This is a genomic window from Hymenobacter arcticus, assembly GCF_054779975.1.
The window spans coordinates 171,401-283,498 of record NZ_BAAGXF010000004.1; the positions used below are offsets into that span (position 1 = coordinate 171,401).

General features: G+C 61.0%; 108 protein-coding genes (2 of these 108 only partly in view). 49 read left to right on the top strand and 59 right to left on the bottom strand.

Annotation, left to right across the window (positions count from 1 at the left end):
- Positions 1-349: the 5' portion of a protoporphyrinogen/coproporphyrinogen oxidase gene (hemG, locus tag ACYVGC_RS09405; protein ID WP_460583563.1), read on the bottom strand. 983 nt of this gene lie to the left of the window's left edge; the window shows 349 of its 1,332 coding nt (coding positions 1-349); the start codon lies at positions 347-349; its stop codon lies beyond the left edge, outside the window.
- A 101-nt stretch (positions 350-450) separates the two neighbouring features.
- Between hemG and ACYVGC_RS09410 the strand changes: the two genes are divergently transcribed.
- Positions 451-954, top strand: a complete 504-nt coding sequence (locus ACYVGC_RS09410; RefSeq protein WP_460583564.1) for a D-glycero-alpha-D-manno-heptose-1,7-bisphosphate 7-phosphatase — start codon at positions 451-453, stop codon at positions 952-954.
- A 78-nt stretch (positions 955-1,032) separates the two neighbouring features.
- Here ACYVGC_RS09410 and ACYVGC_RS09415 read toward each other — a convergent pair whose 3' ends face one another.
- From ACYVGC_RS09415 to ACYVGC_RS09425, 3 genes are all read right to left on the bottom strand, one after another.
- Complete coding sequence (locus tag ACYVGC_RS09415) at positions 1,033-1,941, bottom strand: epimerase (RefSeq protein WP_460583565.1); 909 nt, start codon at positions 1,939-1,941, stop codon at positions 1,033-1,035.
- Between the two features lie 103 nt (positions 1,942-2,044).
- The gene (gene folE / locus ACYVGC_RS09420) at positions 2,045-2,749 is read right to left on the bottom strand and encodes a GTP cyclohydrolase I (protein WP_460583566.1); all 705 of its coding nucleotides are present in this window, start codon (positions 2,747-2,749) and stop codon (positions 2,045-2,047) included.
- Positions 2,739-3,152, bottom strand: coding sequence for a 6-pyruvoyl trahydropterin synthase family protein (locus tag ACYVGC_RS09425; protein WP_460583567.1), 414 nt, complete (start codon positions 3,150-3,152; stop codon positions 2,739-2,741). Before ACYVGC_RS09425 ends, folE begins: the two co-directional genes overlap by 11 nt.
- 210 nt (positions 3,153-3,362) lie before the next feature.
- On the opposite strand from ACYVGC_RS09425, the gene ACYVGC_RS09430 reads away from it, so the two are divergent.
- From ACYVGC_RS09430 to ACYVGC_RS09440, 3 genes are all read left to right on the top strand, one after another.
- Entirely contained in the window at positions 3,363-4,070 is a 708-nt protein-coding gene (locus tag ACYVGC_RS09430) for a hypothetical protein (protein WP_460583568.1), read from the top strand.
- A gap of 143 nt (positions 4,071-4,213) precedes the next feature.
- Positions 4,214-4,615 carry a hypothetical protein gene (locus ACYVGC_RS09435; protein WP_460583569.1) on the top strand — a complete coding sequence of 134 codons (402 nt, stop codon included), beginning with the start codon at positions 4,214-4,216 and terminating at the stop codon, positions 4,613-4,615.
- A 122-nt stretch (positions 4,616-4,737) separates the two neighbouring features.
- Entirely contained in the window at positions 4,738-5,670 is a 933-nt protein-coding gene (locus ACYVGC_RS09440; RefSeq protein WP_460583570.1) for a D-2-hydroxyacid dehydrogenase, read from the top strand.
- Between the two features lie 174 nt (positions 5,671-5,844).
- Here the strand turns inward: ACYVGC_RS09440 and ACYVGC_RS09445 are convergent, their stop codons facing one another.
- Entirely contained in the window at positions 5,845-6,384 is a 540-nt protein-coding gene (locus tag ACYVGC_RS09445; RefSeq protein ID WP_460583571.1) for a hypothetical protein, read from the bottom strand.
- Positions 6,385-6,670: 286 nt separating this feature from the next.
- Here ACYVGC_RS09445 and ACYVGC_RS09450 point away from each other — a divergent pair, with 286 nt between their 5' ends.
- The 5 genes from ACYVGC_RS09450 (at position 6,671) to ACYVGC_RS09470 (ending at position 11,162) form a co-directional block, all read left to right on the top strand.
- On the top strand, positions 6,671-7,030 hold the full coding sequence (locus ACYVGC_RS09450) for a hypothetical protein (RefSeq protein WP_460583572.1): 360 nt from the start codon (positions 6,671-6,673) through the stop codon (positions 7,028-7,030).
- Positions 7,031-7,077: 47 nt separating this feature from the next.
- The gene (locus ACYVGC_RS09455; protein ID WP_460583573.1) at positions 7,078-7,971 is read left to right on the top strand and encodes a PAS domain-containing protein; all 894 of its coding nucleotides are present in this window, start codon (positions 7,078-7,080) and stop codon (positions 7,969-7,971) included.
- 181 nt (positions 7,972-8,152) lie between these two features.
- On the top strand, positions 8,153-10,141 hold the full coding sequence (ispG, locus tag ACYVGC_RS09460; RefSeq protein ID WP_460583574.1) for a (E)-4-hydroxy-3-methylbut-2-enyl-diphosphate synthase: 1,989 nt from the start codon (positions 8,153-8,155) through the stop codon (positions 10,139-10,141).
- A 15-nt stretch (positions 10,142-10,156) separates the two neighbouring features.
- On the top strand, positions 10,157-10,441 hold the full coding sequence (locus tag ACYVGC_RS09465) for a hypothetical protein (RefSeq protein ID WP_460583575.1): 285 nt from the start codon (positions 10,157-10,159) through the stop codon (positions 10,439-10,441).
- A 1-nt stretch (position 10,442) separates the two neighbouring features.
- Positions 10,443-11,162, top strand: coding sequence for a phytanoyl-CoA dioxygenase family protein (locus ACYVGC_RS09470; protein ID WP_460583576.1), 720 nt, complete (start codon positions 10,443-10,445; stop codon positions 11,160-11,162).
- Between the two features lie 14 nt (positions 11,163-11,176).
- On the opposite strand, the gene ACYVGC_RS09475 is transcribed toward ACYVGC_RS09470, so the two are convergent.
- The 6 genes from ACYVGC_RS09475 to ACYVGC_RS09500 all read right to left on the bottom strand — a co-directional run bounded on the left by ACYVGC_RS09475 (position 11,177) and on the right by ACYVGC_RS09500 (position 18,374).
- Positions 11,177-11,704, bottom strand: coding sequence for a hypothetical protein (locus ACYVGC_RS09475; protein WP_460583577.1), 528 nt, complete (start codon positions 11,702-11,704; stop codon positions 11,177-11,179).
- An 87-nt stretch (positions 11,705-11,791) separates the two neighbouring features.
- The gene (locus ACYVGC_RS09480; protein ID WP_460583578.1) at positions 11,792-13,249 is read right to left on the bottom strand and encodes a hypothetical protein; all 1,458 of its coding nucleotides are present in this window, start codon (positions 13,247-13,249) and stop codon (positions 11,792-11,794) included.
- 159 nt (positions 13,250-13,408) lie between these two features.
- A complete protein-coding gene (locus ACYVGC_RS09485; protein ID WP_460583579.1) occupies positions 13,409-14,758 on the bottom strand; it encodes a dicarboxylate/amino acid:cation symporter in 1,350 nt (449 codons plus the stop codon).
- A 94-nt stretch (positions 14,759-14,852) separates the two neighbouring features.
- Positions 14,853-16,205 carry an MFS transporter gene (locus ACYVGC_RS09490; RefSeq protein ID WP_460583580.1) on the bottom strand — a complete coding sequence of 451 codons (1,353 nt, stop codon included), beginning with the start codon at positions 16,203-16,205 and terminating at the stop codon, positions 14,853-14,855.
- A gap of 217 nt (positions 16,206-16,422) precedes the next feature.
- Positions 16,423-17,694 carry a sensor histidine kinase gene (locus ACYVGC_RS09495; protein ID WP_460583581.1) on the bottom strand — a complete coding sequence of 424 codons (1,272 nt, stop codon included), beginning with the start codon at positions 17,692-17,694 and terminating at the stop codon, positions 16,423-16,425.
- Entirely contained in the window at positions 17,691-18,374 is a 684-nt protein-coding gene (locus ACYVGC_RS09500; protein ID WP_460583582.1) for a response regulator transcription factor, read from the bottom strand. Before ACYVGC_RS09500 ends, ACYVGC_RS09495 begins: the two co-directional genes overlap by 4 nt.
- A gap of 164 nt (positions 18,375-18,538) precedes the next feature.
- On the opposite strand from ACYVGC_RS09500, the gene ACYVGC_RS09505 reads away from it, so the two are divergent.
- The 3 genes from ACYVGC_RS09505 (at position 18,539) to ACYVGC_RS09515 (ending at position 21,135) form a co-directional block, all read left to right on the top strand.
- Positions 18,539-18,715, top strand: a complete 177-nt coding sequence (locus ACYVGC_RS09505; protein WP_460583583.1) for a DUF6728 family protein — start codon at positions 18,539-18,541, stop codon at positions 18,713-18,715.
- A 15-nt stretch (positions 18,716-18,730) separates the two neighbouring features.
- Positions 18,731-19,090: an MmcQ/YjbR family DNA-binding protein gene (locus tag ACYVGC_RS09510; protein ID WP_460583584.1), complete on the top strand. Its 360-nt coding sequence runs from the start codon at positions 18,731-18,733 to the stop codon at positions 19,088-19,090.
- Between the two features lie 518 nt (positions 19,091-19,608).
- On the top strand, positions 19,609-21,135 hold the full coding sequence (locus ACYVGC_RS09515) for a discoidin domain-containing protein (RefSeq protein WP_460583585.1): 1,527 nt from the start codon (positions 19,609-19,611) through the stop codon (positions 21,133-21,135).
- Positions 21,136-21,233: 98 nt separating this feature from the next.
- Here the strand turns inward: ACYVGC_RS09515 and ACYVGC_RS09520 are convergent, their stop codons facing one another.
- Positions 21,234-23,876 carry a M14 family metallopeptidase gene (locus ACYVGC_RS09520; RefSeq protein ID WP_460583586.1) on the bottom strand — a complete coding sequence of 881 codons (2,643 nt, stop codon included), beginning with the start codon at positions 23,874-23,876 and terminating at the stop codon, positions 21,234-21,236.
- A 125-nt stretch (positions 23,877-24,001) separates the two neighbouring features.
- On the opposite strand from ACYVGC_RS09520, the gene rlmF reads away from it, so the two are divergent.
- From rlmF to ACYVGC_RS09540, 4 genes are all read left to right on the top strand, one after another.
- Positions 24,002-24,976: a 23S rRNA (adenine(1618)-N(6))-methyltransferase gene (gene rlmF / locus ACYVGC_RS09525; protein WP_460583587.1), complete on the top strand. Its 975-nt coding sequence runs from the start codon at positions 24,002-24,004 to the stop codon at positions 24,974-24,976.
- Between the two features lie 185 nt (positions 24,977-25,161).
- Positions 25,162-27,213 carry a S9 family peptidase gene (locus ACYVGC_RS09530; protein ID WP_460583588.1) on the top strand — a complete coding sequence of 684 codons (2,052 nt, stop codon included), beginning with the start codon at positions 25,162-25,164 and terminating at the stop codon, positions 27,211-27,213.
- 92 nt (positions 27,214-27,305) lie between these two features.
- Entirely contained in the window at positions 27,306-27,560 is a 255-nt protein-coding gene (locus ACYVGC_RS09535; RefSeq protein WP_460583589.1) for a hypothetical protein, read from the top strand.
- Between the two features lie 44 nt (positions 27,561-27,604).
- Positions 27,605-27,865, top strand: a complete 261-nt coding sequence (locus ACYVGC_RS09540) for a type II toxin-antitoxin system RelE/ParE family toxin (protein WP_460583590.1) — start codon at positions 27,605-27,607, stop codon at positions 27,863-27,865.
- Positions 27,866-28,039: 174 nt separating this feature from the next.
- Here the strand turns inward: ACYVGC_RS09540 and ACYVGC_RS09545 are convergent, their stop codons facing one another.
- Complete coding sequence (locus ACYVGC_RS09545; protein ID WP_460583591.1) at positions 28,040-31,009, bottom strand: leucine--tRNA ligase; 2,970 nt, start codon at positions 31,007-31,009, stop codon at positions 28,040-28,042.
- Positions 31,010-31,540: 531 nt separating this feature from the next.
- On the bottom strand, positions 31,541-32,581 hold the full coding sequence (locus ACYVGC_RS09550; protein WP_460583592.1) for an LLM class flavin-dependent oxidoreductase: 1,041 nt from the start codon (positions 32,579-32,581) through the stop codon (positions 31,541-31,543).
- 235 nt (positions 32,582-32,816) lie between these two features.
- Between ACYVGC_RS09550 and ACYVGC_RS09555 the strand changes: the two genes are divergently transcribed.
- From ACYVGC_RS09555 to ACYVGC_RS09590, 8 genes are all read left to right on the top strand, one after another.
- Positions 32,817-33,470, top strand: coding sequence for a hypothetical protein (locus ACYVGC_RS09555; protein WP_460583593.1), 654 nt, complete (start codon positions 32,817-32,819; stop codon positions 33,468-33,470).
- 329 nt (positions 33,471-33,799) lie between these two features.
- Complete coding sequence (dnaG, locus tag ACYVGC_RS09560; RefSeq protein ID WP_460583594.1) at positions 33,800-35,860, top strand: DNA primase; 2,061 nt, start codon at positions 33,800-33,802, stop codon at positions 35,858-35,860.
- Positions 35,861-35,880: 20 nt separating this feature from the next.
- A complete protein-coding gene (locus ACYVGC_RS09565; protein WP_460583595.1) occupies positions 35,881-39,162 on the top strand; it encodes a hypothetical protein in 3,282 nt (1,093 codons plus the stop codon).
- Positions 39,163-39,264: 102 nt separating this feature from the next.
- Positions 39,265-40,293, top strand: coding sequence for a potassium channel family protein (locus ACYVGC_RS09570; protein ID WP_460583596.1), 1,029 nt, complete (start codon positions 39,265-39,267; stop codon positions 40,291-40,293).
- Positions 40,294-40,433: 140 nt separating this feature from the next.
- The gene (locus ACYVGC_RS09575; protein WP_460583597.1) at positions 40,434-41,672 is read left to right on the top strand and encodes a glycosyltransferase; all 1,239 of its coding nucleotides are present in this window, start codon (positions 40,434-40,436) and stop codon (positions 41,670-41,672) included.
- Complete coding sequence (locus ACYVGC_RS09580) at positions 41,672-42,871, top strand: glycosyltransferase family protein (RefSeq protein WP_460583598.1); 1,200 nt, start codon at positions 41,672-41,674, stop codon at positions 42,869-42,871. Before ACYVGC_RS09575 ends, ACYVGC_RS09580 begins: the two co-directional genes overlap by 1 nt.
- A 160-nt stretch (positions 42,872-43,031) precedes the next feature.
- Positions 43,032-44,261, top strand: a complete 1,230-nt coding sequence (locus ACYVGC_RS09585; protein WP_460583599.1) for a bifunctional 3,4-dihydroxy-2-butanone-4-phosphate synthase/GTP cyclohydrolase II — start codon at positions 43,032-43,034, stop codon at positions 44,259-44,261.
- Positions 44,262-44,392: 131 nt separating this feature from the next.
- Complete coding sequence (locus ACYVGC_RS09590; RefSeq protein WP_460583600.1) at positions 44,393-44,857, top strand: BLUF domain-containing protein; 465 nt, start codon at positions 44,393-44,395, stop codon at positions 44,855-44,857.
- Positions 44,858-44,884: 27 nt separating this feature from the next.
- Here ACYVGC_RS09590 and ACYVGC_RS09595 read toward each other — a convergent pair whose 3' ends face one another.
- The 6 genes from ACYVGC_RS09595 to ACYVGC_RS09620 all read right to left on the bottom strand — a co-directional run bounded on the left by ACYVGC_RS09595 (position 44,885) and on the right by ACYVGC_RS09620 (position 50,891).
- Positions 44,885-45,625: a LytR/AlgR family response regulator transcription factor gene (locus ACYVGC_RS09595; protein WP_460583601.1), complete on the bottom strand. Its 741-nt coding sequence runs from the start codon at positions 45,623-45,625 to the stop codon at positions 44,885-44,887.
- A gap of 6 nt (positions 45,626-45,631) precedes the next feature.
- Positions 45,632-46,756, bottom strand: a complete 1,125-nt coding sequence (locus ACYVGC_RS09600; protein WP_460583602.1) for a sensor histidine kinase — start codon at positions 46,754-46,756, stop codon at positions 45,632-45,634.
- 80 nt (positions 46,757-46,836) lie between these two features.
- Positions 46,837-47,535: a pirin family protein gene (locus ACYVGC_RS09605; RefSeq protein ID WP_460583603.1), complete on the bottom strand. Its 699-nt coding sequence runs from the start codon at positions 47,533-47,535 to the stop codon at positions 46,837-46,839.
- Positions 47,536-47,612: 77 nt separating this feature from the next.
- Positions 47,613-48,128: a hypothetical protein gene (locus ACYVGC_RS09610; protein ID WP_460583604.1), complete on the bottom strand. Its 516-nt coding sequence runs from the start codon at positions 48,126-48,128 to the stop codon at positions 47,613-47,615.
- A gap of 122 nt (positions 48,129-48,250) precedes the next feature.
- Positions 48,251-48,976 (bottom strand): peptidase associated/transthyretin-like domain-containing protein, encoded by a 726-nt coding sequence (locus tag ACYVGC_RS09615; RefSeq protein ID WP_460583605.1) that lies wholly within the window; start codon positions 48,974-48,976, stop codon positions 48,251-48,253.
- Between the two features lie 151 nt (positions 48,977-49,127).
- On the bottom strand, positions 49,128-50,891 hold the full coding sequence (locus ACYVGC_RS09620; protein WP_460583606.1) for a M14 family metallopeptidase: 1,764 nt from the start codon (positions 50,889-50,891) through the stop codon (positions 49,128-49,130).
- A 143-nt stretch (positions 50,892-51,034) separates the two neighbouring features.
- On the opposite strand from ACYVGC_RS09620, the gene surE reads away from it, so the two are divergent.
- Positions 51,035-51,889 carry a 5'/3'-nucleotidase SurE gene (surE, locus tag ACYVGC_RS09625; protein ID WP_460583607.1) on the top strand — a complete coding sequence of 285 codons (855 nt, stop codon included), beginning with the start codon at positions 51,035-51,037 and terminating at the stop codon, positions 51,887-51,889.
- Positions 51,890-52,062: 173 nt separating this feature from the next.
- On the opposite strand, the gene ACYVGC_RS09630 is transcribed toward surE, so the two are convergent.
- Together ACYVGC_RS09630 and corA are read right to left on the bottom strand one after the other, a co-directional pair.
- Entirely contained in the window at positions 52,063-52,251 is a 189-nt protein-coding gene (locus ACYVGC_RS09630) for a hypothetical protein (protein ID WP_460583608.1), read from the bottom strand.
- A gap of 84 nt (positions 52,252-52,335) precedes the next feature.
- Positions 52,336-53,544: a magnesium and cobalt transport protein CorA gene (corA, locus tag ACYVGC_RS09635; RefSeq protein WP_460583609.1), complete on the bottom strand. Its 1,209-nt coding sequence runs from the start codon at positions 53,542-53,544 to the stop codon at positions 52,336-52,338.
- A 116-nt stretch (positions 53,545-53,660) separates the two neighbouring features.
- On the opposite strand from corA, the gene ACYVGC_RS09640 reads away from it, so the two are divergent.
- From ACYVGC_RS09640 to ACYVGC_RS09650, 3 genes are all read left to right on the top strand, one after another.
- Positions 53,661-54,665, top strand: a complete 1,005-nt coding sequence (locus tag ACYVGC_RS09640; protein WP_460583610.1) for a hypothetical protein — start codon at positions 53,661-53,663, stop codon at positions 54,663-54,665.
- Between the two features lie 95 nt (positions 54,666-54,760).
- Complete coding sequence (locus ACYVGC_RS09645) at positions 54,761-55,987, top strand: MATE family efflux transporter (RefSeq protein ID WP_460583611.1); 1,227 nt, start codon at positions 54,761-54,763, stop codon at positions 55,985-55,987.
- A 13-nt stretch (positions 55,988-56,000) separates the two neighbouring features.
- A complete protein-coding gene (locus tag ACYVGC_RS09650; RefSeq protein ID WP_460583612.1) occupies positions 56,001-56,945 on the top strand; it encodes a glycosyltransferase family 2 protein in 945 nt (314 codons plus the stop codon).
- 11 nt (positions 56,946-56,956) lie between these two features.
- On the opposite strand, the gene ACYVGC_RS09655 is transcribed toward ACYVGC_RS09650, so the two are convergent.
- The 5 genes from ACYVGC_RS09655 to ACYVGC_RS09675 form a co-directional block, all read right to left on the bottom strand.
- On the bottom strand, positions 56,957-57,334 hold the full coding sequence (locus ACYVGC_RS09655) for a sugar 3,4-ketoisomerase (protein WP_460583613.1): 378 nt from the start codon (positions 57,332-57,334) through the stop codon (positions 56,957-56,959).
- A 97-nt stretch (positions 57,335-57,431) separates the two neighbouring features.
- Positions 57,432-57,851 (bottom strand): thiol-disulfide oxidoreductase DCC family protein, encoded by a 420-nt coding sequence (locus ACYVGC_RS09660; protein ID WP_460583614.1) that lies wholly within the window; start codon positions 57,849-57,851, stop codon positions 57,432-57,434.
- Positions 57,852-57,999: 148 nt separating this feature from the next.
- Entirely contained in the window at positions 58,000-59,073 is a 1,074-nt protein-coding gene (locus ACYVGC_RS09665) for an OmpA family protein (RefSeq protein WP_460583615.1), read from the bottom strand.
- A 45-nt stretch (positions 59,074-59,118) separates the two neighbouring features.
- Entirely contained in the window at positions 59,119-59,991 is an 873-nt protein-coding gene (locus ACYVGC_RS09670) for an aldo/keto reductase (RefSeq protein ID WP_460583616.1), read from the bottom strand.
- 290 nt (positions 59,992-60,281) lie between these two features.
- Positions 60,282-60,701 (bottom strand): pyridoxamine 5'-phosphate oxidase family protein, encoded by a 420-nt coding sequence (locus ACYVGC_RS09675; RefSeq protein WP_460583617.1) that lies wholly within the window; start codon positions 60,699-60,701, stop codon positions 60,282-60,284.
- 164 nt (positions 60,702-60,865) lie between these two features.
- On the opposite strand from ACYVGC_RS09675, the gene ACYVGC_RS09680 reads away from it, so the two are divergent.
- On the top strand, positions 60,866-61,393 hold the full coding sequence (locus ACYVGC_RS09680; protein ID WP_460583618.1) for a hypothetical protein: 528 nt from the start codon (positions 60,866-60,868) through the stop codon (positions 61,391-61,393).
- Positions 61,394-61,631: 238 nt separating this feature from the next.
- Here ACYVGC_RS09680 and ACYVGC_RS09685 read toward each other — a convergent pair whose 3' ends face one another.
- The 14 genes from ACYVGC_RS09685 to hxlB form a co-directional block, all read right to left on the bottom strand.
- Positions 61,632-62,912: a DUF6602 domain-containing protein gene (locus ACYVGC_RS09685; RefSeq protein WP_460583619.1), complete on the bottom strand. Its 1,281-nt coding sequence runs from the start codon at positions 62,910-62,912 to the stop codon at positions 61,632-61,634.
- 70 nt (positions 62,913-62,982) lie between these two features.
- The gene (locus ACYVGC_RS09690) at positions 62,983-63,273 is read right to left on the bottom strand and encodes a hypothetical protein (RefSeq protein ID WP_460583620.1); all 291 of its coding nucleotides are present in this window, start codon (positions 63,271-63,273) and stop codon (positions 62,983-62,985) included.
- Positions 63,239-63,874 (bottom strand): hypothetical protein, encoded by a 636-nt coding sequence (locus ACYVGC_RS09695; RefSeq protein WP_460583621.1) that lies wholly within the window; start codon positions 63,872-63,874, stop codon positions 63,239-63,241. Before ACYVGC_RS09695 ends, ACYVGC_RS09690 begins: the two co-directional genes overlap by 35 nt.
- A 16-nt stretch (positions 63,875-63,890) precedes the next feature.
- Positions 63,891-64,067: a hypothetical protein gene (locus tag ACYVGC_RS09700; protein WP_460583622.1), complete on the bottom strand. Its 177-nt coding sequence runs from the start codon at positions 64,065-64,067 to the stop codon at positions 63,891-63,893.
- Between the two features lie 2 nt (positions 64,068-64,069).
- Positions 64,070-65,110, bottom strand: coding sequence for a Fic family protein (locus tag ACYVGC_RS09705; protein ID WP_460583623.1), 1,041 nt, complete (start codon positions 65,108-65,110; stop codon positions 64,070-64,072).
- A 277-nt stretch (positions 65,111-65,387) separates the two neighbouring features.
- On the bottom strand, positions 65,388-66,137 hold the full coding sequence (locus ACYVGC_RS09710; RefSeq protein WP_460583624.1) for a hypothetical protein: 750 nt from the start codon (positions 66,135-66,137) through the stop codon (positions 65,388-65,390).
- Between the two features lie 195 nt (positions 66,138-66,332).
- Positions 66,333-67,265, bottom strand: coding sequence for a hypothetical protein (locus tag ACYVGC_RS09715; protein ID WP_460583625.1), 933 nt, complete (start codon positions 67,263-67,265; stop codon positions 66,333-66,335).
- A gap of 80 nt (positions 67,266-67,345) precedes the next feature.
- Positions 67,346-70,834 (bottom strand): methylmalonyl-CoA mutase family protein, encoded by a 3,489-nt coding sequence (locus tag ACYVGC_RS09720; protein WP_460583626.1) that lies wholly within the window; start codon positions 70,832-70,834, stop codon positions 67,346-67,348.
- A gap of 129 nt (positions 70,835-70,963) precedes the next feature.
- Positions 70,964-71,308, bottom strand: coding sequence for an SMI1/KNR4 family protein (locus ACYVGC_RS09725; RefSeq protein ID WP_460583627.1), 345 nt, complete (start codon positions 71,306-71,308; stop codon positions 70,964-70,966).
- Between the two features lie 20 nt (positions 71,309-71,328).
- Entirely contained in the window at positions 71,329-71,931 is a 603-nt protein-coding gene (locus tag ACYVGC_RS09730; RefSeq protein WP_460583628.1) for a Uma2 family endonuclease, read from the bottom strand.
- Between the two features lie 130 nt (positions 71,932-72,061).
- Complete coding sequence (gene fdhA / locus ACYVGC_RS09735) at positions 72,062-73,255, bottom strand: formaldehyde dehydrogenase, glutathione-independent (RefSeq protein ID WP_460583629.1); 1,194 nt, start codon at positions 73,253-73,255, stop codon at positions 72,062-72,064.
- A 55-nt stretch (positions 73,256-73,310) separates the two neighbouring features.
- On the bottom strand, positions 73,311-73,718 hold the full coding sequence (locus ACYVGC_RS09740) for a GlcG/HbpS family heme-binding protein (protein WP_460583630.1): 408 nt from the start codon (positions 73,716-73,718) through the stop codon (positions 73,311-73,313).
- A 235-nt stretch (positions 73,719-73,953) separates the two neighbouring features.
- Positions 73,954-74,586 (bottom strand): 3-hexulose-6-phosphate synthase, encoded by a 633-nt coding sequence (hxlA, locus tag ACYVGC_RS09745; RefSeq protein WP_460583631.1) that lies wholly within the window; start codon positions 74,584-74,586, stop codon positions 73,954-73,956.
- A 92-nt stretch (positions 74,587-74,678) separates the two neighbouring features.
- On the bottom strand, positions 74,679-75,263 hold the full coding sequence (gene hxlB, locus ACYVGC_RS09750; RefSeq protein ID WP_460583632.1) for an SIS domain-containing protein: 585 nt from the start codon (positions 75,261-75,263) through the stop codon (positions 74,679-74,681).
- Positions 75,264-75,575: 312 nt separating this feature from the next.
- Between hxlB and ACYVGC_RS09755 the strand changes: the two genes are divergently transcribed.
- Positions 75,576-76,493, top strand: coding sequence for an AraC family transcriptional regulator (locus ACYVGC_RS09755; protein ID WP_460583633.1), 918 nt, complete (start codon positions 75,576-75,578; stop codon positions 76,491-76,493).
- 10 nt (positions 76,494-76,503) lie between these two features.
- Here the strand turns inward: ACYVGC_RS09755 and ACYVGC_RS09760 are convergent, their stop codons facing one another.
- Entirely contained in the window at positions 76,504-77,361 is an 858-nt protein-coding gene (locus tag ACYVGC_RS09760) for a hypothetical protein (protein WP_460583634.1), read from the bottom strand.
- An 87-nt stretch (positions 77,362-77,448) separates the two neighbouring features.
- Between ACYVGC_RS09760 and lepA the strand changes: the two genes are divergently transcribed.
- Positions 77,449-79,236 carry an elongation factor 4 gene (gene lepA, locus ACYVGC_RS09765; protein WP_460583635.1) on the top strand — a complete coding sequence of 596 codons (1,788 nt, stop codon included), beginning with the start codon at positions 77,449-77,451 and terminating at the stop codon, positions 79,234-79,236.
- Positions 79,237-79,300: 64 nt separating this feature from the next.
- Here lepA and ACYVGC_RS09770 read toward each other — a convergent pair whose 3' ends face one another.
- A complete protein-coding gene (locus ACYVGC_RS09770) occupies positions 79,301-79,723 on the bottom strand; it encodes a DUF5684 domain-containing protein (RefSeq protein WP_460583636.1) in 423 nt (140 codons plus the stop codon).
- Positions 79,724-79,919: 196 nt separating this feature from the next.
- Between ACYVGC_RS09770 and ACYVGC_RS09775 the strand changes: the two genes are divergently transcribed.
- The 7 genes from ACYVGC_RS09775 (at position 79,920) to ACYVGC_RS09805 (ending at position 87,660) form a co-directional block, all read left to right on the top strand.
- Positions 79,920-82,274 (top strand): mechanosensitive ion channel family protein, encoded by a 2,355-nt coding sequence (locus tag ACYVGC_RS09775; RefSeq protein WP_460583637.1) that lies wholly within the window; start codon positions 79,920-79,922, stop codon positions 82,272-82,274.
- A 12-nt stretch (positions 82,275-82,286) separates the two neighbouring features.
- The gene (locus ACYVGC_RS09780; RefSeq protein ID WP_460583638.1) at positions 82,287-82,751 is read left to right on the top strand and encodes a hypothetical protein; all 465 of its coding nucleotides are present in this window, start codon (positions 82,287-82,289) and stop codon (positions 82,749-82,751) included.
- A 41-nt stretch (positions 82,752-82,792) separates the two neighbouring features.
- Positions 82,793-83,698 (top strand): bifunctional 5,10-methylenetetrahydrofolate dehydrogenase/5,10-methenyltetrahydrofolate cyclohydrolase, encoded by a 906-nt coding sequence (folD, locus tag ACYVGC_RS09785; RefSeq protein ID WP_460583639.1) that lies wholly within the window; start codon positions 82,793-82,795, stop codon positions 83,696-83,698.
- Between the two features lie 160 nt (positions 83,699-83,858).
- Positions 83,859-84,515, top strand: a complete 657-nt coding sequence (locus tag ACYVGC_RS09790; protein ID WP_460583640.1) for a 7-carboxy-7-deazaguanine synthase QueE — start codon at positions 83,859-83,861, stop codon at positions 84,513-84,515.
- Between the two features lie 172 nt (positions 84,516-84,687).
- A complete protein-coding gene (locus ACYVGC_RS09795; RefSeq protein ID WP_460583641.1) occupies positions 84,688-86,646 on the top strand; it encodes an OmpA family protein in 1,959 nt (652 codons plus the stop codon).
- 366 nt (positions 86,647-87,012) lie between these two features.
- Positions 87,013-87,393 carry a hypothetical protein gene (locus ACYVGC_RS09800; protein WP_460583642.1) on the top strand — a complete coding sequence of 127 codons (381 nt, stop codon included), beginning with the start codon at positions 87,013-87,015 and terminating at the stop codon, positions 87,391-87,393.
- Between the two features lie 75 nt (positions 87,394-87,468).
- Complete coding sequence (locus tag ACYVGC_RS09805; protein WP_460583643.1) at positions 87,469-87,660, top strand: DUF4177 domain-containing protein; 192 nt, start codon at positions 87,469-87,471, stop codon at positions 87,658-87,660.
- Positions 87,661-87,728: 68 nt separating this feature from the next.
- Here the strand turns inward: ACYVGC_RS09805 and ACYVGC_RS09810 are convergent, their stop codons facing one another.
- The 5 genes from ACYVGC_RS09810 to ACYVGC_RS09830 form a co-directional block, all read right to left on the bottom strand.
- Entirely contained in the window at positions 87,729-89,021 is a 1,293-nt protein-coding gene (locus tag ACYVGC_RS09810; RefSeq protein ID WP_460583644.1) for a type II citrate synthase, read from the bottom strand.
- Between the two features lie 207 nt (positions 89,022-89,228).
- Positions 89,229-90,635 (bottom strand): tRNA modification GTPase, encoded by a 1,407-nt coding sequence (gene mnmE / locus ACYVGC_RS09815; RefSeq protein WP_460583645.1) that lies wholly within the window; start codon positions 90,633-90,635, stop codon positions 89,229-89,231.
- Positions 90,635-91,291 carry a metal-dependent transcriptional regulator gene (locus tag ACYVGC_RS09820; protein ID WP_460583646.1) on the bottom strand — a complete coding sequence of 219 codons (657 nt, stop codon included), beginning with the start codon at positions 91,289-91,291 and terminating at the stop codon, positions 90,635-90,637. Before ACYVGC_RS09820 ends, mnmE begins: the two co-directional genes overlap by 1 nt.
- Positions 91,292-91,384: 93 nt before the next feature.
- Entirely contained in the window at positions 91,385-92,404 is a 1,020-nt protein-coding gene (locus ACYVGC_RS09825) for a 3-oxoacyl-ACP synthase III family protein (RefSeq protein ID WP_460583647.1), read from the bottom strand.
- 126 nt (positions 92,405-92,530) lie between these two features.
- On the bottom strand, positions 92,531-93,718 hold the full coding sequence (locus ACYVGC_RS09830) for a glycosyltransferase family protein (RefSeq protein ID WP_460583648.1): 1,188 nt from the start codon (positions 93,716-93,718) through the stop codon (positions 92,531-92,533).
- 130 nt (positions 93,719-93,848) lie between these two features.
- Between ACYVGC_RS09830 and ACYVGC_RS09835 the strand changes: the two genes are divergently transcribed.
- Together ACYVGC_RS09835 and ACYVGC_RS09840 are read left to right on the top strand one after the other, a co-directional pair.
- Positions 93,849-94,712: a 2,3,4,5-tetrahydropyridine-2,6-dicarboxylate N-succinyltransferase gene (locus ACYVGC_RS09835; protein WP_460583649.1), complete on the top strand. Its 864-nt coding sequence runs from the start codon at positions 93,849-93,851 to the stop codon at positions 94,710-94,712.
- 65 nt (positions 94,713-94,777) lie between these two features.
- Complete coding sequence (locus tag ACYVGC_RS09840; RefSeq protein ID WP_460583650.1) at positions 94,778-95,260, top strand: hypothetical protein; 483 nt, start codon at positions 94,778-94,780, stop codon at positions 95,258-95,260.
- A gap of 32 nt (positions 95,261-95,292) precedes the next feature.
- On the opposite strand, the gene msrA is transcribed toward ACYVGC_RS09840, so the two are convergent.
- Together msrA and ACYVGC_RS09850 are read right to left on the bottom strand one after the other, a co-directional pair.
- On the bottom strand, positions 95,293-95,832 hold the full coding sequence (gene msrA / locus ACYVGC_RS09845; RefSeq protein WP_460583651.1) for a peptide-methionine (S)-S-oxide reductase: 540 nt from the start codon (positions 95,830-95,832) through the stop codon (positions 95,293-95,295).
- Positions 95,833-95,920: 88 nt separating this feature from the next.
- Entirely contained in the window at positions 95,921-96,808 is an 888-nt protein-coding gene (locus ACYVGC_RS09850; RefSeq protein WP_460583652.1) for a 3-hydroxybutyryl-CoA dehydrogenase, read from the bottom strand.
- Positions 96,809-97,009: 201 nt separating this feature from the next.
- Between ACYVGC_RS09850 and ACYVGC_RS09855 the strand changes: the two genes are divergently transcribed.
- Positions 97,010-97,180, top strand: a complete 171-nt coding sequence (locus tag ACYVGC_RS09855) for a lmo0937 family membrane protein (RefSeq protein WP_460583653.1) — start codon at positions 97,010-97,012, stop codon at positions 97,178-97,180.
- An 84-nt stretch (positions 97,181-97,264) separates the two neighbouring features.
- Here ACYVGC_RS09855 and ACYVGC_RS09860 read toward each other — a convergent pair whose 3' ends face one another.
- A complete protein-coding gene (locus ACYVGC_RS09860; RefSeq protein ID WP_460583654.1) occupies positions 97,265-98,077 on the bottom strand; it encodes an outer membrane protein in 813 nt (270 codons plus the stop codon).
- 91 nt (positions 98,078-98,168) lie between these two features.
- Positions 98,169-99,791 carry an ABC-F family ATP-binding cassette domain-containing protein gene (locus tag ACYVGC_RS09865; RefSeq protein WP_460583655.1) on the bottom strand — a complete coding sequence of 541 codons (1,623 nt, stop codon included), beginning with the start codon at positions 99,789-99,791 and terminating at the stop codon, positions 98,169-98,171.
- Between the two features lie 191 nt (positions 99,792-99,982).
- Here ACYVGC_RS09865 and ACYVGC_RS09870 point away from each other — a divergent pair, with 191 nt between their 5' ends.
- Complete coding sequence (locus ACYVGC_RS09870) at positions 99,983-100,477, top strand: hypothetical protein (RefSeq protein WP_460583656.1); 495 nt, start codon at positions 99,983-99,985, stop codon at positions 100,475-100,477.
- Between the two features lie 82 nt (positions 100,478-100,559).
- On the opposite strand, the gene coaD is transcribed toward ACYVGC_RS09870, so the two are convergent.
- The 4 genes from coaD to ACYVGC_RS09890 form a co-directional block, all read right to left on the bottom strand.
- Positions 100,560-101,027: a pantetheine-phosphate adenylyltransferase gene (coaD, locus tag ACYVGC_RS09875; RefSeq protein WP_460583657.1), complete on the bottom strand. Its 468-nt coding sequence runs from the start codon at positions 101,025-101,027 to the stop codon at positions 100,560-100,562.
- A gap of 40 nt (positions 101,028-101,067) precedes the next feature.
- Positions 101,068-101,937 (bottom strand): DUF3822 family protein, encoded by an 870-nt coding sequence (locus ACYVGC_RS09880; protein ID WP_460583658.1) that lies wholly within the window; start codon positions 101,935-101,937, stop codon positions 101,068-101,070.
- A gap of 74 nt (positions 101,938-102,011) precedes the next feature.
- Entirely contained in the window at positions 102,012-102,521 is a 510-nt protein-coding gene (locus ACYVGC_RS09885; protein WP_460583659.1) for an NUDIX hydrolase, read from the bottom strand.
- A 30-nt stretch (positions 102,522-102,551) separates the two neighbouring features.
- Entirely contained in the window at positions 102,552-103,199 is a 648-nt protein-coding gene (locus tag ACYVGC_RS09890; RefSeq protein ID WP_460583660.1) for a DUF4126 domain-containing protein, read from the bottom strand.
- Positions 103,200-103,263: 64 nt separating this feature from the next.
- On the opposite strand from ACYVGC_RS09890, the gene ACYVGC_RS09895 reads away from it, so the two are divergent.
- The 3 genes from ACYVGC_RS09895 (at position 103,264) to ACYVGC_RS09905 (ending at position 105,817) form a co-directional block, all read left to right on the top strand.
- Positions 103,264-103,698, top strand: a complete 435-nt coding sequence (locus tag ACYVGC_RS09895; protein ID WP_460583661.1) for a PaaI family thioesterase — start codon at positions 103,264-103,266, stop codon at positions 103,696-103,698.
- 71 nt (positions 103,699-103,769) lie between these two features.
- Positions 103,770-105,212: an ATP-dependent DNA helicase gene (locus tag ACYVGC_RS09900; RefSeq protein ID WP_460583662.1), complete on the top strand. Its 1,443-nt coding sequence runs from the start codon at positions 103,770-103,772 to the stop codon at positions 105,210-105,212.
- 176 nt (positions 105,213-105,388) lie between these two features.
- Positions 105,389-105,817: a DUF1573 domain-containing protein gene (locus tag ACYVGC_RS09905; RefSeq protein WP_460583663.1), complete on the top strand. Its 429-nt coding sequence runs from the start codon at positions 105,389-105,391 to the stop codon at positions 105,815-105,817.
- A gap of 95 nt (positions 105,818-105,912) precedes the next feature.
- Here ACYVGC_RS09905 and ACYVGC_RS09910 read toward each other — a convergent pair whose 3' ends face one another.
- On the bottom strand, positions 105,913-106,299 hold the full coding sequence (locus tag ACYVGC_RS09910) for a DUF423 domain-containing protein (protein ID WP_460583664.1): 387 nt from the start codon (positions 106,297-106,299) through the stop codon (positions 105,913-105,915).
- 113 nt (positions 106,300-106,412) lie between these two features.
- A complete protein-coding gene (locus ACYVGC_RS09915) occupies positions 106,413-106,934 on the bottom strand; it encodes a cytidine deaminase family protein (protein WP_460583665.1) in 522 nt (173 codons plus the stop codon).
- Positions 106,935-107,042: 108 nt separating this feature from the next.
- On the opposite strand from ACYVGC_RS09915, the gene ACYVGC_RS09920 reads away from it, so the two are divergent.
- The 4 genes from ACYVGC_RS09920 to ACYVGC_RS09935 are packed head-to-tail and all read left to right on the top strand — an operon-like array spanning position 107,043 to position 111,818.
- Positions 107,043-108,434, top strand: coding sequence for a saccharopine dehydrogenase family protein (locus ACYVGC_RS09920; RefSeq protein WP_460583666.1), 1,392 nt, complete (start codon positions 107,043-107,045; stop codon positions 108,432-108,434).
- Between the two features lie 47 nt (positions 108,435-108,481).
- Positions 108,482-109,420, top strand: coding sequence for a hypothetical protein (locus ACYVGC_RS09925; RefSeq protein WP_460583667.1), 939 nt, complete (start codon positions 108,482-108,484; stop codon positions 109,418-109,420).
- 1 nt (position 109,421) lies between these two features.
- Complete coding sequence (locus tag ACYVGC_RS09930) at positions 109,422-110,117, top strand: ATP-binding cassette domain-containing protein (RefSeq protein WP_460583668.1); 696 nt, start codon at positions 109,422-109,424, stop codon at positions 110,115-110,117.
- Between the two features lie 54 nt (positions 110,118-110,171).
- Positions 110,172-111,818: an AMP-binding protein gene (locus tag ACYVGC_RS09935; protein WP_460583669.1), complete on the top strand. Its 1,647-nt coding sequence runs from the start codon at positions 110,172-110,174 to the stop codon at positions 111,816-111,818.
- Between the two features lie 97 nt (positions 111,819-111,915).
- On the opposite strand, the gene ACYVGC_RS09940 is transcribed toward ACYVGC_RS09935, so the two are convergent.
- Positions 111,916-112,098, bottom strand: the final stretch of a protein-coding gene (locus ACYVGC_RS09940; protein ID WP_460583670.1) for a tRNA1(Val) (adenine(37)-N6)-methyltransferase. The gene runs 540 nt beyond the window's last position; the window shows 183 of its 723 coding nt (coding positions 541-723); its start codon lies beyond the right edge, outside the window; its stop codon occupies positions 111,916-111,918.

Here is a 112,098-nt window from a genome sequence, read left to right on the forward strand (position 1 = left end):
GCAGCTTGGTGCGCAAGCTAAAAAACCCGCTGGCCAGCAGTGCGGGCGGCGAGGCCGGCAGCGCCCGGTACTGGCCCCCGCGCAGCACAAAGCGGTGCTGGCTCACCGGGGCCGCCTCCTGAATATGGTCTTGCAAGCCCAGCTCCAGCAGCAATTCTTCCAGCTCGGTACTCAGCAGCAGCGAGTTGGGGCCGGCCTCAAGCTGGTAGCCCTCGGGCGCTAGGGGCGAGAGCAGGTTGCCGCCCGGCCGGGCGCTAGCTTCAAACAGGTCGTAGGCAACGCCCGCTTTTTGGAGGTAGTAGGCGAGCGTAAGGCCCGTGAGGCCGCCGCCGATGATGGCAATGCGCATAGTTGTTTAGCTGTTAGCCCTTAGCTGCTAGCCGATAGCTTTGTTCAACCATTGAGTCGGCAAGCTATTAGCTAGCAGCTAATGGCTAACAGCTAAGTATAATGAATAAAGCAGTTTTTTTGGACCGCGATGGCGTGCTCAACGAGGAAATGGGGGACTATGTCTGGACGCCCGAGCGCTTCCGCATCTGCCCTGGCGTGCCCGAGAGCCTGGCACGCCTCAAGGCTGCCGGCTACTACCTGGTAGTAGTAACCAACCAGGCCGGTATTGCCAAAGGCCTCTACACTCGCGCCGACGTGCTGGCTTGTCACGATATCTTGCAGCAAGCCTGTGACTATCAGCTCGATGCAATTTACATGTCCGAAAGCCACCCGTCAACGAGTGAGTCCATCTTTCGCAAGCCCGACTCGGGAATGCTTGAAAAAGCGGTGGCGCGCTACCACCTCGACCCGGCTAGCTGCTGGCTGGTGGGTGACCGCGCCCGCGACATGGAAGCCGGGGCTAGGCTGGGCGTGCGCGGCATATTGGTGGGTCACTCCGAGCCAGTGAGCTACTCGCCCCGAGTGGCTGATTTACAAGCTGCTACGGAGCTGATTTTGCGGTAGCGTGGACTCTGTGAGTCCGCACGTGGTAGCATTGAACAACGTTGACCACGCGCGGACTCACAGAGTCCACGCTACTGCTCATTCGTAAAAAGAGGCCAGTGCCGCCAGCAGCTGCGGATACTCGTAGGTAAAGCCTTGGCTGATAACCTTATCGGCGCTTACGCGCTGCGAGCCGAGTACAATTTCGCTCATCTCGCCCATGGCCAGCTTCAGGCCGAACGCCGGGACTTTGGGTAGCAGCAGCGGGCGGTGCATTACCTGGGCCAGCGTTTCGGTAAACTCCTTGTTGGTGACGGGGTTAGGAGCCACGGCGTTGTATTCGCCCCGCCAGTTTTCGCCTTCTACCATCTGCACCAGCAGGCGGCACAGGTCGTCGAGGTGCACCCAACTCATGTACTGCCGGCCCGAGCCGAGCGGCGCGCCCGCGCCGTAGCGCACGGTTTTGGCCATGGGCACCAGCGCCCCGCCCTCGGGGCTGAGCACGATGCCAATGCGCGGCAACACCACGCGCGGCCCCAACTCGCCCACGCGCCGGGCGGCGGCTTCCCACTGAATAACTACGTCGGCCAAAAAGTCGTCGGCCGGGGCAGCGGTGGGGGAGTCCTCGTGCAACAACTCATCGCCCCGGTCGCCATAAATGCCAATGGCTGAGGCTGATAGCAACGTGCGCACGTGGTGGCCCGGCTTGCTGAGCTCGCGGTGCAGCAGCTCCAGGCCATCGAGGCGCGAGCGCAGAATCTCGTGCTTGCGCTCAGGCGTCCACTTGCCCTCGGCCACGCTGCTACCAGCCAGGTTCACGATGCAGTCGGCGTAGGGCACGGCGGCGGGGTCGATAGTGCCCGCCTGCAAGTCCCAGCCAAACAGCCGGAAGTGGCTGGCCTTCTGGGGCTCCCGCGTGAGCAGGGCCACTTCGTGGCCGCCATCAAGAAGCAGCTCGGCGAGCCGCTGCCCAATCATGCCCGTCCCGCCGGTGATGAGAATCTTCATATAATAAAGCTGTCAGCTGTTAGCCTTTAGCTAATAGCTTTTGAATGAATGGAAACCAGAACAGCGCCATCGGCCAGCAGCCAATAGCTACCAGCCAGAGCGGTTACTTGCCAATCTGACGCAAAAACTCACTACGTAAATTACTGTCTTCCAAAAACTTGCCACCGTACTCGCTGGTGATGGTCGAGCTGCTGGTGTCATTCACGCCGCGGCTCATCACGCAGAGGTGGTCGGCCTCGATGAGCACGGCCACGTCGTCGGTGCCCAGGCTTTGGCGCAGGTGCTCGGCCACTTGGCGCGTGAGGCGCTCCTGCACCTGGGGCCGGCGGGCGTAGTACTGCACCACGCGGTTGAGCTTGCTGAGCCCAACTACGTGCTTGCCAGGTAGATAGGCGACATGCGCCTTGCCAATGATGGGTACAAAGTGGTGCTCGCAGCACGAAAACAGCGTAATGTCGCGCTCCACTAGCAGTTGCTGGTACTCGTAGCGGTTCTCAAACAGCCGCACCTCGGGCCGGTGCGCTGGGTTGAGGCCCTTAAACCACTCTTGCACATACATTTTGGCTACCCGCTGCGGGGTGCCGGCCAGGCTGTCGTCCGTTAGGTCGAGGCCCAGCTCCTGCATAATGGCGCGGAAGTGGCCGCTGATGGCGGTAATTTTTTCGTCGTCGCCCCGGGCAAAGGCATCGGCGCGCAGCGGGGTGCGCAGGCCGGCGGGCAGGTGCTGGTCGGGGCCGTGGTCGAGGGGGCCGTCGGCGGCCGGCGTGCCTGGTAGGGGCAACACCAGCGCGGCAGAATTATTCTCCATAGTATTCCACAAAATTACGGTCCGTTTCGTGCAGGGTCACGGCCAGCGTGAGCGGGGCCGGCAACGCGGCCCGCAGCCGCCGCCAAATGACCATGGCAATATTTTCGGCCGTCGGATTCAGCTCCCTAAACTCCTCCGTATCCAGGTTTAGATTGCGGTGGTCGAAGGGCTGCAAAACTTGTACTTTGATTAGCTCGCTAAGCTCCTTCAAATCAAAAACATACCCCGTATCGGGGTCCACTTCGCCGGTGAGGCGCACGGTGAGGTTGTAGTTGTGGCCGTGGTAGTTGGGGTTGTTGCACTTGCCAAAAACCTGCTGATTGCGGGCCGTATCCCAGGCAGGATTGTGGAGCCGGTGGGCGGCGTTGAAGTGTTCGGAGCGGCAAATAGTGAGCTGGGGCATGGGCGTTGAAACCGGTGGTGCGGGCATTTGTTGAGCCCGCTGACCCGTGGCACGGGATAGGACTTAACAAATAAAAAATTAACTCAACAAAAAAAACGACTGGATAGCTGATACAGTTGCCGCAAACTGCTTAAATTTGGGCTGTCGGAGGGCTAAAGCAACTCCATTTCTTTGTTTTTAACATCCTTTTACTTCTCTTTTATCCTACCAATGAAACGAAATGTACTCTTCTTTTTGCTGCTGTTATTAGGTACGCTGCAGGTTTCGGCCCAGCGGTCGCCCGTTGACGAGTCGGACCAAAACATCAACAACATTCCGCGTAAAGGTCAGCGCGTGAGCTTGCAGCTCGACAACAAGCGGGTGGAGACGTCCTGGATAAAGCAGCTGAACGACCAGTTTCCGGGCAAGGTGAAGAACAACAAAGGCATCATTACGATGGACCAGGTTACTATTCCGGACATCTCGCCCACACCCGTGCGCGTCATCAGCCGCGTGGATGCCCTGCCCACCGGCACCGGCGTATGGTGGAGCATCGACCTGGGTAACGCTTACCTGGGCCAGGCCTCGACCCCGAGCCAGTGGAAAGCCGGCGAGAAATACCTGAAGGATTTTGCCCGCTCGATGTACCGTGAAGACTTGGTGGCCCAGATTACCGATGCCGAAAAGTCGCTGGTGACCTCGCAAAACGGCCACATGGCAGTTATCAGCAAGTCGGACGCCATCAAGAAGGAAATTGAGAAAAACAAGGCCCGCAAGCTGGAAATTCAGCAGCAGCTGGCGGCCAACGCGGCCGAGCTGCAGCAGCTTAACAACCAGATTGATACCAACCTGAAAGAGCAGGAAGCCGCCCGCGCCGACATTGTGAACATGCGCGTGGCCCTGGAGGCCGTGAAGGAGCGCATGAGCAAGATTGAGTAGCCCGCCGCACCCTATTTGAAGAAACCCCACCGGCTCCCGGTGGGGTTTTTTATTGGCCCAAGGCTAACCCCGACGTGCTGCCTTGCGTTGAGGACCCGGACAGGCCCCTTGGCCTGCCCATTCAAATTCCCCTAAGCTGCATCATGGAAAAGACCGAAGTTCAACACCAAGTACACCTCGAAGGTGCTATCAAACTCCTCACCGGCGACCTCAGCGAGGAAGCAAGCCGCGCTGGTACCGACAACCACTTCCAGCGCTGGATTGAGGACCTGAAAGCCGCCAGCAACCCCGAGTTTCACAAGCTGGTAGTGGACCTGCAAGAGCTGAAAGCGCTGATGAACAGCGGCACCTACGACGGCAAGCAAGTGGGTAGCCTGCTGCACCGCCTGGGCAACGAAACCGCCCGCACTGCCAGTCTTGCCGAAGGCAACACCCGCACGCACGTAGAGAAGCTGGCCGCTGCCCTGCTGGCCGCCGCCGGCCAGCTGCAAGGCTCGGCCTCGACGCCTGCCGACGACCTCAAAAACGACAGCAAGAACGCCTAGTTGTTGCTAGTTAGCTGAAATAAAAGAGCAGCTTTTCCGGGCCACCAGGCCAGGAGAAGCTGCTCTTTCGCTTGATATTATTTTTAGTGAATCTATTGTAAATAATTGTCCATCAAATAATTATGAAAATAATTGCTTTTTCTCCACTGCTGCCAACGGCCCACGACCAGCTGCTAGCCCAGCTGCCAGCCGGTAGCCAGGTAGTGCTGGCGGCCGAGCTGCCCGCGGCGGCGCAAGCTGACGCCGTGCGCGAGGCCGCAGTCATTTTCGGCAACCCCGCGCCTGAGCTGCTAACCCAGGAACTACCCAACCTGCGCCTGTGGCAGCTCGACTCGGCTGGTTTCGATAAGTACCAGGGGCTGGCGGTGACCGCGCCGGTGTGTAACATGGGCGATTATTTTGCCTGGCCCTGCGCCGAAACCATGGTAGCGGGCCTGCTGGCGCTGTACCGGGCCGTGCCCGAGCTGGCCCGCCTGCAAGCTGCGCAGCAGTGGGTGGGCGCGCCCATCAGGGGGCGCATGGGGCTGCTGCGCGGCAAGCGGGTGATTATTCTGGGGGCAGGTACCATTGGGCAAGCGGTGTGGCAGCAGCTGAGTGGCTTTGGCTGCGTAGTGCAGCTGCTGGCCCGCACCGACCCGCAAGCCCAGCTGCACTCGCGCCAGGAGCTGGCCGCCGCTTTGCCCCATACCGATATTGTAGTTAACTGCCTGCCCGGCAGCGCCGAAGGCTTTTTCGCAGCCGACCTTATCGCGGTAATGGCCCCCGGTAGCTTCTACGCCAGCGTGGGCCGCGGCAACACCACTGACGAGCCAGCGCTCATTGCGGCGCTGCAAGCCGGCCACCTCGGCGGGGCCGTGCTTGACGTAACGGCTACCGAGCCGCTGCCGGCCGGCCATCCGCTTTGGGCGCTGCCCAACGTGCTGCTCACCCAGCACACCGGCGGCGGCCAACCCGCCGAAGCCGAAGGCAAAGTAGCGCAGCTACTCCGCAACCTGGGCCACCTGCAAGCCGGCGAGCCCCTGGAAAACGTGGTGCAGCTGGCGCAGGGCTATTGAGTTACAAGGAACCGAAAGAACGTCCTGCTGACGAAGGAAGCAGCTCGCGTGGGGTGGTAAAATCAACCGTTAAATGGTTGGAATTACCGCCCCACGCGAGCTGCTTCCTTCGTCAGCAGGACGTTCTTTTGCTCACTGCTCACTGCTCACTGCTCACTGCTCACTGCTCACTGCTCACTGCTCACTGCTCACTGCCAGTTGCTTAGCAGGCTTTTGAAGTAGCTCGGCGGCTTCGGCGTCGGTGAGGACGCGGGCCTCGGTTTCGCCATCGGGGAAGAGGAGGCGGGCGGCAGCTTGGCGCAGGTCGTCGAGACGGGCCAGGGCGTCGGCCACGGTGGGGTTGGCTTCGAGGCGAGCGAGCAAGCCGCTGGCGCGGGCTGCCTGAAACAGCTTTTCGAGCACAAATGGCAATACCCAACCGGCAATATTGGTCATAAAAGCCCCGCGCAGGCCAATGCGCAGCAGCAGCCGGGCCGCCATGCGCTCCAGCAAAATGGCGCGGGCGGCGGGCAGGGCTTTGTCGGCCAGAAAATCGGCTACCAGCCGGGCGTGGCCGCTCTGAATTTCGGCCCGCAGCACGTCCTGCACCGAATCTAGGGTGCGCTGGGCCAGCTGCCGAAACAAGCGGCCGGTTTGCCAGGCGCGCAGGCCGGTTTGGCGGGCGGCGGCCAGTACCTGACCGGACAGGTTGTCGGGAAGCGAAAAATATTTCATGGGGCGAAGTAAAACAAGCCGTGAGGCCGGGCTTACGTACGGCTGGCGGGCGTTTTAGATGGCCGGCCCCGGCAGCCGGCTCGGAGCGGATGGTACCACGGTGGCGGTATAAAAATCAAAATTCTCACATTCAGCACATTACAGAAGGGGAGCGCGGCGGCTTGAAAAGGCCAGAAACCTAGTTGCCGGCCGTTGTGTTACCGGGGCGCTTCGTTTTTAAACCGGGCAGTTAAATTATCTTTGTACTGCGTTTTACTACAGCGCCTCCGTCTGATTTTCTACCCCAATGTCTGATTTGTTACTCGACATCAACCTTCAACAAGTGCCCGACGACTACCTGGCTGGGGCCTGGCGGGTGGCGCACCGGGTAATAAACCGGGCCGACCCGGCCAGCCTGTTGGCGCAAGCTACCAGCCTGTGGCTCAATGACAAAGAGTTGGAATTGCAGGCCCCCCTGGCCAGCGAAACCGGTAGCTGGGACGTGCAGCGCGATGAGCTGCTCAACCGCCCCTACCTGCGGCTAAGTTTTCCGGCCGAGGAAATCCGGGCCTTGGTAACGCGCCTGCGCCGCACCACCGACGGGGCCCGCAGCCAGCTCAACCTGTACTTCAGCTCGGGGCTCGAAATGCAGCTCGACCGCCCGTAGTGGCCTTGTTTTTAGTGTATTTGATTCAGCATTAGCCGTTTTTTGTTGTGCTCCATTCCGACGCCGCTTCCACTTCGCTTCCCCAAAACGAGAACGAGTTTCAGTTCTTGGCCGATTTTATTCCGCAGCTGGTTTGGATAACCGACGCCACCGGCTTCCACACGTATTTCAATCAGCGCTGGATTGACTTCACGGGTTACACGCTGGCCGACAGCGTGGGCCCCGATATGTGGAACAACCTGCTGCACCCCGACGACCGCGCCCGGGCCCGCCAGGTGTGGGGCCACTCGCTGGCCACCGGGGCCGATTACGAAATCGAGTACCGCTTTAAAGCTAAAAACGGGGAGTATCGCTGGTTTTTGGGCCAGGCTCTGCCCCGGCGCGACGCGGCCGGCAACATCGTGACGTGGTTTGGCACTTGTACCGATATTCACGACCAAAAGGTGGCCGGGGAGCTGCTGCAAGAGCGCGAATCGGAGTTTACGACCCTGGCCGACAACGTGGCCCAGCTCTCGTGGATGGCCCGGCCCGACGGCCATATCTACTGGTACAACAAGCGCTGGTACGATTACACGGGCACCGACCTGGCCGCTATGGAGGGCTGGGGCTGGGACAAAGTGCATCACCCCGACCATATAAAGCCAGTAGTTGAGTTTGTGCAAAAAGCCTGGGCGGCTGGCAAGCCCTGGGAACTAACGTTTCCATTGCGAGGCCAAGATGGTGAGTACCAATGGTTTCTGACCCGCGTCGTGCCCGTGCGCGATGAGCAGGGCCAGCTGTTGCGCTGGCTGGGCACCAACACCGACGTAACCGAGATGCGCCAGCTGCAAGAGCAGCTGCAAAATGCCTACGACGACCTGGAGGCCAAGGTAACCTTCCGCAACCTGGAGCTGGAGCACGAAGTGCAGCGCCTGCGGAAGGAATTGCTGAGTAGCAAGTAAGAAGAACGTCATACTGACGTGAGGAAGCATCTCTACCGCGTGAGTAATCTCAGTATGCTGGGGTTAGTAGCGTGGTAGAGATGCTTCCTCACGTCAGTATGACGTCCTTCTTACTCATTGCCCCTGACCGTACCTTTGCGCTGAGCGCAACTTTCGCTCGCCGGCCCTAGTTTTTAGCGCAATGAACAAGACCTATTGCCCCAGCCTGACCGAGTACAAGCGCCGCGTGGCGCGGGTGGTAAACATCGGCGGCGTGCCCATGGGCGGCGACTACCCCATTCGGGTGCAGAGCATGACTACCGTGGACACGATGGACACGCTGGGCTCGGTGGAGCAGACGCTGCGCATGGTGGCGGCCGGCTGTGAGTACGTGCGCATTACGGCGCCCAGCGTGAAGGAGGCCCAGAACCTGCTGGAAATCAAGAGGGAGCTGCGGGCGCGGGGCTGCAACGTGCCGCTCATTGCCGACATTCACTTCACGCCCAACGCGGCCGAGCTAGCCGCCCGCATTGTGGAAAAAGTGCGCGTGAACCCCGGTAACTACGCCGACAAAAAGAAGTTCGATACCATCGAGTACACCGACGCCAGCTACGCGGCTGAGGTTGACCGCATTCGGGAGCGGTTTCGGCCGCTGGTCAAGATTTGCAAGCAGTATGGCACGGCCATGCGCATTGGCACCAATCACGGCTCGCTATCTGACCGCATACTAAGCCGTTATGGCGATACGCCGCTCGGCATGGTGGAGTCGGCGCTGGAGTTTTTGCGCCTCTGCGAGGAGGAAAACTACTACGATGTGGTGCTGAGCATGAAGGCTAGCAACACCCAGGTGATGGTGCAGGCCTACCGCCTGCTGGTGCAAAAGCTCGACGTAGAAGGCCTGCAGCCCTACCCCCTGCACCTGGGCGTAACCGAAGCCGGCGAAGCCGAGGACGGCCGCATCAAGAGCGCCGTGGGCATTGGCACGCTGCTCGAAGACGGCCTGGGCGACACCGTGCGCGTGAGCCTCACTGAAGCCCCCGAGGCGGAAGCGCCGGTAGCTAAAATGCTCATCGACCGCTACATAGGCCGGGCGGCGCTGGCTAAGCCCATTGCGCCCGTGGTGGGCGAGGAGCCGATTAATCCCTTTCAGTACCAGCGCCGCGTCACGCACGAGGTGGCCAACTTCGGGGGCCTCAACGTGCCCCGCGTTGTTGTGAGCCTCACGCAATTGCCCCAGCTGGAATACGCCGACCTGCGCGCCGCCGGTCACCTGTATTCGCCGTTTCTGGACAAGTTTCAGATGTCGGACCAGGGGGCTGACTACATCTACACCGGGGAGCGGCCGGTGCCCTTTATGCTGCCCAACGGCCTGAAGGAGATTGTAAATTATGACGCCTGGGTCGCTGCCGGCCACCGCCCGCACCACTACCCCGTGATGACGGCCGATGTGTACATGGAAGGACTGATGCGGCACCCGCAGCTCAATTTCCTGCTAGTGGCCCTCGATGTGCTGGATGCGGCGCTGCTGCTGCACCTGCGCCACGACCCCACCGTGGTGCTCGTGCTGACCACCACCAATGCCCACGCCCTACCCGAAATGCGCCGGGCCTTCTTCGAGCTGCTCAACCACCAGGTAACCTGCCCGGTCATTATTGCCCGTTCCTATCCCGACCAGCCGCTGGAGCAAACCCAGCTCGATGCGGCCACCGAGCTGGGCGGATTGCTCATCGACGGCCTGGGCGATGGCATCGTGATTGGCCCCGAGCTGCTGGCACCCCGCTCGCAAGCCGAGTGGCTCGATACCATCGGTAACCTCAATCAGCTGAGCTTCGGTATCTTACAAGCGGCCCGCACCCGCATGAGCAAAACCGAGTACATCAGCTGCCCCAGCTGCGGCCGCACCCTGTTTGACTTGCAGGAAACCACGGCCATGATTCGCAAGCGCACCGACCACCTCAAGGGCATCAAAATCGGCATTATGGGCTGCATCGTGAACGGCCCCGGCGAAATGGCCGACGCCGACTACGGCTACGTGGGCGTGGGTAAGGGTAAAATCGCCCTCTACCGCGGCCAGGACGTCATCAAGAAAGCCGTGCCCGAGGAGCGCGCCGTGGATGAGCTGATTGGGTTAATGAAGGAAGACGGCAAGTGGATTGAAAAGGAGTTGGTGGACGAGCCGGTGGGCATATAGGTAACATTAGGCAGCATGCTTGACTTCTATTTTATTCACGACGCGCAGCCCAATTGTAGCTCTCCTAGGCAATTAGCTTACGCAGGCGGTATAAGAGAGGAAGAGTTTGAATTGGCGCAACAACTGGGGCTAATAGAAAGCTATGCCGATTATTATGGCAAGTTCCGGTGGTCTAGTAAGCAAGTGCAGCAGAAACGGGCGATGATAACGCTCGCGGTCGAAAGTACCATTTCTAACCTGGCCCCTATTCTCAAGCAAGCATTTGCAGCTGAACAGGGCGTAGTAGCTTTTGGCGATTAAGATGAGCAACTTATTTGTAGCCCCGCAGCTTGAGCAAAGTGGTTTCGCCATTATTCCGCAACTCTACACACCACCCGAAGTAAATGAGCTGCTAGCTTGCATTGAGGGCGCGCCCGCTGCCAGCGCCAATTTTCGGCGGAGCCAAGACATATTTGCCATCCGTAATCTAGTGGGCGAAATACCGGCTTTGATGCCACTGCTAAACACCACAGCGCTACACGAATTACTGGCCGAATTATTCCCCGCGGGTTGCCACCTCACTAAGGCTATTTATTTTGATAAGCCGACCGGCTCCAATTGGCTGGTAGCCTGGCACCAAGATTTGATGATAAACGTAGCGCAGCGCGCCGACCTGCTCGGCTTCGGTCCTTGGACTGCCAAAGCGGGCTGGGTAGCTGTGCAGCCACCAGTGGCCGTGCTCGAAAACACCGTTACTATCCGCGTGCACCTTGATGACTGCGATGCTACCAATGGTGCGCTCAAAGTGGTGCCAGGCTCGCACCAGCGTGGGGTAGTGCCGCCCGAAACCATCACCGATTTCACACTGGCCGCTACGGTATGCCCCGTGCCGGCCGGTGGCGCTATGCTCATGAAGCCGTTATTGCTGCACGCTTCCAACCGCAGCACCAGCGCCCGGCCGCGCCGCGTTATTCACCTAGAGTTTTCGGTCGAAGAATTACCTGCTGGGTTGGCGTGGCGTGAGCGGTTAGCAATAGCATAGTAATATGCTAATTACTAGCGTGTTAATAAGAATTTCCCAAATACATCCAGCTCTTCCAGCTCGCGCTGCACGTAGGCCGCAAAGAACGAGTCGCCCACCTGCCGCTGAAGCACGGAAATGCCTACGTCAATCAAGCGTAATCCCTTGGGAGTGAGTAAGATATTGTCGTAGCGGTCGCCGGTGATGTTGGAGGGGCGCAGCAAGTCGCGGTGCACAAAGCCCGCCGCGTGCAAGGCGCGTAGCTCATCGGTAAAAACATCCAGCCACAATTCCCGCATTTCGACCTCGTAGGCTCGGAAGTCAAGGGGGTAAAGCCGCTCCATTACCAGCATGTCGGCGGCCAGGGCTTCGTTGTATTCCAGACGGATAAACCGGGCAACCAGCTCATTAATGCCGTTGGCGTAGCGCATTTTCTCCGCTTCCGAGCCGATATCCGAGCGCGTATCGTTGCTGAACAGCTTGCCCACTTCGGTTTCCGACAGCACGATAACGGCGTTGTTGGCCCCGCGCGAAAGCTGCCGGGGATAGCGTTTGGGTTCCATACGGCGCGAGGCGTTAAGCGAAACCAAAAATACGGCGCAGGGGCTGCGGTGCTCCGCAACCCCTGCGCCGTATTTCAGAAGGACTAGCTACAAAATAGCCTGGAACTGCATCGTCACTTCCGGGCGGTAATTGACGTCGTTCACGTTGGTGAAGTCGGGGCGGGCGCGGTAGTTGAGCGTGATTTTGGCGTTGTGATTATCGAGCAGCACGTTTACGCCGCCGTCGAACAGGTGCACGTCCTGGATGGTGCCGTCTTCGCGGCGCAGGCCCTCGTAGCGGCCGTGGGTGTAGTCGAGGTAGGGCTGGAGGCGCACCTTGGGGCCGAGCAGGCGCTGGGGCAGCACGTAGCCGGTCTGCAGGGTTTGGGCGGTGCCGGTGCCCACTACGGGCACGGCATTGCCGCGCAAGGCGGCCGCGCCGTAGCCAGGGTTCAGGTTGCCAGCGTAGCGTACCAGGTTATTGCCCATATTGTACTTATAGAAGGCACCGTAGAGGGTGAACGACGTTTTTTGGGTGGTGTCGATGGGCGTATCGAAGAACACGTCGGCCGCGAGCACGCTCAAATCCTGGGTGCGGTACGGGATGCTCCAGGCGTTGGTGGGCACCGGCGTGGAGATAACCGCATCGCGCACGTACATGCCTTTGCCGTAGTAGAGGAAGCCCGTGCCGATGTTGAGTACACGCTTGGAGCCCAGGTAAGTACCCACCGGGAAGGGCACCAGGTTGGCTTCTTTTTCCAGAAATTCCCAGTCGAAATACCCCTGGTATACCTTGCCCCGGGCGCGGGGGTTGAACTGGGCCACGCCGGTGGCAAGCGTAGCCGGCGTGCTGGTAACGTTGTTTTTGTCGGCATCATTCACCGAGAGGCGGTAGTCGAACTTACCGAAGCGGCCGTGGGCAAACAGGCCCAGGCCGCGCCCGGTCTGGTCGATGGCATCGAGCACCGGCCACTGCGTGCCGGGCACGTCGAGCGTGAGCAGCGAAAAGGCGGCGAAGCTGGTTTGGCGCGAAATGCCGTTGTAGGCGTGCAGGCCCCCGCCGAAGCTCAGGTGCTTGTTGACCTTGTAATCCACCATCGCGTCGTGCAGGTAGAACAGTGACTTCTTGCCCGGCCCGGTGGCTTCGCCGGGGGCCCCGCCCGAAATAGTACTTTGCGAATTAATGCCCAGCTGCGTGATGATGACGAAGCGCGAGTTGAGCTGCGACACGATGAGCAGCCGGGCGCGCCGGATACCAAAATCGACCTGGCTGCTGGCTGGTTCTTCCGAGCCGTTTACCGTGCCGGTATTATTCTCACTGTAGCGGCTCCAGAACTGCACGGCCGTCATCAGGCGCACGTATTTCGAGCCGTCGGGCGAGATATTAATCTTCATACCCGCGGCGTAGGGGGCCGATTTGGCCGGCTGGGTCATAGGCTTCGGCAGTTCGTTGGAAGCAGGGTTGGGGGCTTTGCCGGGGGTAGGTGGCACTACCACCTGGGCCTGCGCCACCGCGCTTACGAATAAGAAGCCAGCCGCCAGCCAGCGGCCAAAAAAGGTAGTCATACTGAATAAACCAAAGGGTGGGAATTGGTGAGAAGGGGCATAGCGCGGCCGGGCAGCCCGCTAGAGCTGTGAAAAAACCGTCGTGGGAAAGGGGATTGTAGCGCGAGCTTTCAGTCCGCGAGTAGAATAACCCGTTCACTCGCGGACTAAAAGTCCGCGCTACTGATGCGCTACTTCAGCCTCTTGCGCTACCTCGATGCGGGGCAGCATCGATATTGGCTCGGGGCGGCGCTCCTCGGGTACTGAGCGGCCTTGCAGGGCCAGCTGGTGGCGGGCCTCGTCAAACTCGCCCTCGCTCTTGGCCACTACCAGCGTGGCAATGCCGTTGCCGATGACGTTGGTGATGGCCCGCGCCTCGCTCATAAAGCGGTCCACGCCCAGCAGCAGCGCCACGCTCTCCACCGGAATAACCTTGGTGGCCGCCAGCGTAGACGCTAGCACAATGAAGCCCGAGCCCGTAACGCCCGCCGCGCCCTTGCTCGTAACCACCAGAATGGCAATGAGGGAGAGCTGCTGCGTGAGCGACAGCGGAATGTTAAAGGCCTGAGCCAGAAAGATAACCGCGATGGAAAGGTAGATGGACGTGCCATCGAGGTTGAAGGAGTAACCCGTAGGAATGACCAGGCCGGCTACCGAGCGCGAGCAGCCGTAGCGCTCCATCTTGTCAATCATGCGCGGCAGGGCCGACTCGGACGACGAGGTGCCCAGCACCAGCAAAATCTCTTCCTTGATAAAGCTTAGGTACGGCCCCAGGCGCAGCTTATAGTAGCGTAGAATGAGGTTGAGCACCCCAAAAATGAACAGGAACATGGTGGCATACACCACCAGCATGAGCTTACCCAGCGGCAGCAGCGTGGCAATGCCGTACTTGCCAATGGTGAAGGCCATGCCCCCAAATGCCCCGATGGGCGCCAGCTTCATCACCATGGCCAGCACCGCAAACATGGCATGCGACAAGCGGTCGAAGGTTTTGACCAGCGGCTGGGCGTAATCGCCCAACTTATTGAGGGCCAGTCCAAAAAGCACCGAGAAAAGCAGTACTTGCAGGATGTCGCCCTTGGCGAAGGCGCCCACCACGTTGTCGGGCACGATGTGGGTGAAGAACTCGACCCAGTTCATTTCGCCGGCCTGAGAAGTGAACTTGGCCGCCTCGGCCGTCTTCTTGCTATCTAGTAACACAGCCTGCGCCGTTTGCTGCACGCCTGCGCCAGGCTGGGTGAGGTTGGCCACCAAAATACCGATGCCCAGCGCCAGCGTGGTTACTATCTCAAAGTATAACAGCGCTTTACCGCCCACGCGGCCTACTTTCTTCATACTGCCCATGCCCGCAATCCCGAGCACTACCGTGAGGAAAATGATGGGTGTAATCAGCATTTTGATGAGGCTGATAAACGTGTCGGCCACCGGCTTGAGGGCCGCGCCAAACTTGGGAAACAGCCCGCCCACGAGCACGCCCAGGGCAATGGCAGTGAGCACCTGCACGGTGAGATTGGAAAAAGCGCGTTTCATGGGTGGGAGAGCTAAGAGTTAACTAATTGATTGTCAAATACTTACTAAAAGTAAGAGCCATCGAAGGGCCGTAGGCTAGCCAGGTGGCTGCTTATCAAGCCAATAGGTCTTCGTTGAGGCGGGAGGTTTTGCGGGTGTCCTGCATGGTGAGGAATACCAGCAGCGAAATGCCGACGCACACCGCGATGTACCAGTAGAAGTAGGTTTCGTGGCCGATGCCCTTGCACCAGAGCGCGATGTACTCGGCGGTGCCGCCAAACACGGCCACCGTGAGCGCGTGCGGCAGCCCAATGCCCAGCGCCCGGATTTCAACCGGAAACAGCTCGGCCTTCACCACGGCGTTGATGCCACTGTAGCCGCTCACGATGGTGAGCGCCACCACCAGTAGCCCAAAAGCCGCCCACACGTTGGTGGTGTGGCTGAGCGCCGTGAGTAGCGGCACGGTGCCCAGCGCCCCAAACACGCCGAAAAAAATGAGCAGCGGCCGCCGCCCAATGCGGTCCGACAGCCCCCCAAATACCGGCTGCAAGCCCGCAAACACCAGCAGCGACAGGAAGCTGGCATTGGCCGCCGCCGCCTTGGTCATGTGCGCGGTGTTCACCAAAAACTTGAGCATGTAGGTGGTGAACGTGTAAAACGCCAGCGTGCCGCCCATAGTGAGGCCCACCACCGTGCCCACCGCCCGCGGGTAGTGGCGCAGCAGCGCGAGGCTGCCGCGCTGCTCTTCGGGCCGGTGGCGTTGAGCCATGAAGGCGTCGGTTTCGGTGAGGTTGCTGCGTAGGTACAGCGCCACCACCGACAGCAGCGCGCCAATGGCAAACGGGATGCGCCAGCCCCAGGCCAGCAGCTGCTCCTCGGTGAGAAATACTTTTTGGAGCAGTAGCTGAATGCCCAGCGCCAGCAATTGCGCCGCTATCAGCGTGAAATACAGGAAGCTGGAGTAAAAGCCGCGGCGGGTGTTGGTGGCCATTTCGGCCAGGTAAGTGGCCGACACGCCGTACTCGCCGCCCACGCTCAGGCCTTGCAGCAGGCGGGCGGTGAGCAGCATAACAGGGGCCACTAGGCCCACCGTTTGGTAAGTAGGCGTGAGCGCGATGAGCAGCGAGCCCAGCGACATGAGTAGCACCGAAAGCGTCATGGACTGCTTGCGGCCCACCTTGTCGGCGATGCGGCCAAACATCCAGCCGCCGAACGGGCGCATCAAAAAGCCCAGCGCGAAGATGCCCGCCGTTTGCAGCAGCTGCGCCGTGGCATCGCCGGAGGGGAAAAACGAAGCCGAGAAATAGAGCGAAAACGACGAGAACACGTACCAGTCGTACCACTCCACCAGGTTGCCCACCGAGCCGCTGAGAATGGCCCGCAGCCGGCGCCGCGAAATCTGCTCGGGCCGCGCCTGCCCGGCCACGAAGGGCGCATCAAGCAAAGCAGTGGCGGGAGTGGAGGTCATGGGGCGGGAGTTCAAGAGTAGCAGTGGCTAAAAGTGAGTGTTTACTTACTCTTTAGCCTATTGCAAAGGAGAAAACCAATTTTGAGGAAATTTCAAATTAATGTTATGATTTCTCTGAAATTTTGGATGTAGCGTAAGCTTTAGCTTGCGGGGCGGCCGCGCAAAGAGGGCGTCAGTAATCCAACTTAAATGGCGCGGCCACCCCGCAAGCTAAAGCTTATGCTACATTGAAAACCACGCGTATCGTGTGCCAGCCATCGGCATACGTATACAGTACCTGGTGCCCATACAGCTCGCCAATGCGCTTCACAATGGCCAGCCCAATGCCAATGGAATCGAGCGCGGCGTTGCCTTTTTTGAAGCGCCCAAACAACTCGCTCACCGGCACCGTGGGGGCATGGCCGGTATTGGCAATGCACAACTCGCTGGCTGATAAGTGAATACGCAGCTCGCCGCCGGGCCGGTTGTGCCGGATGGCGTTGCTGAGCAGGTTGTTGAGCAGCAGTTGGGCTAATGATTCATCGAGGGGCACGCGCACGCCGGGCGCGAGGTGCTGGGCAGTGGTGAGGCCCTTCATCTCGGCCAGGTCGGCGAAGGTGGCTTCGGTGGCGGCCACCAGCTGGCTGAGGTCGGTGTAGGCGGTGGGCTGGCGCTCGTAGTGCTCCAGCTTGGCCAGCAGCGTGAGCGAGTGGTTGATTTTGGCCAGGCGCTCCAGCTCGTCGTGCATGGTGGTGAGCATCAGCAGCTGCGGCTCGGTCAGCTCCGAGTCCATGAGCAGCTCAATCTTGGCCTTGATGCTGGCAATGGGCGTTTGCAGCTCGTGCGAGGCGTTTTCGGAAAACTCCTGCAAGCCCTGGTAGTCGCGCTGGGCGCGGGCCGTCATGCGCACCAAAAATTCGTTTAGCTCCTGAAACTCGGCTGTGCGGCTGGGCTCCAGGGCAATGGGCGTGGGCTGGCTCAGCTCAAACTGCTGCATGCCGCGCAGCGTGGCATTGAACGGCCGCAGAATGCGCCACGAAATCAACTCACTGAGAATGACCACTAACGCGAGCAGGAAAACGAACGTCCAGGCGAAAACCAGCACCAAGCCGGTGAGGTAACTATCGCGCGGCTCTATCACCGTGGCGTGGCTGCTGAGGCGGTAGGCGCGGCCCCGCACCACGGGGTAGGTGGTGAGCCGCACGGCCGCCACTTCGGCCTGCAAGGTGGCATCCCACTCGTTGCGGATTTGCACGGCGGGCGTGTGGCGGATGGTGTCGGCAGTGGGGGGCAGCGGCACTACCTGCACGTGGGTGCGGGCGGGATGGCCGGCGTAGTCGCGCCCACTCCGCAGCTGGGCCGTCACTACCTCGTGCAGGTGCTCCAGCTTGCCAATGGTGGCTTGCGTGACGCTCCGCGACAGGGCCGCGTACACGATGGCAAAGCCCAGGCTCAGCACGAAAAATGTGATAACCGCGTAGGCGAGCGTGTAGCGGTAGTTTAGTTTCACTGGTCGGGCACGTTGAGCTTGTAGCCAAAGCCATACACGGTGCTGATGTAGTCTTTGCCGCCGGCATCGGTTATCTTCTTGCGCAGGTTCTTAACGTGCTGGTACACAAAGTCTACGCTGTCGAGGTTGTCGGTGTAGTCGCCCCAGAGGTGGGCCGCAATGGCCTGCCGGGTCAGCATGCGGCCCTTGTTGTTGATGAAGTAGAGGAGCAAGTTCGTCTCTTTGCGCGTGAGGTTCAGCAGCTTGCCCCCAATGCGGCACTCCATGGACTCCAAGTCGGCAGTAATATCTAAAAAGCTGATTACGTTGCTTTTATGCACACTGCGCCGCCGCATAATGGCCTTGATGCGGGCGTGCAGTTCGGGCAGCGGAAACGGCTTGGTGATGTAGTCGTCGGCCCCCTCGCTGAGGCCGGTGAGCTTGAAATCGAGCGCGTTCTGAGCCGAAATGATGATGACGCTGCTCTCGATGCCGTCCTTGCGCAGCAGCTTGAGCAGGCTCAGGCCGTTGCCATCGGGCAGCATAATATCCAGCAGCACTACATCATAGGTGAAGAGCGCCAGCTTCTCGCGGGCCGCGTCGAAGGTGCCCGCCACCTCGCAGATGTAATGCTCCTGCACCAGGTAGCTCACGATGCTGCGGGCCAGCTCGGGGTGGTCTTCAACTAACAGGATTTTCATGGGGTGGGCGGGGCGGGCAGGCTGCAAAGCTATTCACGGCTCACGCTTACGCCCAGGGGAAGACGATGGGCAAAAAACTACGTTGCCGTTGCGGATAAATCCCGAATTTCCACAATCTTTCTGGCCCGGTTGGTGTTACTTTACCATACCTCTCACTGCTTTTTATGAACGGTAAAAACCTCTTCAACTTTGGCCCCGCCTTCGGGTATTTCTTCCGGAAAAACGACCCCAGCCGCCAGACCAATTTCAACCTGCGCACCATGCACTTCATCAATAAGCTGAGCATGGGCATGTTTTTGGTGGGCTTGTGCGTGCTGCTCTACCGCTGGTTTATCCGCTAGCGAAAAGGCGGCGCAATGAACATCGAAGACTACCGCGACTTCTGCCTGAGCCTGCCCGGCGCCACCGAGGAAACGCCCTTCGGCCCCGATACGCTGGTATTCAAGGTGGGCGGTAAGATATTCGCCCTCACCAACTTGCAGACGTTTGCCAGCATCAACCTGAAGTGCGACCCCGAGCACGCCGCCGAGCTGCGCGAGCGCCACGACTACGTGCTGCCGGGCTTTCACATGAATAAAAAGCACTGGAACACGGTGCTCATTGGCACGGGCGCTACCAATGCCCAGTTGCGCCAGTGGATTACTGACTCGTACCAGCGCATTGTGGCTGCGTTGCCCAAGGCGGTATGGGCAGAAATTGCCCAGGCCTACACGTAGCTACCTAGTCCGACCGGTTGAAGAGTGCGCCTCTTGGGCTAGTCGTTGAGCCATCATTTCTGCGCCAACCGGTCGGACGACTCCGCTGTCCGACCGGAGCAGGTACATGCTATACGAGACTGCTCTAGTGGGCTTTATGGTCACGCGCTGCTAGTTGGCCTCCGGGTAGGCTGCAACTGCCTGAGAGCACCCTGACCGTAAGCAAGCCGTTGCGGACGCGTACCGTAAAGTTTGGGTGGCCTGATAAGTTTTTGCTACTGCTTTTAACCTGCTAAGGCACTGCATTATAGCGCCTGGCCTGGTTGTGCAACCGATGCTGCATTTTGCTGGCCGCTAGTAGTTAGTGAAGCTAACTGGCGCAGGAGTAACTGCATTATTTTTGAATTTTATAAAGAAAAAGGTAGATTGTCAGGCTAATAATCCTCGGGTTGGCAGTATGCTGTTGGGGATAAAATGATACGATAAAGATAATTTTATGTATTATCTTTATAAAACACTCCAACGCCCACACTTCTTTTATGAAAGCTCACTTACTCGCGAGTATTACGCTACTGATTTGCCTCTTGGCAAGTAGTGGTTCGCTCTTTGCCCAGAACGACCTCAATCTGGCGCTTAGTAAGCCGGGCAATGCTGGGTCCACGGCAACCGTTACGGCTGCTTCCTCGGAAAGCGCTTCCTACCCTGCCAGCAACATGAACGATGGTAACAACAATACCCGCTGGGCAAGCGCCTTCGGGGACAACCAATCGTTCGTAGTTGCGCTGGGCTCAGTGCAACCCATTGACCGCGTTCGCATTGTGTGGGAGGCAGCGTACGGGGTTGATTTCGAACTGCAGGTGGATAGCTATAGTGACTTTAGAAGTTATAAGGTCGCAAAAGCAATTGTCAATAATACCCCCGTCCAACACAATGGGCAGTTCGTAAACGAGTTTTCTAATCTCAATGCCACTGGCCAATACATACGCTTGGTCGCTACGAAGCGGCGCAATTTCGGTAGTGTAAATAATCCGAGTTATTATGGCTACTCCGTTTATGAGTTTGAAGTATTCAGCGTTACCAACACCGCTAGCAACAACTTGATAATCAGCCAGCGACCCACAATCGAGGTGTCGGCTTCTAATACGGAGAGTTCTTATGTACCAGCTAATGCCTTCGATGGTAATCCGGAAACGCGCTGGTCTACCCGAAATTTTGAATACCAGACCCTGGTAGTAGATTTTGGTACGCTTGTCACGGTGTCAAGAGCCTACGTGAGCTGGGAATTGGCTTATGCTACTAACTACTCGATTGAGTACGCCCGCACGCAGGCAGATGTGGAGGCCAACAACTGGAGCCCTTTCGCTACTTACACTGATAACCAGGCTTTTTACAATGAAGTAGCGAACACGGCTACGGCCCGTTTCTTCCGGGTGCTGGCGCGGAGGTCCGTATTGGGCGGTGGCGGGTTCTCCATCTACGAGTTTACCCTGTTTGGCTCTCCAACGCCGCTGCCGGTTTCGCTCACCAGCTTCACGGCGGTGCCGCAGGGCAAGGCCGTGGCCGTAGACTGGACCACGGCCACCGAACTCAATAACGCCGGCTTTGAGGTGCAGCGCTCGGCCAATGGCCTGGATTTTACTACCCTAACCAAAGTAGCCGGGGCTAGCAACAGCCAGCTCGCAACTGCCTACCACTACCTCGATGCCGCGCCGCTCGCTACGCTCGCCTACTACCGCTTGCAGCAGACCGACTTTGACGGCAAAACGACGTACAGCCCGGTAGTGGCCGTGCAGGGAACCAGCCGCGCCCCGGTGGCGCTCAGCGTGTATCCTAACCCCACGGCCGAGCGCGCCACTTTGGAGTGGGACGCCCTCGCCGCCAGCCCCGTACAGTGGCACCTCACCAACAGCCTCGGCCAGCGCGTGCACACCGGAACCCTAGCCGCCGCGGCCGGCCACAATGCCCAGGCCATCGACCTGCAACCCTATGCCGCGGGCAGCTACGTGCTCACCGTCGAAACGGCGGGCCAGGTACTGGGCCGCACGCGCGTTCAGAAAAGTAACTAGGCACCGAAACAATCTTAGCAAACAGCTGCTAACCAGCTAAATAAGAAAGCCCCGCCGAATATTCGGCGGGGCTTTCTTAGGGCATAAGCTACCCGGGCTTACTGCCCCACCAGGAACACGGCGTTGCCGAACAGCAGCTTGCCGCTTTGCCAGAAAGCGCGGAACAAGGGGTTGTCACCCAGGTAGATAACCTGGCCGCGGCCCAGGTCTTGCTCGCCCAGCACGAAGGTATCGACCAGCTCCTTGCGGGCCTTGCTGCCGCTAAAGCCAGCGTAGTAGCCGTTCTTCTTGATAACGCCCACGTTCCAGCCGCCTTTGGGTAAAAACTTGTAGCTGAGGGGCGTACGAATGAGCGCCGGGTAGGTGCCGCCGTAGCCAAAGGCCAGCGGGTGCGTATTGTCGAGCTGCACCTGGTAGATAGTGCCCAGCGCTTGGTTCTCCGTGCTTTCGCGGTCGGCGGTGCCGTAGCGGCGCAGCGGCAAGTAAGGGTTGGCGGCCTCGGCCTTGCGCACGGCCACCGAGTCGGCGGTTTTGGCTTTGAGCAGGAAGTCCTTCTTATTGGCCAGGAATTTCATGGCGCCTTCCATCGCAATGAGCTTGCCGCCTCCGCGCACCCAGGCCTTGAGGTTTTCGAGGGCCGCAGTGGGGTAGATGTCTTGGTAGTTGCCATCGGGCAGGATGAGCACGTCGATTTTGCTCATGCTCACTCGGCTCAAATAATCAGTGCCCAGCACCGTAATCGGGTAGCCAATTTGCTGCTCAAAGAAGTGCCACACCTCGCCAAAGGCCGTGGCGTCGATGCCGGGGCCGGCCACCACAGCCACCGTGGGCTGCTTCACAAAGTGCACACTACCAGAGCCTAAGTCGTGCCCGGTAGTGGAAAAGCCCGATTTTACGGCGCGCACCACCGTGCCCGCCGAGTCGGCCTGGGCCCGCACCAGTTGGTCGAATTGCGCGCCCAGCGCCTCGTTGCCGGTGCGCGTGATGATGAGCGTGCCGGGCGTGTACTGCTGCCCTTCCGCCTCAAAAGCCTGCTCGGCGAAGCGCACTTTTACCTTTTTCTGGAGCAATTGGCTCAGGAAGCGCACGTCTTGCAGGTTGTTCCAGCGGGCCAGGTAGGCGTAGGGCTTGTCGGTGGGGGCGGCGGCGCTGCCCTTCACCACGGCCGGGGTGGGGGTGGGGCCGCTGGCGTCGAGGCGTTCGGCCAGGGCGTAGGCTTTCACCCCAAACGAGTAGGGCAGGGCCCACGAAGTAATGTCGTAGGTGAGCGAGTCTTCGAGCTGCGGGCGGGGCTCAAACAGCACTTTTACGAGCGTCGATTTGGGCTGGTACATGCTCACCAACACATCGTGGGGCTGCACGGTCACGGCCTCCGTTTTGCCGCTGCTGTAGTTGAAGCCCTTGGTTTTGAGCTGCTTGGGCGCAAAACCGTAGTCGATTTGCTGGCGCTCCAGGTACTGGGTCAGCATGCGCAGCTGGCCGGGGTCGTTGCCTGAGGCCAGCACGTAGGTTTTGTACGCGCCGCCGGGCTTGGTTTTGGCGTTGGTGAAGTAGGCCTGAAACTCACGCAGCAGGTCGTCGTGGCGCTCGGCGGTGGCCTGAATGGTGGCCCGGCTGGCGGCGTGGTGGTGGGCAATGCGCTGGGCCAGGGTGAGGGTGTCGCCGTCGGTGCGGGCGTAGGCCACGCCGGCCGGGCCGCCGCCGCCCTGCTCATACGTCATGCCGATGGCCCCGTTGAAGCTGGGCCAGGTGTCGCCGTAGGTGGGGGCAAACAGGTCGTAGGTTTCGCGGGTGAAATACAGCCAGTTATTCTTGTCAAACGTGGCCCGGTTGTAGTCGCCAATCACGTTCTGGAACTTGCGCTGCCAGGGCGTGATATCGGAGTGGTAGGGCTTGGCGGCCGGCGAGAAGTAGTACGAGTTGTTGGGGCCCATCTCGTGGAAGTCGGCGTGCACCTGGGGCAACCACTTGTTGTACAGCACAATGCGCTGGCGGCTTTCCTGCTGGGTTTGCCAGGCCCAGTCGCGGTTCAGGTCGAAGTAATAGTGGTTGTAGCGCCCGCCGGGCCAGGGCTCGTGGTGCTCCCAACTGTCGGGGCCGGCGTTGGGGTTTTGGTTGCGCACGCGGTTGTACCAGTTGGCGTAGCGGTCGTGGCCGTCGGGGTTCACGCAGGGGTCCACCACCACCACCGTATTCTTAAGCCAGTTCTGCATCTGGGCATCCTGGGGGTTGGCCAGGTCGTAGAGCACTTGCAGCACGGCCTCCGAGCTCACGGCCTCGTTGCCGTGCACGTTGTAGCTGAGCCAGGCCACGGCGGGCATTTGGCGGCTGGCCGCACCGCCTTCGAGGCTGGCCAGCCGGCGGTCATTGAGCTGAATATCAGCTAGCTTGCTGAAATTCTCGGCGTTGCCGATTTCGATTACTTCAAGCGTGCGCTTCTCATAAGTTTGACCGTAGCGGGTGATGCGCATGCGGCCGGGCGCGTGGGCCACCACGTGGGCGGCGTAGCGCAGCACATCGGCCTGGGGCGTAAACTGGCTGCCAAGTGGGTAGCCCAGAAACTGCGCTGGCGTGAGCAGCGGTCCGGCCGCATCGGCCGCTGCCGTCATGGGCTGGGTGGGGCTCGGCGGGGCAGTTTGGGCGTGGCCGGTGGCGCTGGCTAGCAGACCGGCCAGCAGAGCGGTGCCGCGCAGCCAGCGCTTAGTATTAGTACCGAAAGAAGAAGCGTAAGAAGGTAGCATAGAGCGAAAAAACAATTGATGGGCACAAGGTAGGGGGCAAAAAGGAGGTATCATCCACTAAAACCATCGTATTTTACCTAATCACCCCTCCAAGCTGAAGCTAACGCGCCGCGTAACTTTGAAGCATGACCCAACCGCCCAAAGACCTGCTCGCCAGTAAAAACGTGCTGCACCCGCGCAATCCGCACCGCGAGCGCTACGATTTTCCCGAGCTCATCAAGGCCAGCCCGCCCCTCGCCGCCTTCGTGCAAGTCAACCAGTTTGGCAACGAATCAGTGGATTTTGCCAACCCCGCGGCCGTCACGGCGCTCAACCAGGCGCTGCTCAAGCACTTCTACGGCATTGCCAACTGGGATATTCCGGCCGGCTACCTGTGCCCGCCCATCCCGGGCCGCGCCGATTACTTACACTACCTAGCTGATTTACTGGCCGATAGCAACGGCGGCGTTATCCCGCGCGGCAAAACCATTTCGGTGCTCGACATCGGCGTGGGGGCCAACTGCATTTACCCCATCATCGGCCACCAAGCCTACGGCTGGCGCTTTGTGGGCTCCGAAACCGACCCCGTAGCCCTGGCCGCCGCCCGCAACATTGTGGCCGCCAACCCCGCGCTCACGGGCAGCGTCGATTGCCGCCCCCAGCCCGACGCCAGCCAGCTGCTCATGGGCGTTGTGAAGCGCGGTGAGGTGTTCGACGCGGTGATGTGCAACCCGCCCTTCTACGCCTCGCTGGCCGCGGCCACGGCCGGCACCCACCGCAAAACCACCAACCTGGGCAAGGGCCGCCGCCCCGCCCCGGTGCGCAACTTCGGCGGCCAGGATAGCGAGCTGTGGTACCCCGGCGGCGAAGAAGCCTTCGTGCGCAATCTGGTGAAAGAGAGCGCGGATATACCCACCAGTAGCTTTTGGTTTACCAGCCTGGTATCGCAAAGCCAAACGCTGCCGGGTATCTACAAAGAGCTGCAATGGGCGGAGGCCACGGACGTGCGCACCATCGAGATGGCCCAGGGCCAGAAAAAAAGCCGCCTGGTCGCCTGGACGTTCCTTACCCCCGAGCAGCAAGCCGCCCGGCGCGCCTCGCGCTGGGCCAAGGCGAAGTAGGTATAAGTCGCCCTCCCCGGGGCACCCCACCCCCGGCCCCTCCCCTCCGGGAGAGGGGAGCCACGGTGGCGCGGTACTATAGTCGTCAGGCTCCCCTCTCCCGAAGGGGAGGGGCTGGGGGTGGGGTGCCCCGCGGAGGGCGAATAGGAGTATGTAATTGTTTGTTAATCAATATTTTGTTGCTTATGAAAAATCCGATACTCCTCCTCGCCGCGCTGGCCCTGCCGCTCGCTACCCTGGCCCAAACTGCGCCGCGCCCCCTCAACCTTATCGACCTGGCTAGGATGCGCGACGTGGCCGACCCCAACCTCTCGCCCGATGGCGCGTGGGTGGCCTACACCGTGACCCGCGTGGATACCGCCACCGACAAGCGCGATGCCGACGTGTGGATGGCCCGCCTCGACGGCTCCCAAAACCTGCGCATCACCACCAACCCGGCCAGCGAAACCAAGCCCCGCTTCAGTCCCGATGGCAAATATCTGAGCTTCGTATCGGGCCGCAACGAGGAAGATGGCGGCAACGCCCAGCTCTGGCTGCTGAACCGCGCCGGCGGCGAGGCCGAGAAGGTAACCAAGCTCAAAGGCAGCGTATCGGACTACATCTGGTCGCCCGATGGTCAGCGTATCGCCCTCATTATCAAGGATGCTGACCCCGACTCGCTCACCGCCGCCCAGAAAGCCAAGAAGAAAACCGCCCCGCCCATAGTCATCGACCGCTTCCAGTTTAAGAAGGACGTGGACGGCTACCTGAACAACCAGCGCCAGCACCTCTACGTGTTCGACGTGGCCACGCGCCGGCTCATCAACCTCACGCCGGGCGTGTACGACGAGAACCTGCCCGCCTGGAGCCCCGATGGCAAGCAGCTGGTATTCAGCAGCAAGCGCGGCTCCGACCCCGACCGCCACGACAACTACGACCTGTTTTTGATTGACGCCAAAGCCGGGGCTACCGCCCGCCCGCTGCTGGCCACCGACGTGCCCGAGAGCGCGCCCAACTACGGCAGCCGCCCCGCCTTCAGCCCCGATGGCCGCCGCATCGCCTTCGTGCAGGGCGGCCCCAAAGAGCAGCTCGTGTATGCCCTGCACCAACTGATGGTGGTGGACGTAGCCGGCGGCCCCGCCCGCGCTCTCACCGCCGACCTCGACCGCAACACCACCCAGCCCCAGTGGAGCGCCGATGGCAAAAGCGTGTATTTTCTACTCGAAGACGACCGCGCCGAGTCGCTGATGCGGGTGCCCGCCACCGGCGGCAAACCCGAAAAAGTGCTGGCCGGCGCGCGCCAGGTCGGCGACTTTGACATGACTGGCAAGGGCCCACTGGTGGTGCTCAGCAGCCAGCCCCAGCAGCCCACCGAGGTGTTTGCACTCGATAAAAAAGGCGGCTTGCTACCGCTGTCCAAGCAAAATGATGCGTGGCTAAAAGGCGTGTCGCTCGGCGCCGTCGAGCCCATGCAGGCCAAAAGCAAGGACGGTACGCTGGTGAGCGGCTTTGTCATCAAGCCCGTGGGCTACCAGGCGGGGCGCAAGTACCCGACCATCCTGCGGATTCACGGCGGGCCGGTGGCGCAGTTTGGTTACGGCTTTGCGTTTGAGTGGCAATACTTTGCCGCCAACGGCTACGCCGTGGTGGTGGCCAACCCGCGCGGCAGCTCGGGCCGGGGCCTGGAGTATAGCAAGGCCATTTACGCCGACTGGGGCAACAAGGACACCGACGATGTGCTGGCCGTGGTGGATTACGCCGTAGCGCAAGGCCTGGCCGACCCCGACCGCCTCGGCGTGGGCGGCTGGAGCTACGGCGGCATCATGACCGACCAGGTTATTGCCCGCGACCAGCGTTTCAAAGCCGCCGTGAGCGGCGCCAGCATTGCCAACGTGCTCGCCGGCTACGGCACCGACCAGTACATCCGCGACTACGAAACCGAGCTGGGCACGCCTTGGAAGAACCCCGACGTGTACCTGCGCGTGTCGTACCCCTTCTACCACGCCGACCGCATCCACACGCCCACGCTCTTCGTGTGCGGCGAGAAGGATTTCAACGTACCCCTGCTCAATACCGAGCAGATGTACCAGGCCCTCAAAAGCCTCAACGTGCCCACGCAGCTGGTTATTTACCCCGGCCAGTTTCACGGCGTCACCACGCCCAGCTACGTGAAGGACCGCTACGTGCGCTATCTGGGCTGGTACAATAAGTATCTGATGCCCAAGGGCTCGGCGCAGGCTGGGGCGGCGGGCGGGTAGTAGTAAAAGCCCTTTAGCCCGCGTTGCAAGGGCGCCCGGCTGAACTCCCGGCGGCCATTCCTTGTAAGCAGTTGTCACTTGTATCTTGCATCATGAGCCAGGTTCTCCTTACCATCCCCGATGAACAGCTTGCCCCTTTGCTGAAGGTGCTAAAGGCGCTTCCTTTTGCCATTAAAACGAAGACGGTAGCTCCACCCAAACCCAAGCAGTACACGCCCGCGCAGCAGGAGTGGATTGATGATTTCCGCGAGGCACTCCACGAAGTGGAATTGCATCAGCAGGGAAAAATCAAATTGAAAACGGCTGATGAACTACTAGATGAGCTTCGTAATAATAACCTCGATTAAGTTCGACCGCTCTATACAAACGGCTGGCGAAGAAATATGCCAGTATGCCAAATGACTTTGCTGAACTACTCGCGGAACTCAGAAACAACCCGCGTGCCGGCGAGCCGCTGGGCCGCGACTGCTACAAAGTGCGCCTAAGTATTGCCGCAAAGAATAAAGGTAAAAGTGGTGGTGCCCGCGCAATAACCTGCGTTAAAATAGTTGGCGAGCAAATTTTCCTGCTCACGATTTATGATAAGTCGGAGCAGGATTCTATTTCGGATAACGAGCGCGACGACCTGCTGCGCGAAAACGGATTACTGTAAAAGCCAAAAGCGCCCGCTGCTGATGCAGCGGGCGCTTTTGGCTTTATAATCGTCTGTCATGCTGACGAAGGAAGCATCCTATCACCGCCGAACGATTGTGCTGGCGTGATAGGATGCTTCCTTCGTCAGCATGACAGACGGCGCAGATGGCGCAGACGGCGCGGGTGGCACGAACTATATCACCACGTTCACCATTCTACCGGGCACTACCACTACCTTCTTGGCCGCTTTCCCCTCGCCGAAGCGGCTCAGGAAATCCGATTCCAGAATCGCGGTTTCGATTTCGGCGGGGGTGGCGGTGGCGGCAAACTGGCGCTGGTCGCGCACTTTGCCATTGATGGCCACGGGGTAGGTCACGTTGGCTTCGACCAGGTATTCTTCGCGGAACTCGGGGTAGGCGGCGTGGCTGATGCTACCGGATTCGTGGCCGAGGGCTTCCCACAGCTCCTCGGCGAGGTGGGGGGCGAAGGGCGAGAGCAGTAGCACGAGCGGCTCCAGGATGGCGCGCTTGTGGGTGCCGAGGGCGGTCAACTCATTCACGGCAATCATGAAGGTGCTGACGCTGGTGTTGAAGCTGAACTTGTCGATGTCCTGGGCCACCTTTTGGATGACGCGGTGCAGGGCCTTCAGCTCGGCGGGGCTGGCGGCCTCGTCGGTCACAGCTAGCGCGCCGTCTTCGGGGTGGAAGAGCCGCCAGAACTTCTTAAGGAAGCCCGCCACGCCGCTGATGCCGTTGGTATTCCAGGGCTTGAACTGCTCCAGCGGGCCGAGGAACATTTCGTATAGGCGCAGGGCGTCCGCGCCGTATTTTTTGACTAAATCATCGGGGTTAACAACATTATGCTTGGACTTGGACATTTTCTCAATTTCCGAACCACAGACATAAACGTCTTTTACAGCACAGATAAATTCCGCATCGGCATACTCCCCTCGCCAATCTCTGAACTTATTAAAATCAAGTTCATCCCCATCAACGATATTAACATCAACGTGCAATGGTGTTATACACTCGTCTTGGCCGAGCCTCATAATTGGATATGTTACGAGCTCTAAGTTGTTTTTTAGAGCAAAACGGCCAGCTATTTCAGCGAGTTGCTTATCGAAAATTTCTAATTCTGGTAATTCATTGACATTCGGGCTGGAAATTACTTTTGCTAATCCAAGTGTAGCAAATACCTGTGGTGGTTTGATTTCGCTTTGATTACTTGAATCTGCTTTTACAAAATTCCAGTCAATATTAACCCGGTATACAAAACTCGACCGGCCCAAAATCATCCCCTGATTTATCAGTTTCTGGAACGGCTCGCTGTGCGTGACCAGGCCCAAATCCTTGAGGAACAGGTACCAGAAGCGGGAGTAGAGCAGGTGGCCGGTGGCGTGCTCGGCGCCGCCCATGTAGAGGTCCACCTGGCCCCAGTACTGCTCGGCTTCTTCGGATACGAAGCGGTCGGCGTTGTGCGGGTCCATGTAGCGGAGGTAGTACCAGCTGGAGCCGGCCCAGCCGGGCATGGTGCTCAGCTCGAACTCGTGCTGGCCGCGGTACTTCCAGTCTTGGGCGCGGCCCAGGGGCGGCTCGCCGGTTTCGGTGGGCTTGTACTCGTCGATTTCGGGGAGCACGAGCGGCAGGTCGGCTTCGGCCACGCCGTAGGCGGTGCCGTCTTTGTAGTAAATCGGGATGGGCTCGCCCCAGTAGCGCTGGCGGCCAAAAATGGCGTCGCGCAGGCGGAAGTTCACCTTGCCCTTGCCGAGGCCCTTTTCTTCGAGGAAGGCGATGAGCGTGGTGGTGGCTTCCTTGTAGGTGAGGCCGTTGACGATGCCCGAGTTGATGTAGCGGCCTTCCTTGGTGGGGTCGGCCTGCTGGTCGAGGTTCTGTTGGGCGTCCGAAATGGCCGGGATGGGCAGGTCGAAGTGCTGGGCGAAGAGGTAGTCGCGCTGGTCGCCGCTGGGCACGGCCATCACGGCGCCGGTGCCGTAGCCGGCCAGCACGTAGTCGGCCAGCCAGATGGGCACGGGCGTGCCATCGACTGGGTTGGCCGCATACGCGCCCGTAAACACGCCCGACACGGTTTTGACGTCCGACATGCGGTCGCGCTCCGAGCGGCGCTTGGTGGCGGCTATGTACTCATCCACGGCCGCACGTTGCGCGGGCGTGGTGAGGGTGTTTACCAACTCATGTTCAGGCGCTAAAACCAGGAACGTAGCGCCGTAGATGGTATCGACGCGGGTGGTATAGACCTTAATATCAGCACCTTCGTGGCCCTGCACCGGGAAGGTGACCTCGGCCCCGATGCTCTTGCCAATCCAGTTGCGCTGCATCTCCTTCACGGCGTCGGGCCAGTCGAGGGTGTTGAGGCCCTGGAGCAGGCGGTCGGCGTAGGCGGTGATGCGCAGGTTCCACTGCGGCATGAGGCGGCGCTCGACGGGGTAGCCGCCGCGCTCCGAGAGGCCATCTTTTACCTCGTCGTTGCTCAGCACCGTACCCAGGGCGGCGCACCAGTTCACATAGGTATCTTGCTGGTAGGCAAGGCGATAGGGGAGAATGGCGGCAAGCTTCTGCTTCTCGCTCATCATCTGCCACTGGCCGGCCGAGAAGTCGTGGCGCTCCTCATCGCCCCCGGCGGCGCGAATACCGGCGCTGCCGTTTTCGCCAAACTTCTCCTGCAAGGTGCGGATGTGCTCGGCGCGGTCAGTGTCGAGGTTGTACCAGCTATTGAAGAGCTTGAGGAAAATCCACTGCGTCCACTTGTAGTAGTCGGGGTCCGAAGTCCGCACCTCGCGCTCCCAGTCGTAGCTGAAACCCAGCTGCTGGAGCTGCCGGATGTAGGTTTCAATGTTCTTCTCGGTGGTCACGGCCGGGTGCTGGCCGGTCTGGATGGCGTACTGCTCGGCGGGCAACCCAAACGAGTCGAATCCCATGGGGTGCAGCACGTTGCGGCCTTGCAGGCGCTGGTAGCGCGCCACAATATCGGAGGCAATGTAGCCCAGCGGGTGCCCTACGTGAAGGCCCGCCCCCGAAGGGTAGGGAAACATGTCGAGCACGTAGTACTTGGGCTTGCTGGAGGCATTATCGGCGCGGAAGGTGTTGTGCTGCTGCCAGTGGTCTTGCCACTTTTTTTCGAGCTCTTGGGGGCGGTACGCGGGCATTTTGTTGGCTGGTTATTCGCGCGAAGGTACGAAAGCCAGTAGCGTGGACTCTGCGAGTCCGCGCGTGGTGTCGTTCGGGCGGGGCGCTTCACCCCCCGGCCCCCTCTCCGAACAGGAGAGGGGGAGCCGGACGATTCGTGGTGTTAGCTTTGCCGCACTGTGCGGTAGTCTCCCGCCAACCACGGTGCCTTTTGATAGCTTCGGCTAGAAAAAGGCGAAGCCCGTGGCTGGCAGGCCACGGGCTTCGAATTGGGTATTTATTCTCCCCATAAAGATTCAAGTCCTATGGAGAACAAACCAAACAGCGACGACGATTACATTATAATCTTTGTCAGGCTCCCGACTAAGCTGCTATTGCAACTTGGTCGCTGGGTACTGGTAGCCAGCAGCATGTACGTGCTGCTGCACAAGTAACCGATTAGCCGGCAGGGAGGGTTCGCGCCCTTCCTGCTTAGGTTGCTAACTAAGTTCAGCCGTCGGGAGTTGCGCAAAGATGCGAACTTTTTGGGGAAAGTGGTCGCCACTTGCGCATTAGTGCGCCACCAGCTCAGCGGCCGGCTGCGTGGCCAGCGCCCGTAGCGCATCGGCTAGCAGTTTATAGGAATAAACCCGCGCCTCCAGATCGAAGATATTGGAAACGGCCATTAGCTCATCCACCTGCGTTTCGGCGATAAACTCCTGTAAGTCCTGCTGAATGGTGGCGGGGCTGCCCACAAACGAGTAGGCCAGCATCTGCTGTACGGCCTGCTGCCCGCCGGGCACCCACAGCGGGCGCATCGACTCGACGGGCGGTTGCAGCGGGGCCGGGTGGCCCGTAACCACGCTCTGCATAAATTGCTGGAGCGAGGTGGAGAGGTAGGCGGCGTGCTCGTCGGTATCGGCCGCCACCACGTTCACGCAGGCAATGACGTAGGGCTTGGCCAGTGCCTTGGAGGGGCGGAAATTCTGGTGGTAGATTTCCAGCGCGGGTAGCAGCTGGCCCGGCGCAAAGTGGCTGGCAAAGGCGTAGGGCAGGCCCATTGCGGCCGCCAGGTAGGCGCTGTCGGTGCTGGAGCCCAGGATGTAAATCGGAATATCTAGCCCCTCGCCGGGGATAGCGCGCACGGCGGCCGAGCTATTATCGGCTGAGAAGTAGGTTTGCAGCTGCTGAATCTCGCGCGGAAAATCCTGCGCGCCACCCATGCGGCTGCCCCGAATGGCCTGCGCCGTGCGCTGGTCGGAGCCGGGGGCGCGGCCCAGGCCCAGGTCGATGCGGCCGGGGTAGAGCGAGGCCAGCGTACCAATTTGCTCGGCCACCACCAGCGGGGCGTGGTTAGGCAGCATAATGCCGCCCGAGCCCACGCGCAGCGTGGTAGTGCCGCCCGCGATGTAGCCAATCAGCACCACCGGCGAGGAGCTGGCCACGCTGGCCATGTTGTGGTGCTCGGAAAGCCAGTAGCGGGTGTAGCCCAGCTGCTCGACCTGCTGGGCGAGGTGCAGGCTGTTGCGGAAGGTGTCGGTGGGGGTAGCGCCGGCGAGCACGGGAGCCAAATCCAGTACGGAAAAGGCGACCTGCTTGGGAGAATTTGCCATAATGAATCACGAAGAATAGGAAGTAAGGTAAACCAATTGCCGCGCATAAAAGTTGGCGGCGCGGCGTGACGCAGGGTCTGCCAGGGGGCTTTTGTTGACATTGGCCATTTCAACAAATTACACTATTCTTAGCTAAGGATAGGCCGACAAAAAAGTTTTTCAAATGGTACAACTAATTGATAGAATAGGAGTAAAAGGCGAACATTCGTTTTTTCACCCTTCGTTTTTTTCTACTATGTTTTCTTCTATTCCCTCAAAGAACCGCGTGGCGGCGCAGGCGTTTGCCGGCCTGCTGGCCGTGGCTGGGCTCAGCCAGTGCGGCATCCAGGAGCAGGTGCAGCAAGCCAAAGCGTTCAAGAACGTTGACGTGCGCCTGGCTTCCGTAGACCAAGCCACCGTAGGCGGCGTGAATGTGCTGAACATGCGCCAGGCCGGCGACCTGGGTACCGCCGAGCGGGCCCTGCTGGCCGTGGCGGCCACCGCCGGCAACCTGCCCCTGCGCATGCGGGTGAACCTGGAGTTTCGCAACCCCAACAACGAAACGGCCGCCCTCAACGAGTTCGACTACATCGCCCTCATCGACGATAAGGGAGTAGCCAAAGGCCACACCAACCAGCGCATCGAAGTGCCCGCCAACGGCGGCCTCGTTACGGCCCCCATTATGGTGGAAAGCGACCTGAGCAAGGTAATGGGCAAGCAGTCGGGCGAGAGCCTGGCCGATTTTGCGCTTGGCCTCACCGACCGTGACCGCCAGCCCCTGCGCTTCACCCTCAAGCTGAAGCCTACGTTCATCACCAGCAGCGGCAAGCGCATTTCGCCCCCCGGCTACTCTACGGTTGAAAAGGAGTTTACTGCCGCCCAGGCTCTCGACGCCGTGAGCCGCCCCTAGCTGGTGAGCCGCGTAGTAGCCCAGCCGCTGTGAGCCTGGGCGTAGAAGTGCCCGACTGTTGGCCCGCGAGCATGCGCGCCCTGTGGATGTAGGAATACAAGGCTGCTATAAAATACGAAGGAGCCCGGTCAACTAATTGGCCGGGCTTCTTTTATGAAAAACCCACAGGGTAGGCAACCTGTGCGTACTAAGGCCACCAGCCCCGTGCCTGGGCCGCCGCCAGCGCGGGAAGCCGGTAGCGCTTTTGTGGCACGGGCCGGGCATGGTAGTCAGCCCGGTACTAGCCCGGCCCGCGGCGGGTGTAAATTTGACTTCCATAAGCAGAACCCGTGGCCCGCATCCCCAAAGAAACCGTTGACCAGATTATCCACACCGCCGACATCCTGGAGGTGGTGGGCGACTACGTGCAGCTCAAGCGCCAGGGCCAGAACTACTGGGCCTGCTGCCCGTTTCACAACGAAAAATCGCCCTCGTTTTCGGTAAACCCCAGCAAAGGGCTCTACAAGTGCTTCGGCTGCGGCAAGGCGGGCGGCGTTATCCAGTTTGTGATGGACGTGGAGGGCAGCAGCTACCCCGAAGCCCTGCGCGCCCTAGCCAAAAAGTACGGCGTGGCCGTGCCCGAGGAGGAGGAGCGCACCCCCGAAGAGCAGCTGGCCCAGAATGAGCGCGACTCGCAGTACATCGTATCTAGCTGGGCTAAAGACCATTATCACCGGCTGCTCCAAAACACGGAGGAGGGCATGGGCGTGGGCTACGCCTACCTCAAGGAGCGGGGCCTGAACCTGACCACCATCCAAACCTTTGAGCTGGGCTACTCGCTCGACCAGTGGGACGACCTGCTGAAGGCCGGCGAAAAGGCGGGTTACCAGCTCAAATACCTCGAAAAAACTGGTCTCGTCATCAAGCGCGAGGACGACCAGGGCCACGATACCGGCCGGCGTTACGACCGCTTCCGGGGGCGCGTGATGTTCCCGATTCACAACGTGAGCGGCCGGGTGGTTGGCTTCGGGGCGCGCACCCTGAAGCGCGACGACAAGATGGCGAAGTACCTCAACTCGCCCGAGTCGGAGATTTACCACAAGTCGGATGTGCTCTACGGGCTGTTTCAGGCGCGCCAAAGCATCCGGCAAGCCGAAGTGTGCTACCTCGTGGAGGGCTACCTCGACGTACTGAGCCTGCACCAGGGCGGCATCAAAAACGTGGTGGCCTCGTCGGGCACCTCGCTCACGGAAGGGCAAATCCGGCTCATCAAGCGGTATTCCGACAACGTGACGGTGCTGTACGATGGCGACGCGGCGGGCATCAAGGCCAGCCTGCGCGGCACCGACCTGCTGCTGGAAGGCGGCCTCAATGTGCGCGTGGTGCTGTTTCCGGACGGCGACGACCCCGACAGCTACATCCGCAAGGTGGGCGACCAGCGCTTTGCCGACTACATCGAAAACCAGAGCCAGGACTTCATTACCTTCAAAACCACGCTCGTGGCCCGCGAGGCCAGTCACGACCCGGTGAAGAAGGCCGAGGCTATCCGGGAGGTGCTCCACAGCATTGCCAAGGTGCCCGACGGCCTCAAGCGCCAGGTGTTTTTGCAGCAAACGGCCGTAGCCTTTGGCTTTGAGGAGCAGGTGATTATCACCGAATACAACAAGCTCCTCAAAACCAGCCCGCCCGGTAGGAGTGGCTCGCAGTCGCCCGCCCCCAGCGCCACCCCGCGCCCCACGCCGCCCGCCGCCCCGGCTGCGGCCCGCCCCCTCACGCCCGAGGAGGAAATCGAGATGGCCATGTACGGCGTCACGAGTGGCTCGGAAGAGCAGGCAGCCCAGCTGGCGGGCCCCTTTGCCGGTCCCGAAGAGCTGGCCCACCCCCTCGACCTGCTGCAACAGTGCGAGCAGGCCGTGCTGCGCCTGCTGGTGCTCTACGGCCCCCACGAGGTGCAGCCCGACGTGTCGGTGGCGCATTATTTACTGAGTCAAATGGAAGATACGCCGCTGCGCACGCCCCTCTACGCCCAGCTGTGGGACGAGTGCCGCGCGGCCTTTTTGCAGGGCCAGCTGCCCACGATGCGCCAGCTGGCCCACCACGAAGACGCCGCCATCCGGAGCCTGCTGGCTGACTTCGCCACCGAGCGCTACGACCTCAGCCCCAACTGGCGCATCAAGGATATTCACGTGCCTACCGAGTTGAACCTCTTGCAGTTGGCCTGCGATAACGCCATTCTGCGCCTCAACAAGTGCCACGTGCAGCGCGAGCGCCAGCAGTGCCTGGCCCAACTCAACGACCCGCGCCTCGACGACAACGAGAAGCTGAACGCGCTGCTGCGTTATAATGAACTCACCAAGCTCGACAACCAGTTGGCCCAATTGCTGGGTACGGTGGTAGCGCGTAATGCGTAACTAATTACTAATCAATACTAATGACTGTTGACGCGCTCCTGGCCGAACTTGAGGCCGCCCCCTACGACAACCGGGTGCAGCGCCTGGTGGCGCTGGGGCAGCAGGCCCGCACCGATGCCGCGGCCGCGGGCCTGCTGCAAGGGCTCGCTACGGCTAACAGCTTCTACGAGCGGCAGTCGGCCTTACTGGCTTGCTATGGCAGCGGCGACGGAGCGCGCGTGTTGGCTGGCTTGGCCGACCAGTCGCGGTTGCTGCGCGGCCTGGCGCTCAGCCTGGTAGCCCTCGCCTGCACCGATGCGCAGGTGCGGCTGGCGTTTGGCAGCCTCACGCGCAAAGCGCAGCCCAAGCTGCTGCGCAACCTGCGGCAGCGGGGCCGGCTCGCCGTAGTAGATGCGCTGCTGGAAGAGCTAGCCATCCGCGCCGACGACCGGCTGGCGTCGTTCCTGCACTTCGGCACCGCCGCCCTGGTCGAAAAACACGTGGCGGCCGTGCTGCCAGGTTGGGGAACGAACAATTGGATACGGCTGGCCAAGTACCACCCGGATATCGCCTTTGCGCAGCAGCACGCCCAGCAGCAAGCACAGACCGCCCCCGATGCCCGGCTCTTATATCACCTAAACGCGGTGCTGCCCGCCCTAGCCGAGCGCCGCCCCGCCCACGCCCTGGCGCTAGCGCAAGCGCTGCTGCGCTACGAGTCGCCGGCCCGCATCGACTGGCAACCTGTGGCCGCGCGCCGCCCCAACGAGGTAGTGGATTTGCTGCTGGCGCACGCAGACGGCGCGGCCGTCCGGCTCGATATCAGCCGGTTTGCCCACCGCCTCACCCAAGTTCGGCTGCTGGCGGTGCTGCACTACCGCCCCGCCCTCGTGGCCGACCGCGCCGCCTGGCTGCCCCGCGTGCCGCCCGCGGTGCGCCGGGCCGCGTTTGGCGTGGCCGGCAACGGGTGGCGTAGCACCGAGGGGGTGTTGCCAACTCCCACAGTAGCGCTGCTGCCTAGTGAGTTGCGCGAGGCCGAGGCCCGGCGCCACCTGGCCCTGCCCGCGCTGGCAACGCGCCCGGCCCAGCGGCTGCCCTACGCCACCTTCCTGCCCTGGGACGAGGCCCGCGCCGTGCTCGACCCCTTCGTGCGCAACCCCGATGCCAAGCTGCGCACCCTGGCGCTGGCCGCGCAAATTGGGGTGGCCCGCTACCACCGCGCCCAGCTGCCGGCGGCGCTGGCTCTGGTGCGGGCCCGTGCCAACGAGCAGGACCCGGTGCGGCAAACCATGCTGGCGGCGCTGGCCAGCCTACCCCCGGCGCGTTGGCAAACTGCTCATTTAGAAGAACTTAGTCAGATTTTGCGCGATGCGCTGAACGCCGCCGACTTATCGCCAGCCACCGCCCGCTATGCCGAGCAGCTGGTAGTATCGCTGGTGCCGTTTCAGCCCGAGTGGGCGGCGGCGTGGCTGGGCGAGCTGGCAAAATCACGGGGGCAAGTGTATTTCGGTTCGCTGGGCAACCAACTCACCGATGCCGACGTGCGGGCGATTGTGCCGGCGCTGCTGCCGGTGCTGCAAGCTTGGGCTACCCGCGAGCGAGAATCGCTGCTGGTGCAGGTGGCCCGCAGCCTGGGCCGGCGGCTACGCGTGTTTGAGGAGCTGACCGACCTGCTGGAACGCGTGCTCGCCACCACGCGGCAAGCCCACGTGGCCTCCCAGATTTTGCAATTGCTGGCCTGGCACCGGTCCGACCGCTTTGCTACGCTCATTCCGGCCCTGCTGGCCAGCGACCCCAGTGTGGTAACGCTGCCCGTAGTGTATACCTACCTGCACCGGCGGCGGCGGGATTTACTGACGCCGTTTTTGGGGCAGCGCGCCTACCAAGGGCGATTCTCGACTGGTAAAACGCGCTTCGTGCTGCCCCTGCTCACCGGCTTCTACCGCTGGACCCCGACGCAGCAGCACCTGTTTGCCGAAACGCTCACCCAGCTGACACAAGATAAGCAGCGTGATACGCCCACGCTCATCCAAGCTATTCACCAGCTGGCCGCGCTGCCGGCCGTGTTCCCGGCGCGCCTGATTAGCCTGGCCGATGCGCGTACGGAAAACCTCGCCGTGCGCGACACTGCGCTGCGCGCCCTGGCCCGGCTCGATAATGGGCAAGGTGTGCCCGTGTTGACAGAAGCCTTGGATGATGACCGCGCCCGTATCGCCATTTATGCCCTGCGCTCCACGCTGCTGGAAATGCCCGCCGCCCGGGCGCTGGCCCTGCTGCAAGTGGTACCCAACCAAAAGGTGACGGTAGCCAAGGAGGTTATCCGCCTGCTCGGCGACCTCGACACGCCCGCCGCGTACCCGCTGCTGCTCGAAATGGCCGCCCGCCCGCTGCACCGCGACGTGCGCGTGGCCCTGCTCCGGGCCCTGTGGCCCCACCTGGAGCGTGCTGAAACCTGGCCCATTCTGCTGGCCGCCGCCACTGACCCCGACCCGGCCGTGGCCGCCGGCGTGGTCTGGCTGCCCACCGACCGGCTCTCGCCCGTCGTGCAGCAGCAGGTGCTGGCGCTGCTGGCTGCGCTGCTCGGCCACCCCGATGCCCTGCTGCGGGTACGGGTGCTGGGCCGCTTCGCTTCGCTGCCACTCGCCGACCCCGGCCGGGTGCTGCTGCCGCCGCTCCTCGCCCGCCTGCACTCGCCGCTGCCCGACGAGTACAAGGCCGCCGCCCGCGCCCTGTTTGCCACCTACGCCACCCAGGATGCCGCCGCCCTGGCCGAAGCGGTGACCCAGGTGCTGCCCCAGCGGCGCGTGCTGCAGGCCACGCTCACTGCCCTGCACACCGCCCTGGCCAGCAATCGCAGCCGCTTACAGCCCGTGGTGCACGGCGTGCTAGCCGCCCTGCACCCCGACCCGCTCACGGTGCGGCTGCAAGTGCGGCTTGCCCTGGCGGGGCTGCCCTGGCCCGAACTGGCCCCATATCTGACTAGCTTGGCCGCCACCGACGCCCTGGATGCGGAGGTGCTCATGGCTACCGTCCGCGCCCTTGATGATAGTCGGCAACGAATTGCTTCTCAAGAAGATGTAAATTCGCTGCTTGTGCTGGAGCACGCCCTCGCCGTCAGCCCCGATGCCCGCTTGCGCCGTCTAGCCCTGGCCGCGCTGCGGGCGCAAGCCACCCAGCCCGCCGGCTGGACGGCCGCCCTGCGCACCCGCCTCAACCACTACCGCGCCGACCCGGCTCCGCTCGTGGCCGCCGCCGCGCAGTTTGTGTTTCCGCCGCTCACGAGTGAAGAAACGCAACTGCCGGACACGGCGGCGGCAAATACTTAAGTCAAGTAGCAGGCATGAGAAACAAGGAGGAAGAAGCTCATTTTATGACTGATTAGCAAGTGATTATAAAGAAATGATAAGTAATGACTGATAACTGAAAATATGCTCAAAGAACTTAACCTTTCCCGCTTGTGGCTGGCCCTGGCCCTGCTCGCTTTCAGCTTCGCGGTGGGGGTGGGCGGCTTCATGATGCTGGAAAATTATTCCTTCATCGACGCCTTTTACATGACGGTGATAACGGCCTCTACGGTCGGCTTTGGCGAAGTGCACCCGCTCTCCGACACGGGGCGCATCTTCGTGTCGTTTTATATCTTATTCAACCTGTTGGTGGTGGCCTACCTCGTGTCGGTGCTCACCACGTACATTTTTGACGGCGAGCTGCGCCACCTTTTTCGCATGATTCGCGCCGACCAGGAAATCAAGAGCTTTCGCGACCACGTTATCGTGTGCGGCTTCGGGCGCAACGGCTACAAGGCATACGACGAGCTGCGCCACAGCGGCACCCGCGCCGTGGTAGTAGAGCAAAACGAAGCCATGCTGCGCGCCGTGAACGACGCCGGCGGCACCGGGGGCCAGCAGATTCCGGCCGTGTACGGCGACGCCACCCTCGACGCCACCCTGCGCCAGGCGGGCATCGAGCACGCCCGCGCCCTTATAACGGCTTTGCCCAAAGATGCTGACAACGTGTTTGTTGCGCTCACGGCCCGCGAACTCAACCCCCACGTGCTCATCATTGCCCGGGCCAGCGCCCGCAGCAGCGTGAGCAAGTTGCTGTCGGCCGGGGCCAACTCGGTGGTAATGCCCGACGAAATCGGCGGCTCGCACATGGCCAACCTCATTATTCGCCCCGAGGTCATTCGGTTTCTCGACATGATTTCGGGCCTCGACCCCAACAAGCTGCGCCTTGAAGAGCTGTCCTTCAGCGAGATGCGGCCCAGCGTGCGCGGCCAAAGCATTCGGGAGCTCGACGTGCGCTCGCGCACCGGGGCTACCGTTATTGCCCTGCGCCGTGGCCAGGGCGGTGAGCTGGAGGTGAGCCCCGCCGCTGACTACCGCCCCGCCGCCGGCGACGTGCTGCTGGTGCTCGGCAACGAGGCCCAGATTCAGGCCGTACACAAGCAGTATAAATAGGTAGGCCACGCTGGCTGGTGCCGGCCGGCCGTTGACTGGTGGCGTTCTTTGTGCCTCCAACCTTTCTACCAAAAGCGGCCAGCTAGTTGCTGGTAGCCGGCCGCCCCGAGTTCATGCACATTCTTCAGGTAAGTCCGCGCGTGCCTTTTCCGTTGCACGACGGGGGCGCAATTGGGATTTATAACATCACGGCGGGGCTGCTGCGGGCCGGCCACCGCGTCACGATGCTCGCCATCAACACGCCCAAGCACCACCAGCCCGCCAACGTGCTCGACCACCTCGGCCCCAGTTTTCGGCTGGTGCCCGTGGAAGTGAACACCAACCTCAACCCGCTGAAGGCGCTGCAAAATCTGTTGCAGCCCCGCGGGACCGGGCCGCTGGGTATTGGCCAAGGTATTCCATATAATATGGAGCGCTTCATCAGCCTGCCGTTGAGCGAAGTTTTAAGCCAACTACTGGTAGATGAGCAATTTGACGTAGTTCAGATTGAAGGCACGTCGGTGGGCTGGTACGCGGGCTACCTGCACCAGGAGCACCGGGCGGGGCGGCTCCCCAACTTGCCGCCCGTAGTGCTGCGCGCCCACAACGTGGAGTATCGTATTTGGGAAACACTGGCCCAAGGTAGTCGTAACATATTGAAGACGTGGTACTTCAATAGCCTGGCGCAACGTATGCAAGCATTTGAGAAGTGGCTGGTGCGCCACGTCGATGCCGTGGCCGCCATTACTGAAGAGGACATCGTGCGCCTGCGCGAGCTGGGCTGCCCGGCCCCCGTGGCGCTGGTGCCGGCCGCCGTGGAGCTATCCGCGTTTCAGCCCGACCCGGCCGTGGTGCCCCAGCTGCGCACCGTGTTTATGATTGGCTCGCTCAACTGGCTGCCCAACCTCGAAGGCTTGGAGTGGCTGCTGCGCGAGGTGTGGCCGGCCATCCACGCCGAGCTGCCCGACTTGGCGCTGCACGTGGCCGGCACCGCGCCGCCCGCCCACCTGCTGGCCCCGCGCACCGACAACGTATTTATTCACGGCTTTGTAAACTCGGCCGCCGCCTTCATGCGCCAGTACGACCTCATGCTGGTGCCGCTGCTGAGCGGCGGCGGCATGCGTATCAAAATCATCGAGGGCCTGGCCCTGGGCAAAGCCATTTTGAGCACCGGCCTCGGAGCCGAAGGCGTGGCCGTGCGCGACGGCCACGACAGCGTGCTGCGCGACGGGGCCGCCGCCTGGCAGCAGGCCCTGCGCGACTATTACCACGGCCGCCTGCCAGTGGCCGCCATTGGGGCCGCTGCCGCGGCTACGGCTGCCGAGATTTACGACAACCGCCGCGTCACGGAGCGCTTCGAAACCCTTTATGCCCGGCTGCGGCCCGTGGCTGCGCGCTGATGCCGAACGCTGTACTCATCGGGGTTTTCTGGCTTTGCCTGCTGCTGGTGGCGCACACCTACGCCGTGTTTCCGCTGTTGGTGGCGCGGCTGGCGCGTGGCCGCCAACCCAACCAACTCGTGCACGCCCCCGGTGCGCCCGAGCTGCCGGCCGTGGATATTCTGCTGGCCGCCCACAACGAGGAAAGCGTGCTGGCCGAAAAAATCCGCAGCACGTTCGATACCACCTATCCGCTGCACAAACTCCGGCTGCTGGTGGGCTCCGACTGCTCGACCGATGGCACCAACGACCTGCTGGCTGCCCTGGCCCGGCAGCATCCGCAGCTGCGCATCACCGCCTACACCGAGCGCACCGGCAAGGCCACCGTTATCGAGAGCCTGGCCCAGCAAGCCACCGCGCCCGTGCTCGTGCTCACCGATGCCAACGTGTTTTTCACGCCTGATGCTATCTATCAGTTAGTCAAGCATTTTTATAACCCAGTAATTGGCCTGGTGGGCGGCCACATTCTCAATCCTGAGCACCGGGCCGAGGGTATTTCCGGCCAGGAAAAGGCTTATCTGGCGCGCGAAAACCGCCTCAAGTACCAGGAGGGCACGGTGTGGGGTGCCATGGCTGGGGCGTTTGGGGGCTGCTTTGCCGTGCGCCAGGCCTGCTACTACCCGGCCCCAGCGGCGTTTATCGTCGATGATTTTTACAGCTCCATGGCCGTGCTGCAAGCTGGCTACCAGGCCATTAACGAGCCGGCCGCCGTGTGCTACGAAGATGTGTCGGACCACCTGCGGGAGGAGTTTCGCCGCAAAACCCGCATCTCGACCGGCAACTTCCAGAACCTGAAGGTTTTCCGGGCGCTGCTGTGGCCACCCTGGCGTGGGGTGAGCTTCATGCTGTGGTCGCACAAGGTGCTGCGCTGGTACACGCCGCTGCTGCTGCTGGCGGCGCTGGCGGCCACGGCGGCGCTGGTGGCGCGGGGGGCGGGCTGGTTTTTTCAGCTGGCGCTGCTGGGCCAGCTGGGTTTGCCGCTGCTGCTACTGCTCGACCTGGTGCTGCGCCGCGCCGGGGGCTGGCACCTGCGGCAGCTGCGGTTTATCACCCACTTTTACAGCATGAACGCCGCCCTGCTGCTGGGCTACTGGCGCTACCTGCGCGGGGCCGCGCCGGCCGTGTGGCAGCCCACCCAGCGCTTCCAGCGGGCCGATTGAGTGAGTTAGCTGTTACTCGTCTTTAGGGCTTGCCCGAACGTTTTACCCACCCAGAAAGCCGCGCTGCTCCCAGCCTAACGCCAGGGCCCACACGGCAAACCAGTCACCTTTTTCATTAGTGTAAGAAACTGATAGAAAAGGTTTTATCGAAAAATATCCCATGCTTGACACCATCGAATCCGCCATTGAAGATATCCGGGCCGGCAAAGTTGTAATCGTTGTAGATGACGAGGACCGTGAAAATGAGGGCGACTTTATCTGCGCCGCCCGCTGCGCCACGCCCGAAGTCATCAACTTTATGGCCACCCACGGGCGCGGCCTGGTGTGCGCGCCCCTCACCGCCGAGCGCTGCGACGAGCTGGGCCTCGACCTGATGGTGGGCCGCAACACGGCCCTGCACGCCACGCCCTTCACGGTATCGGTCGATTTGCTGACCAACGGCGTGACCACCGGCATCTCGGCCTCCGACCGCTCCAAGACCATTCTGGCCCTCATCGACCCCGCCACCAAGCCCGAGGACTTGGGCAAGCCGGGGCACATTTTCCCGCTCAAGGCCCGCAAGGAAGGCGTGCTGCGCCGCGCCGGCCACACCGAGGCGGGCGTCGATTTGGCCCGCTTGGCGGGCTTTGAGCCGGCCGGCGTGCTGGTCGAAATACTCAAGGAAGACGGTGAAATGGCCCGCCTGCCCGACCTCGAGAAGGTGGCCAAGCAGTGGAACCTGAAGCTGATTTCGGTGCAGGACCTCATCAAGTACCGCCTGGCGCAGGAAAGCCTTATCCAGCGCGAAATCACGGTGAAGCTGCCCACTGCCCACGGCGATTTTGACCTCTACGCCTACACCCAGCGCTCCAACGGCGCGCAGCACCTGGCCCTGGTGAAGGGCGACATCACCGGCCCCGAGCCGGTGCTGGTGCGCGTGCACAGCTCGTGCGTGACGGGCGATATCTTCGGCTCGTGCCGCTGCGACTGCGGCCCGCAGCTGCACCAGGCCATGGAGCAGATTGACCGCGAGGGCCGCGGCGTAATCGTGTACATGAACCAGGAGGGCCGCGGCATTGGCTTGCTTAACAAGCTGAAAGCCTATAAGTTGCAGGAAGCCGGCCGCGATACCGTGCAGGCCAACGAGGACCTGGGTTTCCGGGGTGATGAGCGCGACTACGGCGTGGGCGCGGCAATTATCCGCGACTTGGGCCTGCGCGATTTGCGCCTGCTCACCAACAACCCTCGCAAGCGCACCGGCCTCAGTGCCTACGGCATTGAGGTGGTCGAAACCGTGCCCATCGAAATTGCCCCCAACCAGCATAACGAAACCTACCTGGCCACTAAGCGCGACAAAATGGGCCACGATATTTTGCAAGAGATGAAGCCCATTGCCCCGCCGGTAGCCTAGGTATTGATTACCAGTGAAAGGCTGTGCGTACGCTTCTGTTTAGCAGGCTGGTGGCCGGAGCAAGCTCCGGCCACCAGCCTAACTTCGCCGGTGCTGCGCCGTAAAAACGAGTTCCTTCTCCTCGTTTGCGCATGCTTGCTCCCCAGCCGCTCTACCACCTTATCTACCACAGCCTGGCCTCGGGTGAGGGCATGAGCCCCAAGGACCTGACGCACCTGTTGCGCCAAGCCCGCGCTTACAATCAGGACCATCGCCTCTCGGGACTGCTGCTGTACGCGGCCAATACCCACGAGTTTGTACAAGTGATTGAGGGGCCGCGTGATGAGGCGCAGGAGCTATACGCTAAAATTGCCCGTGACCCGCGCCACAAGCATTCGTTTGTGCTGCACGAGGGGCTGGCCACCGGCCGCATGTTTCCCGACTGGCGCATGGGGTTTGTGGCCGCCGATACCCAAGATTTGCGCGCTACCACGGGCTACTTTCCGCTGGCGGAGCAGCCCGGCTACGCCCGGCCGCCCGGCCTGGCCGTGCACGCGCCCGAGCAGCTGCGTCGCTTTCTGGCCGACTTCGCCACAACTAGTGCCATCGACGAATAGCTGGCCCCATAGGCTGAAGATTTTACCCTACTTCAAGCGGCTGACAAACCGCTCAAGTGCTTCGCGGTAGCTATCGCTTACCGGGATGGTAGCGGGGCCAATTTGCACCGTGCCCCGGCCAATGGAGGTGATGTGGTCGAGCCCCACAATGTAGGAACGGTGAATGCGCAGGAAGCGGTGCGGCGGCAGGCGCTCTTCCAGCCCTTTGAGACTGGTGAGCGAGAGCAGGGCCCGTGTTTCGCTACGCCGGTGCACCTTCACGTAGTCTTTGAGGCCTTCTACATACAGGATGTCGCCGAAGGGTACCCGCACCAGCTGATGCTCCACCTTTAGGTAGAGGTAGTCGGCGGCGGGCTCGGCGGGGAGGGCCGGGCTGGGCGCAGCCTGGGCCTGGGTATAAGCCAGCGCTTTCTGCGCGCTGCGCAAAAATTCGGCGTAGGTAAAAGGCTTGAGCAGATAATCCAGGGCATTTACCTGGTAGCCATCGAGGGCGTAGTGGGCGAAGGCCGTGGTGAAAACCACGCGTGGCCCCTGGCTGCCGGGGCCCCGGTCGAGCACCCGGGCCAGCTCCAGGCCATTGAGGTCGGGCATCTGAATGTCCAGAAACAGCACGGCCACCGGTGGGCCCGGCTGCTGCAGGCCGCGCAGGGCCGCCACGGCATTGGTATAGCTGCCCACGAGCTGCAAAAAAGGCGTCTGCTCGATAAATGTGGTGAGCAGCTTGAGCGCCAGGGGCTCGTCGTCAACGGCAATGCAGGGTAAGGTCATGGGCAGTTAAGGCAGCAGCGTGAGGGTGAGCTGCACCTGGTAGTGGGTAGCGAGGCTAGTGATGCGGAGCGTGTGGCGGCCGGGGTAAAGCAGGTTGAGCCGCCGCCGGGTATTGGCCAGGCCAATGCCGCTCTGGCCATCGAGCGGCCGGGGCCGGTCCGGAAACACGTCGTTTTCCACCGTCACGTCGAGGGTGGCGGGTGTGGGCTGCCGCACCACTACCACAATTGTGCAGGGCACCAAGGCGCTCACGCCGTGCTTAAAGGCGTTTTCGACGAAGGTGAGCAGCAGCAGGGGGGCAATGGCTGCCTCGTGCAGGGGCTGTGGCAGGCTGAGTTTTACGGCCACGTTGTCGGTCAGGCGCAGGTGCATCAGGTCAATATAGTCCTGCACAAACTGGATTTCCTGGCTCAGCGGAGCCAGGCCGGTGGCTGTGTCGTAGAGCACGTAGCGCATCAGGCGCGAAAGCCGGTGAATGGCATCGCGGGCCTGCTCGCCGTCGAGCAGCGTAAGCGAGTAAATGTTATTCAGCGTGTTAAAGAAAAAGTGGGGGTTGAGCTGCGCCTTCAGCCACGACAGCTCGGTGCTGAGCTTTTCCTGCTCCAGGGCGGCCCGCGCCAGTGCCTCGCGCTGCCCGCGCTGCACGGCCGCCACGCTCGTGCCCAGGCCCAGCACCAGCAGCGTCGAGAGCAGCACCGCTGGGTTGGCCCAGCCGGAGCCGGGGCCACTGGGCGGGCGGCGCGGCGGGCGGCCACCCGGCTGCGCGGGTCCGGGCGGGTGCGGAGCCCGGCCTTCCCACCGCGAGGGCCGCGGCTGGGCGCCACCTAGCTGCCTGGGCGTAGCCAGCCGCTGCTGCACCAGGCGGTGGCTGGCCGCCACGCCCACCACCACCACCACCAAAAACCCAAAGTAGGCTGCCCCGCGCTGCCCGTATAAAAGCCGGGGCACGGCCCAGCCCGCATTCAAGTAAAACACGCCCAGTAGCCCCGCCAACAGCCCCGCCTGCAGCCAGTAGGCCTGGGGGGCGGGTACCTCGCCGGTGGGCTGCGTAAAAACCAGCACGCCCAGCAGCCCCCAGATAACTGCGTGCAGTAATAGGGCTTGCGCCTGGCGGGGCGAAGAAAAAAACATCTGGTGAAGGGGAGCTAAAACCGCTCGCAAGCTAGCCCGCGGGCGACCAACCAGCCGCGCCCCCCCCGGCCACCGGGGCCTCATGGAGCCGGGGGCAGGGCTAGTAGCAGCAGCAGCGCGTCGTTGCTCAGGGCCTCCAGCTCCACCGCCGGGGCAGCCCACAGGGCCAGGCCGTCGTGGGCATGCAGCAGGCGGCCCGCTACCTCAAACGCCCCGGCCAGCACGTAGGCAAAGCAGCACGCGCCCGGCTCGGGCAGCTCGTACACTGCTTCGGCCCGGCCCGCAAACCGCCCCAGGCTGGCCCGCACCGGCCACGGGCCGGTGGGCACTACCTGGGTTAGCTGGTTGGCCAGCGGCTTATTCGCAAAGCTAAAGAGCTGTTCTGCTGGCTGCTGGCTGCTATCAGCGACTAGCCAGAGGTGCAGCCACGTGACCGCGTCGGTGGGGTAGGGGTTGCTGAAATGCACCGTGCCGCCCGCCGCCACGGGTAGCAGGTAGGCTTCTTCTACCTCCACCAGGGCGGTGTCGGCCGCGGCCCGGCCGGCCCGCACCGCGCCCGTAATGGGCAGCACCAGCACCCAGGCGGCCCGGTCGGCGGGCAGGGCGATGGCCTGCCCGCCGGCCAGGGTTTCCTCATTCAGGGCAAACAACGCGCCCACTGGCGCGCGGCCGGCCGCAGCATACTCCCCAAATGGCAGCGTGCAGTAGCGCGCAAACTGTGCGGTAGCCAGCCGGCCCCGCTGCTCGGCCAGAAAAATTTTAGCGGGCGTTTGCTTCATGAAAAATTGAAGTTAATCAATTGATTTATAAATACTTAAATGCTATACTGCGCATGTACGGTGCCGGCAGACGGGCCTCATTCAGCCGGGCTGAGCGAGTGAATACTGAGGTAGGGCTGGAGCGACACCAGGCGGGTGAGTATTTCGCCGCTGGGGGCCGGCGGGCCGGGCTCCGCTACCAGCAGGTAGGTGCCCACGGTAGCGTGCCAGTGCAGCGGCTCGCTATAAAAGCTGATGGCTACCCGGTGCCGGGTCGGGTCGAGTACGTCGGCGCTCAGCAGCTCGAACTGAAACTGCGTAAAGCGGAGGGCACGCCGGCCCAGGTTGTCGAGCACGTCGGGTACCCAGCCTTCGAGTTGCGCCAGGTAGCCGCGCACGGCCGCGCTCACCAGGAAGTGCAGCCGCTCGGCTCCCGGCACGTGCTGCAACAGCTCGGCCAGCGTGCGGTAGCGCCGGGCCGGGTCAAGGGTTTGGGCTTGCAGCCGAAACTCGGCGTAGGTGGCGGCCAGGACCAGCTGGTCCCACGAAGGCGCTGCGCCGGCCGCGGCATCGAGCACCTTGCGGTAGCAAAACGTGATGGTCCGGGGCAACATGCGGGTAATAGTGGAGTGCGAAAAGTGAAAACCAAGCGGCGCTGGGTAAGACTGGCAAAAACGCCCGCGCCGCCAGCTGAGCACGACGTGCTGGCAAACGGCGATAGCGCTGCCGCCCCGCCTTAGGCCGGCACGGCCAGCGCTATCGCTAGCTGGAAGCCTGCCGTGGTGGTACCCGTAACGGCGGCCAGCTCCAGGGCCACGCCGTCGCTGAATACATTGTCGCTGGCGTTGCTGGTGTAGCCGCTCAGGCCCTTGGCGTAGCCGTTGACGGCCGCCACGGCCGTGCCCGTGCCTTCGGGAAAGGCAATCTGGGTTACCTTCAGCGAAGTGCCAGTGGCGCTGTACACGTGCACGTGAATGTGGGTGGCGCGGCCCGAGTACCAGCCCGGAAAAACGCTTTTGAACGTCACCTGCCCCTGGGCGTCAGTGGTTTGGCGGCCGCGCAAAAAGTGGACGGCCGTGTAGTTGGTGCTTTGCATGCCCGAGCCGCCGTATTCTGAGTAGTTGCCTTCGGCGTCGCAGTGCCAGATGTCAACCAGCACGCCGGCCAGTGGGGCGCAGCTGGCGGTGCTGTTGGTGATGGTGAGCGTGGCCGTGAGGGCGTAGCCGGCTTTGCCGTCGGTGATGTCGGCACGCACGTACGACGACGGCACGTGGGTCGGAAAGGGCCCCTCCGTTTCGGTGGGAGCTACCGCGCAGCTGCTCGTGGTGGTGCCCGTGGTGCCGGTAGTAGTGGTGCCGGTGGTGCTGGCCGGGGCTACCGACTCTTTGCTGCAGGCGGCGAGCAGGGCTGGGGCACCGGCCACGCCGGCCAGTAGGCTTTTGAGAAAATGCTTGCGTTCCATGACTGGGGAGGGAAGTAATGCGGCGGTAGGATGCACAAAAGTGCGCCGCTGCCCGCCCCCGCCCGCTCACCAATCGACGCTTCCCGGCCCTGCGCCGATGGTTGGCGCTTTCTGGCCGAGGAGTGTAGCCCGCCCTGCGGGGCGTGGCCCGCTACCGGGGCACCGGCCCCAGCCAGCGCAGCACCGGGTAGCGGCGGTAGCCTGCCTCGGCGTAGGGCGAGTGCTGGTACACCCATTCGAGCTGCGCCGGGCCGCTGGCGGCCAGGGCGGGGTCGGCTTTTTTGGCGGCTTCCAGCTGTTGGCGCACGGCCGGGGTTTGAGTCAGGAATTCGGCGGCCAAATCCTCAAACACGTAGTCGGAGTAGTGTTCTTTCTGCTGCAAAATGCTGTCGAAGAAGTTCCAGGCAAAAAACGAGTCGGTGGCCTGCGGCTCCAGCGCCTGCACCAGGTAGCGGGCAGCGGGCCCTTGCTCGGCCAGCACGGCCAGGTAGTAGGTGCCGGGCGCCAGCGTGGTGGGCTGCGGCGGGCGTAAGCTGGCCAATTTGACCTGCGAATGCAGGTAGTGACCCTCGTAGGGGCGCGGGCTGGTTTTGTAGTCGGTAATGGCGTAGGTTTCACTGGGGCCAGTGAGGGATTGGCTGGGCTGGCGCAGTACCACGCCGTTACGGCTCAGGTTGTCAAGCACTTCGCCCCAGGCAATGGGGATAACGTAGGCTGCTGGCGCGGCGGCCACGGCCGTGGCGCGGGCCGCGTTGTAGTAGGGCACGGGCCGGGTGTAGGGCCGGGTGCGGTCGTAGTAGAGGCGCGGCTGGCCACTTACGGCGCTGGCCTTGTGCCCTGCCTCGTAGCCCCGAAACTGCACTGTGGCCGTGGCCGTGTCGCGCAGCGCCCAAGCCAGCGGAAACTGCGTTTGGGTGGCCAGCGCCTGGTCGGCGGCGGCGCGGGCTGCCAGCAAGGCAGGCGCCTGCTGGCCAACGACTTGCAGGTAAGTCAGCAGTAAGTCGTAGGTGGCCTGCACCCGTGGCCCAAACGCCTTGAGCATGTGCGTTTCGGGCATGAAGCCGATGGTGTTGAACAGCGCCGCGTAGCCGGTGGAGTAGCGCGGGCTTTCGAGAAAAGCACGCAGGCCACTCTCGGGTGTTTCGCCCTCAAAGTCGACGTAGGGCGTCATGGGCCAGTGCTTCTGGTCCATGCCTTTGTAGAGGGCCGGCAAGAGGCTGTTTTGCAGGTACTTGCTTAGCTCTGGTCCCAGCTTGTCGGGCTGGGTGGGAATGAGTGTGATGGTGTACTGGTAGTCGGCCCCGTTGGAGGTGTGTGTGTCCACAAAAATCTCGGGCCGCCACTTCTGAAACAGCGCCGCAAACGAGCGCGCATTGCGCGAATCCTGCTTTACGAAGTCGCGGTTGAGGTCGAGGTGCCGCGCATTGCCCCGGAAGCCGTATTCAACCGGCCCGTTCTGGTTCACGCGGGTGGTAGAGTTGCGGTTCAGCATCCCGTCGATGTTGTAGGCGGGAATAACAACCACGGTGACCTTTTGCAGCAGCGCGCGCAACTTATTGTCTTGCAATATATTGCGAGCCAGCATCATGCTGGCGTCGATACCTTCGGGCTCGCCGGGGTGAATGCCGTTTTGGATGAACAGCACGGGCCTACTCTTGGCGCGGCTGGCGGCGGGCTCAAAGGTGCCATCGGCGCTCAGCACCAGCTCATGCAGCGGCTGGCCGCTGTCGGTGGGGCCCGCCTCGCGCAGCTGCGCGGTGGCGGGGTAGCTGGCTGCCAGCGCTTTATAAAAGGCTATGCACTCGGCGTAGGTGGCGGTAGTGTTGTGGGCCGGGTCGCGCTCGAAGGGCGTGGTGAGCGTAGGTGGTGGGGTAGTGCCGAGCGCGGCAGCCAAAAGCAAAGAGGCGAAGAACATGGGGGCGAAAGTACCTTTGCAGCTAGTGAATCCGTACCAGCTGTCATCCTGCGCTTGCGCAGGACCTTGTTACGCCTAGGAGCAATCATCCTGACGTGAAAAGGTCCTGCGCAAGCGCAGGATGACACGTTTATTTGCAACCAATGTCTACCCGTCCCCTCATCCTTATTTCCAACGACGACAGTCTCACGGCCCCCGGCATTGCGCACCTCGTGCGCTGCATGCAGGAGCTAGGGGCCGAAATTGTGGTGGTAGCGCCCGCCAGCCCGCAGTCGGGCATGGGCCACGCCATCACCATTGGCCACCCATTGCGGCTCGACAAATCCGATATTTTCGGCCCCGACGTAACGGCCTACGCCTGCTCGGGTACGCCGGCCGACTGCGTGAAAATCGCCAAGCACTACATTCTGAAAGACCGCCGGCCCGACCTCGTGGTGTCGGGCATCAACCACGGCTCCAACTCGTCGGTAAACGTGCTGTACTCGGGCACCATGTCGGCGGCCATTGAGGCGGCCATTGAAGGGCTGCCAGCCATCGGCTTTTCGCTCTGCGAATACGGCGATGAGGCTGATTTCTCGCACGTTGGCCCCTGGGTACTTGAGGTGTGCCGGCAGGCGCTAACCCACGGCATGCCCGCCGGCACGGCCCTCAACGTGAATATTCCCAAAAACGCCCACGGCCCCATCCACGGTATTCGGCTGGCCCGGCAGGCCCGCGCCAAGTGGCAGGAAAGCTTCGAGCAGCGCCATGACCCCTACAAACGCCCCTACTACTGGCTGCTGGGTGATTTTGTGAATCAGGACGCCGGCCAGGATACCGACGAGGCCGCCCTGGCCGCCGGCTACGTATCGGTAGTGCCCTGCCAGTTTGACCTCACCAACTACCAGGGTATCAGCGAGATGGCCCAGGCCTGGCAGCTGCCCATGCCCACCGGCGGCACCGCCGACACCCCGCCCCAGCCCCTCGCAAGTGAGGACTACGGCCCCGCCGCGCAGTAAGCGGGCAGAAGCTAGAAAAGATTGAAAAAGAACGTCATGCTTATCTGGCGGTCACGCAGTGAAGCATCTCTACCGCGCCGTGAGGATTAGTAACCCCAACGGCGTGGTAGAGATGCTTCACTGCGTGACCGCCAGATAAGCATGACGTTCCTTTTGGTTAGCCTCTAACCGCGCTACCGCACGGCCCGCACTAGCCGGTGCTGCTGCGCCACGGCGGGCGTGCGCACCACGCGCAGCGGTAGTAGGCGCGTAGTGGCGCAGCCTACCGGGGAGTGATGGTGCCGGTGGTACGCGCTGTGCCCGGCCGGTGGCCACACCAGCAGCAACGTCAACAAACTCACCATTAACACCAGCGTTTTCATAGGGCGTACAGATTCTCTCTCAATTTCGTACGCTACCCGTGAAGCCTCCGTGAATATAGTAAAAGGGGTAACTAACCGACGAGTTTAGTTGCTGCTCAGCCAGCCTTTGCGCCAGAAATAATAGAGCTGCCCCGCCACAATAAGCGTGAGCACGCCTATCAAAATGGGGTAGCCCAGCGGCGTGTACAGCTCGGGCATGTTGAGCGGCAGCTTGTGGCCGAGCTTGTCTTCGGGCTGAAAATTCATGCCGTAGAGGCCCACCACGAAGCTCAGCGGGATGAAGATGGAGCTAATGATAGTCAGCACCTTCATCACTTCGTTCATGCGGTTGCTCTGGTCCGAAAGGAAGAGGTCGGCCAGCGACGAAATGTTGTCGCGGTAGCTTTCAGCCAGGTCGAGGGCCTGAATGGCGTGGTCATATGCATCTCGGTAATAGACCTTTAGCTCCTCGGGCACTATCTCGTCGGGCAGGCGCAGAATTTCCGACATCTTGTCGCGCTCCGGGTATACGAGGCGGCGGAAACGCACCACGTCCTTCTTGATGCGCAAGATGCGGTTGAGCAGCCGCCGCTCGCGTTTTTCGTCGAAAATGCTGGTTTCCAGCTCCTCAATGTAGTCGCCGATGGCGGCCATGGTGGGGTAGTAGTGGTCGAGCACCACATCGGTGAGCGCGTAGGCCAGGTAGCCCACCGACTTGCGCCGCAGCTGGCTGAAATTGGCCCGGATGCGGTTGCGCAGCACCTCCAGGCAGTCGTCGTAGTCGTCTTGAAACGAGAGCACGTAGTTGGGCCCCGTGAAGATGGAGAGCTGGTCGTCGTGCACGCTCAGCTCGGGCGTAAATTCGGTCATGCGCGACACCAGGAAGAGGCGGTTATCGTCAAACACCTCCACCTTGGCCCGCTGGTAGTCGCCGAGCACGTCCTCCATTTGCAGCGGGTGCAGGCCAAACTCCTGCATAATCTGCTCCATCAGCGGCAGGTCGTCGTAGCCGCGCACGTCAATCCAGTGCTTAAGGTCGGGTTTGGCGCGCAGCTCGGCAATGAGCTCGTCGTAGCGGTCAGTGTACTCGGCCTCCTGGTAGCAGTGCTCGTCATACGACATCAAAAACAGCCGGGGCTTGAGTGCGCCCGGCTGCACACGCAACGTGCCGGGGCGCTGGCCCACGTGCTGGTAGAGCGCCTGGCGCCGCGACTCGCGGTCAGACTCACTGGATAAAGACGCATTTTCCGGCTCAGTCGCGGCCCCATCCGGGGGTGGGGTATCGGCGGCGGGGGGGGAGGGTGAAGGGCTCATGAAGAAGGAAACAAGCAGCAAAGCAAGCAGCCGCCAAGAACTGTCAAATGTAATTGCTGCCGGCTGGTGCCGTACTTTGCCTGGTGGGGCCGCCCCAGCTTAAGGCTCTTTTTTAGGTGAAGCAAACTTCCTTTAGTGCAGCGGGCGGCGGCCCGGTGCTGGTGCGCGAAACGGCCGCCGGCCAGCTACCCGCCGGGCCCGCGCGGCCGCCGGCGTTCGCGCCTTTCCTGTATTTTGAGCCCGCGCACCAGGTATTGCAGCGGCACGAGCACCCGGTGCTGGCCTTTTTTTTAGAAGATGACGCGCGAACCCAAACAGTGGCACAGCTCTACGTGGTGCCCAATGTGGCGGGGCCGGGCCAGGCGCGCTCGCCCGCGCAGGCCACTTTTGGCGGGGTGCAGCTGGCGGCCGGGGCAAGCCTGGGGCAGGTGCATCAATTGCTCGACCAGGCCGAAAGCACGCTGCGCGCCCACGGCCAGCAGTCGTTGGAAATCCGAGGCTACCCCTTTTGCTACGACCCCGATGGGGCGGCTACCCTGGCCGAGGCCCTGCGGGTGCGCGGCTACGCCGTGACCCTGGCCGAGCAGAACTACTACCTCGACCTCGACCGCGACTACGAAGCCCACCTGCATCCGGCCGAGCGGCGGCGGCTGCGGGCCAGCCGCCGCGCCGGCCTAGTGCTGGAGCAGGAGCCGCCGCTACTGCTGCCCTGGGCCTACGATTTTCTGGCCGCGTGCCGGGCCGAGCGCGGGCAGCCGGCGCTGTCGCTGTCGCTGGAGCGGGTGCAGGAGCTGTTTCGGCTGTTTCCGCGCGAGTGCGTGCTGCTGTCGGTGCGCGAGCCGGGCAGCGGGCGGTGGGCGGCGCTCACCATGGCCATAAAGGCAAGTGAGCGGGTGCTGCATAACTTCTATCCCGCTAGCCCATTGTCATTCAATAGATTGAGTCCGGCGGTGCTGCTCATGGCGGGCCTGCACCAGCTGGGCCGCGACCTGGGCCTGCGCGTGCTTGACCTGGGCCGCTCGACCCTGGACAACCGCGAGCCCCACGAGTCGCTACTGCGTTTCAAGCGCCACCTGGGCGGCGTGGCCAGCCTCAAGCTCACCTGGTATAAAGTACTGTAAAACAATTTTTTATCCTAAATAGAGTTTTTCATCGCCTGCGCCAGCTGCGCGCCACGGCTGGCCAGGCTGGCGCGGCGGCTCACCTGCGCACGTTTGTGCGCGGCTCGGCTGGTACGGGGGTGGCCATGGTGGCGCGCACGGCCGGGGCCCTGCTGCTCAATAAGTTGGTGGTGCTGTACGGTGGTGCGGGTGGCCTCACGCAGCTAGCCCAGTTTCAGACGTTGATGGGGTTGTTTGGGGCCCTCCCGACCACTGGCGTGCAGGTGGGGGCCACTACGTACCTGGCCCCACTGCGGGTGGGGCAGCCGCGCTACCGGCTGTGGCTGGCGGCGGCGGGCTGGCTCACGGCCCTGCTGGTGGGGGCGGGCGGGCTGCTGCTGGGGCTATTCGGAGGGGCGGCTTGGCCGGCCGGGCGCGTGCTGTTCTTCACCGCGGCGATGCTGCTGGTGAGTGGGCAGGCGCTGCTGAGCGGGGTATTGCTGCTGGCCGGCCGGCGTGGGGCCTACGTGGGGCTGATGGTGGCCGTGAGCGCGGCGGGCCTGGTAGTGGTGGCCGGGCTGCTGGCGCTGGGCCAGCCCCTGGGCCAGGTGCTGCTCGGCTACGTGGGTGGGCAGGCGCTGGTGTTTGGCCTGGCGCTGGTACTGGCACGCCGGGCTGGGCTGCTGCGCGGCTGGCAGCAACTGGGCGCACCCAGCCGCGTGGCTATGCGCGGTCTGCTGAAATTCGTGCTCATGGCCGTGGGTACGCAGCTTTTTGGGCAGGCCATCAATTACGCGCTGCGGGCCTACCTCATAGGGCACTATACCCCGGCGGTCACCGACTTGTGGCAGGCGGTAGACAAGCTTTCGGCCAACTACACGATGGCTGTTGTGATGGTGCTGAGCACGGTTTTTTACCCGCGGCTGGCCGCGCTGGCCCCCCGGCCGGCCGAGCAGCGCCACTACGTGAGTGTGGTGGCCGGGCTGCTAGCCGTGAGTCTGGCGCTGGGTCTGGGGTCGCTGTACTGGCTGCGCGTACCGCTGCTGAGCTTGCTGTTTGCTCCGCGGCTGGTGGCGGCGGCTAGCCTGCTGGGCCCGCAATTATTGGGCGACTGGGCGCGCTTTCTGGGTTGGGTATTTCAATATACCTTGCTGGCGCGGGGCCGGCCGGGGCCGTATTTGGCGGTGCAGGCGGGCGCTTCGGTGCTTTATGCGGGCTGGCTGGCCGGGCTGGTGCCAGCGCTGGGCTTGCCGGGCGTGGTCGATGCCTACGCCATCAGCTACGGGCTGGTGCTAGTGGGCTGCGCGGGCTGGTTTTATATGAAAGAGGATAAGTTATTGTAAATAAATTAGTTGCATGCAAGATATAATTGAAGAGATGCCGCCCCTCGTTACCATCGTGGCCCTGTGCCACAACCACGCGTCTTTTCTGCGGGCGGCCCTGGATTCTATCTTGGCCCAGGACTATCCGCACCTAGAAGTATGGCTGGTGGACGATGCCAGCCACGACGGTAGCCCCGCCATCCTGCGCGAATACGCCCAAGCGCACCCCGGCTGGCACCTGCTGCTGCTGCCCCACAACATGGGCAACTGCCGGGCATTCAACCAGGCTTTTTTCCAGAGTAAGGGCGAGTTTATAATAGATTTTGCCACTGATGACCAGTTGCTGCCCCAGCGTATCAGCCAGCAAGTGGCCCTATTTAAGGCGCTGCCCGCCAGCTACGGCGTGGTGTATTCCAATTGTGAATTGATAAACGAGGTGGGCCAGTCGCTGGGCTTGCACCAGCGGCCCGACCCGCGCCACCCCGGCCAGCTGCACCCGCGCCCCGCCACGGGCTGGGTGTTTGCCGATGTGCTGGCGCGCTACTTCATCAGTGCGCCCACTATGCTCATGCGGCGCGCCACGCTGCTGGCGCTGGGCGGCTACGACGAAGCGCTGAGCTACGAGGACTTCGACTTTTGGGTGCGCGCCAGCCGCGACTGGCAGTTTCACTATCAGCCCGAGGTAACCACGCGCAAGCACAAGCACCCGCGCAGCAAAAGCGCCCAGGTAACCATCCGCCACGACCCCTACCTGGTTTCGACTATCCGCATCTGCCACAAGGTCTTAGCGCTGTGCCGCGACGCCCCCGAGCTGGCCGCCCTGCGCGTGCGCCTGCGCTACGAGCTGCGCCACTCTCTGCGCCGCCGGCAGTGGCCCGAGGCCCGCGAACTGGCCGCCCTGCTTGCCGAAACCCGGCCGCCCGGCCTGCCCGACCGCCTGCTGGCCCTACTGCGCCACTGGCCCATCGGCCCGCGCTAGAGGCGGGCTGGCTAGCTTTCTTCCCGAATGTAATCGGCTTCGCTGTACTCTTGCGAGGCTAGGCAAAGTAGCACCGCCCCGGCTTCAAACTGCACCTCGCGCCACGAGCCGGGTGGCACGTAAAGGGCTTTGTGAGAAGAAGTTAACTCAAATGTGTGGCGGGCAAAGCCGGGGGCTTCTACCGTGATGCGCAGCGTGCCGTTGAGGGCCACGAAGAGCTGCTCCAGAGTGCGGTGGGTGTGGCGGCCCCGCACCTGGCCGTCGGGCACCGCCGTTATCCAGTAGGCCCGTTTCACGGCAAACGGCAGGTTGGCGCCTTCGGCCACCGTGAGCCAGCCGCAGTCGGCCGCGCCGTGGGCGGAAAGGGATAGGAGATGGGGAAGCGTCATGCAGCGGGAGTGGCGGGCAAAGATAAAGCCAGCCGCGCCGCGCGCGGCATCCCGTATAAGTAGGCCTGTACTAACGACCTGGGGCTACCGTGCTACGCTAAATAAACCGCGCCCGCAGCTCGGGCGTGGGCAGCCAGCAGCTTTCCTGCCGCCCAAACCAGCGATAGCGGTGCCGGGCCACGAAGCGATAGAGGCCATCGCGCCAGCGCTGGGGTAGCAGCCCGCCCACCGCCGCCAGCCGCCACGGCCCGCCCAGCCGCCGGGCAATGCGCAGCACCGCCGACGAGTGCGCGTACAGCTGCCCGCCCTCCAGCAGAATCACCGAGTCGGGGCTGGCTAGCTGGGCGGCCGTGGGCGGCAAGCCGTGGGCCGCCAGCAGCGCCTGGCCGGTTTCACTTTGCAGCGCCGCGAAGCGAAACTGCCCCTGCGGGTCGTGGCGAATAACGAACTGCACGAAGCCGTTGCAGAGGTTGCAAACCCCATCAAACAGAATAGTGGCGGTGGCAGAAGTGGCCATGGCAGTGGGTGAAAAGCAAGTTTATAAATACCTGTGCAAAAGCATTTGTTATGGCGAGTGCAGCGAAGCAATTGCCATGACAAATGCTTTTGCATAAGTCTACTGTATAAAACATAACGTGGGCGCGGCGTTGGCGGCCGGAAGCAGGCTACGGCACTTCCTGCACCTCCACCCGGCGGTTGCGGGCGTCGGGGGCGGGGAAGAGTGGGCGGGCGTCGCCGTAGCCAATGGTAGCCAGGCGATTATCGACAATGCCAGCTTTTACGAGATAAGCTTTCACCGCGTCGGCCCGCTGCTCGGAGAGGAGCCGGTTTTTATCCGACTCGCCAACTTTATCGGTGTGCCCGGCTATGCGCAGGCGCAGGGCGGGGCGGGCTTGCAGCGCCGCGGCCAACTGGTCGAGAGCGGGGTTGGCTTCGGGCAGCAGCTCGGCCGTGCCCACCCGAAACAGCACGGTGGGCAAAACCAGCGGCGCGGGCTTAGGGGCCGGAGGCGGGCTGGTTGGCGTAGTGGCTTGGGCCGGCTTAGGCCGGGCGGCGACAGGCGGCGCTGCCGGTGGCAAGGCCTTGGCCATGCCGCTCACGTTGATAGTGATGGCTACCACGGGGCTTTGCACGGTGGGGTAGTAGCCTTGCTTAAGGTAAAACGTGGTGGTTTTACGGAGGCGGGTAGGGTAGGTGTTGCCGGTGGCCACGGGCTGCGTGAGCCCGGCATCGGCAAACCACCGCACGTCGCGGCCCGACACGCGCAGCGTGGTCAAGGCCCCGGCCTTCACCGTAGCGGCCGACTTTAGCCGGACGCGGTAAAACGTGAACGTGCCGGTGGTGCAGTCGCCCTGCGGTAGGTAGGTGGCGTGGCCAGTCAGCTTTTCCTGGCTGGCGTCGTAGGTAAACGTGATAGCCCCCCGGCACCAGTAGCCGCGGCCGTGGGGCCGGGTTTCGTCGAGCAGCCGCCCGTGGCGGAGCTGCAAGCCAGTGGCGGTACGCGTGCCATCCAGCTGAAACGTGGACGTGGTTTCGGCGTCGCCGCCCACCTCCTCGTAGAGCACGCCCAGCACGGCCGAGCCCTTGCCGGCTTGCACCCGCAGCACGGCCGGCCAAAACTCGGTATCGCCCGACTCGGCCTCCACGCCCTGCCATTCGCCGGCCAGCGATTGCGACTGGGCCCGCACTGGCCCGGCCAGCAGCAGCGCCACCGCGCCGCACCAAAAACGGAGTTTCATGCGCCTAAAATAAGCGGTTGGTTGCCAAGCCGGGCCAGGGTTTCGCTAGCCCAAAAACGCCATATCCTCCGCACTCAGCTCAATAGCCGCGGCTTGCAGATTCTCGTGCAAATGGGCCAGCGACGACGTGCCCGGTATTGGTAGCAGCATGGGCGATTTGTGCAGCAGCCAGGCCAGGTTGAGCTGGGCCACCGACACGCCGCGTTGCTGGGCTAGCTCCGCCATTTTATCGCCCGCCTTGGGCAGGCCATGCACCAGCGAGAAAAACGGCACCAGCGGAATGCCGTGCTGCTCACACAAATCCAGCACTTCTTCGCCGCCCTGGGTTTCGCCGTGGGCCTCGCGCAGGGTGGTGCGCTGGGCGTAGCCGTACATGTTCTCGACGGTAGCGATTTCGCCCATGGCTAGGCCAGCTTCCAGCTCGGCGCGGCTCACGTTGCTGAGGCCCACGTGCTGAATTTTGCCTTCCTTTTGCAGCTCAAACATGGCGCCCAGCTGCTCGGCCAGCGGCACGCCGCCGTGGCCCATCAGACGCAGGTGCACTAGCTGCACTTGCTCTTGCTTGAGGGTGCGCAGGTTGTTTTCGATACTGGTACGCAGGTTTTCGGGGGTGTTGAAGGGTATCCAGCTTTTATCGGGCCGGCGGGTGGCGCCCACTTTGGTGCAGATTACCAGGTCTTTACCATACGGGTGCAACGCCTCCACAATCAGGCGGTTAGTCACATCGTCGCCGTAGTAGTCGGCGGTGTCAATGAAATTCACCCCGTTGGCCACGGCGGTTTTCAGAATTTCCAGGGCCTGCGGCCGGTCGGCGGGCTCGCCCCAAATGCCGGGGCCGGTAAGGCGCATGGTGCCGTAGCCAAGCCGGTTGACGGTGAGCGGCTGGGTGGAGTTGGGAGCAATGGTGATAGTGGACATGGAGAAGGGCTTGGTGTGGAAAAGCAGTGCTGCTCAAACAGTCGTTTGCGACGCGGGTTTACTTTCGCGTGCGCCTTTATTTGCGCGCCGCGCTGTTCTGCTGGTGTGCCCGGATGCTTTCGGCTACCTCCACCAGCGGGGTAGTATATAGCGCATTGGCGGAGGGCCGGCAACCAGCCAAGCGAATGGCAGTCGAAAAGTATAGCCGGGGTTCCGGCCAAAAACAAACCCGCCCCGGCTACTGCGCCAGAGCGGGTTTGCCTTATTACGGGTTAGGGTAAATACGCTGGTTAACCAATAGTTAGCTCGCCCTGCTCTTCGCCCTGCCAATACTTGATGCGCTTGGCCTCCACGCGCACCAGCACCACGCCGGGGGTGTCGAGGCCCTGCGGAAACCACTGGTTGAGGCTCGGCACCCAGTGCTGCTGCATGGTGGCGCGTTGCCGGATGAGGTGCGCCGTGCCCACAATGGACACGTAGAGCCCCTTCGAGCCCGTAAAGCCCAGGTTGACGTGCGCGTTTTCAGTAATGTCCTTCACCGTGCGCGACTCCTCAAAGGTGAAGTAGTACGAGTTGCCGTCGTAGGTCACGTCGCCGTTGTTGCTCATGGGGCGCGAGCTAAGCTGGCCGCGGCTGGTGTGCGTGGTGAGTAGGGCAATGTCAAGGTTCGCCATTTTAGTGGCAATCTCTTTCAGGGTTTTATTGGCCATGGTAGGGTGCGGGTGGGTGAATGCCGCCTACGCGCCGCGGCGGCCGGCGGTTGTGCAGCCCCGCGCAGAAGCCCAAAACCTTCCACCGATAAAAAAATGGGCCGCGCCGCTTATCCCGGCCGGACCAATTCCGTTAGGGAGGAGCTTTCCAAACGCTTTATTTTATGCCAACTGCTCCCGATTCTTCCGCCTATCGGCCGGCCGCCGTTTTCTGGCCGGTGTTCGGCTTCGCCACCCTCGCCGGTATGCGCAGCGCCGGCGCCCCCACGCTGCTCAGCCACTACTTGGTGCGCCACCCGGCCCCGGCGCTGGCTGCCTCGCCGCTGCGGCTGCTCCAGCAGCCGGCCGTAGCCGTGGCCCTGGAGCTGGCCGCCGCCCGCGAGTTTATGCACGACAAAAACCCCGGCGCGGCTCCCCGCACCGCCCCCCGCGGCCTGGGCCTGCGCACCCTGGGCAGCGCGCTGGCCGGCGCTACCTGGTGCCAGGCCACTGGCCAAAGCCCCTGGCGCGGGGCCCTGCTGGGCGGCCTGGGCGCGGCGGCGGCCACATTCGGCTGGTACCAACTGCGCAAAGCCATCACCAAAAAAACCGACCTACCCCCCCACACGGTGGGCTTTGGTGAAGACGTGCTGTTGTGGGCCGCCGGCGCGGTACTGCTAAGCTACCTGCCGCTGCCCGCCCCCACCAAGTAGGTGCCCCCCCGCGCCCCATTGCCGCTGCCGAAGCTTATGGTGGCTTGAAGTAGCGGTCGTATGCCCCATGAGCAAGACCAAGTGCCCTTAGAGCCTCTTCAAGCCGCTTCTGAAGCTGGGCGTGTCTGGGAGACGGGGCCGCCCCCAGCGCCCCCGCCGCCTCTTGAAGTGGCTGGGGAGGCAGGAGAAGCATGGAACGAACATTAACTCGGAACCTTAGATTATCGGAAGGCCCTAGTTATAAGTTTTTTGCAATCCATCTACTCACCCTTCCACTTTTATTATCTCCAGCAAAAAATTTATCCTTTATCATGCCGGAGAGACAATTTTCCGTTAATAGTTTTAACTTGTCTCCATCACTGTAAACTAATCCGGTTTTTTCAAAGCTTTTCACAAATGATTCTACATTATAAGTTGACCCCTTTATTAAGTTATCAAACTCAGAATTATTAACATAGGTCATATACCCCACAGCAATTAGTTCTTGGATTAAATTATATTGTGCTTCATCAAGAAAGGAAGGTTCCCATTCTTGTTTCTCTAGGGGGTGCTCAAGAAGTTCTTTGTTAGAAGCGAAATTATAATAATATGCCCATCCGGACATGCCATCTTTTTGCATTAAACGGCATTTTAAAAACGGATGCACTCTGTCAACTTCCAAGTCTTCACCAAAAATCTCCGAAGTGATACCAAACATATAATGAAGTCTAGTCCATATTAATTCAAGTAAATAATAAACAGGATTACCTTTAGCAGTAACTAATAAATCCCACCATCCATTTTCCATTGGGGAGCCAAAAGGCATTCCATTAGTTTTTATAACGCATGAATCCTCACAAATTGTTAGACTTGGCATATTTAATGGCCCGTACCCATGTATCTTGTTATTAGGGTCTGTAGTGGTTTTTTCTTCTAGAAACTTTATGAATGCTTCTCTCATTGAAAACTCAGTCTTGAATCCATTGTAACCCCAAACTATTCTAAGAGGATAAAATGCATCCAATAGTAATATGTGATAAATCATTTGAAGTTCGCTCGGCAGCTTCCCAAGCTCATCTCTTGTAGGCAGCTCTAACTGACAAATTTGTCGGAATGAATCTCGTATGATTCTGCCATGGTAATCCTCTCCTTCTCTAGCTTCTGTTACATCAATAACGCTTTTTAGATTCTCATATGAATCTTTGACATCCTTAGAATAAAGGTTTTTCTTTACCTGAATTACAGTTATTACTTGTCGAGAGTCATAAATTGTCTTATCAGTATACGGTATTTTCTCGCCTTCGCCTGTTACAAGCATACAGTCGATTTCACCGCTCATTTCATTTGTTGAGTTTCTGATTTTACCGGCAGTAACTCGCAAATCTAGCCCAGCGAAAATTGACTTATCTAGTATGTCTTTTGTCAAACCTTCATACATTGAGCCAATCAAAACAGGATGTTTAACATAGCCGTAGCTATCTAAAACCTCTTCTTCTTTCGTTTTGAAAGCATTTAAAAGGTCAGCGACAGTGTTTATCATGATAATGTTTAAGGCTTTGCTTTACTGAGATTGGCTCGCTAAAATTTCTCGTAACCAGCAGCCATTAGAATTACATATTCCGCCGGTACTGCCCCCCGACCTCAAACAACGCGTTCGTAATCTGACCGAGCGAGCAATATTTCACCGTTTTCATCAGCTCGGCAAATAGATTCCCGTTGGCCACGGCGATTTGCTGGAGCTGCTTGAGGCGCGCCGGGGTTTCGGCGGCGTTGCGCTGGTGCAGCAGAATGAGCATGTCGATTTGGTACTGCTTTTCCTCTTCCGTGGCGCGGATGACCTCGGCCGGTACCACCGTGGGCGAGCCTTTAGTAGTGCTGCGGAGCTGTACCCGTTTCACCATGCGCCATTTGGGTAGCGTCTACGATGGCTTGCAGAGCCCCGAGCAGCGCCGGAAGTTGAGCCAAGTAGTAGCGGTTTTCATCCAGAATAAATTCGGTGCCTTCGTACTTCATAAAGCGCCATTCCACGCCCGTCGTGGAGCAGCCGTAGAGGGTGTGAATGGGGTTTTGCTCCTGCTCATTCAGGCGCCGGGCAGCGATAAGCTGCGCGGCGCACTGAATGGTGCCAAGCTCTAAATCCTGCTTCTTAGCCTCAGCAATGCAGAAAACCGGGGCAGCGATGAAATCCTGGATGCGGCTGTACGAGAAAATAAAATCGCACTCGCCCCGTAGGCCGGCGCTGGTATCCACGTCCAGGTTCATGCCGGAGTAAATGGAAAATGCGCGGTGGTTACGGTCGCTCAATTCCATCAATACCGGTGTTACCAGCCTCTCGGAACGCGATTTCTCACTGTTAAAACCCAACTCCGCTCCTTTGCGCAGCGCTTCCTCTAGCCAAGCAGTTGGCTCGATGGACAGAAGCTGCGGGAAGAGTGTTTCAGCGCGAAACTGCACGCCGAACTGCTGTCGTAAATCAAAAACGGAAAAATCGGTGTAAGCCATGGTGCTTGAAAGTTAACTACATATCCTGCCGGTACTGCCCGCCGACTTCAAACAGCGCGTTCGTAATCTGGCCGAGTGAGCAGTATTTCACCGTTTCCATTAGCTCGGCGAAGAGGTTGCCGTTGGCCACGGCGATTTGCTGGAGCTTCTTGAGGCGCGCTGGGGCCTGGTCGGTGTTGCGCTGGGATAGCAAATTTAGCTCGCATAGTAGATAGTTGCCGGGCCTTTGCCTTCTTTCGTGATGCGCTGCTGCACCAGCAAATCGGCCAGAATTCGCTTCACCGTCGGCGAAGGAATGGCCAGCTTCTCGGCTATCTGGCCCGACTTACAGCCGGGGTAATTGCGCACAAAGGCCAGCACTGCTTTTTCGCGCGGCGACGACTGTGCTTCTGTTTCGCGCACCGTCAGCTTGTGCAGCAACTGCTGCTGCACGTTCAGCAGCGCATCAAAAAAGAAGGCTATCCACGACGAAACGTTTTCGCCTGGCCGTTGCGACTGGCACTTTTGCAGCTCGCGATAATACTCCGTTTTGCGGCTTTCAATTTCGTGTTCCAAACTCACGTACTGAATCCAGACGTAGCCGTTCTGAAGTAGGAGCAGGGTAGCCAGCAGCCGGCTCAGGCGGCCGTTGCCATCCTGAAACGGATGGATGCTCACGAAATCGTAGCAAAACAGGGCGCACTTCACCAGCGGGTGCGTGGCCGTGTCGGCATGGTACCAGGCTACTAGCGCGCGCATGGCGTCCTCGGTGGTAAAGCCCGGCGCGGTGGTCTGAAAAATGAGCTGCTTGGTACCGTCCGGCAGGGTGGCTTCCACGGCGTTGGAATGCTGCTTGTAGTTGCCCCGGTGCCACTCGTCCTTGCGGCTGAACCGGAGCAGCTGGTTGTGCTGCCCCTTGATGCTGTTCTCCGTGATGGCAATGTCGGCGTAGGACTCCGCAATCAAATCCAGCACCTGAAAGTAGCCCACCACCTCCTGCGAATCCCGGTCTTCGAGCTTGGTGATGTCAGTATTGCGCAGTAGTACCTCTACCTCCGCGTCGCTCATGCGCGAGCCCTCAATGCGGGTTGAAGCGCCCACGCTCCGCACCGTCGCAATGGCTTTCAGCTGCTTCAGCGTCTGCCCCTCGCGCCGCTCAATGGCCGACCAGCTGGCATCAAACCGGTCGAGCTTGCTCACCACTGCCAGCAAGGCCCAATCCAGCGTCACTTCCACCGTATGCACGCGCTCTATCATGTCGCGAAGATAAGCGCCCGGCTCGCGCCGTGATACGATTTGATACGATTCAAGACGATGCTGATACGATAGGCTCGCGCGCCCCCACCGCCGTTGCCGAAGCGGGCCGCGTCGCGCCGCCGCGCCCGGCGGGCTTGCGTGGGCGCGGCCCCTTTACGCCCAACACCCTGCCCGCCCGAGGTGGGGAAGGCCGAGTGGCAAATAGGAGACTTTTGCGAGTTTGGCGTATTTATAACTCGCGCCGGTTTTGGATGGTCACAAAAAAATGGTTGGAAGGCTATTGTGACAGGCTACGCGTCACGTTTCCCTGCTGGTCCAAGAAGTTCAGCTTGGCCACGCCGTTCGAATCCACAAGCAGTTGCAGGCGGGGCTTGCCCATTCGGTCGGAGAGGGACACCAAGGCTGTTTTGCTCTCGTTCTTGCCCACAAATACGCGTTGCGCAAATGCCTTCTGGCCCGGACGGGGCTCCAGTATCTTCTGCATCAGGGCCTCTTTGGCTGGGCCGTCGGGCATTTTCTGGGCTTTCTTGTAGTCGACGCGCCAGTCCCAGAAGGCCGGCGTCTTTTGCCAGTCATCGACGTGAAGCCCGGTGTTTTGGTCGCCGTTGTCGTCTTGGTAACTCAGGTACAGCACCTGATTCTGGTTGTACTGGTCGAACGACAGGTGCCCAGTTGCAGTGAAGTTCCCCTGGCTATCCTCGCCGCCCCGGAATACCAGGCCCCCATTCTCGGTGCCCTCGTCGTTGTAGAAAATGAGCCCCGGCCGATTGCCGCCCGGCACCGGCGGGTTATACGATTTGCCATGTTCCAGCAGTTCGGGCGAGCGGCTCTGGTTGGAAATCACCAAGCGCAGCCGCCCGTCGCTTTCCAGCACATTAATTCGCTCCACCGAAATTTCCTTGAAGCGCATGGTATCAGCCTTAGTGAATGCCACCAGTCCGGCCGCCCCCAGCAGCAGGGTTAAGATACCCGACTGCCATTTCAGACGCACTATTTCCTTCTGCATTTTGGCGAACTGCTCTTCCATAATGGCGCTGTAGAATTAGGGGTTTGATGAACGCCAAAGGTAGTATTGGCTTATACCCCCGCTGTTGCCGAAGCGGGCTGCGTCGCACCGCCGCGCCCGACTGGCCCGCGTGGGCGGGGCCCCTTTACGCACAACACCCTGCCCTCCCGAGGTGGGGAAGGCAGGGTGTTAAGGTAGGAGTTGCCAGCTTAGAAGCTAATTCTTTATCAAATCGAATAGGTTTTCTTGCCTGTTTGAGTCTCTTTCAGCAGCTCTGCTTTTTTCTAATTCTATTATGAGACGAGGAGCTTTCTCGACCTTTTCCTTAAGCTCTTTAATCTTAGGCTCTAACTCTTTTATAAAGCTTATAAAATCTACAACTTGTTTGCCCTCGATTCCTTCTCTGCCATGCGCGACTTGGTTGCGAGTATTCCTGAAATTGAAAAGACTTCTTCTGAATTTTTCGTCGATTTCGACACTGTATTCAGCCATAAGCCTTAGCAGTGCATCTGGACTAAAAAACCTGATGATTGACATCCTCAAGTCTCTTTCTTCACCAGTTGCTTGCGTCAACACTATTTCTCTAATCTCATTCACTTGGCCCTCTAAGTAGGCATACGCAGATAACAACGCGCCTACAGGATGCACTTTTGTCAGCTTTACTAGTTTGTCAAGCTCATTCTTAGTAGTTACTGTTCTCAATTTGAAAATAGCTAAATCGTCTTCACTCAAGAAGTCTTCTAAAGTTTTCTCAACGTCAAGATTATAATTGATTTGTAAAAACTCCTTGAAGAATTCATAAGTGGCCTCCATATAAAATATGGTAGTTAACTCATTAGGAAATCCGTATCGATGCTGTAATGCATTCCTCTCATCTATTAACAGCTCTAGTTTATTGAGGTACGGAATTTTTATTTGCTTGTCTTTTGACAAACATTCCATAGCACCGGTTATAGTTACTGTCTCTTTAGGATTTTTATATATTGATAGCCCGAGGTCAAGCATTAAATCTTTGAAAATAAGTTCTACTGCATTCGCTAAATGCATAATAACAAATTTTCTGTCACGCTCAGTACCTGAATTGAAGTGTTCGATGGAATGTGAAAATAGGTCCAAAGCGCTTTGGAATAGTGGGGAGGTATGAGCCATATTAGAAATTATACTTGTTTAAAAAAAGAATAAAATACCAGCCTGATTAAACGACTTTTATCAACCAGGCTGGTATCCTCTTACATATTCCGCCGGTACTGGCCGCCAACCTCAAACAGCGCGTTTGTAATCTGACCGAGCGAGCAGTATTTCACCGTTTCCATCAGCTCGGCGAATAGATTCCCGTTGGCCACAGCGATTTGCTGGAGCTGCTTGAGGCGCGCTGGGGTCTGGTCGGCGTTGCGCTGGTGCAGCAGGGTGAGCATGTCGATTTGGTACTGCTTCTCCTCCTCCGTGGCGCGGATGACTTCGGCCGGCACCACCGTGGGCGAGCCCGTGGACGAGAGGAAGGTATTCACGCCAATGATGGGGTACTCGCCGGTGTGCTTCAGCATCTCGTAGTGCATGCTTTCCTCCTGGATTTTGCCGCGCTGGTACATGGTTTCCATGGCCCCGAGCACGCCGCCGCGCTCCGTGATGCGGTCGAATTCGAGTAGCACCGCCTCTTCCACCAGGTCGGTCAGCTCCTCGATAATGAAGGAGCCTTGCAGCGGGTTTTCGTTTTTGGCCAGGCCCAGCTCGCGGTTGATGATGAGCTGAATGGCCATGGCCCGGCGCACCGATTCCTCGGTGGGTGTAGTGATGGCCTCATCGTAGGCGTTGGTATGCAGTGAGTTGCAGTTGTCGTAGATAGCGTACAGCGCCTGCAACGTGGTGCGGATGTCGTTGAAGTCGATTTCCTGGGCGTGCAGGCTGCGGCCCGAGGTTTGGATGTGGTACTTCAGTATCTGGCTGCGGGCGTCGGCGCCGTACTTCAGCTTCATGGCTTTGGCCCAGATGCGGCGCGCCACCCGCCCAATCACGGCGTACTCGGGGTCGATGCCGTTGGAGAAGAAGAAGCTCAGGTTGGGCGCGAAGTCGTTGACGCTCATGCCGCGGCTCACGTAGTATTCCACAAACGTGAAGCCGTTGCTGAGCGTGAGGGCCAGCTGGGTAATCGGGTTGGCCCCCGCCTCGGCAATGTGGTAGCCGGAGATGCTGACGGAGTAGAAGTTACGTACCTTCTCGGTGATGAAAAACTGCTGCACGTCGCCCATCAGGCGCAGGGCAAACTCGGTGCTGAAGATGCAGGTGTTCTGGGCCTGGTCTTCCTTGAGAATGTCGGCCTGTACGGTGCCGCGCACCTGCGTCAGTGTCTTGGCCTTGATGGCGGCGTACACGTCGGCGGGCAGCACCTGGTCACCGGTTACGCCCAGCAGGCGCAGGCCCAGGCCGTCGTTGCCGGCCGGCAGCTCGCCCTGGTAGCGGGGGCGGGGCTGGCCGATGGCCGCATAGATGCCGTCGATTTTGGCCTCCACTTCCTCGGTCAGGCCGTTTTCAGCGATGTACTTCTCGCAGTTCTGGTCGATGGCCGCGTTCATGAAAAACGCCGCCAGCGTAGCCGCCGGGCCGTTGATAGTCATGCTGACGGAGGTGGTCGGGGCGCTCAAATCGAAGCCCGAGTACAGCTTCTTGGCGTCGTCGAGGCAGGCGATGCTCACGCCCGCGTTGCCGATTTTGCCATAGATGTCGGGCCGGTGGTCGGGGTCCTCGCCGTAGAGCGTCACCGAGTCGAAGGCCGTGCTCAGGCGCTTGGCCGGCAGGCCCATGCTCACGTAGTGAAAGCGGCGGTTGGTGCGCTCCGGCCCACCCTCGCCGGCAAACATGCGGGTGGGGTCTTCGCCCTCACGCTTGAACGGGAACACGCCCGCCGTGTAGGGAAACTCGCCCGGAAAATTCTCCTGCATGGCCCAGCGCAGGCGGTCGCCCCAGCCGGTGTAGCGCGGCACCGATACCTTCGGTATCATGTTGCCCGACAGTGACTTGGTGTGCGTCTTCACCCGAATTTCCTTGCCCCGCACCGCGTACACGTACTCCGGGTTGCGGTAGTTTTGCAGGGTGTTTTCCCAGTTTTCCAGAATGGCCTGGCTATCGGCATCGAGCCGGCGCAGCTGGGTTTGCTTGTTCTTAGTGAATTCCTCCACCATGCTCTCGCTGCTCTTTTTCTCGGCGCGGTAGTGCTCTTCGAGCTTGGCAAACGCGCCGGCCACCTCGGCAATATTGGCCTGCTCGCGCACGCGCTGGTCGTAGGCACGGTTGGTTTCGGCAATCTCGGAGAGGTAGCGCGTGCGGTTCGGCGGGATGATGTAAATCTTCTCCGAGTCCGACGTGCTGGTTTCTAGTTTGGAGGCGAACGTGGCGCCGGTCTTGGTTTCCAGCATCTTCAGCACCGCCCGGTACAGCCGGTTCATGCCGGGGTCGTTGAACTGCGAGGCGATGGTACCAAACACCGGCATCGTGTCGGTGGGCGAGTCCCAGCGGTTGTGGTTGCGCTGGTACTGCTTGCGCACGTCGCGCAGGGCATCGAGCGCTCCGCGCTTGTCGAATTTGTTGAGCGCAATAACGTCAGCAAAATCGAGCATGTCGATTTTCTCCAACTGCGTGGCCGCGCCGTATTCGGGCGTCATCACGTAGAGGCTGGCATCGGAGTGCTCGATAATCTCGGTATCCGATTGACCGATGCCGCTGGTTTCCAGAATGATAAGGTCGTAGTTGGCGGCCTTTACCACGTCCACCGCGTCCTGCACATACTTGCTAAGGGCCAGGTTGCTCTGGCGGGTGGCCAGGCTGCGCATGTACACCCGCGGCGAGTTGATGGCATTCATCCGAATGCGGTCGCCGAGCAGAGCACCGCCCGTTTTGCGCTTGCTGGGGTCCACCGAAATAATGGCGATGGTCTTATCGGGGAAGTCCATCAAAAAGCGCCGCACCAGCTCATCCACCAGGCTGGATTTGCCCGCGCCGCCCGTGCCGGTAATGCCGAGAATGGGGGCGTTGCCCCGGTCCGCCGGCGCAGCCGGCCGACCGGTTGTCGGCAGCGCCGCCCGGTCCGCTTCAACGTCATCGTTCAACGACAACCGGTCGGCCGGCGCTGCCGGCGGACCGGCCAGCGCCGCCAGCCCTAGCTGCGATTTTACCCGTTCAAATTCCTCGGGGAAATTCTCGGCGGCCGAAATCAGGCGGCCGATGCTGCGGGCGTCCTTTTCCTTCACGTGGCTGGCTTCGCCGTTCAGGTTTTGGCCGGTGGGGAAGTCGCTCTGTTCCAGCAGGTTGTTAATCATGCCTTGCAGGCCCATGGCGCGGCCATCGTCGGGCGAGTAGATGCGGGTAATGCCGTAGTCCATGAGGTCGGCAATCTCGGTGGGCAGGATAACCCCGCCGCCGCCGCCGAATAGCTTGATGTGACCCGCGCCACGCTCCTTCAACAGGTCGTGCATGTACTTGAAGTACTCGTTGTGCCCGCCCTGATAGCTGGTGATGGCAATGGCCTGGGCATCTTCCTGAATGGCACAGTCCACAATTTCCTGCACCGAGCGGTTATGCCCCAGGTGAATAACCTCGGCGCCGCTGCTCTGGATGATGCGGCGCATGATGTTGATGGCGGCGTCGTGACCATCAAACAGCGCGGCGGCTGTGACGATACGCACGTGATTCTTAGGCTTGTAGGGGGCAACGGGGGCGGGATGCATAGGGGAGGAGGTAGGGCGAAACAGGTACTTTGCGCCCGGTTATTTGAAAACAAGGCGCGAGTTTTTTGACTAAGTAAAGGTACGAAAAAGCCCCGGCGGGGTCGGCCGGGGCGGGAGGTGCAAAGCGCGTTAGGAGTATTCAGTTTGTAGATACGCTAAAAACTCGGCCCACGTGAGGCCAAGGATTATAGGTGTTTCCTCATCGTGGCCGATAAATGGTGTTTCTACAAAACGCCCGGTGGCTTTCTCCAGGGCAAATGCCTCGCCGCCCCCGTTGGAGCCAATCAAAAAATAGCCTGGATAAAATTCGGCGGCGTTATAATCAGCGTTGTAGTGCAGCAATTCATCGTCTTCGATGAGATAAGCCCCGCCGAATTGATAGGTGCTTTCAGTAGCAGATAAATAAGCTAAGTATTCTTTAGGAAGCTTAAAATCAAGCTGTTTCAGAAAGTTCTGTTGATACTGTGATGCCATATAGAATAGGTTTTTGGCAACTACCGCAGCTTGCGCAAATCCAGTCGAAACCCCGGCAGCACGGCCTCGCCCGACAGCTCGCGGTCGAAGCCTTCCACAGTTTCGTAGCCTTCTTGGCCGGCGCGGAAAAGGTAGGCTTTTTCATCATCGCACGAGAGCAGCCAGCCTAGGTGAGCGCCATTCTGGCGGTACTCCTCCATCTTGGCCATCAGTACCTTAAGCGAATCAGTTTTGGAGCGCAGCTCGACTACAAATTCCGGGCACACGGGGGCAAATTTCTCTTGTTGAGCGGGCGTTAAGTTAGCCCAGCTTTTGGGCGATACCCACGAGGCATCGGGGGCGCGCACGGCTTCATTGGGCAGCGTGAAGCCCGCATTAGAATCAAATACAAAGCCCGCCTCGCCGTGCTGGCTCCACCAGTTGTAGAGCTGGCCGATGAGGCTGGCGTTGCGCCGGCCGGTGATGGTAAACGTGGGGGCCATAATCAGGATTTCGTGCTGCGCGTTGCGTTCAATGCGCCATTTGCGGTGCTGCTGGCAGAAGTCGAAAAACTCCGCCTCGCTCATCCGGCTCATATAGGGGTCGTCCAAAACCAGGGGTTCGTCGGCAAAGAGCGGGTTCATGCTAGTGGAGAATGAGTGAGGAAGCAAGTTACGGCCAAACCTTTTGGTGAATTTTACATCCGAATAGCTTCAAACGCCAACAGCCGGGCCACCTCGCGGCGGCCCGGCTGCAACAGCGGCGCGGTGAAACCTACGCCGGAATCAGGTTGTGCGGGTTAATCACGAACTTCTTCGCCACGCCGCTGTCAAACTCGGCGTAGCCCTTGGGGGCGTCGTCGAGGCTGATAACCTCCACGTTCACGGCCTTGGCAATCTGGATTTTATCGTACAGAATGGCCTGCATGAGCTGGCGGTTGTAGCTCATCACGGGCGTTTGGCCGGTGTGGAAGGAGTGGCTCTTGGCCCAGCCCAGGCCGAAGCGGATGGATAAGTTGCCGGTTTTGGCGGCCTTATCCTCCGCGCCGGGGTCGGCGGTTACGTACAGGCCGGGGATGCCGATGGAGCCGCCTGCACGGGCAATTTCCATGAGCGAATTGAGCACGGCGGCGGGCACTTCGGTTTTGGCCTGCGCGCCGTGGCCGCTGGCCTCAAAGCCCACGCAGTCGATGGCGCAATCGACCTCGGGCACGCCCAGGATATTGGCAATCTGGTCGGCCAGGTTGGCGTCCTCGTTCAGGTCCACGGTTTCGCAGCCGAAGGAGCGGGCGTGCGCCAGGCGCGCCTTGTTCATGTCGCCCACAATGACCACGGCCGCGCCCAGCAACTGCGCCGAGGCGGCGGCCGCCAGGCCCACCGGACCCGCGCCGGCCACGTACACCGTGGTGCCGGGCCCCACGCCGGCCTTCACCGCGCCGTGGAAGCCTGTGGGGAAAATGTCGCTCAACATGGTCAGGTCGCGGATTTTCTCCATCGCCTGGTCCTTGTTGGGGAACTTGAGCAGGTTGAAATCGGCGTAGGGTACCATTACATACTCGGCCTGGCCGCCGACCCAGCCGCCCATGTCCACGTAGCCATAGGCACCACCGGCGCGGCCCTCGTTCACGGTCAGGCAGATGCCGGTTTTCATCTCTTTGCAGGTGCGGCAGCGGCCGCAAGCCACGTTGAAGGGTACCGATACGAGGTCGCCCTTCTTCAAAAACTCCACGTCGTCGCCGGTTTCGATAACCTCGCCCGTGATTTCGTGGCCCAGTACCAGCCCGGCCGGGGCCGTGGTGCGCCCGCGCACCATGTGCTGGTCGGAGCCGCAGATGTTGGTCGAAACCACTTTCAGGATAACCCCGTGGGTAATTTTCTTGCCCTTAGGGTTTTTAAGCTCCGGAAAATCAATGCTTTGCACTTCGACCTTGCCCGGGCCCAGGTACACAACGCCTCTATTACTAGCCATACTTTGAAAATTAGGTGTTGAGTTAATTTATTGATTAACAATAAATTAAGTGAGGTTATTTACCCGCCACAACGTTCACGCCAGCCTCGGCCACGATATGGTCGTTCTCCACCGAGTCGCCCGATACGCCGATGGCCCCGATAACCTGGCCGCCGCCATTGCGAATGGGCAGGCCGCCGGGGAAGGTGATGAGGCCGCCGTTCGATACCTCAATGTTGAAGAGCGGGCCGCCGGGCTGCGACGCCTGGCCGAGGTCGCCGGTGGCCATATCGAAGAAGCGGGCCGTTTTGGCCTTTTTAATGGAAATGTCGAGCGAGCCGAGCCACGCATCGTCCATACGGGCGAAGGCCACGAGGTTGGCCCCGGCATCTACCACGGCAATATTCATCTTGACCCCTAAGTCGAGCGATTTTTGGTATGCGGCTTGAATGGCGGCCTGGGCCTGTTCGAGGGAAATACCCATGAGGTTAGTGCGGGTTTGGGGGAAGAAAAGGAGTCTGTTGGCTACGGCAGTATCCGGGGGCCAGTTGCTTGGTAACGAGAAGGTGCGACGATACCAGACCTTTTTGCGACGATAGCACCGCTCGCCCCCGTAAGCGGCCCGGCGCGGGCAGCTAAAACGCAAAAAAATCCCCGGCGAATGGCCGGGGATTTCTCCATGAAAAGCTCAGAAAAGAGCCGCTTTGCGCAGGGTGAAACTACGCGGCGTCGAGTGCTTCGCGCAGGGCCTTGGCGGCCGCGGCGGGGTCTTTGGCGCCGTAAATAGCGCCACCGGCTACGGCCACGGCCACGCCAGCTTGCTTCACGGCGGCAATGGTGTTGAGGTTTACGCCGCCCGCGATGGACACGGGTACGCCGGCGCGCTTGGCCTCATCGATGAGCACCTGGATGGAGTAGCCGGGCTGGGCCTGCTCGTCGAGGCCGGCGTGCAGTTCCACAAATTCTACGCCGAGCTTGCTTACTTCCTGGGCGCGCTTCACGCGGTCCTTCACGCCGATGGTGTCCACTACCACGCCTTTGCCGTGCTCCTTGGCGGCCTTCACGGCCCCAATTACGGTGGCGTCATCTACTGAGCCCAGGATGGTAACCAGGTCAGCACCAGCGCCGAAGGCCATGCCGGCTTCCAGCTCGCCGGTGTCGGCGGTTTTGAAATCGGCGAACACCAGCTTGTCGGGGTGCGCGGCTTTCATGGCCTTAATCACGGCCAGGCCTTCGCTCTTGATGAGCGGGGTGCCCAGCTCGATAATGTCCACGTAAGGGGCCACTTTAGCCGCCAGTTCGAGGGCTTCTTTGGTGCTCAGTAGGTCAATTGCAACTTGTAACTTAGCCATTTTGAGAGAGTTCTGAATGAAATGTAAGACGGAGTGGCACTCCGTTTCGGGCCGGGGTAGGAAACGGAGTGCCACTCCGTTTTACAACTGATTTATTCCAGGTTGGCGTGGCGCTTCCAAAGCTTTTCGGCTGGCGTGCCGTCCAGGGCCCACAGGGTTTGGAAGAGGGCATCGGTTAGCAGCAACACCGACTGCTCAAACAAGCTGCCCGCGTACTGCTGCGAAATGGTGCCGCCGTGGTCCTGCTTTTGGGCGGCGGGCAGCACTACTACCAGCGTAGCCAGCGCCGCCAGCGGCGAGTTGGTAGTAGTCGAAATGGCCACCACGCTGGCGCCGGCGGCCACCGCTTTTTCGGCGGCTTTCACAATGGTGCTGGTAGTACCCGAGCCTGAACCCGCCAGCAGCAAGTCGCCTTTGCGAATGGCCGGCGTGGTGGTTTCGCCCACCACAAACACCGTGAGGCCCAGGTGCATCAGGCGCATAGCGGCGGCCCGCAGGGCCAAGCCCGTGCGCCCCGCGCCCACAACAAAAACCCGCTCAGCGTGTTGGATAAGCGGAATTATCGCCGCGGCGGCCGCCAAATCCACTTGCTCGGCCAGGCGTTGGTTTTCCTGAACAATCGCCTGCCAGCTGTGGCGTAGGTCACGGCTCAGCTGCTCGGTATCTAACTCGCTCATTGGATTGTTACTGCTACTTTTCGGGCCGGGCCAGCCGGCAATTTTGCCCCCACTGGCCGGCGGTTTACCCCGCCGTTGAGGGCGATACAAAAGTAGAATTGCCCCTCCGCCGGGGTTTGCAGAATGGTAGCAATCGCTGGCAGTATCCTAGCAAAGGCGCTTTTTGCCGTCATGCAGACCGTGGGGACGCATCTCGCCCACACCGTCACTGATATTAGGATTTAGTGCACCACGCGAGATGCTTCCCTGCGGTCTGCAAAACCAACGTATTAACCTGTGCCACTTTGTTTATTTCGCTAGCTTCTCCTTTCAATGTCGCCTACCGATTTGCTGCCCACTATCCCGCTGGCCCAAACCCACGAGCTAACCACGCTCATCGACCACCGCCGGGTGCAAACCCTGGAAAAGTACGAGCTGAGCATTCTGGAAACGCTGACGCAGACCGACCAGGTGGCGCAGTCTTATAACGACCTGGTGCTGACCAACATGCTGCGCGGCAAGAAGGTGATGCACCTGCTCGACCAGGCGGCGTTCAACTACCTGCCCGGCAACACCATGGTAGTGCCGCCCAACCTGAAGATGATGATTGACTTCCCCGAAGCGTCAGACGCCAACCCCACGCAGTGCGTGGCGCTGGCCATCGACCGCCTGCAAATCATCGACACGGTGAACTATCTCAACGAGTTTTACCCCAAAACGGAGGATAACTGGAGCTTCAGCTTCAGCAACTACCATTTCTATAACAACGAGGAGATAACGGCGTTGATTTACAAGCTGGTACGCATCGGTTTCGACAACTCGCAGAACAAGGATATCCTGGCCGACTTCACGGTGAAAGAGCTGTTGCTGAGGCTTATGCAGTTGCAAAGCCTGCACGCCACCGAGCACAGCGTGGCCGTGCTGGCCACCACCAGCCGCTTTGCCCACACGCTGCACTACATCAAGGAGAACCTGGCCGAAAAAATCAGCGTCGATGACCTGAGCGCGCAGGCCTACATGAGTAAGCCCAACTTCTACCGCGCCTTCAAGCAGGAGTTTGGCCTGTCGCCCATCGACTACATTATCAAGGAGCGGATGCGCCTAGCCAAGCGCTGCCTCAAAAACCCGGCGCTCAGCATCACCGAAATCTGCTTTAAGGCCGGCTTTAGCAACCTGGCTTACTTCACCCGCATGTTTCGGCAGTTGGAGGGCATGACGCCCACCGAGTACCGGGCGCTGTGCCTGGCCTAGGGCCGGCTGCCTACCGAAACGCCACCGGTGTGCCCAGCGCCAGCCGCCAGGCCAGCAGCCCTAGTAGCGCCAATGCCACCAGGCCCCAGGCCACCCGGGTAGGGTAGGGCAGCACCTCGTTCTGGTTGAAAAACTCCTGGTTGGAATTGATGGCCAGCGGCACCAGCAGCAACCCCATGGTGGCGTAGTGCAGCGCCTCATTCACGCCCAAGTGCGGCAACTTGCTGACGGCCAGCAGCAGCGAGCCCGCCAGCCAGGGCCCGATAACGCCGTAGATAATGAGCCGCGCCCGGTTGTCGAACTGTAACGCCGTGCGCGAGTCCTGGGCCAGCAAGAATGGCACGGCCGCCAAAAAGCCCAGCCCCAGCTGCACCAGCGCAAACAGCAGCCCCAGCACCGTGCTAGGCCAGGTGCCACCACCGCCCAGCAGCCAGTTGGGCACGTACCACGAGCCCGATTGTGTAACCGTATCGGCCAGCAGGCCGCCCAGCACGGTATTGGTGGCGTGCAGCGCCACCCACAGCAGCAGCAGCTTAAATAAGCCCCGTTTCTGGCGCTGGTACAGCCAGAAGAGCAAAAAAGCCCCCACGCCCAGCGCCGTGAGTAGCACCGGCCCCAGGCCGTACACATTCACCACCGAGTCGCGCCGCCAGCCGCCATCGCCCAAGATGAAGCGGATGCCACTGAGGCTCCAGACGCCCGGAATGTTGGCCCGCCGCGCCACGAATACCGGTGCCGCCTCGGCCACCAGGTGCACCAGCTGGTAGGCTAGCAAGTAGCAGGCCGTGCCGTTGAGCAGTAGCATAGTGAACTTGGCTCGCCCGGCGGCAGGGGCTGAATCGGCGGGGGAAGCGGGGGCGGGCTGCAAAGTAGGCGGTGGGAAAGTAGACTGGTCCCAAACATACGCCCCGCCGCAAAATGGCCGTATCTTCGCGTTGCTAAAAACCGCCCTCCGTTGAAGAATATCCGTAATTTTTGCATTATTGCCCACATCGACCACGGCAAAAGCACCCTGGCCGACCGCCTGCTCGAATTCACGAGCACCGTGGCCAAACGCGACATGCAGGCCCAGCTGCTCGATAACATGGACCTGGAGCGTGAGCGCGGCATTACCATCAAGAGCCACGCCATCCAGATGCAGTTTCCCTACAAAGGGGAAGTGTACACGCTCAACCTCATTGACACCCCCGGCCACGTTGACTTCAGCTACGAGGTAAGCCGCAGCATCGCGGCCTGCGAAGGTGCGCTGCTGATTGTAGATGCTTCGCAAGGCATTGAAGCCCAGACTATTTCCAATCTGTACCTTGCCATTGGGGCCGACCTGGAAATAATCCCGGTGCTGAATAAAATTGACCTTCCGCACGCCATGCCGGAAGAGGTGACCGACGAGATTGTGGACCTGATTGGCTGCAAGCCGGAAGACATCATCCACGCCTCGGGCAAGGCTGGCATCGGCATCGAAGCCATCCTGAACGCCATCTGCGACCGGGTGCCGGCCCCCAAGGGCGACCCGGAAGCCCCGCTGCAAGCCCTCATTTTCGACTCGGTATTCAACTCGTACCGGGGCATTGAAGTGTTGTTCCGCATCAAAAACGGGACCATGAAGAAGGGCGACAAGGTGAAGTTTATGGCCACCGGCAAGGAGTACGGGGCCGACGAAATCGGCATCCTGGGCCTCAACCAGGAGCCGCGCCAGGTGATGAGCGCCGGCAACGTGGGTTACCTCATCTCGGGTATCAAAGAAGCGCGCGAAGTGAAGGTGGGCGACACCATCACGCACGTCCACAATCCCACGGCCGAGGCCATCCAGGGCTTTGCCGACGTGAAGCCGATGGTATTTGCCGGTATCTACCCTGTTGAAACCACTGAGTACGAGGAACTTCGCTCCAGTATGGAAAAATTGCAGCTCAACGACGCCTCCCTGGTATGGGAGCCCGAGACGTCGGTGGCGCTGGGCTTCGGCTTCCGCTGCGGCTTCCTGGGCATGCTGCACATGGAAATTGTGCAGGAGCGCCTGGAGCGCGAGTTCAACATGACCGTGATTACCACCGTGCCGAGCGTGCAGTTTCACGCAATAGGCACTAAGGACCAGGCGCTTGTTATCAATGCGCCCTCCGAAATGCCGGAGCCTAATTTGATTAAGCTCATCGAGGAGCCCTACATCAAAGCGCAGATTATCACCGCCTCCGAGTACGTGGGGCCGATTATCACGCTCTGCATGGAGAAGCGCGGCATCATCAAAGGGCAGTCGTACCTCACCTCCGAGCGGGTGGAGATGAGCTTCGAGCTGCCGCTGTCCGAAATCGTGTTCGACTTCTTCGACAAGCTCAAAACCATCAGCCGCGGTTACGCCTCGCTCGACTACGAGCTGATTGGCTTCCGCGAGTCCGACATGGTGAAGCTTGATGTGATGCTGAACGGCGAGAAGGTGGACGCCCTCTCGGCCATCGTGCACCGCTCCAAGAGCTACGAGTGGGGCCGCCGCCTCTGCGAAAAGCTGCGCGAGTTGCTACCCCGCCAGATGTTCGACATTGCCATTCAGGCCAGTATCGGGCAAAAAATCATTGCCCGCGAAACCATCAAGGCGCTGCGTAAAAACGTGATTGCCAAGTGCTACGGCGGCGATATTAGCCGCAAGCGCAAGCTGCTCGAAAAGCAGAAGGAGGGCAAAAAACGGATGCGTACCGTGGGCTCGGTGGAGATTCCGCAAGAAGCTTTTCTGGCGGTGCTCAAAATTGACTGATAACGAAAAGGCCGGCTCCCGTAAGGAAGCCGGCCTTTTTTGGCTAAGGATGAAGCAGCAGTGGCTAGAACGTAGCCGAACCGGGCGAAGCAAAGCCTGGGCCGCCAACGGCGCCGGGCCCTTCGCTTGGGCCTACGTAGCGGGTTTCGGCCGAAAAGCCCCACATGGCGAAGGCAATGGGAGATAGAAAAAATGCGAATAGATAATTGCCAATGCCATATTTCCCGTAGGATTTAGCCATGCCAACTACCATGGTAATAATCACATAGAGGTTGGCAATGGGAACGAGGAAAAGGACGATTTGCCACAGCGGCTTGCCGATAATCTCAAACATTACGATTATGTTGTAGATGGGGACCAGCGAAGCCCAGCCGGGCTTGCCAGCTTTCTCGAAAAGCTTCCATAAGCCGACGATAGAAAGCACGAGCAAAGCCATGTAAAACAGGCCACCGACGCCAGCCATGATTCCTGAGGATTGGTTATCCATAAAAAAGGGGAAAAGTGAGAAAAGGATTGACGCCGCCAAGATAGCGGAATAATATAAATTTCCAAGATTACAGAATTATTTCCAATAGGTTGTTACCTGCTTGATACGTAAGGATTCACTGGTGCCTAGCGTTGCGATTGCCTGAGTTGGGCGGTGCGCAGTGGGCTAGGTAATTATCTAAATTAGCTTTGTCTGAATGCGAATACTTGTTGTTTTCCTGCTGTGCCACCTGCTGTTGCTCGGGGGCGCTGGCTCGGTAGCCGCCGCGCCGCGGCCGCCCAAGAAGCCCGTGGCCGCCCCCGTGCTGCCCGATACGCTGGCCCAGCGCATTGAGCGCGCCTACTTCACGCTGAGCCGCATCAACGGGGCGGCCCGCCGCAGCGCCGACACCGACGACCTGAGCGACGACCTGCCCACGGTGGAGGAAAACCTCGAAACCATCCGCCAGAACCTCGAGCAGTACGGCGACGTGGTGGACGTGAAGCAGCTCCAGATGTACCGCGTGCTGCTGGCCGATATGCAGGAGAAGCTCGGTGCCTGGCGCACCACGCTGGCCGCCGGCAGCAAGCAGCTCACCGCCACCCAGGGCCGGCTCGATACGCTGGCCACCGACCTGTCGCCCACCATTGCCCAAACGCCCGCCACCGCCGCCATCGAGCGGGCGCTGGCTCGCCTGCGCACCAAGCAAGACCGCGCTACCGCCCTGCTGGCCCGCCGCCACCAAACCGTGACGGCCCTGCAAACGCGGGTGTCGGCTGCCTTCATCACAGGGCTGGAAATGCAGGACCTGGTGCGCGAGCAGATGGGCCGCTTTGGCCGCCGCAACAGCGAAGCTGAGTTGCCACCGCTGTGGCAGCCCGGCCGCATTGTGGCCGATGAGCAAACCACCGCGCTCGTGCGGCAGTCGTACGCCGCCCAGCGCTCGCTGGTGGGCTACTACTTCGCCGAGCACTGGGACTACTGGGTGTGGATGGTGCTGATGGCGCTGGGCTTCTTTGGCTGGGTGTTTCGCAACTACCGTTCCCTGCGCCAGGCGGCCGCCAAAGATACGGCCGTGGGTACGCCGGCCGCGCCGTTGGTGCTCACCGAGCACCGCCTGCACTACCTGCGGCCCGTGCCGGTGGCGGCGGCGCTGCTGGTCGTTTTCAGCCTGGCCCCGTTTTTTGACCTCCAGCCGCCCGCCACTTACACCGATTTACTGCAATTGCTACTGCTGCTCACGCTCACGGCGCTGGGCTGGCGCAGCTGGCCGCGGCCGCTGTTTTGGTACTGGCTGGCCATTGTGGTGGCCTTCTTCGTGCTCAATGTCACCTATTCCCAGCGGGCGCCGGGCCTGGGGGCCCGCTGGGCCATGCTGCTGCTCAACGCCGGGGCCGCCGCGCTGGGCGTGCGCTTCTGGCAGTACCTGCGGAAGAACCGCGTGCTGGCGGGCTTCGTGAAGCCCGTGGCGCTGCTGTTCGTGGGCCTGAACATCCTGGCCCTGCTGGCCAATGCCTACGGCCGGGTCAGCCTGGCCAAGATGTTTACCACCACGGCTATCTTCGGGCTCACGCATGTAGTGGCGCTGTCGGCGTTCGTGCGCATTGTTACGGAGGCTTTTTACCTGCAAGTGCAGCGCAGCCGGCAGGCGGGCGGACTAACCGGCCGCCTGGGCTTTGGCAAAATTGAGAGTGGCCTGCGCAAGGGCCTCACGGCCGTGGTGGGCGTGCTCTGGCTGATGCTGTTTACCACCAACCTCAATCTCTACAACCTCTTCTACCGCGTTATCGAGCACGTGCTCACCGCCTCGCACAAACTGGGCAGCACCACGTTCACGCTGGGCAGTGTGCTACTATTTTTCGGCATCATCTTCCTCACCATTCAGCTCCAGAAGTACGCGGGCTACTTCTTCGGCGAAACCGACGACGAGTTCAGTGTGGAGGCCGACCGCAAGGGTTCTTGGATGGTGGCCATCCGGCTGGCCATTCTGGCGGTAGGGCTGTTCATGGCCACGCTGGCCTCGGGCCTGCCGGTTGATAAAATCGCCATCGTGCTGGGGGCCCTGGGCGTGGGTATCGGCCTGGGCCTGCAGAATATTATCAACAACTTGGTGTCGGGCGTTATCCTCATTTTCGAGCGACCCTTCCAGGTGGGCGACTACATTGAGGTGAAGGGCCAGACCGGCCGGGTGAAGGACATCGGCATCCGGGCCAGCAAGCTCATCTCGCAGGCGGGCTCCGAAATCATCCTGCCTAATGGCGACCTGCTCAGCAACCACGTCATCAACTGGACGCTCAGCAACAACCACATCCGCACCGAGTTGGCCCTCAACCTGGGCCCCGAAATTGACCTCGATGAAGCCCGCCGCCTCATCAGCGAGGAGATTCTCAAAAACCCCAACACGCTGCACAAAATCGCTCCCGAAATTCTGCTCAACAGCGTCGCCACCACCGGCTACGACCTGCGCGCCCTGTTCTGGATAAACAACATCCGCCAGGAGCAAGCCCTGAAAAGTGAGCTGCTGGCTGGCATTTACCAGCGGCTTACGCAGGCCGGCATCGCCATGCGGTAAAGGCACACAGCCATGCAAGAAAACAAGACGATTACGCCTGCGGATTTGCATCAACTGCTGCTGCAATTGATAGGAAAAAAAGCGTGGCGCAGCCGGGCGGGTGAAGGCACGGGCTCTATTTTTACCTTGGAATTTGGCGCGGCATTGCCAGATGATGCTACCCAAGGAGAGCTTTCGCTCATGGTTTACTGCGCCTGGCGAGTCACGGAGCAAGACAAAATCTTGCTTAGCTGGCAAGATGATTCCGCCCAAGTAATTGCCCCCGGCTTGGCCGCTTTGATGGGATTAAGTGTAGCCGACATCACGCTCTCAGCTTGGCGGGACCTAACTATCAGCTTTACCAATGGGCGAAACCTTCAAATTATGAATGACTTTTCGCCGCATAAGGACTTTGACACAAGTTGGTTTATCAGCTATGGTAGCAAAGGCTACCATGTCGTAAAGCCAATTGGCCAAATAGAACTTCACACTACCTGAAGCAGTGTGCCACTGATTTAAAACGTTTCTTCTTTCTCCTAATGCCCCAAACAACTCCTGCTCCGCACCTCATCGACGGCAAGCAAACTGCCGAAGACATCAAAGTTGAAATCGCCGCCGAAGTAGTGAAAATCACCGCTACCGGTCAGCGCCCGCCGCACCTCGCCGCCATCCTCGTGGGCCACGATGGCGGCTCCGAAACCTACGTGCGCAACAAGGTGCTCGCCTGCGAGCGCGTAGGCTTCGCCAGCACGCTGCTGCGCTTCGAGGACGACATCACCGAGGCCGAGTTGCTGGCCCAGGTGGCCGCGCTCAACGAAGACCCGGCCATCGACGGCTTCATCGTGCAGCTGCCCTTGCCCAAGCACATCGACGCCGAGAAAGTCATCGAAGCCATCCGCCCCGAGAAGGACGTGGACGGCTTTCACCCCATGAACCTGGGCCGCATGGTGGCTGGCCTGCCCGCGCTGCTGCCCGCCACGCCCTCTGGCATTGTGGAGCTGATGGCCCGCCAGGGCATCAAAACCAGCGGCCAGCACGCCGTAGTTATCGGCCGCAGTAACATTGTGGGTACGCCAGTTAGTATATTGCTAGCCAAGAACTTGGAGAATGCTAACTGCACCGTTACTTTATGTCACTCGCGCACCAAAAACCTGGCTGAAATCGTGCGCCAGGCCGACATCATCGTGGCCGCCATCGGCCGGCCCGAGTTCGTAACGGCCGACATGGTGAAGCCCGGCGCGGTAGTTATCGACGTGGGCACCACCCGCGTCACCGATGCCAACAAGAAGTCGGGCTACAGCCTGAAGGGCGACGTCAACTTTGCTGAAGTAGCCCCGCTGGCCTCGCGTATCACGCCCGTGCCGGGCGGCGTGGGCCCCATGACCATCGCCATGCTGCTGCTCAACACGCTGCGCGCCGCCAAGGGCGACGTGTATCCGAAATAGAAGGTAGCGTGGACTCTGCGAGTCCGCGCGTGGTATCGTTGCACAACGTTGTCACGCGCGGACTCGCAGAGTCCACGCTACGTTTCGTAAATTTGAGTGACCGGAACCCCCGGTCGCGCCTTGGGCGTTGACGTAAGTCGCGCCCTTTTTTATGTTGCTTATGTCTGCTGTTACCGATTTTCTGACCGCGCTCCCTATTCTGCAAGGGGATGTTGCTGCTTCAACTCTTCCTGTAATGGAGCAGTTCTATACTATTCAGGGTGAAGGATTTAATACTGGACGAGCAGCCTACTTTATTCGTCTTGGGGGCTGCGACGTAGGCTGCGTGTGGTGCGACGTGAAGGAGTCGTGGGATGCCGATGCCCACCCGCGCCAGGCCATCCCGGCCCTGGTAGCCGCCGCCAGCGAGTACCCCGGCCGTAACGTCGTAATCACCGGCGGCGAGCCGCTGATGCACAATTGTGGCCCGCTCACCAAGGCCCTGCAAACGGCCGGTTTCCAGACCTGGATTGAAACCAGCGGTGCTCACCCGCTCTCCGGCAACTGGGACTGGATATGCGTGTCGCCCAAGAAGTTCAAGGCCCCGCTACCCGAAGTGCTGGCCCACGCCGACGAGTTGAAAATCATCGTCTTTAATGACAGTGACTTTGCCTGGGCCGAGGAGCACGCCGCCCTGGTGCCGGCCACCACGCGCCTCTACCTCCAGCCTGAGTGGAGCCGCGCCGCCCGCATGACGCCCGCCCTCATCGACTACGTGAAGGCCCATCCGCGCTGGCAGGTGTCGCTCCAAACTCACAAATACCTCGACATTCCGTAGCCTTATTGCGGGTTGCGCGTACACTAGAACGTCATGCCGGGCCTGCCGAAGCCACTCGCGTGCAGCAAGGATTTTAACCGTTCAGCGGTTGGTTTTGCTACGCTACGCGAGATGCTGCGGCAGGCTTAGCATGACGTTGTTTTTTGATTGGCTACCAGACCTCTACTCTTCCATGCTGCAAAAACTTCTGCTGGGCCTTGGCCTGGTTAGCTGCCTGGCCACCGCGCCCGTGCTGGCCCAACAAGCGCCGCCCGCCATTACCGATGGCAAGGCGCGCAACCTCTACGAAAAAGCGCAGAACCTGTACTACCGCGACCGCCAGCCCCAGCAGGCGCTACTGGTGTGGCAGCAGCTCACTGATAAGTACCCCGATTACGGCGACCCCTTCCTGCGCAAGGGCTCGCTGCTCACCATCCTGGGCGACCACCCCGGCGCGTTGCAAGCCTACAAAACCGGCCTTGGCAAGCTGCCCGTGGAGGCCGCCCGCGCCGGCGACTACCTCGTGCTGGGCAAGCTGGCCGGTGAGGTAGGCGACTACGCCACCATGCGCGCGGCTTACACCAACTACCTCAGTACCAGCCCTACCAATAAAAGCCAGGTGGCGCTGGCCAAGCTCCAGTTGCAAAACTGCGACTTTGCGGCTACCGCCATGGCGCACCCCACCGGGACCGTGCCCGAGCGCCTGGCCGCCCCGCTCAACCAGTTTCGCAGCCAGTACTTTCCGGTGCTCACGGCCGATAACAAGTCGTTGATTTTCACCACTCAGCGCACGCCCGAAAAGGTGGGCCAGGAAAACGAGGACGTCTTCATCAGCACCGTGGCTCCCGATGGCACGTTTGGCGCGCCGCAGTCGATTTCGCCGATTATCAACTCGCGGGAGAACGAGGGCACGGCCACTATCTCGGGCGATGGCAACACGCTGGTATTCACCAGCTGCGGGCGGGCGGGCGGCGTGGGCAACTGCGACCTCTACATCTCGCACCGGCGCGGTAGCCAGTGGACAGCCCCGCGCAACCTGGGCCTACTGGTCAATTCCAAGGCCTGGGACTCGCAGCCCTCGCTCTCGGCGGATGGGCGCACGCTCTACTTTGCGTCGCAGCGCGGCGGCGGCCTGGGTGGTTATGACTTGTACGTGAGTACGTTGGGCACCGATGCCAGCTGGAGCCAGGCCCGCAACCTGGGCGCACCCATCAATACGGCCGGCGACGACCTGGCGCCCTTCATCCACGCCAGCGGCACTACGCTCTACTACGCTACCAACGGCCTGGTGGGCCTGGGCAGCAGCGACATCTTTCGCGCCGAGCTCGATGCCAAGGGCCAGTGGGGCGCCCCGCGCAACCTGGGCTACCCGCTCAATACCTTCGCCAACGAGGCGTCGTTGTTCATTTCCTCCGACAACAAGCGCCTCTATTGCACCCGCGCCGAGCCTGGCCGACCGGGCGAGCCGGCGGGCATTACGCCGCCTATCGTGCTCTATGGCAGCGAAGTACCGGCCAGCGTGCGGGCCCGCGAAACCAGCACCTACACCCAGGGCCGCGTATTCGACGCCCTCACCAAGCAGCCGCTCAACGCCATGGTGCAGCTCTTCGACCTCGGTACCAACGCCCTCACCCAGCAAGTGTACTCCGATGCCGAAACTGGCCAGTACACGGCCGTGCTCAACGAGGGCCGGGCCTACGCCATGTACGCCAGCGCCCCGGGCTATCTACTTAAAAGCCTGAGTTTTGACTACTCGGTGCCGCAAAAATTTGACCCGCTCACGCTCGATATTTACCTCGACCCCGCCAAGAGCGGCCGCAGCGCGGTGCTCAACAACCTGTTTTTCGACTCCAACCAAGCCGTGCTCAAGCCCCGCTCGCGCACCGAGCTCGACCGCCTGGTCGATTTCCTGCGCCAAGACACCGCCCTGCGCGTGGAAGTAGCCGGCCACACCGACAACGTGGGCAAGCCCGCCGACAATCTGGCTCTAAGCCAGCGCCGCGCCCAGGCCGTGCTCACCTACCTCACCGGCCACGGCGTGCCCGCCAGCCGCCTCCGGGCCCATGGTTACGGGGCCGCCAAGCCCTTGGTGGCCAACGATTCGGAAACCCACCGCGCCCAAAACCGTCGAATTGAGCTGCAAATTCTATAAAAAGTGACCTTCAAGCAAAGCTTTAAACAGGTGCGAATACCGGCAAAATTCAGCTTTTCCACTTGAAGTAAGGCTTGAAGGAAGTGAAAATATAGTAGGACTAATTCAATAATAGCTAGTGCCCGCCGAAGTGCGGGCATTTTTTTTGAATCAAGGCTAGCTTTTTCTACAGAAAATAATAACCAGTAAATCAGTATTTTACACTTTTTCTAAAAAATATGTTGATTCAAAAAGTACTAAAACGACAAGGTTTTATCCAAAGCGAAAAATTAACGTAGGTTTGGAACAGTTCCGAGGGTCACCGCTACGGCGGCTGGCCCTTGGGCACCCAACCACTCACATTTTTCACCCCCAAACCTTTTTAGTATGAACAACCTGATTATTGCCGCCGCCTGCCTCACGGTCAGCCTCGCCGCCGTGGCCGCCGTGCCAGCTCACAAGAAGCAGCCGGGCGACGACTACCCCAAGTCCATCCAAGTGCGGGCTACTACGCTCACCCAGGCGCTGGCCCACCGCATTCACCTCAATGAGGCCCAGTATGTACGTATCAAGCGCCTGCACCTCCAGTACCTCAGCGAGCGCCGCGACCTGGAGCAGTCGCTGGCCAGTGCCCCCGCTGCCGACCGCGATACCAAGCTAGCCGCCGCCCAACTCAGCTACGAGCAGTCACTCAACGACCTGCTGCGCCCCGACCAGCGCGTGGCCTACCAGCAGCTGCGGGCCAACTTCACCGCCCACCGCCTCTAGATAGGTAATGATTTCTGCTCGCCGCCGATACAGTAGAAGCCTGTATCGGCGGCAACAGAAACGAGCACACGAGCCATGAAGAAAGTTGAATACCGGCTGCTGGATACTAACAACAGCATTTTTAAGGGTATTGACTATAAAGAGCTCAATGACCAACTAAACCGGCTGGGTAGCCAAGGCTGGGAGGTAGTATCGACCACTAGTATACTAGTAGGTGGCCAAACCACGAGCCTGCTCATCACCCTCAATCGCGAGTTGCCGGGGTAGGGCAGGGGCCAAAAAAAGCCAGCCTACCCGCGGGCAGACTGGCTGATTTGAAATCGAATGCTGACGCCCTAGCGGGCAGCCATGGGCACATAGTCGCGCTCGGTTTCGCCCACGTAAATCTGGCGGGGGCGGCCGATTGGCTCCTTGTTTTCGCGCATCTCTTTCCACTGGGCAATCCAGCCGGGAAGGCGGCCCAGGGCAAACATCACGGTGAACATCTCGGTCGGGATGCCGAGCGCCTTGTAGATGATGCCCGAGTAAAAGTCAACGTTCGGGTAGAGCTTGCGCTCGATGAAGTACTGGTCGGTGAGGGCAGCTTGCTCCAGTTCCTGGGCAATTTTTAGCAGCGGGCTTTCTTCCAGGCCCAGCGCTTTCAGTACCTCGTCGGCGGCTACTTTGATGATTTTGGCGCGCGGGTCGAAGTTCTTGTACACGCGGTGGCCGAAGCCCATAAGGCGAAACGAGTCGTTCTTATCCTTGGCCTTGGCGATGAACTTGCTGGTGTCGCCGCCATCCCTTTCGATAGCCTCCAGCATTTCGATTACCTCCTGGTTGGCACCGCCGTGCAGGGGACCCCACAGGGCGTTGATGCCCGCCGATACCGAGCCGTAGAGGCTGGCGTTGGCCGAGCCCACGAGGCGCACGGTGCTGGTCGAGCAGTTCTGCTCGTGGTCGGCGTGCAGGATGAGCAGCTTGTTGATGGCCGTCACCACTACCGGGTTGATTTCATACTTCTCGGTGGGGAAGCTGAACATCATGTACAGGAAGTTGGACGCGTAGTCGAGGTCGTTGCGCGGGTAGTTGAGCGGGTGGCCCACCGAGTTCTTGTACGTCCAGGCCGCAATGGTGCTCATCTTGGCCATGAGGCGCACGATGGTGAGGTCGATTTCCTCCGTGCTCTGGTTGGGGTTGATGCTCTCGGGGTAGAAGCCGGTGAGCGCGCAGGTGAGGCTGCTCAGGATGGCCATCGGGTGCGTGCTGCTTGGGAAGCCGTCGAAAATCTTCCGCATGTCCTCGTGCACCAGCGTGTGCTTGGTGATGTGGCCGCTAAAGTCTTTCAGTTCGGTTTCGGTGGGCAGGTGACCGTAGATGAGCAGGTAGGCTACTTCGAGAAAGCTCGATTTTTCGGCCAGCTGCTCAATCGGATAGCCGCGGTAGCGCAAAATGCCTTCCTCGCCGTCGAGAAAAGTGATGGCACTTTTGGTGGCGCCGGTGTTTTTGTAGCCCGAATCGAGGGTTACGTAGCCAGTAGCGTCGCGCAGCTTGCCAATATCAAAGGCTTTTTCGTGCTCGGTGCCCTCAAAGATGGGTAGGGTAATGGACTGGCCGCCCGGGAGGTTAAGTTCAGCAGTTTCTGCCATTGGTTGGGTAGGATGGGGAAGTGAATTAGCCGCTTATTTCGAGCGCGAAGCTACGGCCCAGGCGGTGAGCCGGGAAAGTTTTTCCTGGCAAATACCGGGCATACTACAATGCAGGCCCGGCGGAGGTTTCCGTAAGTAGCACAGTTTGGGCCCGCAAAGCACCCTGGCAACGTTTGCGGCGATTTTTACCAGTAATACGCGCCGCTGCTACTTACCGATGCAAAACTGGGTGAAAATGCTCGTCAGCAAGTCGTCGGAAGAAATTTCGCCCGTTATCTCACCCAGCGCCCCCAGCGCGTGGCGCAGGTCGGCGGCCAGCAGCTCGGTACCCCGCCCTTCGTCGAGTCCCTGGCGCACGGCCACCAGGTGCTCAGCGGTCCGCTCCAGGGCGCGGGCGTGGCGCACGTTGGTGACGATGGTGGCCGTGCCAGTGGTGGCCAGGCCCGCTCCGCGCACCTGGGCCAGCAAGGCCGCTTGCAGCTCGTCGAGCCCCTCGCGCGGCCCAGCCGCAATAACTTTCAAAGCGGACCCTTGAATTTTTAACTCGCTGAAAGCCACGAGTTGCTCGGGAGTAGCCAGGTCGCGCTTGTTGCCCACGGCCAGCACGGGTAGCTTAGGTAGGGCGGCGGTTAGCTCGGCAATATCAGCTTGCACCTCATTAGTGGTAAGCTCAGTAAGGTCAAATAGATACAGTAGTAGGGCCGCCTGGCCAATGCGCTCGCGGGTGCGGCGCACGCCAATGGCCTCGACCTCGTCGGCGGGGTTATCGCGCAGGCCGGCCGTATCCACAAAGCGGAACCGCAGGCCGTCGATGCTCACCTCATCCTCAATAAAATCGCGCGTAGTACCCGGAATAGCCGACACGATGGCACGCTCCTCGCGCAGCAGCGCGTTGAGCAGGGTGGACTTGCCGGCGTTGGGCCGGCCGGCAATCACGGTGGTGATGCCGTTCTTAATCACGTTGCCCAGCTCGAAGGAGCGCAGCAAGCCTTGCACTACGCCCGTAACCTCGGCCAGCAGTCGCGCCAACCCGGTACGGTCAGCAAATTCCACGTCTTCTTCGCCAAAATCCAGCTCTAATTCCAGCAAGGAGGCAAACTTCACGAGCTGCGTCCGCAGGCCCCGCAGCTCGTCCGAAAAGCCGCCGCGCAGCTGGTTGAGCGCCACCTGGTGGCTCAGGGCCGAGTCGGCGGCAATGAGGTCAGCCACGGCTTCAGCCTGGGCCAGGTCGAGCGCCCCGTTGAGAAAGGCGCGCTTCGTGAACTCACCGGCTTCGGCCAGGCGGGCACCCTGGCGTAGCAGCGCCGCCAGCACCTGGCGCACGATAAAATCGGAGCCGTGGCCCGAAATCTCCACCACGTCTTCGCGGGTGTAGGAGCGGGGGCCGCGGTAGAGCGCCACCACCACTTCGTCCAGCACCTGGGTGGTGCCGGGCTCGCGTAGGGTGCCGTAGTGCAGCGTGTGGCCGGGCTGGGTGGCCAGTTTTTTCTTCGAAAAAAGCGCCTGGGTGATGCTGATGGCCTCGGGCCCCGAGAGGCGAACTACCGCCAGCGCCCCCACACCGGGCGGGGTGGAGAGGGCCACAATGGTATCGGCGTAGCTGGCAGTAAGCATCAGGTGGTAAACAAGTTGCGACCTACTTCGGCCGAAATCAGGACGGTGCGCCCTTCGTTGATGCACAGTTCCAGAGAATTATCAAAGGCCACTTTATCCAGCACCCGCACTTGCGCGCCCAGCGGCAGGCCCACTTTGTCGAGGTATTGCAGGAAGGGCGGCGAGGTGTCTTTCACGGCGGCCAGGGTGCCGCACTCGCCCACGGCCAGCTCGGCCAGCAGGCGGTGGGCGGGGCGGCGCACCGCGCCATCCTCGGCCGGGATAGGGTCGCCGTGGGGGTCGAGGGTCGGGAAATTCAGAAACGCATCAAGCCGGCGCATAAGCAAGGGCGACTGCACGTGCTCCAGCTCCTCCGCTACGTCGTGCACCTCATCCCAGGTAAAGCCCAGCTGCTGCACCAAAAAGACCTCCCACAACCGATGCTTGCGCACGGTGAGCAGCGCAAGGCGGCGGCCTTCGGCCGTGAGGCGAACACCCTTATACTTCTCGTATTCAAGCAGCTCCTTCTCAGCCAGGCGGCGAAGCATGTCCGTGACCGAAGCGGCGCGGGTGCTGAGGCCCGCCGCAATGCGGTTGGTGCTCACATCCTGCCCCGGCTCAGCCTCGGCCAGCTTGTAGATGGTTTTGAGATAGTTTTCCTCGGTGTGGCTGGGCATTCTTTTTTAGCTGTTAGCCAATAGCTATTAGCTGTTAGCTTCTCAGTGAACGTCAGCTAACAGCTAATAGCTATTGGCTAACAGCTTAATAAACTACCATTTAATCAGCGCGGAGGCCCAGGTGAAGCCTGAGCCGAAGGCGGCCAGGCATACGAGGTCGCCGCGCTTGATGCGGCCCTCCTGCACGGCCTCGCTGAGGGCGATGGGAATGCTGGCGGCCGTGGTGTTGCCGTAGCGCTGGATGTTGCTGAATACCTTGTCGTCGGAGAGGCCCATTTTCTGCTGCACGTACTGCGTAATGCGCAGGTTGGCTTGGTGCGGAATGAGCAGGTCGATGTCGGCGGGCTGGTAGTTGTTCTGGTCGAGCGCCTCCTTGATAACCTGCGGGAAGCGCACCACGGCGTGCTTAAACACGTTCTGGCCGTTCATGTACGGATACATATCCTGCTCATTGGCAATGGCATAGTCCACGCGGCCCTCGCGATTGGAGCCCGGCTCCTTCACAATCAGCTCCTCGGCAAACTCGCCCTGCGCATGCAAGTGGGTGCTTAGAATACCATTGCCCTCAGTGCGCGCGGGGCGCAGAATAACGGCGCCCGCACCATCGCCGAAGATGACCGATACGGCCCGGCCGCGCATGCTCTTGTCGAGGCCCGAGGAGTGGATTTCGGAGCCAACCACGAGCACCGTATCGTACATGCCGGTGCGGATAAACTGGTCGGCCACCGACAGGCCGTAGATGAAGCCCGAACACTGGTTGCGCACGTCGAGGGCCGGCACGTTGCCAGTCATGCCCAGCTCGCGCTGCATGAGCACACCCGAGCCCGGAAAGAAGTAATCGGGTGATAACGTGGCGAATACAATAAGCTGTACATCGTCCACGGTGAGGCCGGCATTAGCCAGGGCGCGGCGGGCGGCTTCGGCCCCCATGTTGGCGGTGGTGTCCTTGCCTTCCTCAAACCAGCGCCGCTCCTGAATACCAGTGCGCTCCTGAATCCAGGCATCGGTGGTGGACATCAGCTCTTCAAGCTCGGCGTTTTTAACAACGCGGTCGGGGACGTAGTGGCCTACGCCGGCAATTTCGGCGTGGCGCAAAGTGGTAGGAGATGCCATGGAAAGGGAAAGCGTGAGGGTGGGCGGGGAGGAAGAGCGCTAAACGAGGCCAACGATAAGCCGGCCCGCAAATAAGAAAAATTTATTGGAAATAATTCGGCCGGCTGCCAGTCCGTTCCCATCCGGCTACGCGAAAGGGGGCGCAAAGGTCGGGCCTGGTAGAAGGCTTTCCAGCAAAATCCGTAATTTTTTGCCCTCGCCCATCCATTGCACCGCTTCGGCGGGCACGCCGGCGGGGTAAAAATGCGCTTGTGGTAGCGCCGCCACTACGGCCGCCGCGGCCCTGGCCGCATCGGTAAAATCTACAGCCAGGCCCGCCTTGTATTTAGTTAACTCGCTTTCCCACAATTGGTTATGTGGAATAATGATTGGCAGGCCGTGCGCCAGATACTCAAACAGCTTGGTGGGCCGGCAGCGCTCGGTGCTGGTATGAGGCCGGTAGGGCAGCAGCCCCAAGTGGCCGCGCCCAATTTCGGCCACAATGCGGCTATGCGGCACCAATTCAGCCCCACCAATGAGCGTGAGCCAGGCGCTTTCGGCAGCGGCTACCTGTTGTAGCTCAAGCAACAAGCCGGGCTGCTGACAAAAGCCAATAATAGTGAGCGTGGCCCCACCGGGCCGGGCGGCGCGCAACTGGCTCGCCAACTCAATGGCTTCCCACACCCCATTGAGCACCGAGATGGTACCCGAAAACAGCAGCCGCAGCGGCTCGGTGGGCGCGGGCAGCGGGCTGGCCGTGAGGGGCAATTGCTCGCCGGGGGCGGGCTGGTACTTGTTTTCGAGCAGCAGCACCTGGCTGGCTGGCAGCCGCTTCAGAAAGGGCAGCTCTGCGGCGTAGCTTTCTTCGGCTAGCAACACGGCCGCGGCCCGCGCCGCCGCCGCGCCCTCTACCCAGCGCAGGCCTGCCGCTAGGCCGCGCCTTAGCCAGCCGCGGTACACCTGCTGGGTGCCCACGTTGAGGGCGTAGTTTTCCCGAATGTCGTAGATGAACTGCCGGCCCCCGCCCAGCGCCCGCCACAGCAGCGTGAGCGGCAATAGCTCGGGCGCGTGCACAATGACCAGGCCGGGCCGCAGCGCCCGCAGCAGCCGCCAGTAGCGGCCCTGAGCAATCAGGCGATTCAAGCCCAGTCGGGAGCCCCAGAAAATGCGGTGCTGGCCTACCGACGGGCCGGTATCGGCCGCTGGTGTAGGCTTGGCGCTGCCGCTGGCACGCCCCGCCACGTGCACCTGCCAGCTGGGGTGGGCGCGCAGCGTTTCGGCAAACTTGCCCCGCATGCGGGTATCATCCACCGGCTTGAGGACGGAGGCGAGCAAAAGCCGCGTGGGAAGGGGTGAATCGGCCGGCATGGCGGGCGGGGCGCAGGAAAAGGCGGCCAATCGGCTAGCCTACCTGCCCCCAAAGATGCTAGTTTTGCCGGTAATTAACCTTCAAACGCTTTCCCCCATGGAAAATACGGAAATCAACCATAGCCCCGTGCTCGACCGCTTTGCCGCCCAGGAGGCCATCGAAGAGGCCTGGAACGACCGCACCCTGCTCGACCAGCCCGAAACCCGCGCCGCCATTGAGCACGTTATCGAAGACCTCGACAAAGGTAAGCTGCGCGTAGCCGAGCCCCCAACCGAAGAAGGCGGCGAGTGGAAAATCAACGAGTGGGTGAAGAAGGCCGTCATCCTCTACTTCCCCATCCGCCAGATGGCGACCCAGGAAGTCGGCCCTTTTGAGTTTCACGACAAAATGCTGCTCAAAACCGACTACGCCGGCCAAAAAGTGCGCGTAGTGCCGCCCGCTGTGGCCCGCTACGGGGCCTACCTAGCCCCCGGCGTCATCCTGATGCCCAGCTACACCAACATCGGCGCCTACGTGGGCGAGGGCACGATGGTAGACACCTGGGCCACCGTGGGCAGCTGCGCTCAGGTGGGCAAGCACGTGCACCTGAGCGGCGGCGTAGGCCTTGGCGGCGTGCTGGAGCCCGTGCAGGCCCAGCCCGTCATCATCGAAGATGGCGCGTTCATCGGCTCGCGTTGCATCCTGGTCGAGGGCTGCCGCATTGGCAAGGAGGCCGTGATTGGCGCGGGCGTGACCATCACCGGCAGCACCAAAATCATCGACGTAACCGGCGACGAGCCCAAGGAATACCGCGGCTACGTACCGCCCCGCTCGGTCGTTATTCCGGGCACTATTCCCAAGCAGTTTCCGGCCGGCGAATACCAGGTGCCGTGCGCCCTCATCATCGGCCAGCGCAAGCCCAGCACCGATTTGAAGACGAGCCTAAATGACGCATTGCGCGATTTCGGCGTGAGCGTTTAATGGACGCGTATTATTTTGATGACCCAGAAGAAGGGATAACTCGGGAAACGAGCCATCCCTTCTTTGTGTCGCACGCTACGGCCGACTTCTATTATAACTTAGGAGATGAGTTCTCGCCTTTTGGAAATGATGCGGGCGCTGATATGCTGTTTCACTTGCAGGATTGGTTTAGTGAGCGCTCCCAAGGCGAAGATGTAACAAGTTTTCTGCTGGATTTCCTTGAGGCTAACCATCCAGGTAATATCGATTACATAAATTTGAGAGATTTCGACCAACTAAATAAATTGGACGGAAGCAAGCAAATCTATTACGATGATATCGACCAGTTTATAATTGCCACGGCATTTGGGCAGTGTAAGATTTCCGGGGTAATTGATATCGACCTGTTTATAATGGCAGATAAAGCGTTATCGAGGCAGCATTATTTCGCTGAAAAAGCTGGACAAGAAGAAAGTAATGCTTGGCCATACGCAGCTCAGTATTTGCAGCGAATAGAAAGGATGCAAACAGACCTAAATACTATGGCAACAAAAAAGCCCGCTAATTAGCGGGCTTTTTTGTTAATCAGTAAAAGCGACAATTACGCCGCTACTGACTTGAGTTTTTCTCCAAACAGCGCTTTCACCTTATCCACTTTGGGCTTGGCTACAAACTGGCAGTAGGGCTCGTGGCCGTGCATGTTGAAGTAGTTCTGGTGGTAGTTCTCGGCGGCGTAGAACTCGGGGGCCGCCGTGATTTCCGTTACCACGGGGTTCGGAAAGGCGTGGCCGTCGTTGAGCTTCTGCTTGTATTCTTCGGCGAGTTGCTTTTGCTCGTCGTTGTGGTAGTAGATAACCGAGCGGTACTGGGTGCCGGTGTCGGCCCCCTGGCGGTTGAGGGTGGTAGGGTCGTGGGTTTTCCAGAAGATTTCCAGCAACTCCTTGTAGCTGATTACGGCTGGGTCGAAGGTGATGTCAATCACCTCGGCGTGGCCGGTCATGCCGCTGCATACTTCCTTGTAAGTCGGGTTTTTGTTGCGGCCGCCGGCGTAACCGGAAACTACTTTTTCTACACCCTTCAAATTTTGAAAAACGGCTTCGACGCACCAAAAGCAGCCGGCCCCAAACAATGCATGTTCCATAAATCGCAGATTTGCGCAGATTAAACTGATTTCGCTGATTCGTTGCCAGCGTGTAGTAGTAACGCAAATCGGAGCTGGACCGTTCGCGCTACTTCCGAAAACGGGGGGCTACTACCAGGTCCTTCGAGCCGGCGGTGTACTGGTAAAACCCTTCGCCCGACTTTACGCCCAGGCGGCCGGCCATTACCATGTTTACCAGCAGCGGGCAGGGCGCGTACTTGGGGTTGCCGAGGCCCTCGTGTAGCACCCGCAGGATGGCCAGGCACACATCGAGACCAATAAAATCGGCTAGCTGGAGCGGGCCCATGGGGTGGGCCATGCCTAGCTTCATCACCGTGTCAATCTCCGCCACGCCGGCCACGCCTTCGAAGAGGCTGATAATGGCTTCGTTAATCATGGGCATCAGGATGCGGTTGGCCACGAAGCCGGGATAGTCGTTGACCTCGGTGGGCGTTTTACCCAGCTGGCGCGACAGCTCCATCACGCGCGCCGTTACCTCGTCGGAAGTAGCGTAGCCGCGGATAACTTCCACCAGCTTCATCACCGGCACGGGATTCATGAAGTGCATGCCAATTACCTGCGCCGGGCGCTTGGTGACGGCCGCAATCTTGGTAATCGAAATCGACGACGTGTTGCTGGCCAGGATGGCCCCGGCCGGCGCGTGCTGGTCAAGGTCGCGAAAAATCTGGAGCTTGAGGTCCACGTTTTCGGTGGCGGCCTCCACTACCAACTCGGCATCGGCTACACCTTCGGCCACCGACGTAAACGTGCGGATGCGGCCCAGCGTGCTGGTTTTATCCTCTTCGCTTAGCGCGGCTTTGGCCACTTGGCGGTCGAGGTTTTTGGTGATGGTGGCCACGCCCCGGTCGAGGGCGGGCTGGTTGATATCGATGAGGGCGACGGCAAAGCCGTGCTGGGCAAAAACGTGGGCAATACCATTGCCCATGGTGCCCGAGCCAATAACGGCAACGTTCATTGGGTGGGAAGAAAAAGGGTAAAAGAAAGCAGCCGGCCCCAGGCCGGCACTGCGTAACAAAGCTACTGGCCCAGGAGGTTTTGGCCGGGCAACTAAAAAAAGTGTGCAAAATTTCATCCTTTTTTCAGCCGCACCGTACAAACCGCTTATAGGCCAAATGGCCTTCTTACTACTCTTTCACCCCTTCTTTCCTTTTCACTCATGGGTAACCTATTGTACGTCATCGCCGTCATTCTTATCATCATCTGGGCCCTCGGCTTCTTCGGGGTGATGGGTACGGGTATTCAGGGTAATAGCCTGATTCACATCTTGTTGGTAATTGCTATTATTGCCATTTTGCTGCGCGTTATCAGCGGCCGCAACCCGGTATAACTGGGCGCGTCGCATTCGTCTGAACACACAAAAACCCCCGCCGTGCACACGGCGGGGGTTTTTCTTTTGGCCAACGGCCGGCCGTTAGTGGCCGATGTTGAACAGGAAATTGAACCGGATGACCGGGTTCGGATAAATGCTGTTGTAGTTATCCTGAAAATTGTAGAGTACCACAATGTCAGCGGCGGCGCGGTTGCTTATCTGCGAGCGGTAGCCGATGCCGGCCAGCGGCGTTTGCACGGTGCGCGTGATAGTGCCGATGTACTGGTTGTACTGGTCCACGGCCAAAAACTGGGCCTTGGTAGACTCGTATTCGGCGTGGATGAAGAAGTTGTTGTACACCATGAACTGGGCAAATACTTTGGCCCCGAAGCTGCTGGTACTGATGCTGCTGCTGGGGCCGTTGCTGTAGTCCTGCCCGTAGTGGTTGTAGGCGTAGCTGATGCCAGGGCCGATGGAAAAGCGGTCCGTGACGCGGTAGCCAATGGCCGGCGAAATGCTGAAGTTGAAATTGCTGTACCCATAGAACGAGCTGTAGCCCAGCCCGATACCCGAATACACAAACAGCTTGGTGTACTGCTCAGCGTGTTGCTCAGCGGCTTTGCGCGCCTGCTCGCGGCCGGGTAGCTCCAGGCCCGAGGGGCTGTAGGGGCTCGGCTGCGCCTCGGCGGGCGTGGTTGGTGCCGGCGGCGTGTACGTGGGCCGGGTGGCTGGCGTGTACACCGGAATGGTGGGGGCCACATTGGCCGAGTCGGTGGTGACGGGGGCCGGAGCCGGACGTGGGGGTACTATGCCGCCCGGCACGGTATTAAGCGAGGGCTTACCTTGGGCTAGCACGCGGCCGGGGGCCAGCAAAGCCACGGCACCCAGCAAAAAGGGAAAGAGCAGACGTTTCATGAACGGAAATTAGCGGAAAGGCAAAAAGAAATAATGAAGAAGCCCAGTTGACTAGACGAAACCGCCAAAAGCGTCTGCTTAATTCCAGGTATTAAGCGAGTTGGTACATTTTCTGGCGCTGCGCTTTCAGCGTTTCATCGGCCAGGTATTCTTCGTAATTCATGCGGCGGTCGATGATGCCTTCGGGCGTGAGCTCGATGATGCGGTTGGCCACTGTTTCGATAAACTGCAAGTCGTGCGAAGCAAAGATGAGCGAGCCCTGGAAATCGCGCAGGGCGTTGTTCAGGGCCTGAATGCTCTCCAGGTCCAGGTGGTTCGTCGGGTCGTCGAGCACCAGCACGTTGCCGCTTTCGAGCATCATTTTGCTGAGCATGCAGCGCACTTTTTCGCCCCCGCTTAGCACGTTGGGCTTCTTCTGCGACTCTTCACCCGAGAACAGCATCCGGCCCAGCCAGCCGCGTACAAAGCTTTCGTCCTTCTCGGTCGAATACTGGCGCAGCCAGTCCACCAGGTTCATGTTATCAGCCTGGAAAAAGGCGCTGTTTTCTTTGGGGAAGTAGCTGGGCGTGATGGTAGTGCCCCATTCCGCCTTGCCCTTGTCTGGCGTAGCTTCCTTAAACAGGATGTCGAAGAGGAGGGAAGCCGCCCGGTCGTCGCGGCCCACAATGGCCACCTTGTCGCCCTTATCAAGCGTAAACGACACCTTTTTGAGCACCGAATGGCCGTCCACGGCTTTGCTCACGCCTTCCACGCTCAGCAACTGGTTGCCGGCTTCGCGCTCGGGCTTAAAGGCGATGTAAGGGTAGCGGCGCGATGAGGGCTTAATCTCTTCCAGGGTAAGCTTTTGCAGCAATTTCTGGCGGCTGGTGGCCTGCTTGCTCTTCGAGGCGTTGGCCGAGAAGCGGCGCACAAACTCTTCGAGTTCCTTGCGCTTGTCCTCCGTTTTCTTGTTCACGTCCTGGCGCTGGCGCAGGGCCAGCTGGCTGCTCTCGTACCAGAAGCCGTAGTTGCCGGGGTACATCGTGATTTTCGAGAAGTCCAGGTCCGCCATGTAGTTACACACGGCATCGAGGAAGTGGCGGTCGTGGCTCACCACGATTACCGTGTTCTGGAAACCGTCGAGGAAGTTTTCGAGCCAGAGCACGCTCTCGGCATCGAGGTTGTTGGTAGGCTCGTCGAGCAGCAGCACATCGGGGTTGCCAAACAGTGCCTGCGCCAGCAGCACCCGCACCTTTTCGCTGGCGCCGAGGTCCGACATCACCGAGTAGTGCTTGTCTTCGGTAATACCCAGACCACTAAGGAGTTCGGCCGCTTCGTAATCGGCGTTCCAGCCTTCGAGGTCAGCAAACTCGCCTTCCAGAATGGCGGCGCGCTCGCCGTCGGCGTCCGTGAAGTCGGCCTTGGCGTAGAGGGCATCCTTCTCGCTCATCACCGCCCACAGGCGCTGGTGGCCCTGAATCACGGTTTGCAGTACCTGCTGCTCGTCGTAAGCAAACTGGTTCTGGCGCAGCACCGCCAGGCGCTGGCCGGCCGGCAGCTCCACCGAGCCGGTATTGGGCTCCAACTCGCCCGACAAAATCTTCAAAAAGGTGGATTTGCCGGCCCCATTGGCCCCAATGAGGCCATAGCAGTTACCGGGCAAAAACTTCACCGTTACGTCTTCGAACAGTACCCGCTTGCCATAGCGCAAGCTCACGTTGGTCGTGGAAATCATCTAAGCCGGGATAAAAAACCAAAAAATCTTTGCAAAAATACGCCGCCGCGCGCCCTTGCCCTACTACAACGCCGCCGGCCCGTAAATTGTGCCCCTCGCGCCAGCACAACAACAGTTGCCCAAATGCAGTATAGAAGCCAGGGCTGCCTCGCGGTCCTTTCATTGCTTTTCCACTTCACACGCACTTTCTTATGGCCGCCCGTTCTGCCTCTTCTTCTAAAACCCCTACGCTCACCCCTGAGCAAAACGGCGTTCGCTTCGGCCTGGTAACCGGGGCGGTGCTGTGCGCCTATACCCTGGCCGCCGCGCTGCTCGGCTTTTTCTCGCGCATCGAAGCAGGCAGCCTCGACGTTGTTATCCTGATTCTCGGCTCGGTGCTGGCTATTCGCCACCTCAAGCAGCTGCGCGGCGACCAGATGCCCTATCTCGGTGGCTACGGCACGGGCATCATCACGGCCATGGTAGCCTCAGTTATCCTGGGATTGTTCTTTATTGTGCTCACGGCCATTATGCCTAAGTCGCTGGATTTGACGCAGGTGGAAAACCTCTTCGGCTTCGATTTGTCGGTAGTGGTGGCCTTCCTGGCCATTGCGCTGATGGGTACGATGTCGGGTGTTATTACCTCGCTCATCGCCATGCAGTACTACAAAGCCGATGTGGTTGACCCGCTGAAGGCTATGGAATAACCCACAAATTGGGAACAACAGATACGGGCTCTCTTCCACGTTGGAAGGGAGCCCGTATCTGTTTTAAATAACTAATTATCAGTTACTTATCGAAATCAGGTAGCGCAAATGGTACAAATTGCCCTACGTCGCCCCCGAAGCGGTGAATTTCGCGGATGATGGTGCTGCTCACGGCGGCCAGCGTGGGCGAGGTAATGAGAAACACCGTTTCCAGGCCGGGGCTGAGCTGGCGGTTAGCCTGCGCAATGGCGCTTTCATACTCAAAATCAAGCGTATTGCGCAAGCCGCGCAGCAGGTAGCGCGCCCCAGTTTCGCGGGCAAACTCGGTGGTGAGGCCTCGGTAGCTGCGCACCGACACGCGCGGCTCGTCCCGAAACAGGGCTTCTATTTGCTCCGTCATCCACGCTACCGGCAGGTGGCGCTGCTTGCTACTGTTGGTACCAATGGCAATGATGAGCTCATCAAACAGCGCCGCGCCGCGCCGCACCACATCGAGGTGCCCGTTGGTGAATGGGTCGAAGGAGCCGGGGAAAAGCGCAATTTTTTTCATGGCTTCGGGAGCATGCAAGCAGTTGAGAAGGGAGGCGAAGCTATTCGCAAAAAGCCAGGCTGAATAAATCGAAGTGCCGGTAATCAGCAACTTCATTTAAATAATAAAAATACTTGAGCCCAAACGGCCGGCTGCCAAAGCGCAAATTGCGCACGTAGGTACTCAGCAGCCCAAACGTGGCCGAGTCGCTGGTGAGCTCCCCCCAAATGGTTACGGGGTCCTGGTCGGGGTTCAAACCCAGCTCCTGCATCACCAGGATGGTGTAGTACACGGCATCCTCAGCCGTGCTGATGGTGAAGGAGTTACAGAACTCCACCTGGCTGCCCAGCACAACGGCTGTCAGTTCCTGGTCAATTAAATTGAGGTAAAGTTGGCGTGGGGCAGGACCGGGGCCGCGCTGGTGCAGCAGGCCGCCCAGCAGGGCTACCGCCTGCGGCAGCAGGCGGGCGCTGGGGCCGTGCACCGTGTGCAGCCACGCGGTGAGGCTGGCCGGCGCGGCAAATAAGCTTACCATATCGGTGGCCGGGGCCGGCAGGTGCAAGGTGTAGGCCAGGGCTTCTTCGGCAGGGGCCAGGGCCTGGTGTAGCGCTAGGTAAGTAGCCTCATCACCAGTGCGATACAGAGGCGCGGGCAGCAGCGGGCAGGCGCGCCCGGCCAGCGCCAGCCGTAGCCGGGCCCAGCCCGGCTGGCTTAGCAGCGGGTGCTGCGCGGCCACGGCGGGCAAGTCGGCCAGCGTAGCCAGCCCCACCTCGTCGAAGGCCACTATTTTATGGCGCGCAACATCCAGCGCGGCTACGCGCAGGCGGCCGGGGCCAGCCAGGGCATAGAGGTGGTAGGCCGTGGGGTTGTGGGCGTCGAAGGTGTCGTCGCGCAGGCTAAGGGTATCGAAGGCGGGCAGAGGAGAAGGCACGGACAAAAATAGGCCGCCCGGCGGCCCGGCGGCGCAAAGTGCCCCCGCCGGGCCCCAGCGGCGGCCCGCCGGAGCTAGGCGTCCAGCAAAATCTGGGGCACAAACACGTCGTCGGTACTAAGCAGGCCGCGTAGCACGGGGTGCACCTGGGCTAGCGGCAGGGCCAGCAGCTGGCGCGGCGTAAACCAGGCTAACTCCGTCAGCAATTGGTTGTTGGCCTCGTGCTCGGGGTCGTGGCCCAGGCGTGGGGTGGCGGCAGGGTCTTCAGCCAGCACCTCAAAGAAAATCTCCAGCGCTTGCAGCTCGCCGCGCCGAAACTCATGCAAATGCAACTGGCGGCCCACGCGCACGGCCAGGCCGGTTTCTTCGCTAAACTCACGGCGCAAGCCCGATTTCAGGCTTTCGCCAAAAGCCCAGCCGCCGCCCGGGGGCGACCAAAAAACGGCGTTGCCCGGTAGCAGGCCCCGGTGAGCAGCCAACAAGATGGCCCCGCCCCGCACCAGCACGCCGCCCACCCGCACGCGCACCATGCCCGCATAAGGCGTTAGTAAAGAATTGGTTGGTTCGTTGGTTGGGCTGGGCATAGGGTGGAAAAGGCAGGTAGTGCGTTGTCTTTACGCAAACCCGCCGGGCGCGGGTGCTTGGGCTGCTACCACCGGCCCCGCGCGCCGGGCCGCGCGCCGGGCCGCGCGCCGCGGCCGCCAGCGCCGCCAGCGGCTAGCCAAAAACATCAGTAAGCCCACGGCCAGCGCCGCCGCCGCCAGCGGCAGCAGCAGCGTAAAAACGGTGCCCACCACCGCCAGAATATTCTCCAGCGTAGCAAACAACGGGTTGGCCAGTCCGCCCGTGGTGGCCGTAGAGCCCGCTCGCAGCAGCGCCGTGCTGCCCTGCACCAGCCCCGCCGCGCCACCGCCCACGAGTATGCCCAGCGTCCAGCGCAGGGTGGGGTCGAGGTGGGTGAGCGAGGACGTCATTAGCAGTGTGCCCGCAGCGAATGAGGCGGGCGTGGTGAGCGTGTCGAGTAGGTGGTCGAACAGCGGTACGTAGTAGCCCGCCAGCTCGGCCACGGTAGCGGTGGCCAGCATCAGTAGGGCAGGCCAGGTACCCAGCCAGTCGAAGCCCGGCGAGGGGGGCAGCCAGCCCACCCGGTGCGCCACGCTGGCCGCCAGCAGCGGCACAAACACCCGAAAGCCGCTGCACGCGGCCAGCCCCAAGCCAAGCGCGCCGGCCACGAGGTACTGCATTGTCGATAGGTGTTCCATGGCAAAGGCCGCAAGGCAAAAGTGCGCCCGGAAGGTACACCCGGCCGGTATCTTTGAAGCACCTATGACTACCGCCACCCCCGAACCCATCGCCGACCTCGAAATCCGCATTCGCGAAAAGCTGAAGCGCCAGTACTTTATGCACCTCATCGGGGCCGACCTCACCCGCATCGAGCCCGGCCGCATTGAGGCTGAGTTAGACTTGGGCCAGCAGCACCAGCAGCAGCGCGGCTTTGCCCACGGCGGCCTGGTGGCCACCATGGCCGACCTGGCGGCAGGCTTCGCCGCCATCACGCTCGTGCCCGAGGGCTTCGGGGTGGTTACCTCTGACCTGAAGGTGAGCTACCTCAACCCCGGCGTGGGCCAGCGAATCAAAGCCGTCGGCTGGGTGTTGAAGGCTGGCCGGCGGTTGCATTTCTGCGAGGCTGAAGTGTGGTGCGACGACGTGCTCATTGCCAAGGCCTCGGCTACAATGGCGGTGATTGAGCCGGCGAGCTGAGAGGCAAGTACGTGCCGCGTTTTTTTAATATGTCATGCCGCGCAAGCTGCGCATGACACTGACTAGTAGCTGTGTTAACTACCCGATTTCCGTCCGTCCGCGATTATTTTCCCTTTGAGCCCACCGAGGACCAGGCCGAGCTATTTGTGCAGCTCGACGAGTTTTTGCGCGACCAGCTGCCGGGCCGTAAGGTGTTTGTGCTGCGCGGCTACGCGGGCACCGGCAAAACCACCGTAGTAAGCGCCTTAGTGCAGTGGCTGGCCCGCATGCAGCGCCGCTACACCCTCATGGCGCCCACCGGCCGCGCCGCCAAGGTGATGAGCGCCTACGCGGGCGTGCCGGCCAGCACCATCCACAAAAAAATATACCGCCAAACCAGCGGCGCGCCCACCGAGCGGCTCAGCTTCACGCGCCAGCCCAACCGCACCGAGGAAACACTTTTCATTGTGGATGAGGCCTCTATGATTTCCGACGAGAAGGCCTTCGGCGAGAATGGCCTGCTCGACGACCTCATGGGCTTCGTGTTTGAGAAGAGCACCAACCGGCTGCTGCTCATTGGCGATACGGCGCAGCTGCCGCCGGTGGGCCAGCTCCTGAGCCCCGCCCTCGACCCCGAGCTGCTGGCCCACCGCTTCCGCGCCCGCGTCGATGGCGTGGAGCTGCGCCAGGTAATGCGCCAGGCTGAAGCTTCCGGTATCTTGGTGAATGCTACGGAGTTGCGTGAGGAGCTGCGCCAGGAATTGCCCAACATCCAGCTGCACACCAAGGGCTTCAAGGACATGTTTAAGATGGGCGGCGACAAGCTGGAGGACGGCCTGCGCTGGGCCTACCGCCACTTCGGGCACGAAAACACCACCATCATTTGCCGCTCCAACCGCAACGCCAACCAGTATAACCAGCTGATTAGGCGCACGTTGTTTGAGGCCGAGGAGGAGATTGAGGCCGGCGACTACATCATGGTGGTGCGCAACAACTACTTCTGGCTGCCCAAAGATTCGGAAATCGGCTTTCTGGCCAACGGTGACTTCCTGGAAATCAAGAAGATAATTAAACGCGAGGAGATGTTCGGCTGCCGGTTTGCCCAGGCCCGGGTGCGGCTGGTCGATTATCCCGACGAGCCCGAGCTGGAAGTGAAGCTGCTGCTCGACACGCTGCACACCGAAAGCCCGTCGCTGCCGCGCGACCAAAACGAGAAGCTCTACCAGGAAATACTGGCCGACTACGCCCACCTCGAAAAGAAAGCCGAGCGCAACGCCGAAATGCGCAAAGACCCGTACCTCAATGCGTTGCAAATAAAATTTGCCTACGCCCTTACCTGCCACAAGGCGCAGGGCGGCCAGTGGCAGGCCGTGTTTGTGGACCACGGCTTCATCAAGCCCGACGAGCCGGTGGGCGGCGAGTTTGCGCGCTGGCTCTACACGGCCATCACGCGGGCGTCGGAGCGACTGTTCTTGCTCAACTTTCAGCGCCGGCTGCTGGCCAGCGGTGAGGTAGTGGAGGAGGATGAAGCCTAGCGCGCCCTTCTTTTTTACGCCCGTGCGGAATTGAATGCCCGCGAATAGAGTTTGCCCAGCGGCGGGCGGCTTCATGCGGCACACAGCCGCACCGCGCTAGTTTGGCCGCAGATTTGCCTAAGCCGACTTAGCGCGTAAATTTGTTTTCTCCCCAATAACTCAATTCACACATTGTCATGACGAAGATGCTTTTGCTGGCCCTGGGCCTCACGTTTGCCGGCACCGCCGCCCACGCCCAGGCTGCCAAGCCTGCCAAAGCGGCTGTGAAGGCCGCCGGCCCCCAGGTCGAGTTTATGGAAGTGAAGTACGATTTCGGCACCATTAAGCAGGGCGACATCGTGGACCACGTATTCAAATTTAAAAACACCGGCACCCAGCCGCTGGTGATTTCCAACATTGGCGTAAGCTGCGGCTGCACCACGCCTTCGTGGACCAAGGAGCCCGTGCAGCCCGGCAAAACCGGCACCATCTCGGCCAAATTCAACTCGGCCGGTAAAATGGGCATGCAGACCAAAGTGCTGACCATTGACTCGAACTCGGCCGGTGGCAGCACCACCGTGTCGCTGGTAGGCGAGGTGAAAGAAGCCGCTACGGCCTCGAAGTAAGCTGCCCAACGGCATAAAAAAGGGGGCGTTGACCAATTGGTCAGCGCCCCCTTTTTTTGCGTTGATTATTGTATAATTAAATGATAATCAATTGATTATGCTTGCAGCTTACTAATTGCCACCAGCAGCCACAGCCAGCCGGCAATAAGCAGCAGCCCACCCAGCGGGGCTACTGCCCCAAACTTGGTAATGCCCGTGAAGCAGATGGCGTAGAGCGAGCCGCTAAATACCAGAATGCCACCCAGCCACAGCGTGGCTACGGTGCCCAGCGGGCCGCGCAGCTCGGGCCGGGCCACGGCTAGTACGCCCACCGCCAGCATGGCCAGCAAGTGGTAAAACTGGTAGCGCACAGCAGTTTCGAAGGTATTGGCGTGCTTATTGGCCTCAAGCATGAGCCGTAGGCTATGCGCCCCGAAAGCGCCGATGCCCACGGTGAGCGCGCCCAGCACGGCCGCCAGCTGAAGAATGAAACGAGGATTCATAAAAGGTGAGATAGTGAGTGGTGAGGTGGTGAGTAGCGTAGTTAGGGCATAAAGCGGGCGCAAAAGTGAATTGTTGCGAAGAACCAACCACCTCACCATTTCACCACCTCGCCTCAGGCCCGCGCCGGCAAGTCGCCGGGCGAGAAGTGGAACGGCAGCAAATCGGCCAGGCTATCGAAGCGGAGCACCGTGCCGCTGAGGCTGGGCAGCAGCAGCCAAATGGGCGCGCCCTGGCGCATTTCGTACTCCAGCATCACCTGGCGGCAGGCCCCGCAGGGCAGGGCGGGGCTGAAATCGCCCGCGGCCGGCCGGCCGGCCACCGACATGCCCACGATGCGTGGTGGCGGGCTGGGCCGGCTGCCCGCCAGCCCAAACAAGGCCGTGCGCTCGGCGCAAAGACCCGATGGGTAGGCCGCGTTTTCCTGGTTGGTGCCCTGCACGAGGCTGCCGTCGGCCAGCAGCAGCGCGGCTCCCACGTGAAAGCCGGAGTAGGGGGCGTAGGAGTGGGCCGTGGCGGCGCGGGCGGCGTCCCACACCTGGCGCTCGGCGGGGTTGAGTTGGTCGGGAGTAGCCAGCTCGTGGTAGCGCAGCGTGAGCTGGCGGAGCGTGGAAGAGTCGGTAGCGAGAGCGGCCATGCGGCGGGAAAGGGAAATGGGGCGACAAAGAAAGGGAGGAATCCGTTGGCATTGGTGGATGGGCTGAAGGAAAGTTGGTTGCTGCGGGCTACGTGTACTTTTGCCCGCATGACTCCACCCACCCGTTTGCTTCTGCTGGGGGCCGGCCGCTCGGCTTCGGCGCTCATTCAGTACCTGTTGCGCCACGCGCCGGCCGAGCGCTGGTTTTTGACCGTGGCCGATGCCCAGCCCGCCCACCTGGCCCCGGTGCTGGCCGCCCATTCGCAGTATGCCCGCGCCGTGCCCTTCGATGTGCAGGACGCCACCCGGCTCGACGAGCTGGTGAGCCAGGCCGAACTAGTGGTTTCGATGCTACCGGCCGCCTTTCACCCCGTGGTGGCCCGCGCCTGCCTGCACCACCGGCGGCACCTGGCCACGGCCAGCTACGTGAGCCCCGAGGTGCAGGCGCTGCACGAGGAGGCCGCCGCCGCGGGCCTGGTCTGGCTGATGGAATGCGGCCTCGACCCCGGCCTCGACCATATGTCGGCCATGCGGGCCATTGCGCACATTCGGGGGCGGGGCGGGCGGCTCACGGCCTTCACCTCGTACTGCGGCGGCCTGCTCGACCCCGCCTCGGAGGGCGACAACCCCTGGCGCTACAAGTTTACCTGGAACCCGCGCAACGTGGTGCTGGCGGGCCAGGGTACCGCTAAATACCTGGAAGACAGTAAATTGAAAGTTATTCCTTACCAGCAGCTTTTCAACCGCGTGGAAGAGATTCATGTGCCCGGCCACGGCACGTTCGAGGGCTACGCCAACCGCGATTCGCTCAGTTACCGCGCGCCGTATGGCCTCGATACTATCCCGAGCATCCGGCGGGGCACGCTGCGGCGGCCGGGCTATTGCGCTGCCTGGCACGCGCTGGTGCGCCTCGGCCTCACCGACGACAGCGTGAACCTCAGCAATTCGGCGGCCCTCACCTGGTACGAAGTCGTGGCCGGCTACCTGCCGCAGTGGCCGCAGCCCGAATGGTCGCTGGCGGCGCTCGTAGCTAAGTACTTAGACCTGGCCCCCAACGGCCCCGAGATGCAGCGGTTGGTATGGTTGGGTATTTTCGAGAAAAAGCCCGTGGGCCGGGCCAACGCCACGCCGGCCCAGCTGCTGGAGCACCTGCTGGCCGAGAAGTGGCAGCTGCTGCCTCACGACCGCGATATGATAGTGATGCAACATCAATTTACGTTTGAGTTAGATGGCCAGCAGAGGCTGCTTACTTCGTCGCTTGTGGTGCTGGGCGACGATGCCACCCACACTGCCATGGCCAAAACCGTGGGCCTGCCCCTGGGTATGGCCGTGCGCCGGCTAGCGCGGGGCGAGGTAGCTGGCCGGGGCGTAGTCATTCCGACCACGCCCGACCTCTACGAACCCATTCTGCAAGAGCTGGCCGCCGACTATGGCATCACCTTCACGGAGGAAGAGGAAGAAGACCCGATGTACATGCTTTTTGCCGGCCAAAGCCAGTGAGGCTTACCGCTGAACTTGCGGGCCCGGCGCTGCGGGCTTACCTTCACTTGCGCCTGATACTGCTGGGCCGGCTGCTGCTCGAAATCGGGTGGCTGCGGCTATTACTGGCGGTGCCGTTACTGCTATTAGGGCTTTTGCAAACCCTGGCCTCCTTGTCTAAGCAGCCGCATGGCCTGTGGGCAGTGCCGCTGCTGGTGGGCTGGACGGTGCTGGGAGCCCACCGGCAGCGCGCCGATGCGCAGTGGCTGGCCACCGTGGCGCCCGCTCATCGGCCCTGGCTGGCCTGGGAGTATGCGCTGCTGACGCTGCCCATGGCGCTGGGGCTGCTGGCCCTGCGCGCCTACGGCCCGGCGGCGCTGCTGCCGGGGCTGGCCGCGCTGGTGGCCTGGGTGCCGCCCGCGCGCCCACCGGCCGCTACCCGGCACCGCTGGCGCAGCTTGTTTCGCAGCGAGGCGTTTGAGTGGGTGGGGGGTGCGCGGGCTACCAAAGCCCTGTGGATTTGGCCGTTGCTGGTAGCACTGGCGGCCTGGCAGCGGGCGTCGGCGCTGGCCCCCATTGTGGCGCTGGTGGCCTGGCTGCTGGTGGTGCTGGTCTGTTTCGGCACGCCCGAGCCCGTGACTATGCTGGCGCTGGCGGCCCGCACGCCCCGGCAGTTTTTGCGGCGGCGGATGGCGCTGGGGCTGGGCTACGCGGCGGCTACGGCGTTGCCTTTTTGGCTGCTGTTGGGGGCGGGGCCAGCGGGCTGGGGGTCGGCGTTGGGCGTGGCGCTATTCTGGCTGACGCTGGCGGGCATGGTTATCCTCACCAAGTACGCGTTCTATCCCAATGCCAGCCACATCCGCCTTACGCAGGGGCTGGTGCTGGCGGTGGGCCTGATGGGCGCGTGGCACCCTGCCTACCCACCGCTTATGCTGACCATCGCCGCCGGCCTGGTGTGGCAAAGCCAGCGCCGGTTGCGGCAAGTGCTAGGCGATAGTATTTTGTAACATGTTAGAAATAAATAACTTATACAAAGCCTACGGCCAGCACCAGGTGCTGCGCGGCGTGAGCCTAGCGTTGCGCCCCGGTACCATTCACGGGCTGGTGGGGGCCAATGGGGCTGGCAAAACCACGCTTATTAACTGCCTCTACGGGCTGGAAAATGGCTTCACTGGCACGGTGCGCGACACGGCCGCCGCGCGCCCGGTGCGGGAAACCACGGGCCTGCTGCCCTACGAGCCCTATTTCTACCCCCGCATTACGGGGCACGAGTACGTGGCCTTTTGCCTGCAAGCGCGCCGCCGGCCCGTGCCCGACCTGCGCGGCTGGAATGAGGTGCTGGAGCTGCCCCTCGACCAGTTTGCCACCGAGTACTCGGCGGGCATGAAGAAAAAGCTGGCCTTGCTGGCGCTGCTTGTACAGGGTTTTAGCTACCTTATTCTGGATGAGCCCTTTAACGGCCTCGACCTGGAAGCCAACCTTTTGCTCAAGGAAATACTGAAGCGGCTGCGCGACCAGGGCACCGGCATCCTGCTGACCTCGCACATCCTGGGCACCCTCACCGAAGTGGCCGATGAGGCCACCGTACTGGTGGGCGGCCGGGTGCGGCGCCACTACCTGGCCGCCGAGTTTGGCACCCTCGAAGCCGACTTGCTGGCCGCCCTGCACGGCGAAAAGCTCACCCAGCTGCGCACGCTGCTGTAGCAGCCGCTGGGTGAGGGCAGTACCTTGGCGCGGTCTTTACCCCTTGCCCTGCCCATGACCCCACCCGCCCTGTCGTACCTCAGCGGCCCCAGCCGCACGCCGCTACTGGGCGAAACCATCGGCGAAAAACTGCGCCGCACCGTGGGCCTATTTCCCCAGCACGAGGCGTTGGTGGTGGTGCACCAGGGCTACCGCGCTACCTACCAGCAGCTGTGGGACCAAACCACCCAACTGGCCAAAGGACTGCTGGCGCTGGGCGTGGCCCCCGGCGAGCGCGTGGGTTTGTGGGCCCCCAACCGCGCCGAGTGGGTCGTCACGCAGTTTGGCTCGGCGCGGGCGGGCGCTATTCTAGTCAATATCAACCCCGCCTACCGGGCCGAGGAGTTGAAGTACGCCCTCAACCAGTCGGGCTGCCGGGTGCTGCTACTGGCCGCCAAATTTCGCCAAACCGACTACGTGCAGCTGTTGGCCAGCGTGCGCGCCGAGTGCCCGGCTCTGGTGCACATCATCGTGCTCGAAGACGACTGGGAAGGCTTGCTGGCCGGCGGCGCGGCCGTGCCCGATGCCGCGCTGGCCGCCCGCGAGGCCGATTTGCAGTTCGATGACCCCATCAATATTCAGTACACGAGCGGCACCACTGGCTTGCCGAAGGGAGCCACGCTCTCGCACCATAACATCCTGAATAACGGCTACTTCATTGGTCAGGCGCTGCGCTACACGGCCGCCGACCGGGTGTGCATTCCGGTACCGTTTTACCACTGCTTCGGCATGGTGATTGGCAACCTGGCCTGCGTGGCGCACGGGGCCTGCATGGTTATCCCGGCCGAGGCGTTTGATGCGCTGGCTACCCTGCGCACGGTGCAGGCCGAGCGCTGCACCTCACTCTACGGCGTGCCCACCATGTTTATCGCCGAGCTGGAGCACCCTGAGTTCAACTCATTTGATTACAGCTCGTTGCGCACGGGCGTGATGGCCGGCTCGCCCTGCCCTGAGGAGGTGATGAAGCAAGTGCAAACCCGCCTCCACATGCGCGAAGTCACCATTTGCTACGGCATGACCGAAACCTCGCCCGTATCGGCCCAAAGCTACCTCGACGACCCGCTGGCCAAACGCGTGAGCACCGTGGGCCATGTGCACCCGCACCTCGAGCTAAAAGTGATTGACCCCGATACCGGCCACCTCGTGCCGCGGGGCACCCCCGGCGAGCTGTGCACCCGTGGCTACTCTGTGATGCTGGGCTACTGGAATAATGCCCCGGCCACGGCCGCCGCCATCGACGCGGCCCGCTGGATGCACACCGGCGACCTGGCCACCATCGACGCCGCGGGCTACCTCAACATTGTGGGCCGCATCAAGGACGTCATTTTGCGCGGCGGCGACAACATTTATCCCCGCGAAGTGGAGGAGTTTCTCTACACCCACCCGGCCGTGGCCGATGTACAGGTGATTGGCGTGCCCAGCCTGCGTTACGGCGAGGAAGTAATGGCTTGGGTGAAGCTCAAAGAAGGCCAATATGTTACTGGTGAGGAGATTATGGCGTTCTGCCAAAACCGCATTGCGACCAATAAAATCCCGGTTTTCTGGAAGTTCGTGGACGGCTTTCCGATGACGGTCACCGGCAAAATCCAGAAGTACCTCATGCGCGAGCAGGCCGTGCTTGAGTTGGGCCTGCAAGCCGCCGCCGCCGTCAAAACGGCGTAGCGCTAATGCTGTAGCGTGGACTCTGCGAGTCCGCGCGTGGGTCGTTGAAGGCAAATGGTTCGTCAATCGACCCACGCGTGGACTTGCGGTACCCCCACTAAAGCGCCAAATAAAACCCGCTCAGTAGCGCCCGAAAGTCAGCCGAATACGCTCCATCCGCGTTCTGAATCATCAATTCGCGTTGCGCCACCGCCGCCGGAGCCACGTGCCCAAACTCGCTGATGCAGCGCGTGATGCGCCCGCCCGCCCGGTGCCGCACGGCCAGCTGCGCCCGCAGCGA

Bases quoted from the DNA above. Each gene is read 5' to 3' on its own strand.
- ACYVGC_RS09410 (WP_460583564.1), top strand. From the start codon at position 451: ATGAATAAAGCAGTTTTTTTGGACCGCGATGGCGTGCTCAACGAGGAA.
- ACYVGC_RS09415 (WP_460583565.1), bottom strand. From the start codon at position 1,941: ATGAAGATTCTCATCACCGGCGGGACGGGCATGATTGGGCAGCGGCTC.
- folE (WP_460583566.1), bottom strand. From the start codon at position 2,749: ATGGAGAATAATTCTGCCGCGCTGGTGTTGCCCCTACCAGGCACGCCG.
- ACYVGC_RS09425 (WP_460583567.1), bottom strand. From the start codon at position 3,152: ATGCCCCAGCTCACTATTTGCCGCTCCGAACACTTCAACGCCGCCCAC.
- ACYVGC_RS09430 (WP_460583568.1), top strand. From the start codon at position 3,363: ATGAAACGAAATGTACTCTTCTTTTTGCTGCTGTTATTAGGTACGCTG.
- ACYVGC_RS09435 (WP_460583569.1), top strand. From the start codon at position 4,214: ATGGAAAAGACCGAAGTTCAACACCAAGTACACCTCGAAGGTGCTATC.
- ACYVGC_RS09440 (WP_460583570.1), top strand. From the start codon at position 4,738: ATGAAAATAATTGCTTTTTCTCCACTGCTGCCAACGGCCCACGACCAG.
- ACYVGC_RS09445 (WP_460583571.1), bottom strand. From the start codon at position 6,384: ATGAAATATTTTTCGCTTCCCGACAACCTGTCCGGTCAGGTACTGGCC.
- ACYVGC_RS09450 (WP_460583572.1), top strand. From the start codon at position 6,671: ATGTCTGATTTGTTACTCGACATCAACCTTCAACAAGTGCCCGACGAC.
- ispG (WP_460583574.1), top strand. From the start codon at position 8,153: ATGAACAAGACCTATTGCCCCAGCCTGACCGAGTACAAGCGCCGCGTG.
- ACYVGC_RS09465 (WP_460583575.1), top strand. From the start codon at position 10,157: ATGCTTGACTTCTATTTTATTCACGACGCGCAGCCCAATTGTAGCTCT.
- ACYVGC_RS09470 (WP_460583576.1), top strand. From the start codon at position 10,443: ATGAGCAACTTATTTGTAGCCCCGCAGCTTGAGCAAAGTGGTTTCGCC.
- ACYVGC_RS09475 (WP_460583577.1), bottom strand. From the start codon at position 11,704: ATGGAACCCAAACGCTATCCCCGGCAGCTTTCGCGCGGGGCCAACAAC.
- ACYVGC_RS09480 (WP_460583578.1), bottom strand. From the start codon at position 13,249: ATGACTACCTTTTTTGGCCGCTGGCTGGCGGCTGGCTTCTTATTCGTA.
- ACYVGC_RS09485 (WP_460583579.1), bottom strand. From the start codon at position 14,758: ATGAAACGCGCTTTTTCCAATCTCACCGTGCAGGTGCTCACTGCCATT.
- ACYVGC_RS09490 (WP_460583580.1), bottom strand. From the start codon at position 16,205: ATGACCTCCACTCCCGCCACTGCTTTGCTTGATGCGCCCTTCGTGGCC.
- ACYVGC_RS09500 (WP_460583582.1), bottom strand. From the start codon at position 18,374: ATGAAAATCCTGTTAGTTGAAGACCACCCCGAGCTGGCCCGCAGCATC.
- ACYVGC_RS09505 (WP_460583583.1), top strand. From the start codon at position 18,539: ATGAACGGTAAAAACCTCTTCAACTTTGGCCCCGCCTTCGGGTATTTC.
- ACYVGC_RS09510 (WP_460583584.1), top strand. From the start codon at position 18,731: ATGAACATCGAAGACTACCGCGACTTCTGCCTGAGCCTGCCCGGCGCC.
- ACYVGC_RS09515 (WP_460583585.1), top strand. From the start codon at position 19,609: ATGAAAGCTCACTTACTCGCGAGTATTACGCTACTGATTTGCCTCTTG.
- ACYVGC_RS09520 (WP_460583586.1), bottom strand. From the start codon at position 23,876: ATGCTACCTTCTTACGCTTCTTCTTTCGGTACTAATACTAAGCGCTGG.
- rlmF (WP_460583587.1), top strand. From the start codon at position 24,002: ATGACCCAACCGCCCAAAGACCTGCTCGCCAGTAAAAACGTGCTGCAC.
- ACYVGC_RS09530 (WP_460583588.1), top strand. From the start codon at position 25,162: ATGAAAAATCCGATACTCCTCCTCGCCGCGCTGGCCCTGCCGCTCGCT.
- ACYVGC_RS09535 (WP_460583589.1), top strand. From the start codon at position 27,306: ATGAGCCAGGTTCTCCTTACCATCCCCGATGAACAGCTTGCCCCTTTG.
- ACYVGC_RS09540 (WP_460583590.1), top strand. From the start codon at position 27,605: ATGCCAAATGACTTTGCTGAACTACTCGCGGAACTCAGAAACAACCCG.
- ACYVGC_RS09545 (WP_460583591.1), bottom strand. From the start codon at position 31,009: ATGCCCGCGTACCGCCCCCAAGAGCTCGAAAAAAAGTGGCAAGACCAC.
- ACYVGC_RS09550 (WP_460583592.1), bottom strand. From the start codon at position 32,581: ATGGCAAATTCTCCCAAGCAGGTCGCCTTTTCCGTACTGGATTTGGCT.
- ACYVGC_RS09555 (WP_460583593.1), top strand. From the start codon at position 32,817: ATGTTTTCTTCTATTCCCTCAAAGAACCGCGTGGCGGCGCAGGCGTTT.
- ACYVGC_RS09565 (WP_460583595.1), top strand. From the start codon at position 35,881: ATGACTGTTGACGCGCTCCTGGCCGAACTTGAGGCCGCCCCCTACGAC.
- ACYVGC_RS09570 (WP_460583596.1), top strand. From the start codon at position 39,265: ATGCTCAAAGAACTTAACCTTTCCCGCTTGTGGCTGGCCCTGGCCCTG.
- ACYVGC_RS09580 (WP_460583598.1), top strand. From the start codon at position 41,672: ATGCCGAACGCTGTACTCATCGGGGTTTTCTGGCTTTGCCTGCTGCTG.
- ACYVGC_RS09585 (WP_460583599.1), top strand. From the start codon at position 43,032: ATGCTTGACACCATCGAATCCGCCATTGAAGATATCCGGGCCGGCAAA.
- ACYVGC_RS09590 (WP_460583600.1), top strand. From the start codon at position 44,393: ATGCTTGCTCCCCAGCCGCTCTACCACCTTATCTACCACAGCCTGGCC.
- ACYVGC_RS09595 (WP_460583601.1), bottom strand. From the start codon at position 45,625: ATGACCTTACCCTGCATTGCCGTTGACGACGAGCCCCTGGCGCTCAAG.
- ACYVGC_RS09600 (WP_460583602.1), bottom strand. From the start codon at position 46,756: ATGTTTTTTTCTTCGCCCCGCCAGGCGCAAGCCCTATTACTGCACGCA.
- ACYVGC_RS09605 (WP_460583603.1), bottom strand. From the start codon at position 47,535: ATGAAGCAAACGCCCGCTAAAATTTTTCTGGCCGAGCAGCGGGGCCGG.
- ACYVGC_RS09610 (WP_460583604.1), bottom strand. From the start codon at position 48,128: ATGTTGCCCCGGACCATCACGTTTTGCTACCGCAAGGTGCTCGATGCC.
- ACYVGC_RS09615 (WP_460583605.1), bottom strand. From the start codon at position 48,976: ATGGAACGCAAGCATTTTCTCAAAAGCCTACTGGCCGGCGTGGCCGGT.
- ACYVGC_RS09620 (WP_460583606.1), bottom strand. From the start codon at position 50,891: ATGTTCTTCGCCTCTTTGCTTTTGGCTGCCGCGCTCGGCACTACCCCA.
- surE (WP_460583607.1), top strand. From the start codon at position 51,035: ATGTCTACCCGTCCCCTCATCCTTATTTCCAACGACGACAGTCTCACG.
- ACYVGC_RS09630 (WP_460583608.1), bottom strand. From the start codon at position 52,251: ATGAAAACGCTGGTGTTAATGGTGAGTTTGTTGACGTTGCTGCTGGTG.
- corA (WP_460583609.1), bottom strand. From the start codon at position 53,544: ATGAGCCCTTCACCCTCCCCCCCCGCCGCCGATACCCCACCCCCGGAT.
- ACYVGC_RS09650 (WP_460583612.1), top strand. From the start codon at position 56,001: ATGCAAGATATAATTGAAGAGATGCCGCCCCTCGTTACCATCGTGGCC.
- ACYVGC_RS09655 (WP_460583613.1), bottom strand. From the start codon at position 57,334: ATGACGCTTCCCCATCTCCTATCCCTTTCCGCCCACGGCGCGGCCGAC.
- ACYVGC_RS09660 (WP_460583614.1), bottom strand. From the start codon at position 57,851: ATGGCCACTTCTGCCACCGCCACTATTCTGTTTGATGGGGTTTGCAAC.
- ACYVGC_RS09665 (WP_460583615.1), bottom strand. From the start codon at position 59,073: ATGAAACTCCGTTTTTGGTGCGGCGCGGTGGCGCTGCTGCTGGCCGGG.
- ACYVGC_RS09670 (WP_460583616.1), bottom strand. From the start codon at position 59,991: ATGTCCACTATCACCATTGCTCCCAACTCCACCCAGCCGCTCACCGTC.
- ACYVGC_RS09675 (WP_460583617.1), bottom strand. From the start codon at position 60,701: ATGGCCAATAAAACCCTGAAAGAGATTGCCACTAAAATGGCGAACCTT.
- ACYVGC_RS09680 (WP_460583618.1), top strand. From the start codon at position 60,866: ATGCCAACTGCTCCCGATTCTTCCGCCTATCGGCCGGCCGCCGTTTTC.
- ACYVGC_RS09685 (WP_460583619.1), bottom strand. From the start codon at position 62,912: ATGATAAACACTGTCGCTGACCTTTTAAATGCTTTCAAAACGAAAGAA.
- ACYVGC_RS09690 (WP_460583620.1), bottom strand. From the start codon at position 63,273: ATGGTGAAACGGGTACAGCTCCGCAGCACTACTAAAGGCTCGCCCACG.
- ACYVGC_RS09695 (WP_460583621.1), bottom strand. From the start codon at position 63,874: ATGGCTTACACCGATTTTTCCGTTTTTGATTTACGACAGCAGTTCGGC.
- ACYVGC_RS09705 (WP_460583623.1), bottom strand. From the start codon at position 65,110: ATGATAGAGCGCGTGCATACGGTGGAAGTGACGCTGGATTGGGCCTTG.
- ACYVGC_RS09710 (WP_460583624.1), bottom strand. From the start codon at position 66,137: ATGGAAGAGCAGTTCGCCAAAATGCAGAAGGAAATAGTGCGTCTGAAA.
- ACYVGC_RS09715 (WP_460583625.1), bottom strand. From the start codon at position 67,265: ATGGCTCATACCTCCCCACTATTCCAAAGCGCTTTGGACCTATTTTCA.
- ACYVGC_RS09720 (WP_460583626.1), bottom strand. From the start codon at position 70,834: ATGCATCCCGCCCCCGTTGCCCCCTACAAGCCTAAGAATCACGTGCGT.
- ACYVGC_RS09725 (WP_460583627.1), bottom strand. From the start codon at position 71,308: ATGGCATCACAGTATCAACAGAACTTTCTGAAACAGCTTGATTTTAAG.
- ACYVGC_RS09730 (WP_460583628.1), bottom strand. From the start codon at position 71,931: ATGAACCCGCTCTTTGCCGACGAACCCCTGGTTTTGGACGACCCCTAT.
- fdhA (WP_460583629.1), bottom strand. From the start codon at position 73,255: ATGGCTAGTAATAGAGGCGTTGTGTACCTGGGCCCGGGCAAGGTCGAA.
- ACYVGC_RS09740 (WP_460583630.1), bottom strand. From the start codon at position 73,718: ATGGGTATTTCCCTCGAACAGGCCCAGGCCGCCATTCAAGCCGCATAC.
- hxlA (WP_460583631.1), bottom strand. From the start codon at position 74,586: ATGGCTAAGTTACAAGTTGCAATTGACCTACTGAGCACCAAAGAAGCC.
- hxlB (WP_460583632.1), bottom strand. From the start codon at position 75,263: ATGAGCGAGTTAGATACCGAGCAGCTGAGCCGTGACCTACGCCACAGC.
- ACYVGC_RS09755 (WP_460583633.1), top strand. From the start codon at position 75,576: ATGTCGCCTACCGATTTGCTGCCCACTATCCCGCTGGCCCAAACCCAC.
- ACYVGC_RS09770 (WP_460583636.1), bottom strand. From the start codon at position 79,723: ATGGATAACCAATCCTCAGGAATCATGGCTGGCGTCGGTGGCCTGTTT.
- ACYVGC_RS09775 (WP_460583637.1), top strand. From the start codon at position 79,920: ATGCGAATACTTGTTGTTTTCCTGCTGTGCCACCTGCTGTTGCTCGGG.
- ACYVGC_RS09780 (WP_460583638.1), top strand. From the start codon at position 82,287: ATGCAAGAAAACAAGACGATTACGCCTGCGGATTTGCATCAACTGCTG.
- folD (WP_460583639.1), top strand. From the start codon at position 82,793: ATGCCCCAAACAACTCCTGCTCCGCACCTCATCGACGGCAAGCAAACT.
- ACYVGC_RS09790 (WP_460583640.1), top strand. From the start codon at position 83,859: ATGTCTGCTGTTACCGATTTTCTGACCGCGCTCCCTATTCTGCAAGGG.
- ACYVGC_RS09795 (WP_460583641.1), top strand. From the start codon at position 84,688: ATGCTGCAAAAACTTCTGCTGGGCCTTGGCCTGGTTAGCTGCCTGGCC.
- ACYVGC_RS09800 (WP_460583642.1), top strand. From the start codon at position 87,013: ATGAACAACCTGATTATTGCCGCCGCCTGCCTCACGGTCAGCCTCGCC.
- ACYVGC_RS09805 (WP_460583643.1), top strand. From the start codon at position 87,469: ATGAAGAAAGTTGAATACCGGCTGCTGGATACTAACAACAGCATTTTT.
- ACYVGC_RS09810 (WP_460583644.1), bottom strand. From the start codon at position 89,021: ATGGCAGAAACTGCTGAACTTAACCTCCCGGGCGGCCAGTCCATTACC.
- mnmE (WP_460583645.1), bottom strand. From the start codon at position 90,635: ATGCTTACTGCCAGCTACGCCGATACCATTGTGGCCCTCTCCACCCCG.
- ACYVGC_RS09820 (WP_460583646.1), bottom strand. From the start codon at position 91,291: ATGCCCAGCCACACCGAGGAAAACTATCTCAAAACCATCTACAAGCTG.
- ACYVGC_RS09825 (WP_460583647.1), bottom strand. From the start codon at position 92,404: ATGGCATCTCCTACCACTTTGCGCCACGCCGAAATTGCCGGCGTAGGC.
- ACYVGC_RS09835 (WP_460583649.1), top strand. From the start codon at position 93,849: ATGGAAAATACGGAAATCAACCATAGCCCCGTGCTCGACCGCTTTGCC.
- msrA (WP_460583651.1), bottom strand. From the start codon at position 95,832: ATGGAACATGCATTGTTTGGGGCCGGCTGCTTTTGGTGCGTCGAAGCC.
- ACYVGC_RS09850 (WP_460583652.1), bottom strand. From the start codon at position 96,808: ATGAACGTTGCCGTTATTGGCTCGGGCACCATGGGCAATGGTATTGCC.
- ACYVGC_RS09855 (WP_460583653.1), top strand. From the start codon at position 97,010: ATGGGTAACCTATTGTACGTCATCGCCGTCATTCTTATCATCATCTGG.
- ACYVGC_RS09860 (WP_460583654.1), bottom strand. From the start codon at position 98,077: ATGAAACGTCTGCTCTTTCCCTTTTTGCTGGGTGCCGTGGCTTTGCTG.
- ACYVGC_RS09865 (WP_460583655.1), bottom strand. From the start codon at position 99,791: ATGATTTCCACGACCAACGTGAGCTTGCGCTATGGCAAGCGGGTACTG.
- ACYVGC_RS09870 (WP_460583656.1), top strand. From the start codon at position 99,983: ATGGCCGCCCGTTCTGCCTCTTCTTCTAAAACCCCTACGCTCACCCCT.
- coaD (WP_460583657.1), bottom strand. From the start codon at position 101,027: ATGAAAAAAATTGCGCTTTTCCCCGGCTCCTTCGACCCATTCACCAAC.
- ACYVGC_RS09885 (WP_460583659.1), bottom strand. From the start codon at position 102,521: ATGCCCAGCCCAACCAACGAACCAACCAATTCTTTACTAACGCCTTAT.
- ACYVGC_RS09890 (WP_460583660.1), bottom strand. From the start codon at position 103,199: ATGGAACACCTATCGACAATGCAGTACCTCGTGGCCGGCGCGCTTGGC.
- ACYVGC_RS09895 (WP_460583661.1), top strand. From the start codon at position 103,264: ATGACTACCGCCACCCCCGAACCCATCGCCGACCTCGAAATCCGCATT.
- ACYVGC_RS09905 (WP_460583663.1), top strand. From the start codon at position 105,389: ATGACGAAGATGCTTTTGCTGGCCCTGGGCCTCACGTTTGCCGGCACC.
- ACYVGC_RS09910 (WP_460583664.1), bottom strand. From the start codon at position 106,299: ATGAATCCTCGTTTCATTCTTCAGCTGGCGGCCGTGCTGGGCGCGCTC.
- ACYVGC_RS09915 (WP_460583665.1), bottom strand. From the start codon at position 106,934: ATGGCCGCTCTCGCTACCGACTCTTCCACGCTCCGCCAGCTCACGCTG.
- ACYVGC_RS09920 (WP_460583666.1), top strand. From the start codon at position 107,043: ATGACTCCACCCACCCGTTTGCTTCTGCTGGGGGCCGGCCGCTCGGCT.
- ACYVGC_RS09930 (WP_460583668.1), top strand. From the start codon at position 109,422: ATGTTAGAAATAAATAACTTATACAAAGCCTACGGCCAGCACCAGGTG.
- ACYVGC_RS09935 (WP_460583669.1), top strand. From the start codon at position 110,172: ATGACCCCACCCGCCCTGTCGTACCTCAGCGGCCCCAGCCGCACGCCG.